97 protein-coding genes and 10 pseudogenes (1 of these 107 running past the window's edge) are annotated in these 115,343 nt (G+C 57.9%); 48 read left to right on the top strand and 59 right to left on the bottom strand.

All coding sequences use genetic code 11. The features are described from left to right. Positions 1-563 (top strand): aldehyde dehydrogenase family protein (locus C5L13_RS20060; protein ID WP_158693483.1); only part of this gene is annotated, 563 nt, incomplete at its 5' end. Positions 564-617: 54 nt separating this feature from the next. On the opposite strand, the pseudogene C5L13_RS29325 reads toward C5L13_RS20060, so the two are convergent. Together C5L13_RS29325 and C5L13_RS20070 are read right to left on the bottom strand one after the other, a co-directional pair. Next, positions 618-1,546: pseudogene (locus tag C5L13_RS29325) on the bottom strand (DDE-type integrase/transposase/recombinase); the annotation flags it as partial. Positions 1,547-1,813: 267 nt separating this feature from the next. Continuing rightward, positions 1,814-2,317: a hypothetical protein gene (locus C5L13_RS20070; RefSeq protein WP_105385054.1), complete on the bottom strand. Its 504-nt coding sequence runs from the start codon at positions 2,315-2,317 to the stop codon at positions 1,814-1,816. Between the two features lie 270 nt (positions 2,318-2,587). On the opposite strand from C5L13_RS20070, the gene C5L13_RS20075 reads away from it, so the two are divergent. Next, entirely contained in the window at positions 2,588-3,673 is a 1,086-nt protein-coding gene (locus C5L13_RS20075; protein WP_105385055.1) for an outer membrane protein assembly factor BamB family protein, read from the top strand. Between the two features lie 54 nt (positions 3,674-3,727). Here the strand turns inward: C5L13_RS20075 and C5L13_RS20080 are convergent, their stop codons facing one another. After that, on the bottom strand, positions 3,728-5,431 hold the full coding sequence (locus tag C5L13_RS20080; protein WP_245571377.1) for an FAD-dependent oxidoreductase: 1,704 nt from the start codon (positions 5,429-5,431) through the stop codon (positions 3,728-3,730). 62 nt (positions 5,432-5,493) lie between these two features. Next, entirely contained in the window at positions 5,494-5,910 is a 417-nt protein-coding gene (locus C5L13_RS20085; RefSeq protein ID WP_105385057.1) for a MarR family winged helix-turn-helix transcriptional regulator, read from the bottom strand. Positions 5,911-6,304: 394 nt separating this feature from the next. On the opposite strand from C5L13_RS20085, the gene C5L13_RS20090 reads away from it, so the two are divergent. The 14 genes and pseudogenes from C5L13_RS20090 (at position 6,305) to C5L13_RS20155 (ending at position 18,786) form a co-directional block, all read left to right on the top strand. Continuing rightward, positions 6,305-7,723: an aminomethyltransferase family protein gene (locus C5L13_RS20090; RefSeq protein ID WP_105385058.1), complete on the top strand. Its 1,419-nt coding sequence runs from the start codon at positions 6,305-6,307 to the stop codon at positions 7,721-7,723. Positions 7,724-7,897: 174 nt separating this feature from the next. Then, a complete protein-coding gene (locus tag C5L13_RS20095; RefSeq protein WP_105385059.1) occupies positions 7,898-8,764 on the top strand; it encodes a methylenetetrahydrofolate reductase in 867 nt (288 codons plus the stop codon). Between the two features lie 268 nt (positions 8,765-9,032). Further along, on the top strand, positions 9,033-10,205 hold the full coding sequence (locus tag C5L13_RS20100) for an ABC transporter substrate-binding protein (RefSeq protein ID WP_105385060.1): 1,173 nt from the start codon (positions 9,033-9,035) through the stop codon (positions 10,203-10,205). 73 nt (positions 10,206-10,278) lie between these two features. Next, a complete protein-coding gene (locus C5L13_RS20105) occupies positions 10,279-11,142 on the top strand; it encodes a branched-chain amino acid ABC transporter permease (protein ID WP_105385061.1) in 864 nt (287 codons plus the stop codon). Then, positions 11,139-12,128 (top strand): branched-chain amino acid ABC transporter permease, encoded by a 990-nt coding sequence (locus tag C5L13_RS20110; protein WP_105385062.1) that lies wholly within the window; start codon positions 11,139-11,141, stop codon positions 12,126-12,128. Before C5L13_RS20105 ends, C5L13_RS20110 begins: the two co-directional genes overlap by 4 nt. Then, a complete protein-coding gene (locus C5L13_RS20115; RefSeq protein ID WP_105385063.1) occupies positions 12,128-12,877 on the top strand; it encodes an ABC transporter ATP-binding protein in 750 nt (249 codons plus the stop codon). The genes C5L13_RS20110 and C5L13_RS20115 overlap by 1 nt, the downstream gene beginning before the upstream one ends. Beyond that, positions 12,870-13,577, top strand: coding sequence for an ABC transporter ATP-binding protein (locus C5L13_RS20120; RefSeq protein WP_105385064.1), 708 nt, complete (start codon positions 12,870-12,872; stop codon positions 13,575-13,577). Before C5L13_RS20115 ends, C5L13_RS20120 begins: the two co-directional genes overlap by 8 nt. Before the next feature lie 24 nt (positions 13,578-13,601). Then, positions 13,602-14,825 carry a cytochrome P450 gene (locus tag C5L13_RS20125; RefSeq protein WP_105385065.1) on the top strand — a complete coding sequence of 408 codons (1,224 nt, stop codon included), beginning with the start codon at positions 13,602-13,604 and terminating at the stop codon, positions 14,823-14,825. 16 nt (positions 14,826-14,841) lie between these two features. Beyond that, the gene (locus C5L13_RS20130) at positions 14,842-15,165 is read left to right on the top strand and encodes a 2Fe-2S iron-sulfur cluster-binding protein (protein ID WP_105385066.1); all 324 of its coding nucleotides are present in this window, start codon (positions 14,842-14,844) and stop codon (positions 15,163-15,165) included. Positions 15,166-15,250: 85 nt separating this feature from the next. Further along, a complete protein-coding gene (gene purU, locus C5L13_RS20135) occupies positions 15,251-16,135 on the top strand; it encodes a formyltetrahydrofolate deformylase (protein ID WP_105385067.1) in 885 nt (294 codons plus the stop codon). 2 nt (positions 16,136-16,137) lie between these two features. After that, a pseudogene (locus C5L13_RS20140) lies at positions 16,138-16,371 on the top strand (tetrahydrofolate dehydrogenase/cyclohydrolase catalytic domain-containing protein); the annotation flags it as partial. Positions 16,372-16,417: 46 nt separating this feature from the next. Then, entirely contained in the window at positions 16,418-17,479 is a 1,062-nt protein-coding gene (locus C5L13_RS20145) for a maleylacetate reductase (RefSeq protein WP_105385069.1), read from the top strand. Positions 17,480-17,604: 125 nt separating this feature from the next. Beyond that, complete coding sequence (locus C5L13_RS20150; RefSeq protein WP_105385070.1) at positions 17,605-18,444, top strand: dioxygenase family protein; 840 nt, start codon at positions 17,605-17,607, stop codon at positions 18,442-18,444. Between the two features lie 9 nt (positions 18,445-18,453). Continuing rightward, positions 18,454-18,786, top strand: coding sequence for a hypothetical protein (locus C5L13_RS20155; protein WP_245571378.1), 333 nt, complete (start codon positions 18,454-18,456; stop codon positions 18,784-18,786). Between the two features lie 163 nt (positions 18,787-18,949). Here the strand turns inward: C5L13_RS20155 and gstA are convergent, their stop codons facing one another. Together gstA and C5L13_RS20165 are read right to left on the bottom strand one after the other, a co-directional pair. Then, positions 18,950-19,558, bottom strand: coding sequence for a glutathione transferase GstA (gstA, locus tag C5L13_RS20160; RefSeq protein WP_105385071.1), 609 nt, complete (start codon positions 19,556-19,558; stop codon positions 18,950-18,952). A 77-nt stretch (positions 19,559-19,635) separates the two neighbouring features. Continuing rightward, entirely contained in the window at positions 19,636-20,067 is a 432-nt protein-coding gene (locus C5L13_RS20165; RefSeq protein ID WP_105385072.1) for a DoxX family protein, read from the bottom strand. A 241-nt stretch (positions 20,068-20,308) separates the two neighbouring features. Between C5L13_RS20165 and C5L13_RS20170 the strand changes: the two genes are divergently transcribed. After that, positions 20,309-21,217: a LysR family transcriptional regulator gene (locus tag C5L13_RS20170; RefSeq protein ID WP_105385073.1), complete on the top strand. Its 909-nt coding sequence runs from the start codon at positions 20,309-20,311 to the stop codon at positions 21,215-21,217. 351 nt (positions 21,218-21,568) lie between these two features. Here C5L13_RS20170 and C5L13_RS20175 read toward each other — a convergent pair whose 3' ends face one another. From C5L13_RS20175 to C5L13_RS20205, 7 genes are all read right to left on the bottom strand, one after another. After that, complete coding sequence (locus C5L13_RS20175; RefSeq protein ID WP_105385074.1) at positions 21,569-22,792, bottom strand: trans-sulfuration enzyme family protein; 1,224 nt, start codon at positions 22,790-22,792, stop codon at positions 21,569-21,571. A gap of 266 nt (positions 22,793-23,058) precedes the next feature. Beyond that, positions 23,059-23,673, bottom strand: coding sequence for a glutathione S-transferase family protein (locus C5L13_RS20180; RefSeq protein ID WP_105385075.1), 615 nt, complete (start codon positions 23,671-23,673; stop codon positions 23,059-23,061). 35 nt (positions 23,674-23,708) lie between these two features. Beyond that, on the bottom strand, positions 23,709-24,479 hold the full coding sequence (locus tag C5L13_RS20185; RefSeq protein ID WP_105385076.1) for an amino acid ABC transporter ATP-binding protein: 771 nt from the start codon (positions 24,477-24,479) through the stop codon (positions 23,709-23,711). Between the two features lie 77 nt (positions 24,480-24,556). Further along, the gene (locus tag C5L13_RS20190; RefSeq protein WP_245571379.1) at positions 24,557-26,023 is read right to left on the bottom strand and encodes an amino acid ABC transporter permease; all 1,467 of its coding nucleotides are present in this window, start codon (positions 26,021-26,023) and stop codon (positions 24,557-24,559) included. A gap of 6 nt (positions 26,024-26,029) precedes the next feature. After that, complete coding sequence (locus C5L13_RS20195; protein WP_105385077.1) at positions 26,030-27,211, bottom strand: amino acid ABC transporter permease; 1,182 nt, start codon at positions 27,209-27,211, stop codon at positions 26,030-26,032. A gap of 89 nt (positions 27,212-27,300) precedes the next feature. Continuing rightward, positions 27,301-28,317, bottom strand: coding sequence for an amino acid ABC transporter substrate-binding protein (locus C5L13_RS20200; protein ID WP_407070455.1), 1,017 nt, complete (start codon positions 28,315-28,317; stop codon positions 27,301-27,303). A 565-nt stretch (positions 28,318-28,882) separates the two neighbouring features. Beyond that, positions 28,883-29,491 (bottom strand): helix-turn-helix domain-containing protein, encoded by a 609-nt coding sequence (locus C5L13_RS20205; protein WP_245571380.1) that lies wholly within the window; start codon positions 29,489-29,491, stop codon positions 28,883-28,885. Positions 29,492-29,827: 336 nt separating this feature from the next. On the opposite strand from C5L13_RS20205, the gene C5L13_RS20210 reads away from it, so the two are divergent. From C5L13_RS20210 to C5L13_RS20250, 9 genes are all read left to right on the top strand, one after another. Next, positions 29,828-30,340, top strand: coding sequence for an MOSC domain-containing protein (locus C5L13_RS20210; protein ID WP_105385078.1), 513 nt, complete (start codon positions 29,828-29,830; stop codon positions 30,338-30,340). After that, positions 30,340-31,290, top strand: a complete 951-nt coding sequence (locus tag C5L13_RS20215) for a PDR/VanB family oxidoreductase (RefSeq protein WP_105385079.1) — start codon at positions 30,340-30,342, stop codon at positions 31,288-31,290. The genes C5L13_RS20210 and C5L13_RS20215 overlap by 1 nt, the downstream gene beginning before the upstream one ends. A 150-nt stretch (positions 31,291-31,440) precedes the next feature. Next, the gene (locus C5L13_RS20220; RefSeq protein WP_105385080.1) at positions 31,441-32,973 is read left to right on the top strand and encodes an acyl-CoA carboxylase subunit beta; all 1,533 of its coding nucleotides are present in this window, start codon (positions 31,441-31,443) and stop codon (positions 32,971-32,973) included. Positions 32,974-32,984: 11 nt separating this feature from the next. Then, the gene (locus tag C5L13_RS20225; RefSeq protein WP_105385263.1) at positions 32,985-34,937 is read left to right on the top strand and encodes an acetyl-CoA carboxylase biotin carboxylase subunit; all 1,953 of its coding nucleotides are present in this window, start codon (positions 32,985-32,987) and stop codon (positions 34,935-34,937) included. Positions 34,938-34,951: 14 nt separating this feature from the next. Beyond that, positions 34,952-37,093, top strand: a complete 2,142-nt coding sequence (gene scpA / locus C5L13_RS20230) for a methylmalonyl-CoA mutase (RefSeq protein WP_105385264.1) — start codon at positions 34,952-34,954, stop codon at positions 37,091-37,093. A gap of 29 nt (positions 37,094-37,122) precedes the next feature. Further along, positions 37,123-39,780 carry an alpha-ketoglutarate dehydrogenase gene (gene mdeB / locus C5L13_RS20235; RefSeq protein ID WP_105385081.1) on the top strand — a complete coding sequence of 886 codons (2,658 nt, stop codon included), beginning with the start codon at positions 37,123-37,125 and terminating at the stop codon, positions 39,778-39,780. A 25-nt stretch (positions 39,781-39,805) separates the two neighbouring features. Continuing rightward, entirely contained in the window at positions 39,806-41,089 is a 1,284-nt protein-coding gene (aceF, locus tag C5L13_RS20240; protein ID WP_245571383.1) for a dihydrolipoyllysine-residue acetyltransferase, read from the top strand. A gap of 9 nt (positions 41,090-41,098) precedes the next feature. Next, positions 41,099-42,853: a dihydrolipoyl dehydrogenase gene (lpdA, locus tag C5L13_RS20245; RefSeq protein ID WP_105385083.1), complete on the top strand. Its 1,755-nt coding sequence runs from the start codon at positions 41,099-41,101 to the stop codon at positions 42,851-42,853. A gap of 284 nt (positions 42,854-43,137) precedes the next feature. Continuing rightward, the gene (locus C5L13_RS20250; RefSeq protein ID WP_105385084.1) at positions 43,138-43,530 is read left to right on the top strand and encodes a RidA family protein; all 393 of its coding nucleotides are present in this window, start codon (positions 43,138-43,140) and stop codon (positions 43,528-43,530) included. A 375-nt stretch (positions 43,531-43,905) separates the two neighbouring features. Here C5L13_RS20250 and C5L13_RS20255 read toward each other — a convergent pair whose 3' ends face one another. The 5 genes from C5L13_RS20255 to C5L13_RS20270 form a co-directional block, all read right to left on the bottom strand. Next, positions 43,906-45,075: an MFS transporter gene (locus C5L13_RS20255; RefSeq protein ID WP_105385085.1), complete on the bottom strand. Its 1,170-nt coding sequence runs from the start codon at positions 45,073-45,075 to the stop codon at positions 43,906-43,908. A 283-nt stretch (positions 45,076-45,358) separates the two neighbouring features. Further along, positions 45,359-45,946, bottom strand: coding sequence for a dienelactone hydrolase family protein (locus tag C5L13_RS20260; protein WP_245571385.1), 588 nt, complete (start codon positions 45,944-45,946; stop codon positions 45,359-45,361). 2 nt (positions 45,947-45,948) lie between these two features. Further along, positions 45,949-46,107, bottom strand: coding sequence for a hypothetical protein (locus C5L13_RS29330; protein ID WP_245571387.1), 159 nt, complete (start codon positions 46,105-46,107; stop codon positions 45,949-45,951). A 114-nt stretch (positions 46,108-46,221) separates the two neighbouring features. Next, a complete protein-coding gene (locus tag C5L13_RS20265) occupies positions 46,222-46,872 on the bottom strand; it encodes an FMN-binding negative transcriptional regulator (protein WP_105385086.1) in 651 nt (216 codons plus the stop codon). Then, positions 46,818-47,555, bottom strand: a complete 738-nt coding sequence (locus C5L13_RS20270; protein WP_245571389.1) for a helix-turn-helix domain-containing protein — start codon at positions 47,553-47,555, stop codon at positions 46,818-46,820. Before C5L13_RS20270 ends, C5L13_RS20265 begins: the two co-directional genes overlap by 55 nt. A 39-nt stretch (positions 47,556-47,594) precedes the next feature. On the opposite strand from C5L13_RS20270, the gene C5L13_RS28795 reads away from it, so the two are divergent. Continuing rightward, positions 47,595-47,789 carry a hypothetical protein gene (locus C5L13_RS28795; RefSeq protein ID WP_158693484.1) on the top strand — a complete coding sequence of 65 codons (195 nt, stop codon included), beginning with the start codon at positions 47,595-47,597 and terminating at the stop codon, positions 47,787-47,789. A gap of 537 nt (positions 47,790-48,326) precedes the next feature. Here C5L13_RS28795 and C5L13_RS20275 read toward each other — a convergent pair. Further along, complete coding sequence (locus C5L13_RS20275) at positions 48,327-48,743, bottom strand: DoxX family protein (protein ID WP_105385087.1); 417 nt, start codon at positions 48,741-48,743, stop codon at positions 48,327-48,329. 105 nt (positions 48,744-48,848) lie between these two features. Here C5L13_RS20275 and C5L13_RS20280 point away from each other — a divergent pair, with 105 nt between their 5' ends. Beyond that, positions 48,849-49,760, top strand: a complete 912-nt coding sequence (locus C5L13_RS20280) for a LysR family transcriptional regulator (protein WP_105385088.1) — start codon at positions 48,849-48,851, stop codon at positions 49,758-49,760. Between the two features lie 48 nt (positions 49,761-49,808). On the opposite strand, the gene C5L13_RS20285 is transcribed toward C5L13_RS20280, so the two are convergent. The 17 genes from C5L13_RS20285 to C5L13_RS28800 all read right to left on the bottom strand — a co-directional run bounded on the left by C5L13_RS20285 (position 49,809) and on the right by C5L13_RS28800 (position 66,374). Beyond that, positions 49,809-50,483 (bottom strand): aquaporin, encoded by a 675-nt coding sequence (locus tag C5L13_RS20285; RefSeq protein WP_105385089.1) that lies wholly within the window; start codon positions 50,481-50,483, stop codon positions 49,809-49,811. Positions 50,484-50,713: 230 nt separating this feature from the next. Further along, positions 50,714-51,922 (bottom strand): trans-sulfuration enzyme family protein, encoded by a 1,209-nt coding sequence (locus C5L13_RS20290; protein ID WP_105385090.1) that lies wholly within the window; start codon positions 51,920-51,922, stop codon positions 50,714-50,716. A gap of 58 nt (positions 51,923-51,980) precedes the next feature. Further along, on the bottom strand, positions 51,981-52,943 hold the full coding sequence (locus tag C5L13_RS20295) for an arginase family protein (protein WP_105385091.1): 963 nt from the start codon (positions 52,941-52,943) through the stop codon (positions 51,981-51,983). Positions 52,944-53,003: 60 nt separating this feature from the next. Continuing rightward, on the bottom strand, positions 53,004-53,696 hold the full coding sequence (locus tag C5L13_RS20300) for an ABC transporter permease (protein ID WP_105385092.1): 693 nt from the start codon (positions 53,694-53,696) through the stop codon (positions 53,004-53,006). Then, positions 53,693-54,364: an ABC transporter permease gene (locus tag C5L13_RS20305; protein ID WP_205836859.1), complete on the bottom strand. Its 672-nt coding sequence runs from the start codon at positions 54,362-54,364 to the stop codon at positions 53,693-53,695. The genes C5L13_RS20300 and C5L13_RS20305 overlap by 4 nt, the downstream gene beginning before the upstream one ends. 23 nt (positions 54,365-54,387) lie before the next feature. After that, entirely contained in the window at positions 54,388-55,152 is a 765-nt protein-coding gene (locus tag C5L13_RS20310) for a transporter substrate-binding domain-containing protein (protein ID WP_105385094.1), read from the bottom strand. 65 nt (positions 55,153-55,217) lie between these two features. Continuing rightward, a complete protein-coding gene (locus tag C5L13_RS20315; protein WP_210202213.1) occupies positions 55,218-55,985 on the bottom strand; it encodes an ABC transporter ATP-binding protein in 768 nt (255 codons plus the stop codon). 622 nt (positions 55,986-56,607) lie between these two features. Then, the gene (locus C5L13_RS20320; RefSeq protein ID WP_105385096.1) at positions 56,608-57,525 is read right to left on the bottom strand and encodes a LysR substrate-binding domain-containing protein; all 918 of its coding nucleotides are present in this window, start codon (positions 57,523-57,525) and stop codon (positions 56,608-56,610) included. Between the two features lie 64 nt (positions 57,526-57,589). Next, positions 57,590-58,030, bottom strand: a complete 441-nt coding sequence (locus tag C5L13_RS20325; RefSeq protein ID WP_105385097.1) for an Lrp/AsnC family transcriptional regulator — start codon at positions 58,028-58,030, stop codon at positions 57,590-57,592. Between the two features lie 19 nt (positions 58,031-58,049). Beyond that, entirely contained in the window at positions 58,050-58,835 is a 786-nt protein-coding gene (locus C5L13_RS20330) for a phosphotransferase (protein WP_105385098.1), read from the bottom strand. Between the two features lies 1 nt (position 58,836). Further along, complete coding sequence (locus tag C5L13_RS20335; RefSeq protein WP_105385099.1) at positions 58,837-60,261, bottom strand: aspartate ammonia-lyase; 1,425 nt, start codon at positions 60,259-60,261, stop codon at positions 58,837-58,839. A 16-nt stretch (positions 60,262-60,277) separates the two neighbouring features. Further along, the gene (dapA, locus tag C5L13_RS20340) at positions 60,278-61,153 is read right to left on the bottom strand and encodes a 4-hydroxy-tetrahydrodipicolinate synthase (protein ID WP_105385100.1); all 876 of its coding nucleotides are present in this window, start codon (positions 61,151-61,153) and stop codon (positions 60,278-60,280) included. Between the two features lie 40 nt (positions 61,154-61,193). Then, positions 61,194-62,612 carry an aldehyde dehydrogenase family protein gene (locus C5L13_RS20345; protein ID WP_105385101.1) on the bottom strand — a complete coding sequence of 473 codons (1,419 nt, stop codon included), beginning with the start codon at positions 62,610-62,612 and terminating at the stop codon, positions 61,194-61,196. Next, positions 62,609-63,670 carry a homoserine dehydrogenase gene (locus C5L13_RS20350; protein WP_105385102.1) on the bottom strand — a complete coding sequence of 354 codons (1,062 nt, stop codon included), beginning with the start codon at positions 63,668-63,670 and terminating at the stop codon, positions 62,609-62,611. Before C5L13_RS20350 ends, C5L13_RS20345 begins: the two co-directional genes overlap by 4 nt. Positions 63,671-63,997: 327 nt before the next feature. Then, positions 63,998-64,786, bottom strand: coding sequence for a PhzF family phenazine biosynthesis protein (locus C5L13_RS20355; RefSeq protein ID WP_105385103.1), 789 nt, complete (start codon positions 64,784-64,786; stop codon positions 63,998-64,000). 60 nt (positions 64,787-64,846) lie between these two features. Continuing rightward, complete coding sequence (locus C5L13_RS20360; protein WP_105385104.1) at positions 64,847-65,464, bottom strand: LysE family translocator; 618 nt, start codon at positions 65,462-65,464, stop codon at positions 64,847-64,849. Positions 65,465-65,483: 19 nt separating this feature from the next. Further along, positions 65,484-66,374, bottom strand: a complete 891-nt coding sequence (locus tag C5L13_RS28800) for an alanyl-tRNA editing protein (RefSeq protein WP_158693486.1) — start codon at positions 66,372-66,374, stop codon at positions 65,484-65,486. A gap of 143 nt (positions 66,375-66,517) precedes the next feature. Here C5L13_RS28800 and C5L13_RS20375 point away from each other — a divergent pair, with 143 nt between their 5' ends. Then, entirely contained in the window at positions 66,518-67,111 is a 594-nt protein-coding gene (locus C5L13_RS20375) for a helix-turn-helix domain-containing protein (protein ID WP_280952642.1), read from the top strand. A 99-nt stretch (positions 67,112-67,210) separates the two neighbouring features. On the opposite strand, the gene C5L13_RS20380 is transcribed toward C5L13_RS20375, so the two are convergent. From C5L13_RS20380 to C5L13_RS20400, 5 genes are all read right to left on the bottom strand, one after another. Next, positions 67,211-67,981 (bottom strand): amino acid ABC transporter ATP-binding protein, encoded by a 771-nt coding sequence (locus C5L13_RS20380; protein WP_105385107.1) that lies wholly within the window; start codon positions 67,979-67,981, stop codon positions 67,211-67,213. 64 nt (positions 67,982-68,045) lie between these two features. Continuing rightward, complete coding sequence (locus C5L13_RS20385) at positions 68,046-69,257, bottom strand: hydantoinase/carbamoylase family amidase (RefSeq protein ID WP_105385108.1); 1,212 nt, start codon at positions 69,255-69,257, stop codon at positions 68,046-68,048. Between the two features lie 25 nt (positions 69,258-69,282). Further along, complete coding sequence (locus C5L13_RS20390; RefSeq protein ID WP_105385109.1) at positions 69,283-69,939, bottom strand: amino acid ABC transporter permease; 657 nt, start codon at positions 69,937-69,939, stop codon at positions 69,283-69,285. Further along, positions 69,939-70,604: an amino acid ABC transporter permease gene (locus C5L13_RS20395; RefSeq protein WP_105385110.1), complete on the bottom strand. Its 666-nt coding sequence runs from the start codon at positions 70,602-70,604 to the stop codon at positions 69,939-69,941. The genes C5L13_RS20390 and C5L13_RS20395 overlap by 1 nt, the downstream gene beginning before the upstream one ends. Before the next feature lie 15 nt (positions 70,605-70,619). Next, complete coding sequence (locus C5L13_RS20400; protein WP_105385111.1) at positions 70,620-71,456, bottom strand: transporter substrate-binding domain-containing protein; 837 nt, start codon at positions 71,454-71,456, stop codon at positions 70,620-70,622. Positions 71,457-71,591: 135 nt separating this feature from the next. Between C5L13_RS20400 and C5L13_RS20405 the strand changes: the two genes are divergently transcribed. Together C5L13_RS20405 and C5L13_RS20410 are read left to right on the top strand one after the other, a co-directional pair. Next, positions 71,592-72,497 carry a LysR family transcriptional regulator gene (locus C5L13_RS20405; protein WP_105385112.1) on the top strand — a complete coding sequence of 302 codons (906 nt, stop codon included), beginning with the start codon at positions 71,592-71,594 and terminating at the stop codon, positions 72,495-72,497. 104 nt (positions 72,498-72,601) lie between these two features. Further along, a complete protein-coding gene (locus tag C5L13_RS20410; RefSeq protein WP_105385113.1) occupies positions 72,602-73,612 on the top strand; it encodes a hypothetical protein in 1,011 nt (336 codons plus the stop codon). A 108-nt stretch (positions 73,613-73,720) separates the two neighbouring features. Here the strand turns inward: C5L13_RS20410 and C5L13_RS20415 are convergent, their stop codons facing one another. The 8 genes from C5L13_RS20415 to C5L13_RS20450 all read right to left on the bottom strand — a co-directional run bounded on the left by C5L13_RS20415 (position 73,721) and on the right by C5L13_RS20450 (position 79,615). Beyond that, positions 73,721-73,999 (bottom strand): LysR family transcriptional regulator, encoded by a 279-nt coding sequence (locus C5L13_RS20415; RefSeq protein WP_245571393.1) that lies wholly within the window; start codon positions 73,997-73,999, stop codon positions 73,721-73,723. 60 nt (positions 74,000-74,059) lie between these two features. Then, complete coding sequence (locus C5L13_RS20420) at positions 74,060-74,377, bottom strand: DMT family transporter (RefSeq protein ID WP_105385114.1); 318 nt, start codon at positions 74,375-74,377, stop codon at positions 74,060-74,062. A gap of 78 nt (positions 74,378-74,455) precedes the next feature. Beyond that, entirely contained in the window at positions 74,456-75,661 is a 1,206-nt protein-coding gene (locus tag C5L13_RS20425; RefSeq protein WP_105385115.1) for a trans-sulfuration enzyme family protein, read from the bottom strand. A gap of 39 nt (positions 75,662-75,700) precedes the next feature. After that, the gene (locus C5L13_RS20430; protein ID WP_105385116.1) at positions 75,701-76,390 is read right to left on the bottom strand and encodes an ABC transporter permease; all 690 of its coding nucleotides are present in this window, start codon (positions 76,388-76,390) and stop codon (positions 75,701-75,703) included. A gap of 9 nt (positions 76,391-76,399) precedes the next feature. Continuing rightward, the gene (locus C5L13_RS20435) at positions 76,400-77,122 is read right to left on the bottom strand and encodes an ABC transporter permease (RefSeq protein WP_105385117.1); all 723 of its coding nucleotides are present in this window, start codon (positions 77,120-77,122) and stop codon (positions 76,400-76,402) included. Between the two features lie 64 nt (positions 77,123-77,186). Further along, positions 77,187-77,948 (bottom strand): transporter substrate-binding domain-containing protein, encoded by a 762-nt coding sequence (locus tag C5L13_RS20440; RefSeq protein WP_105385118.1) that lies wholly within the window; start codon positions 77,946-77,948, stop codon positions 77,187-77,189. Positions 77,949-77,978: 30 nt separating this feature from the next. After that, positions 77,979-78,761, bottom strand: a complete 783-nt coding sequence (locus C5L13_RS20445; RefSeq protein ID WP_105385119.1) for an ABC transporter ATP-binding protein — start codon at positions 78,759-78,761, stop codon at positions 77,979-77,981. A gap of 170 nt (positions 78,762-78,931) precedes the next feature. Continuing rightward, positions 78,932-79,615, bottom strand: a complete 684-nt coding sequence (locus tag C5L13_RS20450) for a B3/B4 domain-containing protein (protein ID WP_105385120.1) — start codon at positions 79,613-79,615, stop codon at positions 78,932-78,934. 45 nt (positions 79,616-79,660) lie between these two features. Here C5L13_RS20450 and C5L13_RS20455 point away from each other — a divergent pair, with 45 nt between their 5' ends. Continuing rightward, on the top strand, positions 79,661-80,284 hold the full coding sequence (locus C5L13_RS20455; RefSeq protein ID WP_105385121.1) for a helix-turn-helix domain-containing protein: 624 nt from the start codon (positions 79,661-79,663) through the stop codon (positions 80,282-80,284). A gap of 32 nt (positions 80,285-80,316) precedes the next feature. Here the strand turns inward: C5L13_RS20455 and C5L13_RS20460 are convergent, their stop codons facing one another. Then, complete coding sequence (locus C5L13_RS20460) at positions 80,317-81,477, bottom strand: M20 aminoacylase family protein (RefSeq protein WP_105385122.1); 1,161 nt, start codon at positions 81,475-81,477, stop codon at positions 80,317-80,319. A 42-nt stretch (positions 81,478-81,519) separates the two neighbouring features. Further along, positions 81,520-82,704 carry a trans-sulfuration enzyme family protein gene (locus tag C5L13_RS20465; protein WP_105385123.1) on the bottom strand — a complete coding sequence of 395 codons (1,185 nt, stop codon included), beginning with the start codon at positions 82,702-82,704 and terminating at the stop codon, positions 81,520-81,522. Between the two features lie 176 nt (positions 82,705-82,880). On the opposite strand from C5L13_RS20465, the gene pdxR reads away from it, so the two are divergent. The 4 genes and pseudogenes from pdxR to C5L13_RS20485 all read left to right on the top strand — a co-directional run bounded on the left by pdxR (position 82,881) and on the right by C5L13_RS20485 (position 87,533). Continuing rightward, positions 82,881-84,314, top strand: a complete 1,434-nt coding sequence (pdxR, locus tag C5L13_RS20470) for a MocR-like pyridoxine biosynthesis transcription factor PdxR (protein WP_105385124.1) — start codon at positions 82,881-82,883, stop codon at positions 84,312-84,314. A gap of 113 nt (positions 84,315-84,427) precedes the next feature. Continuing rightward, positions 84,428-85,060: a LysE family translocator gene (locus tag C5L13_RS20475; protein ID WP_105385125.1), complete on the top strand. Its 633-nt coding sequence runs from the start codon at positions 84,428-84,430 to the stop codon at positions 85,058-85,060. Between the two features lie 11 nt (positions 85,061-85,071). Continuing rightward, positions 85,072-85,974: a dihydrodipicolinate synthase family protein gene (locus C5L13_RS20480; protein ID WP_105385126.1), complete on the top strand. Its 903-nt coding sequence runs from the start codon at positions 85,072-85,074 to the stop codon at positions 85,972-85,974. A 508-nt stretch (positions 85,975-86,482) separates the two neighbouring features. Continuing rightward, positions 86,483-87,533: pseudogene (locus C5L13_RS20485) on the top strand (IS110 family transposase). Between the two features lie 260 nt (positions 87,534-87,793). Here C5L13_RS20485 and C5L13_RS20490 read toward each other — a convergent pair. Beyond that, positions 87,794-88,890: pseudogene (locus C5L13_RS20490) on the bottom strand (IS1595 family transposase). Between the two features lie 242 nt (positions 88,891-89,132). Here C5L13_RS20490 and C5L13_RS20500 point away from each other — a divergent pair. The 6 genes and pseudogenes from C5L13_RS20500 to C5L13_RS20525 form a co-directional block, all read left to right on the top strand. Beyond that, a pseudogene (locus tag C5L13_RS20500) lies at positions 89,133-89,725 on the top strand (DUF4158 domain-containing protein); the annotation flags it as partial. A 194-nt stretch (positions 89,726-89,919) separates the two neighbouring features. Further along, a pseudogene (locus C5L13_RS20505) lies at positions 89,920-90,664 on the top strand (ImuA family protein). Continuing rightward, on the top strand, positions 90,585-92,096 hold the full coding sequence (locus C5L13_RS20510; protein WP_170117297.1) for a Y-family DNA polymerase: 1,512 nt from the start codon (positions 90,585-90,587) through the stop codon (positions 92,094-92,096). Before C5L13_RS20505 ends, C5L13_RS20510 begins: the two are co-directional and overlap by 80 nt. After that, positions 92,093-95,333: pseudogene (locus tag C5L13_RS20515) on the top strand (error-prone DNA polymerase); the annotation flags it as partial. The gene C5L13_RS20510 and the pseudogene C5L13_RS20515, both read left to right, overlap by 4 nt. 507 nt (positions 95,334-95,840) lie before the next feature. After that, complete coding sequence (locus C5L13_RS20520) at positions 95,841-96,752, top strand: LysR family transcriptional regulator (protein ID WP_245571395.1); 912 nt, start codon at positions 95,841-95,843, stop codon at positions 96,750-96,752. A gap of 233 nt (positions 96,753-96,985) precedes the next feature. Next, the gene (locus tag C5L13_RS20525) at positions 96,986-98,056 is read left to right on the top strand and encodes an NAD(P)/FAD-dependent oxidoreductase (protein WP_105385128.1); all 1,071 of its coding nucleotides are present in this window, start codon (positions 96,986-96,988) and stop codon (positions 98,054-98,056) included. Between the two features lie 139 nt (positions 98,057-98,195). Here the strand turns inward: C5L13_RS20525 and C5L13_RS20530 are convergent, their stop codons facing one another. Next, complete coding sequence (locus C5L13_RS20530; RefSeq protein WP_105385129.1) at positions 98,196-98,612, bottom strand: GNAT family N-acetyltransferase; 417 nt, start codon at positions 98,610-98,612, stop codon at positions 98,196-98,198. Between the two features lie 6 nt (positions 98,613-98,618). Next, the gene (locus tag C5L13_RS20535) at positions 98,619-99,173 is read right to left on the bottom strand and encodes a cysteine hydrolase family protein (protein ID WP_105385130.1); all 555 of its coding nucleotides are present in this window, start codon (positions 99,171-99,173) and stop codon (positions 98,619-98,621) included. A 35-nt stretch (positions 99,174-99,208) separates the two neighbouring features. Here C5L13_RS20535 and C5L13_RS28805 point away from each other — a divergent pair, with 35 nt between their 5' ends. After that, a complete protein-coding gene (locus tag C5L13_RS28805) occupies positions 99,209-99,814 on the top strand; it encodes an MFS transporter (protein WP_158693489.1) in 606 nt (201 codons plus the stop codon). Positions 99,815-100,320: 506 nt separating this feature from the next. On the opposite strand, the pseudogene C5L13_RS29155 reads toward C5L13_RS28805, so the two are convergent. Further along, a pseudogene (locus tag C5L13_RS29155) lies at positions 100,321-100,546 on the bottom strand (transposase); the annotation flags it as partial. A 616-nt stretch (positions 100,547-101,162) separates the two neighbouring features. On the opposite strand from C5L13_RS29155, the gene C5L13_RS20560 reads away from it, so the two are divergent. From C5L13_RS20560 to C5L13_RS20585, 5 genes and pseudogenes are all read left to right on the top strand, one after another. Continuing rightward, on the top strand, positions 101,163-103,169 hold the full coding sequence (locus tag C5L13_RS20560) for a methyl-accepting chemotaxis protein (RefSeq protein WP_105385133.1): 2,007 nt from the start codon (positions 101,163-101,165) through the stop codon (positions 103,167-103,169). After that, positions 103,169-103,645 (top strand): chemotaxis protein CheW, encoded by a 477-nt coding sequence (locus tag C5L13_RS20565; RefSeq protein WP_105385134.1) that lies wholly within the window; start codon positions 103,169-103,171, stop codon positions 103,643-103,645. Before C5L13_RS20560 ends, C5L13_RS20565 begins: the two co-directional genes overlap by 1 nt. A gap of 451 nt (positions 103,646-104,096) precedes the next feature. Further along, the gene (locus tag C5L13_RS20570; RefSeq protein WP_105385135.1) at positions 104,097-106,277 is read left to right on the top strand and encodes a putative bifunctional diguanylate cyclase/phosphodiesterase; all 2,181 of its coding nucleotides are present in this window, start codon (positions 104,097-104,099) and stop codon (positions 106,275-106,277) included. 410 nt (positions 106,278-106,687) lie between these two features. After that, positions 106,688-108,645, top strand: a pseudogene (locus C5L13_RS29160) (HAMP domain-containing methyl-accepting chemotaxis protein). A 733-nt stretch (positions 108,646-109,378) separates the two neighbouring features. Then, positions 109,379-110,323, top strand: a pseudogene (locus C5L13_RS20585) (pyridoxal-phosphate dependent enzyme). A gap of 128 nt (positions 110,324-110,451) precedes the next feature. Here the strand turns inward: C5L13_RS20585 and C5L13_RS20590 are convergent. From C5L13_RS20590 to C5L13_RS20605, 4 genes are all read right to left on the bottom strand, one after another. Beyond that, a complete protein-coding gene (locus C5L13_RS20590) occupies positions 110,452-111,477 on the bottom strand; it encodes an aminotransferase-like domain-containing protein (protein ID WP_455363818.1) in 1,026 nt (341 codons plus the stop codon). A gap of 398 nt (positions 111,478-111,875) precedes the next feature. After that, complete coding sequence (gene purU / locus C5L13_RS20595) at positions 111,876-112,760, bottom strand: formyltetrahydrofolate deformylase (protein WP_105385138.1); 885 nt, start codon at positions 112,758-112,760, stop codon at positions 111,876-111,878. Positions 112,761-112,797: 37 nt separating this feature from the next. Continuing rightward, positions 112,798-113,313 (bottom strand): aminomethyltransferase family protein, encoded by a 516-nt coding sequence (locus tag C5L13_RS20600; RefSeq protein ID WP_158693490.1) that lies wholly within the window; start codon positions 113,311-113,313, stop codon positions 112,798-112,800. Between the two features lie 10 nt (positions 113,314-113,323). Beyond that, on the bottom strand, positions 113,324-115,343 hold the 3' portion of the coding sequence (locus C5L13_RS20605; protein WP_105385140.1) for a sarcosine oxidase subunit alpha family protein. 944 nt of this gene lie beyond the right edge of the window; only the last 2,020 of its 2,964 coding nucleotides appear in the window; its start codon lies beyond the right edge, outside the window — the gene reads right to left on this strand; the stop codon is at positions 113,324-113,326.

Below are 115,343 nucleotides of genomic sequence, written 5' to 3' on the forward strand. Positions count from 1 at the left end.
TCCAGGGCAGCATATATGATGCTTTCGCCGAGAAGCTTGCGGAGAAGGTTTCTTTGATGAAGGTCGGAGACGGCTTCGAGCCGGGGGTCGTTGCCGGGCCGCTGATTACCGAAAAGGCCGTGCAGAAGGTTGAGGAGCATATTGCCGACGCCTTGGAAAAAGGCGGTATCGTCGCTGTGGGCGGCAAGAGGGACGAAAGAGGCGGCCTGTTTTTCCAGCCGACGATTTTGACGGGCGTGACCTCCGCGATGAAGGTTGCGCGCGAAGAAACGTTCGGGCCGGTCGCGCCGCTGTTCCGCTTCGAGACCGAAGACGACGTCGTCGAAATGGCCAATGACACCGAGTTCGGCTTGGCCTCCTATTTTTATGCCAAAGATCTCTCGCGCGTTTTCCGGGTGGCCGAGGCACTGGAATACGGCATGGTCGGCATCAATACCGGCCTGATCTCCACTGAGGTGGCGCCCTTTGGGGGCATCAAGCAATCCGGCCAGGGTCGGGAAGGCTCGAAATACGGGATAGAGGCTTATCTGGAGGTGAAGTACCTCTGCCTGCAGGTTGAGTGATCAACACCCGAGCGATTAATTTTCATTGGCGATAAGCGCAGAAACGCAAGCTTAGACCTCCTCGTATTTGATCGACCGCCGGCTCCACTCGATGAAGGCGAACTGCGAGCCCTGATCATTGTTGAATGACGTCGGGGTGTGCCATAACGGGCAGGCGCTTCCTCGACTGCTTCGATACAGAAGTCCGCTTCCATCATGGTCGACAGCCGCCGTGCAAGAACCCTCCGGCAAAACCAGTCCACGACGGCGCACAAATAGACGAAGCCCCGCCATCGGAATATGGTCATGCCCATCGCCCAGACCTGATTGGATCTGGCGACCGCCAGCTGCGAAGAAGATAGGGATAGACCTTGAACCGGTTTCGAAGTGTTCGGGCGACGGTATATCGCCCTCGATACCCGTCTTCTTCATCAGCGTGACGACGTGCAACCATCCGGTTTGCAGTCCATCCGCCGTCAAAAGCCCTTGCAGCATTCGGCTTCCGGAAAACGGGTGGTCGAGATGCAGTTCGTCGATCCGGTTCATCAGGCCAGATCGACCGTCGATACAGGACGAAGCCGACAATAGACACTGCCACGGCTGAAGCCGAGAAGTCTTGCCTGGCGGGCGAGCGGCAACTTGTTCTCGCGATCCATCATTCTTTCCGTTCAGCGAGCCCACCTTGCCGAGCGGACCGGATATCGTAGTGGAGACACGCGGCTATAAGGAGCATCGTTCTCCAGTGTCAGTTCGCCGAACTTGGCAGGCAGGATTTTGAGATGGTCTGTGGGGACCGCCGGCTCCGCCTTGGTCCAATCGCCGAAGACGCCAGTCGTGATTGCTCTTCTCACTGTTTGATTTGATTGGGGTGCACGCCGAACTGCTGGGACAGTTCCACAAGCGTCTGTTCGCCCCTCCTAGCGGCAAGCGCCATCTTTGCCTTGAGCTCGGGCTGCGGTTCCGAGCGCGGTCGTCTCGGTCATGTTCTCTCCTGTTTTCGGCATCAATGCAAAAGCCAGGCAGAAACTTCACTTATCCCAGATGTTCAGGTTTCCCGGACCGCCTCTCCATTCATTGCCGCCTCTGCTTTTGATTTTGGGTAACGTGGGCCAGTTTCCTTCGACGAGTGCGCCAAAGCGTCAAATAGGCATACGTTAATGCCGTCCTCCGCCTTTGCGACCGAGGGACAATATATATATATATATATATATATATATATAGGTTGTTCGAGATGAAGTGGCGGAGCCAATGCCGTGGCTCAACTCACGAAATTACGAGCCGTTGGGGAGCGTCGTCACAATGCTCAATGGCACAACTGACTCACCGGGGCGAGGCCTGAGCCCAACCAGCGTGAATACATGACGGCCATTGGGGCTCTCATAGCCGTAAGCCCAGCCGTTGTGGGGCCGGGTTTCCTGCAAGACCGGACGCCATTTTCGTCGATCAACCATCTCGCGGTCGAAATGACGCCGAATGTTCTCGGAATCGACGGTCGCTGCCAATGCCAAGTGAACAACCCTTAGCCTCGCCTTGCCGAACCGCGGCGCCAGCGCATCAAAGACTGGTCCCCAGGCATGCTGGTCTCGTTTCATGACCGCATCGCCGAAGGCGTATTCGGCAGGTTGCTCGCCCCCCTGAGGCAAGTTTGGCAAAGCGAGGTCCGGCGACTGCGAACGTGCCTCTCCCAAAGTGCAGATGGTCAGCGAAGCGATGACCACAATGGGGAACAAGACAGGACCCGATAGGAGAAAACAAGTAGAGCGCAAATTGATCATGGCTCCGGGTGTCCCTATTGATTGCGCAAACCTTCGATGAGATGCACGGATAGGCGCCTAGCCTCTGGTTGATCTGGCCTTCGAGTCAACTCTGGAAACCAAAATTCATAAAACCGTCATACTCCAAAATGGCAGCACAGCTCAAAATGGGCTATCTTGTTTCTAACAACTTTTGTTGTTGGAAGCTTGTTCTCCAGTAAATATTGCGCGCCTTTTGGCGACGCAATCCTCAACGCGGGGTCTCATGCTGATCGGATTCGAGGGCGCCGAATGAAAATCACTCCGCTTTGGACGAAAAGGCTCGCAAACGAGCGGCGCGTCAGGGCCCGGACGCCGGTATTCGCTGATAATATCCTGTATCAGGTCTTCCATTATGACAAGGGAAGTTTCTTCGAGAGCGTGATGCTCGCACTTGATTGCGAAACTGGCACCGAGCACTGGCGGACGACAGTGGCCCATGTGGCGAACGAACCGGTCGTCGGGCCGGATGGAACAATCTATCTTTGCAGCTTTGAAGGTTCTGTTCTCGCATATGACAGGAACGGCCGATTGCGTTGGAAGGCACCTGCAGCAAATAGGAATATGGGCGTCCCTTGCCTTGCGGGTAGCGAGCGCCTTGTGGTGGCTGAAATAGGTCAGGGCCATCGTACCTGGTGCCTGGACGCCCAATCGGGAGCCGTCTTGTGGACCTTCGACAGCGGCGGCTTCAGCTATCCGATCGCCGCTACGGCCGAAACGGTCGTACATGCAACCGTTGTCGATGGCACGAGGTTCGGCGAAAGCACACCTCACCTGTTTGTCATGTCTGCCGATAGCGGTCGCTGTCTCTGGTCGACAACATACGAACAGTATTTGTTCATGCCGGTAATCGTTGACGATCTCGTCGTCGTCGGCGCTCGCGGTGCGCTACTTGCCTATTACCTTGCCGACGGTAGACCGGCTGCTCGCCTCGTCCTGCCTCCAGATGCTGCGGTGAAAGTCCTCGTGCCTTTGCCAGATGGCTTTTTGCTTGCAGACGATCTCGGCACTATCCGGCGCGTGGTACTTAGTCGAAAGCGATCTTTCTTTCGGTCTTCCGTTGCTCTGGTGGAGCTTTGGACGACTTCGTTTCCGAACGAAATGCTGGGGCGGCCAGTGGTTCTCGGCTCGATGGTCCTTGTTCTAGACAAGGAGGGTAACCTCCATATTCTGAATATCGATGACGGCAGCCGAGTGGCCTCGCACAGTCGAAACGGAGACACCGGAGCCGGAGGCTTGACCGTCTGGGGAGCACGTCTTGCCGTAGCGAATGGTCGCACTCTCGATGTCTATCGACAATCTGACTTGGTAATCGGACAGCGGCCCCTGAAAGAGTAACACCCGTGCCGGGCCGCAACGGGACTATTGACCGACCCCCGAAGGGACGGTCCTTCACAAGGTCACCTCGGCTTGTTGACTAGCTTTACCAACTTCTCTGGCATCCAGACGCCCTGTTACACTATCAATTATGCTCGCCGCATCGATGTCGGCATCTCCGCGCCAAGCGACAACTTGATCAGGGCGGATGAGAATGAGGGGTTGCTGATAGAGATCGAAAATTTCGCTCGAATCGACATCGAGGACCGTCAGATCCATACCCGCGCTTGCAGCTGCTTCGATGAGTTTCCCCCCATGATTTGAAAACGGTTGAAGTCGCAGCAGCGTCCACTCAAAGCCAAAACGATCGTACAGCGACACCCCATTTTCCAACCAAAAATGTGGAGCTCTTCCACCTGGGGCGGCAGTGGGACTATAGACATTCGGAAGATCCTCGCTCAGAGTGAGCGGTTCGGAGCAGATTAGCGGCGAGTGATCGTAGCGCGCGCCGAAGGTGATGCCAGGTATGCTGAATTCCGCGCGGCCGTGAGCTTCAAGGTATTCGCCTGCTTCTTTGCGTAGCGCCGCTCCCGTCTCGGAGTCGTCTTCCAGACCGGTCTTCGGTGTGTAGCTCCCGATTGACTCGGCAAATTGCTTGGCAAAACCGGTATTGCGAACAGCCACCGGACGTCTCTCGATCTCGTAGGTCGCAAGCAGCGAAGGCGGCGCCTTTTTCTTGATCATGGCGGCAAGTTTCCAACCAAGATTGACGGCATCATCGATCGCCGTGTTGTATCCGAGACCACCTGCAGGTGTGAAAAGATGGACAGCGTCACCTCCAAGAAGAACGCGTCCGACCTGATATCGCTCCGCCACAAGGGCGTAACCGGCCATCCATGTCCCGCGAGAGAGGATTTCCGCCTGGACAGGGTATCCCACGGCCGCTTGGAACATGGCCAGTGCCTGATCGTCGGAAATGTCCTCGTCTTTTTCCCCCTCTCGCAGTTGTGTGTGGAATGCAAACTCACCTTTGCCATCCACCGCCGCCATGAAGGCGCGCCTGTCGTGGTTGAAAGTGACATTCATCCAAGCCGGAGGAAACGGCACGACGTCGTAAAACTGCGGGCATCGCAGATAGAGCGCAAACATGCGGCCGCCAAAAAAATCCCTCACCGCGCCGCCGTCCCCTTCGTAGCGGATACCGAGGGTCCTACGTACGAAACTTTTCGCCCCGTCTCCGCCGATCAGGTAGTTGCAGCGAATGGAACGCGTGGCCCCACCTTCGGTCGGCGTCGCCTTGACGAAAACTTCCTCTCCATTGTCTTCGAATCCGGAAATGCGCCAGCCGTAGTTCACCGATATGGAGTTCAACGCTTCGGCATGTCGGCGAAGAACCTGCTCGACGAACTTTTGCGACACGCGGTGTGGCAGCTCGGCAGCACTCCAGGAGCCCGACAGAGTAGACACCTTTTCGCGTGCCTCCTTTGCCGAGGGCAGACGGAAACGGGCGAGTTCATGCCGACAATATCGGGTGAAGTAAGCGATATCGGTGGGAAAGTCGGCAGGCAGACCCAAAGCACGTATTTCCTCGGCAAAGCCTAGCCGCCGATAGTGCTCCATCGTCCTGGCCTGAGTCGCGTTTGCCTGTGGATTGACCGCAGTCGAAGGCTTCTCATCAAATATGACAGCCGAAATCCCTCGGCGCCCGAGCTCATTTGCGAGCATCAGGCCGAATGGACCGCCGCCCGCAATCGCAACGTCATAAACTTCCTCGGTCACGGTGTACCTCCCCATGTTCTGCAATCACAGAAACATAGTAAGGAAACCGGACTAATGTCAATCTACTGGTGCCCTTTCATCTCGGCTGCCTGACTCTCGACATACTTGCCAAGAACCTCGATCATCAGGTCCACCATCGCCGAGCCAAGCTCGTCGCGCATTTCTTTTTCAGCAACTTCCAGGCTCTCATGGAAAGCCTCGAGCCATTCCAGTCCCTTTTCGGTGAAGCACACAAGCTTGGCTCGGCCGTCCGAGGGGTCGCGACGCTTCTCGATAAGCCCAGTTTGCTCTACCTGATCCACTAGCTCGCTCATCGACTGCTTCGTTAAGGAGGCGCGCCGGGCCAATTCGGTCAGACGCGTTCCGTCCTCATCGAGATTACGCGTCAGATTTATATGAGCTGCGGTAAGTTCGCTGTGGCCGTTTGATTTCAAGTTCTCGATGATACGGCCCTCGAAAAGCCTGACGGCTTCATTCATCCGACGCCCGATGTTGTTTCGCCGCCATGCGTTTCGTAAAATCATGCTCGATATCCTTGATGATGCACCTCAACGATAAAACGTCTTCAGCGCAATTTTCCAGCCCCTGAGTCAAGGCGATTGACAGTGTCGGTCGCTCAGTTATATGGTCAGGTATCCGAACTAAAATGGATTGGCAAGTTCAGGTTTGCCGCAGAGGAGAGTAAGGGTGGGAGGGCAGCCACTGATAGGGCGCCAGGGCGGCCTGTGGTTTCATCCGTTGGCTGCCTCTGCTTGCTAAATCATGGGCGAACCTGTGCCGCTACCTGTCTTGTGCACGGCGGTCGAGATTTAACTCCTGCGCCAGGGGTAGATGCGGAGAGAATGTTAACATGCTGAGGAGGCTGAGCACACTATGGTAAAGGCGAACGGCGGCAAATCGCTGCAGAATATGGTCGATGAAAAGAAAAACGATCTGGTCGACTATTTCTTCAATGAAACGGTGGCGCCGCACTATCGCGCCCGAACAGGTCTCACCGCCGCGTTCATCCCGCCCGAATTTACCAATTGGCGAGATGAGCAGCGTGCTTGGCGAGAAACGGCAATCCTCTTCGATCAATCTCATCATATGCCCGAGCTCATGCTGAAAGGCCCCGACGCGCTCAAATTGCTTGAGCGGGTTGGGATCAATAGTCTGGCCAATTTCACGATCGACCGCGCCAAGCAATTTGTTGCATGTACGCCGCGGGGCCACGTTATCGGAGACTGCGTAATCTACCGGCTCGACGAAGAGACCTTTGAACTCATCAGTGGAATGCCCGTTTTGAACTGGGTTCACTATAATGCCGAGCAGGGTGGCTACAACGTAACTATCGAACGCGATGACCCGACACCCTACAATCCGAAGGGCAAACGGTGGTTTTATCGTTTCCAATTGGAGGGACCGAATGCTGGCCACATTTTCCACGATGCGGTCGAAGGTGGCGCCCCTGAAATAGCGTTTTTCCGCACGGCGAAAGTTAAACTCGGCGGGTGCGATGTTCTGGTTCTTCGCCACGGCATGGCGGGGCACCTCGGCGCCGAATTGTCCGGGCCATACGAAGAGATGGACCGCGTACGCTCTGCTCTTCTCGCAGTTGGCGAAAAATACGGGCTCAAACAAGGCGGGACAAAGACATACTTCAGCACCATCTTCGAATTCGGTTGGATGCCGTATCCGCTGCCTGGGATCTACACCGGCGAAGAGCTTCGAGGTTTTCGCGAGTGGCTCTCCGGGACTGGGTGGGAAGCAAACGCTCAGCTCGGTGGCAGCTTCCTGTCCGACAATATCGAGGACTACTATGTGACGCCTTGGGACCTTGGCTATGGTCATATCCTGAAATTTGACCATGACTTCATTGGACGCGAAGCCTTGGAAGCATTTCCAGCCGAAAAACGCAGAAGCAAGGTCACGCTTGTCTGGCACAAAGACGACGTCACCGAGATTTTTGCCTCCCAGTTTGGCGAGGGGCCGCGATACAAGGCGCTGGAGTTTCCGGTGGCGTATTACGGATGGCCGCATTTCGATGAGGTGCGGAGCGTGGGCGGGCAGCTGGTGGGACACTCGTGCCACTGCGGGTATAGCAACAATGAGGGGGCGATGCTCTCTCTCGCGATGCTCGACCCGCAAAGCAGCGCACCCGGTACCGAAGTCGTGTTGACCTGGGGAGAACCGGGTGGCGGATCACGCAAGCCACATGTAGAGAAACACGCCCAATTCAAGGTTCGTGCGACGGTGGCACCTGTCCCTTACGCGAGCTCAGTGCAGAAACTGAAACGAGCCACAATCACTTAAGTCGAGCGTACCGGGTATCCGGCTGAGCCTCGGCAAGCTAGGGCGAAAGCCTTAGGGACTGGCAACGCGCGCCAGTCCCGGCTTAGCTCGTGGTCTTCCCGCCGCCCGGTAGAGTTCCTACGAAAGCAAAATCTGGTGGCCCGTTTGCGAGGCAAACGGACAGGAGGCATAGCTATGAATTCAACTGCGGCGCCGTGTCTGAGCAAATGTTCCCTTGTGCTAGACAAGTTTTCGCTCGAGATTACGGTGCGGGATGCTCAGCAACTGGTGTACCTGGAGGCTGATATTCCAGCTGGAACAATCATCTCAGTGCCATTTCTCGTAAACGAAACGCATGCTGATCGCATAGCGGCCGCAAAAGCGGTTCGTGCTGCGGGTTATGAGCCCATGCCACATATTGCAGCCAGGCGATTTCACTCAGAGATCGAACTCTCCGAATTCATTTGCGAACTTTCCAAGCAGGCTCAGGTGAAAAGGCTCTTGGTTCTCGCCGGTGATCTTGATTCTCCCAAAGGCCCCTATGCCGATACCGCGGCAATCCTGCGCAGCGGTGTTTTGGAAAAGTGCGGCATCGAACACGTGGCCGTCGCAGGTCATCCCGAGGGCCATCCTGTTCAAGATCACAGAATGCTCCTCACCGCGCTTCTCGAAAAGTCACGGATACTTGGGGAACGGCGCCTTGATTGGTCGATCATCACCCAGTTTACCTTTGCCTCGGAACCAGTGCTGAACTGGATCGCCAGCGTTCGCCAGGAAGGCATCCAGGTTCCGATTCACGTCGGCGTGCCGGGTCCTGCGAGCGTCAAGACACTCCTGCGCTTTGCGGCCGTTTGTGGCGTTTCTGCATCGACAGCAGTCTTGATGAGATATGGCCTTTCAATCTCGCAGCTCTTCACAAATGCGGGGCCTGATCGCCTCGTCAATGACTATGTCGGCGCTTTGTCTCCTCCCGAGCACGGCGAGATCCGCCTCCATTTTTATCCTTTCGGCGGCGTCCGAAAGACATCTGAATGGATCAGCCAATATCGTCAGCGAGGTTGACTTCAAAGCAAGTCCTCCGTGAATGATAGTCAGGTAAGCTGACTATCATTCACGGAGGACTATACCCTCCTCATGTATACAGGGATGGGGTAATCCGTGGATAAGAAGCACACATTTGTGCAATGCAACCTTCCCAAATGGGACAGAGCACAACATGCAGACTTCTTGACATATAGTACGGTTTCCGTACTATTATCCGTGGGGAGACATTCGGCGCATCTGGCGCCGAGATGCGTGCCGGACGCAATGCCGGTTGGGAGGAGAAAAAATGAAAATTGTTAGATGGACAGTTTGTCTGGCTTTATCTGCCGCGGCGTGTGCACTCACCAGCGGCACTGCCGCCGCCGAAACCATCAAGGTCGGGGTAATTGCGACGTTTTCCGGCCCCAACGCCATCTGGGGAAAGCAATTCCGCGAAGCCATCGACGTCTACGTGGCGCAACATGGCAGCGAGGTCGCTGGCCATAAGGTCGAGTTCATCTACAAGGATGTCGGAGGTCCCAATGCCGACGCAAGTAAAGCCGCGGCTCAGGAGCTTTTGATCCGTGATGGGGTCAAATATCTGGCAGGCTTTGACTTTACACCTAACGCTGTTGCAGTCGCTCCGCTCATCAAACAAGCGAAGGTCCCAGCCGTCATATTCAATGCGGGCACTTCTTCGATCAACAAGCAGTCTGAGTATTTCATCCGAACGAGCTTTACACTCTGGCAGGTCTCGGCGCCTGCGGGTGAGTGGGCTGCCAAGAACGGCGCCAAGAAAGTCGTGACCGCCGTAACTGACTACAATCCTGGGGTGGATGCAGAAGCCGCCTTCTCGAGCACGTTCCAGAAGAATGGTGGCGAGATCGTCGAAAAAATCCGGATGCCGCTGAACACGACAGACTTTTCCCCATTCATGCAGCGGATCAAGAATTCCGGAGCGGATGCCGTGTTCGCCTTCTTGCCGGCCGGACCCGCTACTTTTGCCTTTACAAAGGCCTACAATGAAAATGGACTCAGGGCTGCTGGCATTAACTTCTACGGCACGGGCGAAACCGACGAAACGACGATTGATGCCCTCGGTGATCAGGCGATAGGACTGGTGACCGCCTATCACTATTCGGGCGCCCATGACTCTCCGCTCAACAAGAGCTTCGTCGCCAAGTTGAAGGAACTGCATCCCAGTTCGCGTGCCAACCTTGCCTCTGTCGGCGCCTATGACGGGGTCGAATTGATTTACAGGATGATTAAGGCGGCAGGGGGTGACGGCCCAAAAGCCGTTGAAGCTGCAAAGGGCATGGAGTGGGAGAGTCCTCGCGGTCCCATCAAAATTGATCCTGTTTCACGACACGTGGTGCAGAACGTGTATATCAGGCGCGTCGAGCGTGGATCTGATGGGTACCTCATCAACAAGGAATTCGCCACGATCCCGAATGTCGCCGACCTCGGTTATAGTCAGTGATGCAGGCCGGGCGTAGCGAGTCCTTTCCCGTTACGCCCGCGTAACCGCTTGTCTCAATCAATAGGTTTCGTGAATGTCGATCATTCTAAGCATCCTCGTCGATGGCATTGCCTACGGCATGATACTATTCATGATTTCCGTCGGTCTTTCCATCACAATGGGCCTGATGCGGATCATCAACCTGGCGCATGGGGGCTTTGCTCTTTTTGGGGGCGCAATGGCTCATGTGCTCACAATCCGCATGGGGATGCCATTCCTGGGGGCTTTCCTGCTTTCGGTACTCGGGGTCGTCGTCATAGCGGCGCCCCTAGAGCGGCTGCTTTACCGGCACATCTATGGATTTGATGAACTGGGGCAGGTGCTCGCGACTGTCGGGATCGTGTTCCTGATGATTGCCACGGTGAATCTTTTTCTTGGATCGACGATCCTTGCGATCCGCAGTCCTGAGGTTTTCACCACAGCCGTCAATCTAGGCTTCAAGACCCTACCGTTCCACCGCGTCGTGGTCATTGCGAGTGGCATGGTTCTGCTGGCAGGGCTTTGGCTCCTGGTCGAAAAGACCCGCTTTGGAATTTATCTGCGGGCCGCAGTCGACAACAGGAACGCAGCTGCATCATTGGGAATCGATACGCCTCGTGTGTATCTCGCCGCGTTTTCACTGGGGGCCGGACTTGCCGCGACTGGCGGCATCCTGGGTGCCGAACTGCTACCGATCGAAGCGTATTACCCGCTGCGTTACATGGTTTTATTTCTGATTGTCGTCGCCGTAGGTGGGCTCGGAAGCGTGGCGGGCTCCTTTTTTGCCGCATTAGGTCTCGGGATACTGGATACGTTTGGCCGATACCTATTGCCTGATATCGGGCCGATATTCTTCTTTCTCGCGATCATCATGCTGCTCGCCCTTCGTCCGAACGGTTTGCTGGGGAGGGCGGGATGACTGATCTCGTAACTCCCCGAGTGTCCACGCGAAGGGCAATACCTCTATTCGGCTCTCTCTGGCCGATCGCAATCGTCATCCTTGCGGCATTCGCCGCGTTCTTCCTGTTCCCCTACGATCTCGCTTTTCTGACGCGGATCGTCATCATGATGGTGTTCGTCCTCTCCTTCGACCTCATCTTAGGATACGCCGGGATCGCGACGCTCGGCCACGCGGCGATGTATGGCTGCGGCGCCTACGCTGCCGGACTCTTCGCATTGCACATCTCACCGGACCCGCTCGTAGGGCTTCTCATAGGTGCTACTGCCGGCGCCCTGATCGGCTGGGCATCGGGCTTGGTGCTTTTGCGAACTCACGGGATGACGCTCCTGATCATCTCGATTGCTGTGACAATGGTTCTTCAGGAAGCCGCGTCCAAAGCCCGCTGGTTGACCGGCGGCGCTGACGGTCTTCCGGGCATCTCAGTGTCTCCGATACTGGGCTTCTTTGAGTTCGATTTTGTGGGCCAGGTTGCGTTTATCTACAGTGTCTGCGTTCTCGTCGCCGTTTTGGTGTTGTGTCATGTTCTTGTCAGTTCGCCCTTTGGACTTGCCCTAAGGGGAATCAAAAATTCTGCAAGCCGCATGCGCGCCATCGGTACGCCGGTCTACCGCCGGAAAGTCACGGTCTACACGATTGCAGGTGCCATCGCCGGAATAGCCGGAGCGCTTGCCGCTCAGGTCACCGGATTGGTGGGGCTCGAGGTTTTCAACTTCTCTCTTTCGGCCGACGTCATGGTAATGCTGATCCTCGGTGGGGCAGGTCGGCTATACGGAGCGCTGATCGGAACCCTCATATTTATGACCGTTCATCATGTTGCAGCGAGCATTGACCCCTTCAACTGGCTGTTCGTCATAGGCTTCATGTTGCTGGTCGTGGTGTTCGCACTGCCCGATGGACTTGTTTCGCTCCCCGCGCGGCTCGTTCGCTTCCTCAGGAGGGCATGATGGCTCAAGGACTCGCTATCAACGGTCTGTCCAAGAGCTTTGGAGGCTTGCAAGTCGCGCAGAACCTCAACGTCAGTCTGCCGCCTGGATCCAGAACAGCTCTCATCGGACCGAACGGCGCCGGCAAGACCACGTTTGCCAATCTGATTACGGGTGTTCTGCAACCCACCTCTGGATCCATTCTCCTGGATGGAAAGGACATCGGCAACTTGTCCGAGGCCGGGCGTGTTCGAGCAGGGATCGCAAAGACCTTCCAGATCACCAATCTTTTTCGAGATCTCACGGTCCGGGAAAATCTGCGGCTACCGATACTCGAGCGGAAAGGACTGAGTTCAAGCATCTTTTCCCGAGCCGACGGCAGGCCCGGTGTAGAGGATGAAATCGACCAGCTCCTTCGTAGTTTCAATTTGTCTCCGTTAGCGGATCGCCAGGTGCGAAGCTTGGCTTATGGACATCAGCGGCTCGTGGAATTAGCTCTGACTTTGGCCCTGAAGCCGAAGATACTGATCCTCGATGAACCAGCGGCCGGAGTCCCATCGACAGAGAGCCACCTGATCGTGGAAGCCATCAAACGCCTTCCGTCCGACCTCTCGGTGTTGATCATCGAGCACGATATGCAGCTGGTTTTCGAGGTTGCGGATCGCATAATTGTGTTGGTGAGCGGCGCGGTGCTGATAGAGGGCACGGCGGAGGAGGTGACCGCGGATCTGCGGGTTCGCCGATTATATCTGGGGGGCGTGCATGGCTGAGGCGCTGCTGGAGCTCAATGGTGTTGTCGCCGGATATGGCGAAACGCACATCATTCGCAACATATCTTTGAGTGTTTCAAAGGGCGAACGTCTCGCCATCATCGGGCGAAACGGCGTGGGGAAAACCACCACCCTTGCCACGATCATGGGGCAGACACGCCAACACGCTGGTAGAATCAACCTACGGGGAGAGCCATTAGACAGACTTCGCACCCATGAGAGGACCAGATTGGGGATCGGAATCGTCCCTCAGACGCGGGACATCTTTCCGTCGCTGTCTGTCGAGGAAAATCTGATCGCGGGTTTGCGTAACGGTTCCAGCCTCGATGAGGCCTATGATCTGTTTCCGCGATTGAAGGAACGGCGACATAACGGCGGACGCCAACTCTCGGGTGGCGAGCAGCAGATGTTGTCTATCGCGCGGGCCCTGTTGGGCAGGCCCGAGATTATACTACTCGATGAACCGCTTGAGGGCCTGGCCCCCGTCATCTGTGAAATGCTCATGGATGTGTTCAAGAAACTCGCAGCCAGGGGGCACACGATGGTTCTCGTCGAGCAACATGTTGGGCTCGCGCTTAAGTTCGCCGACCGGGTCGTCGTTCTCGATCAAGGGAAGATCGTGTTCGAAGGGCTATCTGCTGATCTGGTCGGAAACGCCAGCCGGCTTGACCAGTATATTGGACTATCTGCAGCCAATTGAGAATGGCAGGTTTGGGAGGACTCCATGCAGTTCGTAGAAGATCATATCGCCACCGCTGTTTCGCATGACATACCGGTCTGGGATGTAGATCCTTATGACGTGGAGATATTGAAAAACCCTGTCCCCTTTTACGCAGAGCTGCGAGAAAGGGGGGCCTTCGTATATATCCCACGCTACGCGATGCTCGCCTGCGGCCGCTTTGACGAGACAAGAGAAGTATTCTCGGATTGGGAACGTTTCGTTTCTTCTCGGGGCGTAGGGCTTATCGATTTTTCCGTAGCGAAGCCTTGGCGAGCGCCATCTATCGTTCTGGAGGTTGATCCTCCTTATCACACACGAACCCGAACTGTGATCGCACGGGCGCTTTCTCCGCGGGCGGTCAGCGAGCTGAAAGATTCCTTCGCCGCAGAAGCCGAAAAGTTGGTCGATGAACTGCTTGAGATAGGTGAGTTTGATGCGGTGGGAGATTTGTCAGAAGCGTTCCCCGTAAAGGTATTTCCGGCAGCTGTCGGACTACAGGAGATCAACAAGCGCGCCCTTGTCGACTATGGAGCGGTCGGTTTTAATGCTCTCGGGCCTGACAATGAGCTTCGTCGAACTGGATGGGCGAAGGCGTCTGAGATCGTTCCGTGGATAACGGCACAATGTAAACGCGAGGCTCTCCTACCGGCGGGATTTGGTGCCACGATTTACGCGGCTGCAGACGCGGGGGAAATCACAGAAGAAGAAGCAGGGATGCTTGTAAGATCGCTGCTTTCAGCCGGCGTCGATACGACGGTCACCGGGATCGGCAACACGATTTGGTGTTTGGCCGAGAATCCGGGGGAGTTTGAGAAACTCAAAGCTGACCCGAAACTCGCGCGTCCCGCCTTCGAAGAAGCGTTGCGGTACACGTCGCCAGTCCATTCCTTTTGCCGTACGGCCAGTCTTGACACGGCGGTGAATGGCATTGCGATTCCCAAGGACACAAAGATCCTTTGCGTCCTTGGCTCTGCCAATCTGGATGAGCGCAAATGGCAAAGAGCCAACCGGTACGAAATTGAACGGAAACCAGTTGGGCATCTGGCTCTTGGGGTGGGGATCCACGGCTGCGTCGGTCAAAACGTCGCTCGTGCCGAAGCGGAGGCTGTTTTCACGGTCATCGCCAAAAAAGTAGGTGCAATCGAGTTGGTCGATGCCCCCACTTGGCGGCCCAATAACGCTATTCATGCACTCGACAGCATGCGTGTCCGCTTCCTGAAACACTGACCCAGGAGGCAGTCGAATGGTTTCTGTCATCTATCGCTCTCATGACGGCACCGCCCGGGAGGTGGCTGCTGAGGAGGGTCAAACTCTAATGCAGGCTGCGATCTCAAATGGGATCGACGGGATTATCGGTGAGTGTGGCGGGTCTGCAATGTGCGCAACCTGTCACGTCTACGTGGTCGAAGCGTTTATCGACAAATTGCCTCCGCTCACCGACATTGAAGACGAGATGCTGGAATGCACGGTCGCGGAACGACGCAGCCGCAGCAGACTAGCATGTCAGATTAAGATTACAAACGCACTCGGCGGGCTCGCTGTAGATCTGCCGGAGGCACAGGCATGACCATGAACAAGATGGTCATCGCAGGCGCCTGGGATTGGCCTGCCGTATCAAGCCCTCTACTGTTCAAGGCATTCCTGGTGAAGAAATGAACAACTATGTCCTGACCGTATCCTGCAAGACGACACGCGGCATTGTCGCCGCGATTTCCGGCTTTCTGGCGGAAAAGGGTTGCAACATCATCGACTCATCCCAGTTCGATGACCTCGACACGGGCAAGTTCTTCATGCGCGTCAGCTTTCTCTCCGAAGAAGGCGCCGAACGCCCGGCACTGCTCGAAGGTTTCAAGCCTATCGCCGACCGGTTCGAGATGGAATGGGAGATCTTCGACACCGAAGAGCGCATGAAGGTGCTGCTGATGGTGTCGCGTTTCGGCCATTGCCTGAACGACCTGCTCTACCGCTGGAAGATCGGCGCCCTGCCGATCAACATCGTCGGCGTCGTCTCCAACCATTTCGACTACCAGAAGCTCGTGGTCAACAACGACATTCCTTTCCACCACATCAAGGTGACGAAGGAAAACAAGCCGCAGGCCGAAGCCCAGCTTCTCGATCTGGTCGAGCAGAGCGGCACCGAGCTCATCGTGCTGGCCCGCTACATGCAGGTCCTGTCCGACAGCCTCTGCAAGAAGATGTCCGGCAAGATCATCAACATCCACCACTCCTTCCTTCCGTCGTTCAAGGGTGCCAACCCCTACAAGCAGGCCTATACCCGCGGCGTGAAGCTGATCGGCGCCACGGCCCACTACGTTACCGCCGATCTCGACGAAGGCCCGATCCTCGAGCAGGACACGGTGCGCATCACCCATGCGCAGAGCGCGGATGACTATGTTTCGCTTGGCCGCGACGTCGAGAGCCAGGTCTTGGCGCGCGCCATCCACGCCCATATCCATCACCGCACCTTCATCAACGGCAACCGCACCGTCGTCTTCCCGCCGAGCCCCGGTTCCTACGCTTCGGAGCGCATGGGGTGATCATGGCGCTTGAAATCAATGAAAAAGGGGCGGCGGCATCCGTGATCGCGGCTGTCACCAAAGCTGCGAGTTTCCTGGAGAAGGAAACCGGCGTCAAGCCGGGCCTTGCCGTCGTCATCGTCGGCGACGATCCGGCAAACCATGCGTATGTGAATTCCAAGAGCAAGATGGCCAAGCAATGCGGTTTCAATTCGATCCAGCATAACCTAGGTGAAGAGACGACGCAGGAAGAGCTTGGAGACCAAAATGGGCTCAGGCAGACCGTCGTCATGAGAGAGAGCCATGCGTGAGTTTCTATATATCGGCAATACGGCGCGCGTTATCTTCGGTTGCGGAACGATTTCCAAAGTGGCTGAGGAAATACGTCAGCTTGGCGCGAGCCGCGCGCTCATCCTGTCGACCCCTTTTCAACACACTGATGCTGAGGCACTCGCTCAAAAGCTTGGAGCCCTTGCAGCCGGAGTGTTCACGCGGGCAACGATGCATACTCCCGTCGAAGTGACGATGGAGGCCATTTCGGTTTACGACAAGCTTGGGGCAGATTGCATCGTCTCTTTCGGTGGAGGATCTACGATCGGCCTGGGCAAGGCCATTGCCTATAGGAATGACACGCCACAGCTTGTCATCGCAACAACCTATGCGGGCTCGGAGGTTACACCAATCCTCGGGCAAACCGAAAACGGCATCAAAACGACGATTCGAGCCCCTTCAATACTTCCTGAAACGGTCATCTACGATCCCGAACTAACCTACAACCTGCCCATTGCAATGAGTGTCACGAGCGGCCTCAATGCCATGGCGCACGCGGTGGAGGGTCTCTATGCTCAGGATCGTAATCCAATAGCCTCGATGATGGCATTGGAGGGGATAGCCGCCTTACACCGAGCCCTTCCAGCAATAGTCGCGAATCCGCAGGAGAGCGCTGCCCGCGCAGACGCACTTTACGGTTCCTGGCTTTGTGGTGCCGTTCTCGGCACGGTCGGAATGGCTCTGCATCATAAGCTCTGTCACACGCTGGGAGGAAGCTTTGATCTGCCGCATGCGGAAACTCACGCTATTCTTCTGCCGCACACGATAGCCTACACAGAAGCAGCGGTTCCGGACCTTCTCGCACCCGTAGCGGAAACACTCGGAGCGCGACGTGCTGGTACGGGTCTTTATGATTTCGCGCTCGGCATCGGTGCCCCGAGGAGGCTCCGCGACTTGGGAGTGACCGCCGAAGATCTTGATGCAGCAGTGAAGATCGCCATGAGCAATTCTTACTGGAATCCCCGCCCCCTGGAGCCCGCTGCAATCCGGGATTTGCTTCAGAAGGCATGGGAAGGGGTAAGGCCCAGTTCCTAGCGAAGCATCCCTTCGGTGATACGCATCATGTGGAAGCTCGGTTCAGAATGCTTGGCCTCCGCGGGCAGACAAAGCACCTCGAGGTCGGATGCAGACGAATTCTTTCAATGACGAGAGGAACAGCAATGATAGGTTACTTCACGGAAGCCGCCTCCGTCGAGGCTGTGAACGAACGGATTGCCGCTGACATCGATCCTCGCCTGAGGGAGGTTATGAGTTCGCTCGTAAAGCATCTTCACGCTTTCATCAAAGAGGCGCGTATTTCTCAACAGGAATGGGAAGCCGCAATCCGGTTTCTGACCGAAACCGGTAAGATCTGTTCAGAGGAACGGCAGGAGTTCATTCTCCTATCTGACACCCTTGGTGTATCTATGCTGGTAGATGCCATCAACAACCGCAGACAGCCAGGGGCCACGGAAAATACCGTGCTTGGACCGTTCCACGTGGCTGGAGCACCTCGCCGCGAGATGGGTGATAGCATTACGCTCGACGGCAAAGGCGAAAGCTGTCTCTTCGAGGGCAGGGTTGTCGATCTGGATGGTCATCCAATCGAAGGCGCGATTATCGATGTGTGGTCGGATAATGCCGAAGGGTATTACGATGTGCAGCAGCCCGCGCTCCAACCCAAGTGGAACAACCGCGGTGTTTTTGTGACAGGCCCCGACGGCGGCTACAGCTTCATCGGGATCAAGCCCGTATCGTATCCTATTCCAGACGACGGGCCCGTCGGTCAGATGTTGAACCATCTCGGCCGACATCCCTACAGGCCGGCGCATATACACTACATCGTCACTGCGGCAGGCTTCCAAAAGGTCGTAACCCATACCTTCGTAGGAGACGACAACTACCTTTCATCTGATGCGGTGTTTGGCGTCAAGGAAACCCTGATAGCGCCATATGAACGGGTCGTGAACGGGGAAACGCAGTGGCGTTCGCCGTTCAATTTCGTCCTAAACCCCATATGAGACGTTCCGATGCCAAATGTGAAGATTTACGTGGATCATAGCCTACCTGAGCGAGTCCGCCACGAAATCCAAGCAACTCTACCGGCGTTGGGTAAGTTGCTCTGTGCGAGGTTGCAGGTGGATATCACCGCCTGCCAATTCGCAGTCATGTCGGTGTATGCTATGGCCGGTCTTCCAAGTGTAAATCTTGAACTTGCTATTCTGCCTAAACCAGAGCGCACTCGCAAAAGGCTCACAGACCTTGCAGAGGACATTCAACAACTGATGGGCGAAGCTGCGGGGACGCATATTGCCGTTCGGATTTCTCTTCTTGATCCCTCAACTTACATAGCATTAAAATAACCTGCCATGGCTCCTCCTCCTTGAGGGCTCGGTCTATCCAAGCAATCTACGAAGATCGGTGTAGGGCCAGCCTCCTTAGCCATGAAGAAGGACATCGGTCTTACGGCATAAGTACCGGCGCGTGTTTTGACTTGAGTCCGCATGCCGCGCCGGTGAATTTGCTTTATACTAGCCCTTCTACTTGCAACGCTTCCTGCACAGATGGGCGGGTAGCAATGCGGCCGAGAAGCGATTGGAGGTTCTCGAAGGCTGTCAGGTCAACACCGACGATCTTGCCCCAGTTGCAGACGACAAACAGGTAGGCGTCGGCAACGGAGAACTTGGCGCCCATCATGTAGTCTCGACGATTAAGCTGCTGTTCCAGCCAGCCGAAGCGGTCACAAATACGTTCATGATAGATGGCTTTCACATCCTGCGGCATTCGCGGATCGAACAGAGGGCCGAAATTCTTGTGTAGCTCGCTGCTGATAAAGGCCAGCCTTTCGATCAGGCGATATCGCTCCATCGAACCCCAGGCGGGTACAATCCCCTTTTCCGGAACCTGATCGCCCACATACTGCATGATCAAAGGCCCTTCGCTCAGCAGCTGGCCATCGGCAAGCTCCAGCAGCGGCACGTAGCCTCGGGGATTGAGAGCATAATAATCGTCGGCGCCGTTGTTGAACGTATGCGTCCGCAAATCAACGCGCATGGGCGCGAATGGCATGGCGGCTTCGCGCAGAACAATATGGGAGGCCAGAGAACAGACGCCCGGGCTGTAATAGAACTTCATGCAGAACTCCGAGAGAAATAAGGATCAGGTTAATGAGGTTGTCCATCAGGGACATATTGTCTCGCAGCCGTCACCCTTCACCCGCGTGGCGCGATCGGGGCCTTCTTCCCGCGGCCCCATAGAATGAACAGGCAGATGGGGAGCAGGATGGCGTTCAGCGGCAGGGCCGACAGCTCACCGCGTGAGGTATGGAAAATGATGGCCGCGATTTGTAGCAGGACGCATCCCAAGGCGGCCAGAACCGTCAGTCGGGGTAGGATGCGGGTGAGGGCAGGCAGGAGAATGCCGAGGCCGCCAGCAATATCGATGAGACCCATCAGCCGTAGGAACCGGGGCGCGACGTCTCCGGGCCAAACCCACATAGCCGCCAACTGATCAATTGGCATGAACAACTTCATGCAACCGAATACTGTAAAGGCGACAAAAATGAGCACTTGGGCCACCCAAAGCCCGATCTGCATAGACCTTGCAGCCGGTGGTGCTGAAAGAAGAGTTGAGCTGTGTGACATCTGAGTCTCCAGAAGAGGTTGTGAAACAAGCACCTGTTGGTATTCGCGGCCAGAGGCGCTTTGGGGCTCGGTAGGAAGCCGCATGCCTTCGTTCGGATTGGCTTGCTGCTGATCCTACGAACAAAAACAACCAAAGAAAGCGGTCTAATTTCGCTTTTCTTATTCAAGAAAATCGATAGAGTTGCCCTTCGCGGGCTCGTGTCGCGCGCGCCGCAAACGCTCAATCCGATTGGTAATTGCTATGGATGCGCTGACCCTTGACCAGTTCCTTGTATTCGCCACCACAGTTGAAGAAGGCAGTTTCGCTGCGGCAGCGCGTCGTATGAACAGAGCGCAATCGGCGATCACTTACACCATTCAGAAATTGGAGGAGCAGAGCGGGCTCCCCCTCTTTGACCGCTCTGCCTATCGTCCGACGCTGACCGAGGCGGGAAAGGCGTTGCTGCCGCGGGCGCGACGCATCCTTGACGACGTTGCAGACTGGCGGCATCAGGCCCAGGGGATTTCAAAGGGGTTGGAGGCAGAACTCACTCTAGCTGTCGTCAGCTATGCGCCGCCGGATCTTTTAAGCCGTGTCCTAAGCGCATTCAATGTGGAGTTCCCCTTTGTCGAAATACGTCTTCTGATCGAAACCTTTGATGCTGCAGCGACGGCTCTGCGGGATGGAATTGTCGATCTTGCATTGCTTGCCGAACGCCAGCCGGAGGATTTCGAACGGCGCGTGTGCGGACGGATCAATCTGGTTCCTGTCGCTGCCCCCACGCATGTGCTCGGCCGGATCGAGGGACCACTCAGCGCTACACAATTGCGGGACCACACTCAGTTGGTCATCAGCCCCGCTCCCCATTTGGACAGCGGGCGGGACTATGGCGTCCTTGCCGCCAACAGATGGCGGGTCAACGATCTCCAGGCCAAATACGACCTCATTCTTGCTGGTATCGGCTGGGGTTCAATGCCCCGCTCGCGTGTGGAGAACGATCTTTCGACGGGGCGCCTCGTCGAACTGAGACCGGAAAGTTGGGAAGGGTCGGATTGGATGCCATCTTTCCCTCTGGTCATTGCCTACAGGAAGGAAAAGGCGCTCGGTCCAGCCGGACAGTGGCTGGTGAAGGAATGTGTCGCTCAGTGGGAGTTAGCCGGTAAACCTTGAGCAAGGAAGACAGGCCGTTTGCGGCATGGCGCTGATATATATACCCCGCAGATGCCGCGCTCTGAGGAAATTCCGCGACGATGGTTGCCCACGATCTCATTCCGCGGTTCTCGATGGCGGCCTACGACCGCGAAGGAGATCAAGGACCTCTTCGCGGTCGTAGGCCGCTGCGGGAGAGGAAGGCATCCCTGAGCAATGTTCGAGAAGCCTTTGGCCGCTTCGCAGGTTTAAGCGGCCTTGATGCACGCGCTCAATGCGAGAGATTGGTATCGCAGCCAATGTCATCGACAACGCCAAAGACGTTGCAGATTGATCAAACGATCCCTCAATCATGGCATCGGCTGCGCTGCCTTACAAGATCTGCAGCGCTTTTCGCAGATCGGCGATAAGGTCGTTGACATCTTCGAGCCCCACTGAAAGGCGAATGAGATCCTCGCTGACACCGTCGACGAGATGCGCGTCCTTTCTTATCGACTGGCGCGCTCGCATAATGCTCGCCGGATGGTAAATGAGGCTGTCGGTGTCGCCCAGACTTACAGCGCGTGTCAGCAATTGAAACCGGTCAAAAATTCTCCGCGCCCCGTCGAAACCTGCTTTGAGACCAAAAGCGAGCATGCCTGACCCCTGACCCATCTGCTTGCGTGCTATTGCATGATCGGGATGGGAATCGAGGAAAGGGTAGCTCACCCAAGCAACGGCAGGATGAGCCTCAAGCATCTGAGCGATCGCAAGGGCTGAAGCACTATGACGATCCATCCGTAGAGAGAGGGTCTTAAGCCCACGCATGATGAGAAAGGCTGAATGCGGTGACAGCGTCGCTCCGGTAATATAGCGCAAACCTGTTTCGTGCAGCATGTGAAGCGTTTCAGCATCGCCGAGCAACGCACCCCCCAACGTGTCACCATGACCGTTGATATACTTGGTCATCGAATGCAGGACAATATCAGCCCCGTGCTCGATCGGGCGTTGAAGTGCTGGGGAAGCGAACGTGCTGTCAACGGCCACCTTGATATTCCGGGCGTGAGCTCGGTTCGTAATCGCCGCAATGTCCAGAATGGCGCTCAGCGGATTTACCGGCGTTTCGAAGTAAACCAGGCGTGTCCTGTCGGTTATAGCTGCATCGAGATTTGACGGTTCCGAGAGGTCAACGGGAACGACCTTGATTCCGAAACGGGGAAGCCCTTGTTCGACCATCGCGACAGTGTTCGAATAGAGAGTCTTATGGACGATGAGTTCGTCCCCTTGCGAGAGCAGCGACAGGACGAGTGTGCCGAATGCGGCCATCCCAGTCGAGAGAACAAGACCAGCTTCGGCACCTTCCAGATTGGCGAGCCTCTTCTCGAGAATCTCGGTCGTTGGATTATATTCCCGCGCATAGAGCCGGCCGCCGAGGGCCGCCGCAGCTTCGTTTGCTGCCACGCTCTCGAAACCGTAAGTGGAGGTCAAGAATACAGGCGGCTGAACCGATCGCTTAAATTCTGCGGGATCGAATGCGTGATGAATAGCCCGAGTGTCAAAACCCAAGGTTTCATCACCGGCATTTTTCTCGGAACTCTCTGATTTAGCACTAGTCATCGTGTGAATCTCTTCCTTCTTTTTGAACCACGTATGCGTATGATCGATGGAAAGCTGCGATATCCAGGTAGTTGCGGCTATATGCTGCGTGGATTAACCGTCACGCTTTGATCGCCCCACGCCGAGATGCAGCGACCGTGCGGACCCATCGTCGAGACCCCTCTCAAAACCGATCAGGCGGGCCGGAAATTTGCACTGCTCCAGCAACTTGCGGTTTTCGGCGCCGCAATCCAGTATCGATTCTAACTTTTCCTGCCCCGGGAAACTCATCGCGCGTCCGGTAGTCCAGGCATTGGAATATAGCCAGGCAAAGCGCGTATCCGATCGATCCAAGCCAAAATATTGCAATGCTCATCTAACGGGAGCTTACCTTGCCGCGACAGACCTATGTACGGAAAGACTGCAAGGTCTGCGATTGTCGGCTTGCCCAAGCAAAGCCAATCGCGACCTTGCAAAGTCCTATCAAGAAGATCTAGGACTTTTCTGCCAATCGTCTGAGCCCGTGGCAGATCAATCTTCTCATGAGGATCGAGAAAGTTCAGCCTTGAGAGTTGTGGCCCGATGGACACCTCTTTTGCAGCGTATGACAACCACTCCGCAATCGCGGCCATCCCTTCTGGCGAAGAGTCGATCCACTGAGGCGCATACTTTATTGCGAGGTAGAGCAGAATGGCTTGGCTGTCCTGCACAACGAAGTCGCCATCCTTTAGAACCGGAATTTGTTGCCAGGGATTCAACCTGGCAAATTCCGCCGTTCGGGTTGCGCCTTTCAACACTTCCACGTTTTCCAGAACCAGAGGCAAACCGATCATCGAGGCAAAGAGCCGCACCTTGTAACAGTTCCCTGAGAGCTCGAAGTCGAAAAGCACAAGTTTGGTCATGTTAGGCTCTCTTCAAAGGGCGCATGGTGGCCGCGTTAATGCAGTATCTGGCTGAGAAACAGCTTTGCTCGCTCGTGTTTCGGACTTCCGAAAAACGCCTCTGGCCCGCTAACCTCAACGACTTGACCATGGTCCATGAAGACGACTAGGTCGGCCACTTGACGAGCGAATCCCATTTCATGGGTGACGCAGAGCATGGTCATGCCGTCAGTCGCCAAGGAGATCATTGTGTCAAGGACCTCCTTGACCATTTCCGGATCCAGAGCGGACGTTGGCTCGTCAAACAGCATAATCCGCGGGCTCATACAAAGGGACCTGGCGATCGCAACACGTTGCTGTTGGCCTCCGGAGAGCTGACCTGGATATTTATTGGCCTGCTCGGGGATTCTAACCTTGCTGAGGTAGTGCATGGCGATCTCCTCAGCATCTCGCCTTGAGAGCTTCTTCACCCATACGGGCGCGAGAGTCAGGTTCTCGAGGACTGTGAGGTGGGGAAAGAGGTTGAAGTGTTGGAATACCATGCCGACATTGCGTCGAATTTCGTTCACTTTCTTGAGGTCCTCGGTCAACTCCGTTCCCTCTACGACGATGGTACCCTCTTGATGGGCTTCCAACCCATTGATGCACCGGATCATCGTCGATTTGCCGGAGCCGGATGGCCCGCAGATTACGAGTTTCTGCCCGCGCGTAATTTCGAGATTGACGTCGCGTAGGACATGCAAAGCGCCAAACCACTTGTTGACGCCAACCATACGGATTGCCATGGGGTCGGCCATGAGTTCGGGTGTATTCTGGGCTGTCAGCATTCTTGTTCCCTGTCTGATTCATTGCTGTGGATTTTAAGCAGCCTAGTATCGGCGGGCAGCGGGGAGACGGTGGCGTTTCAGGTTCGATGATCGACGCGCAGGTGCTCTTCCATTAGACGGGAGTAGCTCGACATCAGGTAGCAAAAGCCGAAATAGATCATCCCCGTGAACGCAAAGCCGGTGTAGAGTATGGATGGGCCGGACCAAGCCGGATCCGTAAACGCGGCGCGCATTCCCCCCAAGAGGTCGAAGATCGAAACGACCGACACGAGTGTCGTGTCTTTAAACAGCCCGATAAAGCTGTTGACAACTCCCGGGATGACCAGGCGAATAGCCTGAGGCAACACTATCAATCCCATTGTCTGCGAATAACCCAGTCCAAGGCTGGCTGCGGCCTCGTATTGGCCTTTCGGGATTGCTTGCAGTCCCCCCCGAATAATTTCCGCCATGTACGCGCCCGCGAATAAGGAGACCCCAATCAGGACGCGGACCAACCCATCGGGGGGCTGATCTAGGAACAAGGGGAGCATATAGGTGGAGAAAAAGAGAATGGTTATCAGCGGAACACCGCGAACAATTTCGATGAAGCCGATGGCCAATGTGCGGATGATTGGTGCAGAAGAGCGCCGCGCCAAAGCAAGAACGATCCCGATTGGTACAGAGGCTACGATCCCCGTCGTTGCTACGACAAGGGTCACGAACAACCCGCCCCACTGAGATGTTGGTATGATTTGCAACGCGGGCTGAGCGACGATGTCAAAGCCACATGAGAGTCCCAGAACGAATCCCGCCCAGGCAAGGCAGAAACCGCGCTCTGCCCAAACGCGATCTTCGCCGCGCGGGGATCGGTTCTCGGCGAGAGCCACCAGGCACAGGAGAAGCAATGCAAAGTTGAGCCTGTCAGCAACCTCAAAGACCGGAGCGATCGCGAGGCCGACGACAAGAGCCACGATGGAAGCAACCACTAGCCCAAACGCGCGGACCTGGCGTGCAAAAGGTTGCTCGTTTATGAGCTTTAGGTGCACCGCAAGGCACGTTAGTGCGAGAAAACAGACCAATGTAGCGCCAGCGCGGAGCCATGGTCGGAATACAGGCCCCCCGTACAATAGAACGTAGGCAAAGAGCGGAAATAATCCAAAGAAGGCTATGCTCAGGTGTAACTTGTACCGCGCGCGTGGGTGAAGGAGCGGGATCAATAGCACCAGCCCCACCGCGTAAACCAGATTGACGCGCCATCTGGCGTCTGCTGGATAGAACCCGTACATCAGTTGCCCAAGCTTGTCCTTGATGAACGGCCAGCATGCGCCCAATTGTTGGTCGACCATTGCGCAGGCTGCCCGGTTAGAGCCCGTCCAGACCGCATTCACGATCGTAAAGTCGACCAGCGCCCAGATCAGCGTCAAGGCAAGAGAAAGTCCCAGCAGAGTACCGACCGCCTGTATTGGGCTTGCTAGAATTTCGTGGCGTAACCAACGGCCCAGGGGAGATGCGTGCTTCGGTGGCTGCGCGACGGGAATGGGGTGAGATTGCACGTAGGTTTCCATCGACGCTCACCGTTCCACAAGCGCGATCCGCGCGTTGTACCAATTCATGAAGACGGAAGTCAGCAACGAGATGGTTAGATATGTTGCCATCCACATCGCAACGACCTCGATTGCCTGACCAGTCTGGTTCAAAATCGTCCCACCGACGGAAACCAGTTCCGGGTACCCAATGCTTACCCCCAGGGAGGAATTCTTGAGTATGTTCAGATATTGGCTGGTCAAGAGAGGAATAATGATGCGGAGTGCCTGCGGGACTATGATGAAGCGCAGCAAATGGCGCTTTCCGATTCCCAGTGAGCGACCCGCCTCGGTCTGCCCTTTAGGCACAGCTTGAATCCCGGCGCGGACAATCTCGCCGATGAAGGCTGACCCGTAAATGGTCAAAGCAACAACAAAAGCGGCGAATTCTGGAATGATTGTTAAACCGCCTGTGAGGTTAAACCGCTCCTTCTGGGGTATGGAGAAAGCTATGGGAGATCCATAGAACTTAGCCAGAAGGAGAAATGTTCCGAATATGACGATAGCAAGAGCCAATGAAGACAACTTAGTGCGCTTCGCCCCCAAGGCTTCAATCCTTGACCAACGCCTTAGAGCAAAACCAAGCAGCAATCCGCCCACCATTGCTGCGGCCCAAAGCCAGGATCCCTCCTGAAACTCGGGGCGAGGAAAAGCAATTCCTCGTTGGCTGATAAAGACGAAGTCGAGGAATGAGATCGCGGAACGAGGTGCAGGCATAGTCGCCAGAACAGCCAAGTACCAAAACAGGATCTGGAACAGCAGCGGAAGATTGCGGACGATTTCGACATACCATTTCGCCAAGCGCGAAAGCGTCCAGTTTGGACTAAGGCGAAGGATGCCCACGCAAAACCCGAGGATCGTCGCGAAAAAAATTGCAAAGAGTGAGACCGTGAGCGTATTGAGCAGGCCGACAAAGTAGGCGCGCGCATATGTCATAGCCTCGTTCCATGGTATCAGTGTTTGTGCGATACCAAAGCCGGCAGTCTGCCCTAAGAACCCAAAGCCGCTTGCAATCCGCTGCTCAGCCAAGTTCGACGTTGCATTTTTCAGGCCGCTATAGGCACAGAAAAGCACGATGCCAACTAGCAGACCTTGAGCAACCAAAGCTCTGAATTTCGGATCATTGACAACGGCGGTTCGCCGCCCAGCGGATTGGTTTTGCTTAAACATCTTGACCTACGGCCTGCAGGAGAAATGATTGGCACAGTCAGGCATCGAGCCGGCGAGGACGCTTTCAGCAGCCCTCGCTTTCAACAGCACTAGCGGATCGGTGGGGCGTACTGCAGGCCGCCATTCGACCAGAGCGAATTCACACCCCTCTTGATGCCGAGCGGCGACTGAGATCCCACGTTTGCTTCGAAGATCTCGCCGTAGTTTCCAACGTGACGAACGATCCGATCAGCCCAGTCCTTGGACAAGCCGAGGGATTCACCAAGGTTGCCCTCAAGTCCCAAAAGGCGCCGTATTTCGGGATTTTCGGATTTCCTCATTTCAACAACATTAGCCCGATTTACACCGAGTTCCTCTGCGTTGATCATTGCGAAATGCGTCCACTTCACTATGTTGCCCCACTCAGCATCGCCTTGGCGGACAGCAGGCCCTAGTGGTTCTTTGGAAATCAATTCTGGCAGAACGACATATTCGTCCGGCTGCTTCAGCTTGCTTTTCTGAGCGTAAACGGCAGACGTGTCTGCACTGTAAACGTCGCAACGATTCGCCTCGAACGCTTTGATCGTCTCGTCAGCGGTGACGAAAACAATGGCCTCATATTTGAGCTTATGGGTACGAAAGTAGTCGGCGAGATTCATTTCGTGTGTCGTACCGGAAGTAAGGCAAACCGTTGCACCTGAAAGGTCTTTGAGAGAGCTCACGCCTAGGGATTTGTTGGCCATGAAGCCCTGGCCGTCGTAGAAATTGACGACAGAGAAGCTCATGCCGAGCGCGGATTCCCGAGACATCGTCCAAGTCGTATTGCGTGACAGCAGGTCGACGGCGCCCGACTGGAGCGCGGTGAAGCGATCCTTTGCGGAAAGTGCAACGAACTGGACCTTATTAGGGTCATCGAAAATCGCCGATGCAATCGCGCGACATAGATCAACGTCCAAGCCGGTCCATTTTCCCGAACTGTCGGGCATAGAGAACCCACCGATACCCTGGGAAACCCCGCAAGCGAGTTCTCCCCTATCTTTTATCTTTTGCAAAGTTGGCCCGGCGATCGCGGCACTGCTCGTCATCACAGTGACGGCAGCGAAGACGCACCCCATGAGATTTTTGATACGCTGGCTGAACATGAAACCCTCCCGTGTTTTGTTTGCCTAGATCCAAGTTTTCAGCGCGGGCAGTGCCGCGGAACGCGACCAGCCATTGTCGGAGACGATCATCCCCGACCTACACTGATGGTAGCTACTGCTGCTCCTCCACTGTGGATGTTTGGACGTAATCACGACGGACCTTCGGAACATCGTTCACCTTTGCCACCCACGTAGCCAATCCCTTCCGAGGGATTGGTGGCAATACTCAACGCAATGACACAGAATGTCAATCAGGAAACTTTGGGGACACAACTCTTCTTTGTTTCAGAGAAGGACGGTACGCCTCGTGTCCCGATTTTGGGCCCTCCGAAGAGGACGGCTAGCTATCGGAACAGACAAGCCATTGCTTGTCAGGATGGCACGTAGCCGGGGCCAAAGGCTTGCGATTAATTTGGGAGCCTCTGTCGGGGTGGCTGAACCGGTAAGCGTCTAAGCCATGTTAAAGAGTAGGATGGCTTTATATGGCGGCGTGACACCCGGTTCACCCACCAGGTTCAAGCGTCAGCAGCATGCTAGAAAAGCGAATAGGTCATTCGCTCGAGTTGATAATTACCAACGCCTCGCAAGGGCCGTCTTCCAATGCAACCAGTCGATGAGACTTTTCAGGATCTAATGTAACGCAATCACCAACATTCAATGTTTCGATTCGCTTGTCGATCTGCAACTCTATGGTACCGCGCAAAACGAATAGTATTTCCTCGCCTGAGTGATGGCTTAAAGTTCGGCTTCGGCGAGACCTCGGGACCGGACGCACGATAAAGGCACGCATCTTCGAATTCGGCGCGAGGCCGCCAACCAGAGAGAGATACTGACCTAGATCACCTGCTGCGCCGTTTTCAGCACGAGTAACTGAATAGAGTTCGGTTGATGGCTGGGTTGCGAACAGCGTCTCGACTGATACATTCATGGCATGCGCAAGCTTGAGAGCCGTCTCGATAGACGGTTTGGCCAAGCCACGCTCGACTTTCGAGATGTAGCTCTTGGTAAGGCCGCTCTTTTCGGCAAGCATTTCGAGTGTCATTTGATGCTGGGAACGGATTTTCTTCAACAGAATCGGCATCGTGGTAGCCTTTTCCCTGGAAGCCCGACCATCTCCACTGGCCTCCACCACGTTGCCTTCATCCTCGCTGCGCACCATCGTCATCCCCAAGTTTGGCTAAGATTTACGGTCCTTGTCGCGCAAACGCAACTGCTGCGTCTTATTCAGAAAGCCAAAAGCCGGATTCTCGACGAGCAGTTCAGGCTGTCCGAGCATGCTACTCAATGACACGACGTTTCCTATAGGACACTTATTGACATAATGTGTCATGGCTATAGAATGATCCCATAACCCATTTCGCAAGCCGCCTCAGCGCACCCCATGGAACGCGAGCCTGCTTGATCCTTTCGCAGAAACGAAAGGCGGGTGCCGTGATCGATCCGGAGGGGATGGATCTGCAGAGCATACACTTGAAGAGGTCTGGAGCTACACGCAATGGAACTGTCGGAAGAAACGGTTGAAGGCAACGCCACCATCAGTTGGCAAGGCACTGTATGTTACTTACACAAAACCCCTCGCGCGTTTCTTCCGATGCGCGGGTTTGAGAGCCTCACTTTAATCGCAGGTCGCGGTATCGAGGGCGATCGCTATTTGATCGGGCACGAAGCCGGCTTTTATTCGCATAAACCGGAGGAGGGCCGGCAGGTAACTCTCTTCGAAATGGAAGCGCTGGAAGCGATCAAGCGCGACTATTCAGTCGAGATGCTTCCTGAGGAGCATCGGCGCAACATCACCGTCCGCGGGGTGCCGCTTAACCATCTGGTGTCAAACCGGTTTCGTGTGGGAGAATGTGTTCTCGAGGCCACGCGATTGTCGACTCCATGCCGCCACATCGAGGAGATTCTCGGCAAGGCTGTATTCGACCCGATGGTGCACAGATCCGGACTGAATTGCAGGATCATCGAGGGTGGAGAAGTGCGCGTCGGTGATGTCGTGAGGCCATACTGATGGTCAAGCCGATACGAACAGTCGCGACCATCATCAAAGAGATCAGCGAACCTTTGCCGGGTGTGAAAGTGCTTGTCCTTGAGGATGAGGATCGCTGGGAGTTGCCGCCATTCAAGCCAGGCGCCCATATTGACCTGCACCTCGATAAGAAGCTCATCAGAACCTACTCCTTGTGCAACGCGCCCTTTGAGAACAACCGCTATGTTCTTGGCATTAAACGCGAAGACAATGGGCGGGGAGGCTCCCGCTTCATCCATGAGTGCCTCAAACCGGGTACGCGCGTTGACGTTTCCCTTCCCCGCGGTGGGATGGATTTCGATCTTGAGAACATGAACATCTTCGTAGCGGGGGGCATCGGTATAACACCGTTCATATCCGTTATACGAGAGATGGAAAATAGGGGCTTGACGAACTACGTGCTGCATTGGTCAAGCAATGGTCCTGCCAGTATTCAGCACATGATCGAACCGGCGATCCGCTCCGGCCATGTACATATCTCCGACACGCGGTACGACCCATTTCCTGATTATAAGGCAATTACGGCCGGCTATGGTTCGGGCGCAAAAGTCTTCTGTTGCGGTCCCGAACCCATGCTAAAGGCCTTTGAGGCTGCTGTGGGTTCATGGCCAGCTGATCGCGTCCACGTCGAGCGGTTTGCGGTAGCAAGGCCCGCAGTCGACCCAGAGGCCAAGCCCTTCACGGTCGTTTTATCACAAAGCGGCAGGCAAGCCGTCGTGGAGCCGAATGACAGTATCGTGGAGATCCTGGAGGAACTCGACGCGAATATTTCGTTTTCTTGCGAAGGCGGCATTTGTGGAGCCTGTCGAACTCCATGGATCGAAGGACCTCCGGTGCACCGAGATCGCGTTCTTAGTCCCGCTGAGCGGGAGCGTGATGTAATCGTCTGTGTTGCGGGGTGTGCGGGGCAGCGCCTGGTCCTTGACGCATAGCGATTCGTCGGCCCGAGGGTGGCTGCCTGGCGCCAACCCTGCACCACAAGTCGGAAGAAGATCTGGTCTCTAATGAGAGGCCGTTCGATCAAGCATTCCCTGGGGAACCCTTTCCTATCATCAGAATGTCGGAGAGGCGTGGAGGACTAAATGCGAGCAATCTTGGAACAACTCGAGAAACGCCGGGCGGAGGCAAGGCTCGGCGGCGGGAGCAAGCGTATCGAGGCGCAGCATGCTAAGGGCAAGCTGACGGCCCGCGAGCGCGTCGAGGTCCTGCTCGACGAGGGCTCCTTCGAGGAGTTCGACATGTATGTCACTCACCGGGCGGTGGATTTCGGCATGGCCGAGCAGAAGGTCGCGGGCGATGGCGTCGTCACCGGCTGGGGCACGATCAACGGTCGACAGGTCTATGTCTTCTCCCAGGACTTTACGGTTCTCGGCGGCTCGCTCTCGGAAACGCATGCGCAAAAAATCTGCAAGATCATGGACATGGCCGTGCGCGTCGGCGCCCCGGTGATCGGGCTGAACGATTCCGGCGGCGCCCGCATCCAGGAAGGCGTCGCCTCGCTCGCCGGTTACGCGGAAGTTTTTCGCCGCAACGCCGAAGCCTCCGGCGTCGTCCCGCAGATTTCCGTCATCATGGGGCCCTGCGCGGGCGGCGCGGTCTATTCGCCCGCTATGACCGACTTCATCTTCATGGTGCGCGACAGTTCCTACATGTTCGTCACCGGCCCGGACGTGGTGAAGACCGTCACCAACGAGATCGTCACGGCCGAGGAACTCGGCGGCGCTGGCACCCACACGAAAAAATCCTCGGTCGCCGACGCCGCCTTCGAGAATGACATCGAGGCGCTGGAGGCCGTCCGCCAGCTCTTCGATTTCCTGCCCCTGAACAACCGCGAAAAGCCGCCGGTCCGTCCCTTCCACGACGATCCGGCCCGCGTCGAGAACCGCCTCGACAGCCTGATCCCGGACAGCGCCGCCAAACCCTACGACATGAAGGAACTGATCCTTGCGATCGCCGACGAGGGCGATTTCTTCGAGATCCAGGAAGCCTATGCGAGGAACATCATCACCGGCTTCATCCGGCTGGAAGGCCAGACCGTCGGCGTCGTCGCCAACCAGCCGATGGTGCTGGCCGGCTGCCTCGACATCGACAGTTCCCGCAAGGCCGCCCGTTTCGTGCGTTTCTGCGACGCCTTCTCGATCCCGATCCTGACGCTGGTCGACGTGCCGGGCTTCCTTCCGGGCGTGGCGCAGGAATATGGCGGCGTCATCAAGCATGGCGCGAAACTACTCTTTGCCTATTCCGAAGCGACCGTGCCGATGGTCACGCTGATCACCCGAAAAGCCTATGGCGGCGCCTATGACGTGATGGCCTCGAAACATATCGGTGCCGACGTCAACTACGCCTGGCCGACCGCCGAAATCGCCGTCATGGGTGCCAAGGGAGCGACCGAAATCCTTTACCGCTCGGAACTCGGCGACCCGGAAAAAATCACCGCGCGCACGGCAAAATACGAGGTCAACTTCGCCAACCCGTTCAAGGCCGCCGAACGCGGCTTCATCGACGAAGTGATTATGCCCCACTCGTCACGTCGCCGCATCGCCCGCGCCTTCGCTTCGCTGCGCAACAAGCAGGTGATGACGCATTGGAAGAAACACGACACGATCCCGTTGTGAGGACCATTTTCATGATCAACAAAATCCTCGTCGCCAATCGCGGCGAGATCGCCTGCCGGGTCATCAAGACGGCCCGCAAGATGGGCATAAAGACGGTGGCGGTCTATTCGGACGCGGATGCCGAGGCGCTGCATGTACGGATGGCGGACGAGGCTGTTCACATCGGCCCGGCACCGTCATCCCAGTCCTATATCGTCATCGACAAGATCCTGGAGGCGATCCGGACGACCGGCGCGGATGCGGTGCATCCGGGTTATGGCTTCCTTTCGGAAAATGCCGCTTTCGCGCAGGCGCTGGAAAAGGCCGGCGTCGTTTTCATTGGCCCGCCGGTGAAAGCCATCCAGGCGATGGGCGACAAGATCACCTCGAAGAAGATCGCCGCTGAAGCCGGCGTCTCTACCGTTCCTGGCCATATGGGCCTGATCGAGGATGCCGAGGAAGCGGTAAAAATCTCCGCCTCGATCGGTTATCCTGTGATGATCAAGGCGTCGGCCGGCGGGGGCGGCAAGGGCATGCGGATTGCCTGGAACGATGCCGAGGCGCGCGAAGGTTTCCAGTCCTCCCGCAACGAGGCGAAGAACTCGTTCGGCGACGACCGCATCTTCATCGAAAAGTTCGTCGACCAGCCGCGCCATATCGAAATCCAGGTGCTCGGCGATCAACACGGCACCACGCTCTATCTCGGCGAGCGCGAATGCTCGATCCAGCGCCGCAACCAGAAGGTCATCGAGGAAGCCCCGTCGCCCTTCCTCGACGCCGAAACTCGGCGGGCCATGGGCGAACAGGCGGTCGCGCTGGCAAAGGCGGTCGGTTATTTCTCGGCCGGCACGGTGGAGTTCATCGTCGACGGCGCCAGAAATTTCTATTTCCTCGAGATGAACACCCGCCTGCAGGTGGAGCACCCGGTGACCGAGCTCGTCACCGGCATCGATCTCGTCGAGCAGATGATCCGCGTTGCGTCAGGCGAAAAGCTGTCGTTCGGCCAGGACGACGTCAAGCTGAATGGCTGGGCGATCGAAAGCCGGCTTTATGCCGAGGATCCCTACCGCAACTTCCTGCCGTCGATCGGCCGGCTGACCCGCTACCGCCCGCCCGCGGAAGGCCGGCAGGATGACGGCACCGTGGTCCGCAATGATACCGGCGTCTTCGAGGGCGGCGAGATCTCCATGTACTACGACCCGATGATCGCAAAACTCTGCACCTGGGCGCCTGATCGTCTGACGGCGATCGACGCGATGGGCAAGGCGCTCGACGATTTCGAGGTGGACGGCATCGGCCACAATCTGCCCTTCCTCTCGGCCGTCATGGATCACGACCGTTTTCGCTCCGGAAAGATCACCACGGCCTTCATCGCCGAGGAATTCCCGGAAGGTTTTTCGGGCGTGCATCCCGATGAGGCGGCCGCGAGGAAGCTCGCCGCCATCGGCGTCCTGGTCCATCAGGCCCTGCAGGAGCGGGCGGTACAGATTTCCGGCACGATCGGCAATCATCGCCGGGTGATCGGCAAGGACTGGGTGGTGACGCTTGCCGGCTTCGAAGAAGGAACACAGCTTTCCGTCGCCAGCGGCTGGCTGCCGGGCCAGAGCCATGCCCGCTTCCATGTCGGCGGCGAGACGATGGGGGTCAAGGTCAACCTCATCGGCTCCGCAGTGCGGTTGCGCTGGCGCGGCATGGACGTCACCGCCCGCGTCCGTTCGCCCCGCGTGGCCGAACTTGCCCGCCTGATGCCGAAAAAGCTGCCGCCGGACACCTCGAAGATGCTGCTCTGCCCCATGCCCGGCGTCATTACCTCTGTCTCGGTGAAAGCCGGGGACGCCGTCGAAGCCGGCCAGACGCTCGCGACCGTCGAGGCGATGAAGATGGAAAACGTGCTGAAGGCCGAGCGCAGGGGCATCGTCAAGCACGTCGCCGCGAGCCAGGGCCAAAGCCTGGCGGTCGACGAGTTGATCATGGAGTTCGAGTGATGGCCGAGAAGACCGTGAAAGCCGAAAAGACCGTCAAGGATTGGGAGGCGCTTGCTGCGAAGGAGCTGAAAGCTTCGCCGGAAACGCTCGTCTGGCACACGGCCGAGGGCATCGACGTCAAGCCGCTCTACTCTGCCGAAGATCTTCAGGGCGTGAATCATCTGGACTCGCTGCCGGGCTTCAAACCGTTCGTGCGTGGGCCCCGTGCCACCATGTATGCCGGAAGGCCTTGGACCATTCGCCAATATGCCGGCTTCTCGACGGCCGAAGCCTCCAATGCCTTCTATCGCCGCAACCTCGCCGCTGGCCAGAAGGGTCTGTCGGTGGCCTTCGATCTTGCCACCCATCGTGGCTATGATTCCGATCATCCGCGCGTCGAGGGCGATGTCGGCAAGGCAGGGGTGGCGATCGATAGCGTCGAGGATATGAAGATCCTGTTCGACGGCATCCCGCTGAAGGACATGTCTGTCTCCATGACCATGAACGGTGCGGTCATCCCGATCCTTGCCTCCTTCATCGTCGCTGGTGAGGAGCAGGGCTGTTCGCGGGCAGAGCTTTCTGGAACCATCCAGAACGACATCCTGAAGGAGTTCATGGTCCGCAACACCTACATTTATCCGCCCGAGCCTTCCATGCGGATCGTCGCCGATATCATCGAATTCACGGCGAAGGAAATGCCGCGTTTCAACTCGATTTCCATATCCGGCTATCACATGCAGGAGGCGGGTGCGACGCTGGTGCAGGAACTCGCCTTCACGCTGGCCGACGGCCGCGAATATGTTCGCGCCGCGCTGGCCAAGGGGCTGAATGTCGACGAATTCGCCGGCCGCCTTTCCTTCTTCTTCGCGATCGGCATGAACTTCTTCATGGAGGCGGCCAAGTTGCGCGCCGCCCGTCTGCTTTGGTCGCGGATCATGGAGGAGTTCAAGCCTCAAAAATCTTCGTCGCTGATGCTGCGCACCCATTGTCAGACGTCGGGCGTCTCGCTGCAGGAGCAGGATCCTTATAACAACGTCATTCGTACGGCCTATGAGGCTCTCTCGGCCGTTCTCGGTGGCACGCAGTCGCTGCACACCAATGCGCTGGACGAGGCAATGGCGCTTCCGACGGATTTTTCTGCCCGCATCGCCCGCAATACCCAGCTCATCCTGCAGCACGAGACCGGCATCACCAAGGTCGTCGATCCGCTGGCCGGCTCCTACTATGTCGAAAGCCTGACCAATGAACTGGCGGAAAAGGCCTGGGCTTTGATCGAGGAGGTAGAGGCCATGGGGGGCATGACGAAAGCTGTCGCCGAAGGTCTGCCGAAGCGGCTGATCGAGGAGGCTGCCACCCGGCGCCAGGCTGCGGTGGACCGCGGCGAGGAGATCATCGTCGGCGTCAACAAATACCGGCTGGAGAACGAGGACGAACTGGACATCCTGGCGATCGACAACACTGCGGTCCGCAAGGCACAGATCAAGCGGCTGGAAGAGGTGCGCCGCCAGCGCGATCCCAAGCGCGTGGCGGCGGCGCTGGCGGTCTTGGAAGAGGCCGCCGAGACCGGGGAGGGAAACCTGCTGGAAGTAGCGATCGAAGCCGCCCGCGCCCGGGCTACCGTCGGCGAAATCTCCGATGCGATGCGTCAAGCCTTCGGCGGTCACTTGGCTGTTCCGGAGGTCGTCAGCGATATCTACGGACCCGCTTATGCGGACGATCCGGAATATAAGACAATCGTCTCGCGTCTTGGCAGCTATTCCCGGACGCTCGGCGCCAGACCGAAGGTCATGGTTGCCAAGCTCGGTCAGGACGGCCACGACCGTGGCGCCAAGGTGATCGCCTCGGCCTTCGGGGACATCGGTTTCGACGTGTTTGCCGGTCCGCTCTTCCAGACGCCTGAAGAGGCAGCCGATCTCGCGGTCGGGCAAAACGTCCAGGTCGTCGGCATGTCGTCGCTCGCTGCGGGCCACAAGACGCTGGCACCGCAACTCGTCCAGGCTCTGAAGGACAGGCAAGCCGAAAACGTCATCGTCGTGGTCGGCGGCGTCGTGCCTCGGCAGGATTACGACTACCTGATGAGCCAAGGCGTCGCCGCCGTCTTCGGCCCCGGCACCAATGTCCTGGATGCCGCCAACTCCATCCTGGATCTACTCGAAGGCAGGCGACGCAATGTGTAACCCAACGACCTTGGTGAGGAGACCGAGCTATGAATGTTAGTATGAACAATAATGTCGAACAGGACATAGAGACCAACGAATGGCTTGCCTCACTCGACGCTGTTACTGCGTTCGAAGGTGAGGCCAGAGCTCGTGAGTTGTTGAGCGCCCTCGAAAAAAGGGCGCGCGAGTTGGGCATCTACCCGCAGGCGCTACCTTACGTGCCGTATCGCAATTCTATCGCGCTCTCCAAGCAGCCGCCGTTCCCCGGCGATCTCGAACTCGAGGAGCGGATCACCTCCATCATCCGCTGGAATGCCCTGGCAATGGTCGTGCGGGCCAACAAGGCTTATGGTGAGCTCGGCGGGCATGTTGCGAGCTATGCCTCTGCGGCTGAAATTTTTGAAGTCGGCTTCAACCACTTCTTCAAAGGACCGGGCGAGGGCGGTGGTGACCTTGTCTACTTCCAGCCGCATTCCGCGCCAGGCGTTTATGCGCGTGCCTTTCTGGAGGGGCGGCTTAGCGAAGACCATTTGAAGAACTACCGGCAGGAGATCGGCGGCGCCGGCTTGTGTTCCTATCCTCATCCATGGCTGATGCCCGATTTCTGGCAGTTTCCCACGGGCTCGATGGGCATTGGACCGATCAATGCTGTATATCAGGCCCGTTTCCTGCGCTATCTGCGCGACCGAGGGCTTGCGCAGACCGACGGTCGGCACGTCTGGGGCGTGTTCGGCGACGGTGAGATGGACGAGCCAGAATCGATTGCGGGTCTTTCGCTGGCGAGCCGGGAATCCCTCGACAACCTGACCTTCATCGTCAACTGCAATCTCCAGCGCCTCGACGGCCCGGTCCGCGGCAATGGCCAAATTATCCAGGAGCTGGAAAACCTGTTCCTTGGCGCCGGCTGGAACGTGATCAAGGTACTCTGGGGATCGGAGTGGGACGCGATCTTCGCCGCCGATAAGAACCACGCCCTGCTGCGCCGGTTCGCAGCGACTGTCGACGGAAAGTATCAGTCGCTCGGTGCCCATGATGGGGCGTACAATCTAGTGAACTTCTTCGATGAGGATCCGGAGGTTCGCAAGCTGGTCTCGCATATGTCCGAGCGCGAGATCGACGCGCTGAAGCGGGGGGGCCATGACTTCCGTAAGCTCTATCCCGCCTTCAAGGCCGCTAAGGAAACGAAGGGTCGCCCTACCGTCATCCTGGCCAAGACCAAGAAGGGTTACGGCATGGGGGGCGCGGGCGAATCCCGCATGACCGCGCACCAAGCAAAGAAGCTCGACGTCGATGCCCTGAAGGCGTTTCGAGACAAGTTCTCGCTGCCCCTGTCGGACGTTCAGGTCGAAAAGCTGGAATTCTATCGTCCGGCAGACGACTCGCCCGAACTCGCCTATTTGCGCTCGCGCCGGAGCGAGCTCGGCGGATATGTTCCGCAGCGCCGGCAGAAAGCCGAGCCGCTGACGGTGCCGCCGATCGACAGCTATGCTGCGTTCGCACTTTCCAGCGACGGGCGGGAGAATTCGACGACGACTGCAGCCGTGCGCCTGTTCAGCAACCTGATTAAGGATCCGGGTATCGGCCAGCGCGTCGTTCCCATCGTCGCCGATGAAGCGCGGACCTTTGGGATGGCGAACCTCTTCCGGCAGGTTGGCATCTATTCCCCGGTCGGCCAGCTCTACGAACCCGAGGATGCTGGCTCGATGCTCTACTACAAGGAGGCCATTAACGGGCAACTTCTGGAGGAAGGCATTACCGAAGCGGGTGCAATCTCGTCCTGGGTGGCGGCGGCAACGTCCTACAGCGTACATGGCGTGCCAATGCTGCCATTCTATATCTATTACTCCATGTTCGGCTTCCAGCGCGTCGGCGATCTCATCTGGGCGGCTGCCGACCAGCGGGCGCGTGGCTTCCTAATTGGTGCAACAGCAGGGCGAACAACGCTCGGCGGGGAGGGGCTTCAGCATCAGGACGGTTCGAGCCATCTCGTTGCCTCGACCATTCCAAACTGCCGCGCCTATGATCCCGCTTACGCTTACGAAATGGCGGTGATCATCGATGAAGGCGCCCGGCGGATGCTGGAGCAGAACCGCGACGAATTCTTCTACATCACCGCGATGAACGAGAACTACGCGCAACCGCCAATGCCGGAGGGCTCGCGCGACGGCATCCTCAAAGGAATGTACCGACTCGGCCCTGCCGGTCAGCCGGATGCTAAAGTACGCCTGGTCGGCGCCGGCGCAATCCTGCCGGAAGTCGTCGCCGCAAGCGAACTGCTCAAAAGCGACTGGAACATCGAGGCATCGGTCTTCAGCGCGACGAGCTTCAGCGAGCTTGCCCGCGAGGCTGCGGCAATTGAGCGTGAAAACCGCCTGTCGCCGCAAAAGGAGGCGCGCCGCAGCCATGTGGAAACACTGCTTGCAGGAGAGGCCCCGATTGTCGCGGCGACGGACTATGTCCGCGCGTTGCCGCAGATGATCAGTTCATATGTGAAGGGGCCCTTCGTGGCGCTCGGGACCGATGGTTTTGGGCGAAGCGATACGCGTGCGGCATTGCGCAACTTCTTCGAGGTCGACAAGCACAACATCGTTGTTGCGGCTCTCGCCGCCCTGGGGAGAGAGGGGGCCATCGATGCAAAAACTGTTGCCGGCGCCATCAGCAAATATGGCATCAACGCCGGTGCTGCAGCGCCTTGGACCCTCTGAATCTCCGATTAAGAAAGGTCGCACTATGAGTGTAGTTCAGAAGATATATCTCCCTGACATTGGGGACTACAAGGATGTTCCGATCGTCGAAATCACCGTGAAACCCGGCGACGTCATCGCGATAGACGATCCGATCATCACGCTCGAGACCGACAAGGCGACGATGGAGGTTCCATCTCCGTCTGCCGGCCGTATCACCGCTCTTCTCGTCGAAATCGGCGCGAAGGTCTCGCAGGGAGCTCCCATTGCCGAGATCGAGCCCATCGGCGCTAAAACGTCCGCGGCGAACCAGCTTCCGGCAAAAGAGCAGCCGGCGCCCGCTTCCCCCGCCGCGCCCGCGATCTTGGCTGTCACGCCGCCGGTCATCGTGCCGGCGCAAGACCATACCACCGCGGCAGGGACATTGCTGCACGCCACGCCGTCGGTCAGGGCCTATGCGCGCGAATTGGGTGTCGATCTTGGACGGGTCAAAGCCAGCGGCCCCAAGGGAAGGATTCTGCGTGAGGACGTCCAGGGTTTCGTGAAAGGGGAACTCAAGGGCGCCAAACCGTCGGCCGCCCGAGGAGGCACAGCATTTGCCGATCTGCCGCCATGGCCGCAGATCGATTTCGCGAAGTTCGGCGAAATCGAGCGAAAGCCGCTCAGCCGAATTCAGGAGATTTCCGGCGCGAGCCTCAGCCGCAACTATCTGACTATCCCCCATGTCACGAACTTCGACAATGCGGATGTCACGGACCTCGAGAGCTTCCGCACACAGCTTAATGGCGAAAAGCGAAAGCCGTACGTCAAGCTGACGATGGTCGCTTTCCTCATGAAGGCCTCCGCCCTGACGTTGAAGAAATACCCGCAGTTCAATTCGTCCCTTGTCGGCAACGAACTGATTCTGAAGAAATATGTGAACATTGGCTTCGCTGTTGATACCCCGAAGGGGCTGATGGTTCCTGTCATCAGGGATTGCGACAGGAAGGGGCTTATCGATATCGCCCACGAGATGTCCGCGCTCGCAGATAAGGCGCGCGATGGTGCCCTCTCGCCGGCCGACATGCAAGGCGGCTGTTTCTCGGTTTCCTCCCTTGGAGGTATCGGCGGCACAGGTTTCACGCCCATCATCAATGCCCCGGAGGTCGCCATTCTGGGCGCAGCCCGCTCGGCGATGCAGGCGGTGTGGAACGGCCGGGAGTTCGAACCGCGCCTCATTATGCCGATCAGCCTTTCCTGGGACCATCGTGTGGTGGATGGCGTCGCGGCAGCGCACTTCCTCGGCCATGTTTCCTCGCTTCTCGGCGATTTCCGCCGCGCAATCCTGTGAGGTGTGGTCATGACGATCGCTGAAATCCGCGTTCCGCACTTAGGCGACGTCAAGGATGTCCCTGTTGTGGAACTGCTCCTTAGCAAGGGCGTCTCGATAGAGGTCGATCAGTCGATGCTAACCGTCGAAAGCGACAAGGCGACGATGGACGTTCCGTCGCCGGTCGCCGGCACCATACTTGAGGTGCTCGTGGCCGTCGGAGACAAGATCAGCGAGGGAACTCTGCCAGCCAAGGTTGAAGTATCCGAGACCGAAGTTCCTGTATTTGCCACCGTAGCCACGCCTGCTGAGGGAGAGCAACAGAATGATCCGCCGCCAAATATGGTGGATGTCGTCGTCATTGGTGGTGGACCGGGGGGCTACTCGGCGGCTTTTCGAGCCGCTGACCTGGGCCTGAAGACGATGCTGGTCGAGCGTTACGAAAGGCTTGGAGGCGTTTGCCTGAATGTCGGATGCATTCCTTCAAAGGCCTTGCTGCATCTCGCGGCGATAAAGGAAGAGGCTGAAACACTCGGAAAACACGGCATCGATTTCGGTGACGCGACGATCGATATTGCGAGGGTGCGAGATTACAAGTCCTCTGTCGTCAAGAGGCTGACCGACGGTCTCGCCGGCATGGCGCGGACGCGTAAGGTCGAGGTCGTAACCGGCACGGCGGTCTTCGACGGGCCGAATACCCTGCGGATTGCCGGGAACGAGACGACAACCAAGATCTCTTTTCGAAACTGCATCATCGCCGCGGGATCCTCGGCGGTGAAATTGCCGATGTTACCCGATGACCCCAGGATCGTCACTTCAACCGGTGCGCTGCGCTTAGAATCCGTTCCGAAGAGAATGCTCGTGGTCGGGGGCGGCATCATCGGCCTTGAGATGGCGACGGTCTATAGTGCTCTCGGCAGCCGCGTCGACGTGGTGGAGCGGTTGAATGGTTTGCTTGCCGGGGTCGACCGCGATCTGGTGGCGATCTGGCTGAAGCAAAACCGGCACAGGTTCGACCGAGTTATGACCGAAACCACGGTCGAGGCGGCTGTTGCAAAAAAGGAAGGCATCGAGGTCAGCTTCTCGGGAAAGGTCGACGAAACGCTCAGCTACGAGCTCGTTCTGCAGGCATCCGGGCGCAGGCCGAACGGAGATCATCTGGAGCTGGACGCTGCTGGCCTTTCAACCGACAACGGCTTCATCTCAGTGAACCGGGAGATGCGCACGGCCGTCGCCCATATCTTTGCAATCGGCGATATCGTCGGTCAGCCCATGCTAGCCCACAAGGCCGTACATCAGGGCCATGCCGCGGCTGAAGTCGCCGCCGGCCACAAGGCGGGCTTTGACACCGACCTTGTCCCGTCCGTGTGCTACACCAGCCCTGAGATTGCCTGGGTCGGCATGACAGAGGAGAGAGCGGCAAACGACGCCTTGAAAGTGAAGGTCGCGAAATTCCCATGGTCGGCATCCGGGCGGGCCATCGCTAACGGCGCTGACTTTGGGATGACGAAGCTGATCTTTTCGGAAGAAACCGGAAGGATCATTGGCGGCGCCATCATCGGTCCAAACGCCGGCGATATGATAGGCGAAGTCTGCCTTGCAATCGAAATGGGGGCGGATGCCCTGGATATCGGCCGGACCATTCACCCCCATCCCACGCTCGGCGAGACGATTGGCTTCACCGCAGAGGTGGCGCTCGGCGTCTGCACAGATCTTCCACCTGTCCGACGTACTACCGCATTCGAGGACCTTCCATCTAATAAGATGGCGGTATCCCGCGAATGATCGGGTCTGTCGCTTCGAAATGCTGAGAAGGGCGGGGCAACATTATTGCCGGTTTTGCGTGGCCGTGTCGGCTTTGCTGAACCCTTGGCAGTACCGCCGCACAGGCTTCTGGCCCAGGGCCACATTGCCGGAAGCTCGCGGCAGTTCTAAAAGGAGCAGGACAAATCGAGACCGTGACGCCCGCCTCAGTATAACGGTGCGCCAATGGCAGTTGCCTTAGCGACAACCCGGCAAAGCTGTAGATCTGCAAGCATCCCAATTGAAGATGGAACAAAGGAAGCAAAATGCGAAACGCAATAATGGCGAGAAGTGCTGCGGCCATCGGCCCCTATTCACATGGCGTGATCTCGATATCAGGGTATGCTTATTTATCCGGGCAGACGCCCCTTGACCCGGTTACCGGCCGTTTGGTGACCGGAGACGTCGGAGCACAGACAACGCAATGCTTGAATAATCTGGAGAGTGTCCTGCGTGAGGCTGGCCTTACTTTCGATGACGTGGTTAAATGCAACGTCTATCTCACCGACATGGCGGATTTTGAGGACATGAATTCAGCCTACGCACAACGCTTCAAACAACCCTTTCCTGCACGCACAACGATTGGCGTGGCTGCTCTACCGGCAAATGCTTCCGTCGAGATCGAAATGATCGCTCAGATCCCATCTGCGCCACGATGACAACCTCTCCCACTTTAATCATTGCCAGACGCGGCCAATCCGGACCACCAAACTGGCCTGGCCTTCGCCGGTTCCAGGCTCTGCGCTGGAGAGTGGCGAGGGCCTTTCCAAGTCAAAAAGCTCAAACGGAATTAAGGTATCCCTGCCGCGTTAACTTTTCTGCTGTTTGGTCGGTAATAACGCGCTGAGACTGATGCGGCTTTATTGCATCTGCCGTTCGGCGCATCATAGCCTGCATTCTCCTGTGGACTTAACCGGTTCCCGCACGGGTCAGGCCGTCGCATAGGATGAGGCGTGAACGGATGGCGGTCAGGAGGCCCGCCTAATAACAACCTCCAAAAGCCCTAAAATGTTCATTGAGCGCGAATATGCCGGCTACTGGTCAGGTTTGTTTATTGCCGAAATAACTGAGCACAACGCGGCGAGAGCTGCCCCCGTAAATAATATCGCGTTGCTAAACAATGCCCATGTGAGCGGTGTCCAGGTAAGCATAGCGCTGGAAAAGATGACTCCAACGGCGCTGGCTGTACGGAGCAAAGCAAACACCTCCGGTCTCTTCGACGGAGGGGCAAGCCCGTCTAGGACGACCGAATAATAGGTGCCCAAGGGCGCAATCATCAGTCCCACGATGACACAGCCGAGGACGGACAGTTCGACCGAGTGGCGCAAGGAAACCAACGTTGTTCCGGACGCAGCGACCGCGAGAAGTAAGACCACTGTGCCCCGCTGAGCCAAGCGGTTGCGAACGCTGACCCACACTCCGCCACACACTGAGGCGATGCAGAGTGCTACCGTGAAAATGACCCCGAGTTCCGGTTTGAAACCGAAATCCAGCGCGAAAGCCACCGCGCCAACCTCTATCACGCCTACTGCCGATCCTCCCGCCGCGGCGCAAAAAAGCCAAAGCAGGATCGCGGGTTTGATCAGGGCGCTATCTGTTCCAGTCGGCGCAGGAGCGCGGGCATGCGGCAGGCGCGGGATTAGAAAGAGCGGCGCGCTTCCCAGAAGCGTCATGGCGCCGATAGCGAGAGGAGGGGATAAAGAACCGAGGAGGGACGCTACGACAGGCGCTGCGACAAACGTCACCTCGTTGAGGGTCGCCGCGATTCCCAAGGATTTGAGCAGGTGTCCGGGTCCGGTGATGTAGTTCAGGATGGCTCGCATGTAGCCGCTGGCCGCTCCGTTGACGAATCCCGCGGCGGCACCCGCGATGATCATCAGGACGAATGGAGCTTCGCACGCGCCAAGAACGGCGATGACTGCAAAAGCAAGCGTCCTGATGACGATCAAGAGTTTCAGGTATGTAACAGCGTTATAGGTTCGGCCGAGGCGAGCGACGGGAACCGCGCCTAACACTTGCGCAGCGGTCATTGCCATGACGATGGCCGCCCCGCTTTTCGCGTCGCCGGTAAGCGGTAACGCCAATAGAGCAAAGGCAACCGGCGCGGCGGCTTGAGGTGCGGCCAGCAAGGCATTCGACACGAACCAGCGGCCGAGAACACCTCGCAGAGGGAGTGTTGAAGAGCGGGCACTGTCAAGCGTCATTGCAACCTCGTGTCATGGGAGGCTGGCGTTGCAAACCCGACCCTATACTCTCATTGGACTGCAAGATCATTCCTAGGACACTCGTTGTTGATGTGGCGGTTCGGGCCGATTCCAACGATGGCATCCGACCGAGGGACATTGCAATTGCCGATATCGGCTCATTGCCTCGGGTGAGGTGTTAGCGGGCGGCCAAGAGCCCCCAGCGCAGGACATACTCGATCGGCGACAAGCCAGGGATCGACTTGAATCTGAGAGCAAACGTGGATCGTGACATCCCAGCCTTTTATCGCGACAGGAACGACATCAGAAAATCGGCCACGCTCTGGTGAGCTGCCGCGGCGTCCCGCGTCCTCGATCTCAAGAAAAAATCGTGGGCACCGCCGTTGTAGACAGCAAGCGTAACAGGCCCGCCAAGTTGCTGCGCCTTTCGTTGAAGCTCCCGACCGATCGACAGTGGAAAAGTCCGGTCGGCACTACCCCAAATCAAAAGCAGGGGCGGCAATGAGCGAACCGCCTGCGAATAGCCATTTGGGAAGCCGCCATCGACGAGCACCAGAGCATCAACGTCATCGTGCCCCACCGAGGCTGCCGAAGCGATTTGCGCGCCAAGCGAAATTCCGAGAATGCCGACCCTGCCCTTGTGGTGCGGTTGATCCTCAAGCCAGGCAACCACGCCTTGAACGGCGGAAGTCCAAGCAGGCAATCGCTGCGCATAGTATGCGATGCGCGCTTTCGGCCCAGGCGCCCTGGCGATAGCGTCGAGGTCGTCCTCTGACAGGATGTGAACGAGATAGCTGCTCAAACCCGCTGCCCGAAGAGCCTGTCCAATTTCGTTATAGGCGGGCGCGGCAAAGCCTTTGCTGCCACTCAAGATCACAACTGCCGGCAGGCTGCGCGCACGCAGTTTCCGAAGCTCTCGACCAAAACCAGGCCACCGGTTGTCGATACAGTAAATTGATGCTTGGGAGCTGCATGACCATTGCCGGATACGCAGGCGAGAATAACAAAGACGCAGGAAAACAGGCGCATCATACTTTCGAACTCCCGCGAGCGACAAGATTGGGACGCGCTGCAGCCTTTGAAACGGTCGTTGCGATCATTCCGGTCGTCCCAGCATCCAAAACTGACGTTCAAGAAACAGGTGGTTTACTCGCCTGTCTCTCTCGCTTTTCGCTGAGCTGCTGCGAGCATTGCCTGCCCCACGTTCTGTTCGCCTTGCGAATTAAGCGTTTCTCCCGCTCCGCGAATATCGCGCAGTTCTTTGTTCTGACTTAGCTTGGCCTTTCCGACAAGGCGTGAGATCTTGATCTCCAGACCAACAATCGCCTTCACCATCGTGTCGATGAATTCACGGGGTGCATCACCCATCTTCCAGGGCACTGTCTGGCTTGCTTCATGCCGGTGCGTCAGTTTGGCGACATTGCGGCGAACATACCACTCATTGTCATGGACGGTGACCTGTCCGTGAGCGTGGGCGACGACGTAGTTCCAAGTCGGAACCTGCTTGTGAAACTCGTGCTTGCTTGGATACCAGTTCGGCGAGATGTAGGCGTCGGCTGCGCGAAACACCACCAGAACCTCATCACCGGTCGCTATGTCTTGCCAGACCGGGTTGTTGCGCGCGACGTGGCAGCGAAGCGTCCCGTGATCCCCTGTCGTTCGGTCGAGCTCGAAGGGAATATGATTTGCATCGAGCCCGCTTGATCCATGGGTGATCAAGATGCCGAGCGGGTGTTTCTCGATCACCTCGTGCAGAACGTTCTGGCTTGGCTCATCAAAATGGGCGGGTACGTACATGGGGTTTCTTCCTTGGAGGGGTGGCTTTTATCGGCAGCTTGATGTGGGGTTGGGCTTTCGTCAGTTCTCTTAGGATGCAGTCTCCTCGGCACTTCGTCCGCGTTCCAGCACTGCCATGGTGAACGAGCGGGCCGATCGCCCGCCGCGGCATAGGAATGTTCCTGATCCGTGACCAGCCGCGCGCCTTCGCCGGCATTCAGGATCAAGGTTTCGGCACCGACGCGAATGCTGAGGCTGCCTTCAGCAACGGAAATCAGCTCGCGTGTGTCCGGGCTGTGTGCATCGGTTCGATACTCCTCGCCCGGCATGATGGTCCACGACCACAACTCGAACATGGTCCGGCCCGAGGTGGAGACGTGAAGCTGTGCTTGGCTGCCCTTGGGGCTGGTCCACAAGACCTTTGATGTGGTGCGCTCAATGGGACTGGTCCCCGTATCATTTGCCGAATTGCTCAGAAGATCGGAGACAGAGAGCGAAAAAGCCGCAGCCAATCGACACAAGACGCCGATACTGGGGTTAGCTTTGCCTTTTTCTAGCGCCACCACGGTTCCCTTGGAAAGGCCTGTGAGCTTGGCGAGTGCGTCGAGGGTCAGTATCCGCTCATGCCGGAGATTCTGGATTCGGCGCGTAAGCACTGAGCCGAGCTGTTTTTCCGTCTCAGCAATCGTTATCATATCGGTCATATATTGACTTTCCATCGCGCGGCTTCTTCGGTCACTATAATGACCGACGTCGCAATTTTCAACTCCGCCGTCAAAGTTCAGCACGGAGAACCGCCGATGCATATTGAGACGAAGGCAATCCATATCAGCCGTAACGTCGATCCGGCGAACGGCGCGGTTTCTAACCCAAAACGCAGGCACGTCAGAAACGGGATGCTGTCGCCCGTCGAGTTCGAGAGGCGGCAGAAAAGGTAACCTGTGGGCGTCTACGAAACTCGGGGCTACTCAGGCCACATCAAACCTACTCACCGTGACCAAGGGTCCCGAACTGACCCCCTATATCGTGATAATCGTTAGACCGACGAAGCGCTTTTGTTGAGTTATGGCGACGCGATGGAGACAGTCAAGGCTGTCGTGCATCAGGCCAGCTACCAGGATCAACGCCACTGACAGGGAAGCCATTGTCAGAACTCCACCCGCGACGATAGCGCCTAAGGCGTTGGCCGTTCGAAGACCAGAGCCCGGGTTCACAGAACTCAGGCATCGAAGCGTTCCGCACGGTTTCTGGAGACGTTTCCATTGACGAAGGTGTTTCTGTCCTCTGCGAAGCACCTTCCGCAAAACGGGTCAAGCCGCTGGTGTTGTCGGGCGGCTACCCATCGCCAAGGCGGATTTCTCCGGGAAACCTCAGCCCAGGCGGGAAGGAGGCCGTCTTCCGTCGATGATCGCGGACCAGCCAGTTGGTTTTCCAACTTGCCCGTCGACTAGCGTGGCATTGGAACCGGGGACTTCTTATCCTGTTGCAGTAACCCGGAAAGACGGGATCAGGGCGTGAGCACCGTCGCCGAGAAGGGCGATACTTACAAGGGCGAGGCTCCAGAAAATGGGATACTCCCAGCCGCCACCGGTACTGCTGAATTCCCAACCATTGCCGGAATGTGCCCAGGTGGCACCGAGCAGTACGGCCGCGGCTGCAGCAGCAGCAAAACGTGGCTTGATGCCGAGGATGAGGGTGACGCCAGTGATTATCTCGACGAAGAGGATCAGCCAGGCCATCGGGCCGGGTAGGCCCAGCGATTGAAAGAACCCGACTGTAACGGGCATCGTGAGCACGAAGACCTTTAAATAGAGCGAGTGCGCCAGCAGGGCCACGCCCGTCAAGATGCGAAGAAGGAGAATGCCGTAGGGCGCATACTTCATGTCGATCATAATAACTCCGTTTCTGACGTTGCCAGCGTGTGTCTTGATGACGCTTGTTTACGTCGTGCATGTCTGCAATAAAATTCTGAAAAAGATCATTGTGGAAATGCAAAAATGCACAGCTGGGACTGGGACGATCTGAAGTATGTGCTTGCGGTTGCGGACCACGGAAGCTTGGCCGCCGCCGCACGGGTACTAGGCGTCAATCATTCAACCGTCCTGCGACGCATTAGCTCCTTCGAGACGGCAAATGGCTTTCGGGTTTTCGACCGGCTTACGTCCGGCTATGCCCTGACCGACACAGGTGAAGACCTCCTGCACCCGGCCCGCCAGATGCAGGGGATTTTGCGCCAGCTCGAGAGCAAGCTACGGGGGAAAGACGAGCGTCTTGAGGGAGCGCTGAGGGTTACGACATGCGATACCCTGATGGGATCGGTGCTTCCGCGCATTCTCGCGGGATTTAGCGAACTGCATCCGGGGATAACGGTAGCGCTCACCACGGGGAGCTTCGTTACCGATCTCGCCCAGAGGGATGCTGACGTGGCACTCAGAACGGGAGATACTGCGCCAGACGCGCTGGTCGGCCGCCGGGCGGTCGACGTCAGTTTCGCAATCTACGGAACGCCTGAGCTTATCGAACGAAACACAGGCAAGACGGCTGCCGAATTCGACCGGTGGGTCGCGCCTGACATGACCCTTGGGGGTATGAAGATATCTCGCTGGCTAGGCAAGACCATTCCCGAGAGTTCTATCGCCATGCGGGGAGACTCACTCGTGTCGCTTCAGAGGGCGGCGGAATGCGGGCAGGGGTTCGCGGTTCTTCCTTGCTATCTCGGGTCTTCGTCGAAAAACCTTGAAAAGGTCGAACACCCAGACCTTAACGAGATGGCTACGGGTCTATGGGTTCTCACGCACCGCGACCTCAGGCGTACTGCACGCGTACGGGCTTTCACATCGTACGTTTCGCAGGAGTTTCGACGGACAGAGGCGCTGTTCCAAGGACTACGGACGACAACCTATGCCTGAGCTTGACAGCCTACCGGCAGAGCCAGGGCCCCGCTCTTCAACGAGGCATCAGCATTCACCCGTCGCGGCAGATGGTGATACCAACCAGCGGGCCAAGCCGACGGCTAGAAGGCAACCAAGAAGCTGGGCGAGGATGAAAGCCACTACGTCTGTCGGCCGAATGCCTGCAAGAGTGGCGGAAAATGCTCCGGCGATCGTTGTTGCGGGGTTCGCGAAAGAGTTCGGCGCAAAGAGTGTTACAGAGAGGACATATGCCCCCACAAGCGCCGATACTGACTGAGGACGGAACCTCAACCCGAACAGAATCGTGAAGATTAGGCCGAAGGTCGATGCCACCTCCGCCAGCCAGAGGTGGAACCCTGTTCTCATCTGAATACCAGAAGAGATCACGGACAGTCCGAACATCAGGTGGACAAGCATGATGCCTAGCACCCCTCCGACTACCTGTACGCAAACATAGGCGGCCGACGCACCAGGTCGCGCCCGCCGCTGCATGACCATCGCCAGAGTGACCACAGGGTTGAAGTGGCCTCCCGAAATCGGCCCGAGCAGTTCGAGCAAGACAAAGAGAGCCGCGCTGCACGAAACGGCCACGCACAACATGATCAATGCTGGTACATCCGTTATCCGGTCGGCCGATACGGCACTGCCCACGACAGATACCGTTAGAAGGCCCGTGCCGAGGATCTCAGCGAACAGCCGGTGGGCGAGATTGTGGGACATGGTGATCGTTTCTGGTTTAAGCGCACAAAACGGGGAAAAGCACGGGTCCACCACAACTGGCTGGCAGTCGTGGGTGGACCCGTGGTATTACGACTTTCGCCGCAGCTTCTTGATCACGGCGAGAACCTTTTGAACCGCGTGAACAGTTTGGGGTCTATCAGGCCCCGGCTCATTGGGCTTAAGTTCGACTGGAACATAGTATGGCATCAAGGGCAGTCGGATCATGGCTTTCACCGCGGGAATGTCAGGTCAAGGGCGTTCCTGATGTCTGCAATGAGGTCCTCCGGGTCCTCAAGGCCGATCGAGAGCCGCAGATGACCATATTTCCGGAAGCTCTCGGGATACCGCTCCGATCCTCCACGGCCACCGCCCCCGACATGCACGATAAGGGTCTCGTCATGGCCGAGCGATACGGCTGACGTGATGACCTTGAGGTGTGAGACAAACCTATTCTGCGTATCCGGATCGCCGTCGACTGCGAATGCCATCATCGCACCGTAGCCCTTGCCGCCAAACTGCTTCTTGGCCAGCTCGTGCTGATCATGGGATACCAGCCCTGGATAGGTAACGAAGGCGAGCCGCTTCTCGGTTTCGAGATAGCGAGCCACGGCCTCGGCCGTCGAGAACTGCTGCTTGAGCCGTAGCGGAAGCGTGACGGACCCGCGCGTAATGAGCCAAGCGTTGAACGGGGAGATAGTCGCGCCAAGGTCCACAAGAGCATCTGCTTTGATGTGGTGAACGAGGTCCGTGGCTCCGATTACAACACCGCCCATGGCATCGCCGTGACCGTTGATATACTTCGTCAGCGAGTGGACCACGAGATCGGCCCCCAGCTCAAGCGGACGGAAGAACGGGGGAGGCGTGAACGTCGAGTCCACGGAGAGCAGCGCTCCCGCCGCTTTTGCGATGCCTGCGAGGGCCGCTATGTCGGCGACTTTCGTCGTCGGATTGGCGATCGATTCCGTGTGGATGAGTTTCGTGTTCGGGCGGACGGCCGCCCGGACGGACGCCATGTCGCCCATATCCACGAATGTTGCTTCGATGTTGTAACGCTCCGGCAGTAGCTCGGCGAACAGACGCCATACCGCCTCGTATGTCACATCGCCGACGATTACGTGGTCGCCGGATTTCAGGAGAGTGAAAAAGATGCCGTAAAGGGCGGCGACACCCGTCGAGAAGACTGCTGCGTCCTCCCCGCCTTCCATCGCCGCGAGCTTGCGTTGGAGGCAAATTTGATTGTGGCCCGAGTTGCGGGTGTAGGAGGGGTTGGTTGTATCCGACCAGTCCTTCATCGATGGATCGTAGGGGAGGGTATAAGAGTTCGCCATTACGATCGGTGTGCGGATGGCACCAGAGGTCTGGTCTACCTCGTTGCCACCATGAACCGATAGGGAGTTGAACCCGAGCGATGACAGCTGATGTTTGTCTGGTCTGGACATGAAAACTCCTCAGGAGATTGTGGGGGCTTGGGTCAGTGAAGCTCAAGCCGCTCGACGATCAGGCGGTCTGTCGAACGATGACACCGAGTGCGGTCGTGATCAGACGGGCAACGTTGAGCGCTCCGATGTCATCCACATCGCGTTCCGGCATGTATTCGACAAAGTCCATCGCCGCGATCTTGCCCTTGGATGCCGCGCCTTTGATGAGGTCGACCATCTGATAATAGCTCAAGCCGCCGGGAGAGCGCCCGATGACGCTGGGAACAATCGACGGATCAAAGGCATCGGCGTCGATGCAGATCACCACATTGCTTCCCTGCGGGATCAGGGCAGTGACTGCGTCGAGCCCTGACTTGTGGTACTCGTATGCCGTGATGAACCTCACGCCGCTCTTTACGGCGTCGTCGTAGTCGGTGGTTGCTGCAGACCCGATACCGCGAGAACCGACCTGTATGATCCGCTCGATATGGCCCATCTCCGATGCACGCCGCATCGTAGACGAAAGGCCATAGCTCTCACCCATGTGTACATCGCGCCAGTCGATATGCGCATCGATCTGAAGGACTGTATATTTGCGTCCGCTACCGTCACGCCCGAGTGCCTCCAGCATCGGGATCGGAACGGAATCGTCGCCGCCCAGAAGAACCGGGACGGCACCCCGGCGGAGGATCGAGTCGATCGCATCACCGATCGTCTTTCTGTTCAACGCATAGTCCTTGTCGTCATAGGGAAGATTTCCACAGTCGACAGGACGGTTTGTCTTGCTCGGAAACACCGGGCCGCCATGGTCGAAATCGTGGCGATCGACATTGGCGGTGAGCGAACCGGTGGCGCGGCGAAGGGCGTCCGGCCCGTTGCGGCAGTAAGCGCCGACCGAAGCATAGGGGGTCGCGCCGGCTGCACCTATGATGGCGACGGGAGCCTTGATGTCATCGAGAGAGGTCGGGGCTTCCAGGCCAAGGAATGTCTTGGTTTCGGATGCGGCACCGTAAAGGGCTCCGAGGTTGGGCTTGTCGGTCAATGATGATCTCCTTGGTTCTGCCGCTTCGCGCGGTTTCGTTGCGGTCGGTGGTCTTGGGAATTAAGCGCTACGGGGTTCGAGATAGCCCGCGAAACGTCGCTGCACGATCTGGAACGCCGTGATGATGACAAAGGTGATGGAGAGGTAGATTCCGGCTGCAGTGACATAAGGTTCGAACTGGATGTAGTTATCGAGCGTGATGCGCCGGGCCACTCCGGTTGTCTCGAGAAGCGTGACGGTGCTGGCCAAGGAGGTCGCGTGCAGCATCATGATCATCTCGTTGCCGTAGAGCGGCAGCGAGCGGGTCAGCATGGCAGGTACGAGGATACGCGTGGCCTGCTTGCGCTTGGGAAGGCCATATGCGCGGGCCGCCTCTAGCTCACCTACCGGAATGCTTCTAAGCGCGCCCGCGAAAATCTCCGTGCTGTAAGCGGTAGTGTTCATGACAAACGCCACGAGTACGCAGACCAGAGGACTGGACAGCCAGGGCCATATGAAGCTCTGCCGGATCAGTCCGAACTGGGCCAGACCGAAATAGATCAGGAACAGTTGTACGAGGAGCGGGGTACCCCGAAAAAGAAGCGTATAGGCGCTGACGGCGTAACGCAGTCCGGGGCGCTCGTTGTTTCTCAGAAATGCCAGCGGCACGGCCAGCAGGAAGGATATCGCCAACGACGTAAACGCCAGGAAAAGCGTGAGCTTCGTGCCTGCGAGGTAGAGTGGTGCGTTCTCCGCAATGACGTTCCAGTTCATCGAGCCAGCTCCTTTTGTCCTGCCGAGGAGCGCTTCGCCACGTATGAAAGGCCGATCATCGAACAGAGGGTCACGCTCAGGTAGAAGCCTGCCGCTACAAGGTAAAAGGTGAAGGGCATGCTCGTCGCTTCAGCCGCTCCCTTGGCGCGGAACATGACATCGTGCAGGCCAATCAGGGAGGCGAGTGCGGTGGCCTTCGCCAGAACCAGCCAATTGTTGGTGAAACCGGGTAAAGCCAGGCGCGTGAGCTGCGGAAGGATGATCGCGAGGAAAATCCGTGTTCTTGGAATTCCATAGGCAAGGGCGGCTTCGACCTGGCCTTTGGGTATATTCAATAGCGCCGTGCGGAACGTCTCCGTCATGTAAGCGCCAAAAATCAGGCCAAGCGTGGCTATGGCAGCGCCGATGGGAGGGAATTCGAAATGGATGTCCCACGCAATCGCATCGGCCATTTGATTAAGGAGTGAGGGCAGGCTGTAAAATACGAGCAACATCCAGACGAGGTCAGGAATTCCCCGGATCACGAACGTGTAGACGCTCGCCGTTCTTCTTAGCGTCCTGCTTTCGGAGAGCTTGGCAAACGCTCCAGCCAATCCGATGGCCGTGGCCAGTACGATCGAGCACAGTGCCAGCAGCAGGGTCGTAGACCCCGCTGCCAGAATGCTCACGGAGAAATCCGTAACCATTGGTGTTACTCGCCGAAGTACTTCGTCATCAGGGCCTTCAAGGTGCCGTTATCGCGGACCTTGGCAAGTCCGGCGTTCACGTCCTCGAGGAGCTTCGTGTTCTTCTTCCCGATCGCGATCGCAACGCCTTCGCCGAATTCCTTGGCGTCTTTACCGGTCATTTCGGGACCTGTGAGCTCGAAGTCCTTGCCGTCTTCCTTCTGGAGGAAGCTGTGGACGATCTGCGCCTGGTAGCCGAGCACCAGGTCCGCGCGTCCGTTCGCCAGGTCGAGGAAGGGCGCGCTGCCGGAATCGTAACGCTTGATCGTAGCGTTCGGCATATGGGCCGTAACATAGGCGTCCATGGGGGTGCCCGTCTGGACGGCGATGGTCTTACCCGCTACGCCTTCGGGGGAAATGGTGATGCCCGCGCCTTTCTTGGCGGTGAAGCGGAAAATGGGATGATCATAGATGTCGCTAAAGGCGACGACCTGACGGCGCTTGTCGGTGACGGTCAGCTGCGAAATAAGGGCATCATACTTGCCCTCAATAAGGGAGGGGAACATGCCGTCCCATGCTGCGCCGATGATGTTGCAATCGAGCTCCGCTTCCTTGCAAATCGCTTCCATCAATTCGATATCAAAGCCGATAAGCTTGCCATTGGAATCGATTGACTCAAAGGGTGGGAAAGTCGCGTCTGTCGCGATCGTGACCTTCTCCGCGGCAAATGCCGGAGTGAGGAAGGTCGTGGCCAATACGAGAGCGCATGCGGAATTGATGAGAATCCTCATTGTTCTACCTCTGGTGATGTTGGGTTTTGTGGACGTCGCTGGCGCGCTTCTCTCCCAAGAAGCCGTCAGTGTTTCAGGCGGCCTGCCAGAAACTGTTGGAGCCGGGGGCTTGATGCGGAATTGAATATGGTCTCGGGCGACCCTTGCTCTTCGACGAGGCCCTGATGAAGGAACATGACCCGTGTTGACGCGTGACGGGCAAATCCCATCTCATGCGTCACGACGACCATCGTGCGACCTTCTTCAGCCAGGGTCTGCATGACCCGCAAGACTTCGCCCACGAGTTCCGGATCTAGAGCCGACGTCGGTTCATCGAAAAGCATGACGTCCGGGTTGACGCTGAGCGCCCGTGCGATGGCCACCCGCTGCTGCTGGCCGCCGGAAAGATGAGCGGGATATTTCTCAAGCACGTCAAAGCCGAGACCGACTTTAGCGAGGTTCTGTTTGGCCCGATCAATTGCGTCGGACCGCGAAACCCCAAGTGCGCTGATCGGCGCTTCGATAACGTTCGATAGCACGGACATATGCGACCAGAGACAAAAGTTCTGGAAGACCATGGCCAGCTTGGCGCGCATCGCCTGCAGTTGGCGGTGATTGGTCGGCCGCATGTATCCGTCGCGATCAAGTTTCGTCTCGAGTGTCTTTCCGTTGACGGATATCTGACCTGAATTCGGCCGCTCAAGGAAGTTAATGCAGCGGAGAAAAGTACTCTTTCCAGAGCCGCTCGCTCCAATGATACTAATAACGTCACCGGAAGTTGCTTCGAGCGAAATGCCTTTCAGGACTTCAAAGCTTCCGTATGATTTGTGCATATCCTTGACGGCAAGAGTCATGACCTGCGTCTCCCATTGATACGTGCTCCTAGTCATTTTTTATTCTTATTGGGCTCATCCTAATTGCAAATATTTGTGACGCGCAATTGACCATTCCTCAGCTCTTGCATGACCTGATTTCATGTATCGTCTCGACGTTTTGGCGGGTTGGAAGGATTTCTTGGAGTCATGTATGAAGAGGTGTCACTCATGATGCGTATATGCTGCCTGACCGAGCGGGACGATTAGTTGCCGGTGGTCGGGACTCGTCCATTCACTTTCGGCTTAAAGAAGAAGCGGATTACGCAGTGCCGTTTTGAGAAAATTGCAATCACGTGAAGGTGGAGTTCGCGATTATGCCATTTCCGAACCGAGCTTGGGCTTTATCTGAGATCTCAGAAACAAACTGTTTGCCCGTGCGCGGATTGAAGGCTTCTGCTCGATGACCACGAGGGACGTTATGTGACGCGATTGCCGATCTCCTTTCATGGTAGGCCTGCTTCAGATACGGGAGGACGTCGCCGAAGGGATTAAGGCCGTGCCCAATGTCTTCGTTCGGATGGTAAAAGGAGAGAACTTCGGCAGCAACTGGTCAAGCGGTGTTGAGCTGAACGAGAACATAGTTGGTTCCGGTACAACTCATTTATAAGGTTAGGAGAAGCGCCTGCCGACCAAACTGCGGAAGGAGCCAACGCAGAAAAAGCCTGACTGCAGGACGGGTCAGGTTTCTGTCAGTGGATATGACATGCCATGCCCCGAAAATGTCGATCGCAAACGGGAACGGCTTCACCAGCGTGTTTCGTTTGAGGTCGTGGGAGGCCAACATGTCGCTCACCAATGCCACGCCTGCACCGTGCACCGCGAGACCGATCGCCATGCCGAGATCGTTACAGAAGAGATGGCGAGCGCCCTCGTCAACACCCGGAAGATCGACCTCGGCGAACCATCGCCGCCATTCCGAACCATCATCCCAGTGAAGGAGCAGTGTCTTGCCGAGGCCTATCGGTTTAGCTGCCTGTCCGCCAATACCTTCGAGCAGTTGAGGCGTGCATACGGGGGCAACCGTGACCTGATCCAGCGAAGCGGACCATCTGTCCGGCCATCCCCCGTTTCCGAAAACCAACCCGATGTCGGTATCCTTTACCTCGTGAACCCTGTTGTTGTCGACGAAGGTGATGTGGCACTCGATGGATGGAAAATCGCGGCAGAAATTACCGAGGTTCTTGGCCAGCCACGTGTTCGCGAACATCGGAGGACATGCGATTTCAAGCTTGCCGCCTCCGTCTTTAAGGTCGGCCAGCCGCAGGGCGGTATCCGATATCTCCTGGAGGGCTTCGCCGACGGTCTTGGCAAGGACCCGCCCGGCGTCAGTAAGAACGAGGCCACGGCCCGCTTTCACGAATAGCTCGTAGCCGAGTGACTCTTCGAGACGTCTGATCTGATGGCTGACGGCGCTATCTGTCAAACTCAGCTCGTTGGCGGCCTTTGTCAGGCTGCCATGACGGGCGGATGCCTCGAAGGTCCGCAGCGTGGGGAGGGGAAGATGTCTTGGGTTTTTCATTCCACACCGGACGCCGTTGGCTACCGCGTCAGACACGTCCCTCACGACGGAAAGGGACGAGGCTCTACTTTCGGATGATCGATGACAGCGCGAACGCCGTCAAGGTGTCCCGGACTCCGGGCATATCTGCAATCTGCTGCCAGATTTGCCTGATGCGGTCCGCTTTTTCCGCTTCGACCCGCACGACAAGATCGAAGTCCCCGGTCATCACGTCACAGGCAACTACTTCGGGTATCTTGCGGAGGGAATTCAGGACGTCGCCACCTCGCATACGGTCATGGCGATAGACAAACATCAGCGCTGTTGTCAGGTTTTGACCGGCTTCGCCGTTCCCTGTGACGATCGTGTAGCCTTTGATGAAACCGTCGCGCTCAAGACGCTCTATCCTGACGCGCACCGCATTACGGGACAAGTTTATCTTTGCCGACAAATCCGCATGGGAAATCTTCGAGTTTGCCTTTAGTTCGGCCAGCAGTTGCTCGTCAATTCGATCAAGGGACTTCATGTGTGCACGGGCCAAAGGGCTATTTGGTTAAATCCGCAGCGATCGAGCCAAAGGCCGCCAAGGCCAGTCGAGGCAGCTGGTCTCTCTCACCCCTGCCTGCGTAGTACCTGGCAGCCGACGCGAGTACATACCCTGATAAAGCGCCTTTCTCGGCGTCGGTCAATGCCCGGACCGTCTCATAACCTCGCACGATCGCACTGGCGTGGTCGGTCGCGATCGCTCCAGAAGCTCCCGTTGTCCACTCGACGATGACATCGGCGATTTCCGCAACCAGCACATCATTGTGACGAAGCCTGAAGTTGATCACACCACAAACCGCATCGTTGAGGAAGAAGACATTGTCGTGATCGAGCGCGCCGTGGATCGGACCTGTTGGAAGGAGCGACGCCTTGCGCTTCGATTTCGGCTCGAGTGTCGTGTGGATCTGACCGACCACACGGCCAAGGCTTTCGCACCGACCGATGTTGGCGTCCTTTGAGGGAGAACCCGGCAGAAAACTCACAACGGCGACGAGACGTTCCGCAGCCCGCATTGTCGCCTTGCCGTCGAGCGTCCGGCGCGGCTTGGGGCACGGGACGCCGTTGGCGTAGAGGTTGTCCATGGTCTCGAAAGCCTGTTCGAGGTCCAATGGCTCCGCTCCGTTCTCGAAGAGCGTTACGATGAACTCGCCGTCAGAGGAACGAAACAGATAAGTGGTTTCCGTGTCGCCGTTCGCAATACCGATCACCGATGAAAGCGACCTGAGGCCGTAGGCTTCAGCGATGGTGATGCGATCGGCGTCAGATAGCTCCGTAAAGACGCTCATTCTAAATCCCCTGTGCGCTCGGTGCTAGAGACGTATCGGCGAAACCAGCTGCATGGTCAAACACCCTCTCGATCTCGCCAATCGTAAGAGTGCCGTCTTCCTCCACGACATCCCTCAGCGCCCGGTTCTCGATCAGGGCTTTTTTTGAAAGGGCGGCCGCCTTGCTGTAGCCTACGATCGTTGCGAGAGGTGTCGCAAGAACGAGCGATTGGTCGAGAAGCGCCTTACAGCGATCCACATCCACTTCGATACCATCGACGCACCGGACCTTGAAGATCTCCATGCCGCGCGAGAGCATTCGCATCGACTGGAGGATGTTCAGGACTATCACGGGTTCCATGGCGTTCAGTTGAAGCTGCCCGGCACTCGCTGCCATGGTGACCGTCAGGTCGTTTCCGATGACCTGGAACCCGATCTGGTTCATCATCTCCGGTATTACCGGGTTGACCTTTCCGGGCATGATCGACGATCCGGCCTGGACCGGCGGGAGCCGGATTTCGCCTAAGCCGCCACGCGGGCCACTGCTCAGGAGGCGGAGGTCGTTGCAGATTTTGGTGAGCTTTACGGCAATCCGCTTCAAGACGCCGGAGAACGAGACAAAGCCTCCAGTATCCGATGTCGCCTCGATCAGGTTTCGGGCGGAAATGACCTGTAACCCGGAAATCCTGCTGAGATGGCCGCAGGCCACGTTGGGGAATCCTGACGGGACATTGATCGACGTCCCGATGGCCGAGCCGCCGAGGTTGACCTCCTTGAGCAACCTGGACGCGGAATACACCTGATCTACGTCTTCGTCGATCAGCTCGGCAAACGCTTCGAACTCCTGGCCGACCGTCATCGGTACCGCATCCTGAAGCTGGGTGCGGCCGATCTTGAGCGCGGTCCGGTACTCGCGGGCCTTGGCGCGGAAAGCGTCACGCAAGTCGACCTGTGATGCCACGAGACCTTCGCAGGCCTTTAGGATCGTCAGACGTAGAGCGGTCGGATAGACATCGTTGGTGGATTGAGAAAGGTTCACATGATCGTTCGGATGGAGTTTTGTGTAGTCGCCCACATTGGCCCCGAGTTTCCGGAGCGCGATATTGGTTACCACTTCGTTGACGTTCATGTTCGTGGAGGTGCCGGCTCCCCCCTGCATCATGTCGACGGGGAAGTTGTCGTCGATCTCCTTTGCGTCAATCAGATCATCGCAGGCCTCGCATATGACCCGGCATTTCTCCTCGGACAGCAGACCAAGATCGAAGTTTGCGAGGGCGGCCGCCTTCTTTACCATCGCCATGGACTGGACGAGTTCCGGGTAGTCCTTCAACCTCATTCCGGAGACGTCGAAGTTCAACTCCGCGCGGCGGGTATGGACGCCGTAGAGGACGCCGGCGGGAATGGAAAGCGGACCGATCAGGTCGGCCTCGATTCTTTCTACGGTCATCTTCTCGATCCCTCCCCTAAAGAATGCCTGCGTGCCGCATGGCGTCGTCGATTTCTTGCTTCACGAGAGTGCTCACCTCAACGAGCGGAAGACGCAGATCGCCACCGATGCGTCCGAGGCGAGCCAGGGCGTATTTCGCACCCGCGGGGCTCGTCTCCAGGAAGAGCGCGCGGTGCAATGGCATCAGTCGATCCTGCAGATCGAGCGCCCGCGCATAGTCGCCGTCGATGCACGCTTGCTGGAAATCAGCGCAAAGACGGGGAGTGACGTTTGCGCTTACCGAGATACAGCCATGGCCCCCATGAGCCATGTAGCCCAGAGCGGTACCGTCTTCGCCCGACAGCAGGTTGAAGTCCTTACCGCAGGCCATGCGCTCGAGCGACGGCCGTAGAATGTTGCCCGTGGCGTCTTTTACGCCGACCACGTTCTCGCAGTCATTATAGATGCGCGCCAGGGTCTCGACCTGGATATCGACAACGCTTCGTCCGGGGATGTTGTAGACGATGATCGGCAGGCTCGCTGCGGCATCGATCGTCTTGAAGTGCTCATACAGACCCTGCTGGGTAGGCTTGTTGTAATACGGCGAGACAATGAGAAGGCCATCAGCCCCTGCCTGCTGGGCGTGCCGGACGAAATCGATCGCTTCCTCGGTGCTGTTGGAACCAGCGCCAGCAATGACGGGCACCCGACCGTTTGCTGTCTCGACCGTGATTTCGACGATCCGCTTGTGCTCCGCATGGCTCAGGGTTGGGCTCTCCCCAGTGGTGCCGCACGGGACCAGACCGGAAGAGCCTTGGGAAATCTGCCATTCGATGAGGCTGCGCAAGGCAGCCTCATCGACCTTGCCATCGGCGAACGGCGTGACGAGCGCGGTAATTGAACCTTTGAACACCTTTGAACTCCGTAGATGCTGATGGCGATAAGCGCGGCTTTTACGAATGCTTCAGCCTGTTGATGCAGACGACCTTTGGCTGCGTCATGTCCTCGTACGCAAAGCGTACGCCCTCGCGCCCCATGCTACCGTACTTGAAGCCACCGAACGGCATCGCGTCGAAGCGGTAATCGGAAGAGTCGTTGATCATGACACCCCCCGCTTCGATACGATCGGCCGCGTCGAGCGCATCTTCGAGGTCGTTGGTGAAGATACCCGCGTGCAGGCTGTATTCCGGGCTGTTGGCGAGGTCGATAGCGTCCGAGATGTCGTCAAACGGCTCGAGGATCACGATCGGTGCGAAAACCTCCTCGCTCCATGCGTCGCAGGTCGCGGGAACGTTTTCGAGGACCGTGGGCGGATAAAGGTTGCCAGAAGGCTGATGGCCGCAGAGCAAAGTTGCCCCTGCCTGGATAGCCCGGTCTACCATCGCGGAGGCACGGCCAACGGCCTTTTCCGTGATCATCGGTCCGACATCTGTATCGGTGTCCAACGGGTTGCCAGTCTTCAACTTGAGCGTCTTCGCGACGAACTCGTCGCGGAAACGTTCATAGATGGGGCGCTGGATCAGGATGCGCTGTGTACCGATGCAGTTCTGGCCGGCGGCCCAGTAGGCGCCTGATACGCAACCTTCGACCGCCGCGGCGAAGTCGCTGTCTTCCATGACGATAACAGGCGCGTTGCCGCCGAGGTCCATGGCAAGCTTCTTGATGCCTGCGACTTTAGAAATCGCCTCGCCCGTGGCGAAACCGCCCGTGAACGAGATCATCCGGACATCCTTTGCGGAGACAAGCGCCTTTCCCAGTTCCGCGCCGCCAATGGCAACAGTGATTACTTCTTCCGGTAGACCGGCAGCCACGAGGGTATCCACCAGCTTGATGGCTGACAGCGGCGTCAGTTCAGAAGGTTTGAGCAGGATCGAGTTCCCGCCCGCGATCGCCGGGCCGAGCTTGTGGGCGACGAGGTTCAGGGGGTCGTTGTAGGGGGTAATAGCGGCAATGATGCCGAGGGGTTCACGGGTGTACCACCCCTGGCGGGACTCCGAACCGGCATAGGAATCAAACGGAATGACCTCGCCCGCATTGCGCTTGGCTTCGTCGGCGGAAAGTTTGAGCGTATTGATGCAGCGTGTCACTTCCTTGCGTGCCTGGGTGATCGTCTTGCCCGCTTCTCGGACAATTAGGACTGCGAAGTCGTCTTTGTCCACGGCAATCAGGGACGCGGCCTTTTCGAGAATCGCGGAACGCTGGTGGCGAGGCAGGGCCCGTGCGACACGCGCTCCGTTTCTGGCACGATCGATCAGCCCTGGGACGGAGTCCGCTCTGGTTTCGACGACGGTCCCAAGGTGAGCGCCGCTGTACGGGTCGCGTACGATAATGGATTCTGCCTCGGTGTTGGCGCGGGCGGCGTTCTGCATCATGCTGCTTCCTTCTTCAGGCCCACACCGCTGGCGTTGTGGATTGCGACGATGTCGGAGAGGAGGGCATAGGCGGTCTCGACGCGGCCAGCGCCTGGTCCCGTGACCGTGACAGCGCCAAGAAGCTCGGTGTTCAACGAAACGGCATTGGTCGCGCCGCTGACTGCCGCAAGCGGATGCTCTAGCGGGAGGCACTTCGGCTCGACGCTACCTATTACGGTACCGTCAGCGTTACGGACGGCAGAGCCAATCAACTTCCAGCGGCTGCCGGACTTAGTCGCGGCGTCGATGTCGGCGGCCGTCAGGCCGGAAATGCCCTTTCGCGAAACATCGTCGGGGGTGAGGTTGGCACCGAGAAGCTCGTTCGCCAGGATCACGACCTTAAGGCGCACGTCGTAACCCTCGACGTCGGCGGTCGGGTCGGCTTCGGCATAACCCAGTTCCTGGGCTTCCTTGACGGCGGCGGAGAAGTCCATACCCGTTTCCATCCGGCCGAGCACGAAGTTGGATGTGCCGTTGAGGATACCCTCGAAGCCTTTGAGCTCGGCTCCGGCGAGCGTCCTTTCCGCCATCCGGATAACGGGAGTACCGCTCATTACCGAGCCTTCATATTCGAAACGCAGACCGTTCTTCTTTGCCAAGGCCTTTAATTCCTTAGCTCCGATCGCAACCGGACCCTTGTTTGTCGTCACGACATGCTTTCCGCTTTCCAGGGCCCAGCGGCAATGGGAGACCGCGGGCTCGCCGTCTTTGGGGTTGGTGAACGTCGCTTCCACGATAATGTCTGCAGGAGCGGTCTTGATGATCGTCTCGTTGTCGGCTTCTGCGCTGCCGCCGGAGAGCTGTCCGAACCCGCCTTTGGAGAACTTTGTCTCTACCAGGGTCTTTGCATCAAGGCCATTGGGAGAAGTGACCGAACCAAGGTACAGATCGCTCACGGCAACGATGTTCAGTCCGAAGCCGAGGTCGCGCTCCCAAAGCTGGTTCTTCGTTGCGATCAGTTCGGCTAGTGCGCGGTTCACGCCGCCAAACCCGATCAATGCGATATTATAGACTGTCATGGGAGCCTCCGATTGTTGAATGCCCCCATGATGAAGAGCTAATTGCACTGCCGAAACGAGGCAAGCGGACCAAATCACAGTGCAAATTGCTCAAACATCGTGCCGCTTGCATTCCCAGCCTGAACCTGCCTAGCTGCACTGATTTTACGATGGATTTTATTCTAGGTTTTCGCGACGTATCTCGCAGCGTCGAACCGGATACAGCCGGGCGGTTTCGATCCTGAGGCTCGTGCGCACGAACGTGGCGACGCCCGATCGCTCATCCGTCCGAATGGCTGCGCCGGCTCGATACAGGACGGACCGTTGCACCACGGCACCTCACTTTCATCAGCAGAAAATCGTAGCCTTCATAAAGGTCACTGCGTTTCCCAGGAGGATGACGCGATCATCGACCAGTTCGCACTCGAGCAACCCGCCACGCGCCGATGCCTGACAGGCCTTCAGCTTTTCTCGACCCAAACGCTGGGCCCAGTACGGCACGAGCGTAGCGTGAATTGACCCCGTGACGGGGTCTTCAGGAATCCCTGCACCGGGAGCGAAGTAACGCGACACGAAATGCACGCTGTCTCCCACTTCTGACTGGCCTGTTATAACAAGCCCCACGGGTCCCAGACGCGTTATGGCGGCTAAATCCGGAATGAACCGACGTACTGCGTCGGCGCTTCCGAGATCAGCAAAGATATTCTCGAAGTTCCGAAAGATTGCTGCCGGCGGGGATGCAAATACCGTCGATATTTCCTCTGGCAGCTTATCCAGGTTCTCTGGGGGTAGTCGCGGGATGTCGAGACTGTATCTCGCATCCATTTTAGAGACCCATAATTTGCCGACGCGGGTATGGAAAAGCAAAGGCCCACCTGCCTGCTTTTCCGTGAATATGATGTGCGCGGTCGCAAGTGTCGCATGACCGCAAAAGTCGACCTCATGCGCAGGCGTGAACCAGCGCAGATTCCAGTCTCCATCCGATCGCAATGTTGCGAATGCTGTCTCGGCCAAATTGTTTTCCTGCGCGATCGCCAGCATCGTTGAATCCGGAAGCCAGTCGTTCAGCAGCAGCACCGCAGCGGGATTCCCACCAAACAAGCGGTCGGTGAAGGCGTCTACCTGATACATGTCCATCTATTGATATCCCGAATTACGGATTGAAGCCTAAGAACGTAAAGGTGACGAACTTCTCCGTCACCGCGAAAGGTTTGTCGTCGCCAGCAGCATGCCGAATCCAACGAGCAGAGCCCCGAAAACGCGGTCTATCCAATGCCTCACCTTCATTATGTGCGCCCGGATGGGGCCAGCGGAGAAGAACAAAGCTACAAGCGCAAACCACGCGACATGTGCACCTGAGATAAACGCACCGTAGCTGACCTGGACCGGCAAGGGCGTTGATGGCTGGACTACTTGCATGAAGAGACTGACGACAAAGACAGTCGTCTTCGGATTTAACGCGTTCGTCAGAAAGCCAATTCGTAGAGCGCCAAAATCTGACAGGGCAATCTCCCTAGTGCTCGTAACGTCGCCCTGTGGCTTTGCACGTAGCATCTTGATGCCTAGCCAGATCAGATAAGCGGCTCCGATGATCTTCAGGGCGTTGAAGAGCCAGATCGACTGAGCCATGAGGACGCCGACGCCGAGGATCGCATACGTGACGTGAACGAGCACCCCGACACCGATACCAACGGCAGTGAGTACCCCTGCACGACGCGATAGAAGCAGGCTGTTGCGCGACACCATGGCGAAGTCGGGTCCAGGGCTGATGACGGCAAGGATTGTGATGGTGATAACCGCTAGCAGTTCTGTCATTGGTTTCTTCGATTTGAGACTATTCGGTGCGGACGCGAGTAGTCATGACGAAGCCGTCCTCGGTGGGGGTGAGCGTCACGTTCACCTTCCCGATTTCCGAGAGAGCTGCGACATGGGTCCCCCCGCATGGAATGGACACCTCGGCACCGTCGAGTTCGGTCCGCCATACCCGCACCTCATCTAGTTGCCCCTCCGAAGGGGTAACAGTTACGCGGGCGTCTTTAGCAAGCCAGGCGGTTATTCTCTGGTTGATCTCACCAGCCACACTGTCCAGTTGACCCAACAGGCCATCTCGATCGATCCCCTTTTTCTTGAGGGATTTACCCAGACGGTAAACATCCGTGGACGCTTCAGGCGTGATATTTGCTGTTTCGATAGCTGCCTTGTCGAAGTTGGGACGTCCTCGCGTATCGCGATCCTCATAGTCCTTCTTCCAAAAGGGAGCGGCCGCTTCGTTCAGCGCGAAGGCTGCAAGGTGTGCAGCCGTATGAGCGGCCGACAGTCCTTTGCGTTGGGTGGCGTCGACGAGAAACCGCGCCTCAGCGCCAAGATAGGGGAGGATGTTCCGATCGGAATTTACAATATGAGCAACAACACCGTGCCAATCGCCCTCATTTTTTCGGATGGCCGCTGCTTCGGCGCCGATCAGAAGGGCTCCGGTGCCTGCGTCGACCAGACCAGTCAGGGAGTCGATGACTTCGGCTACCGTGCCATCGCCGAACTCGATCTTGCCGCGGTCGCCGGGTTGGTCGGGCCATCGAAAGCTGACCGGATGAAATGGCGTGCTGTCCGCTATAATAAGCCAGCCGCCTTCGTGAGACGCTACATGATCAATCCTGCCACGACCTTCTAAGGCACCTCCCGCAAACGAGATCACGCTACCGGTCTTTAGGGAAGTCACAATTGTCATCGAGCAAGGCCTTTCACAATGGTTATTGCCCTTTTGGTGGGAGGTCTATTCGTCCGCCGCGATTGCGGGATAGGGCGTCAGTCATTATGGTGACCGTAGTGCCTAAGAAGGGTGAAGTCAATATAATGACCGATTGTACACTTATGTCGAACGCTGAGGCTGTTGTCAGCTCGACCCTTGCTACGCGCATACGGACACTCCGGCAAAAAAGGGTCTTGAGTCTCGATGCTCTGGCGAAGAAAACGGGTCTCTCCAAGGGTACTGTTGTCGCGCTTGAGAATGGAAAAGCAAACCCGAGCATAAGTGTTTTATGTAGGCTCGCGGCGGCTTTCTCCCTGTCGGTTTCTGATTTGCTTGCTGCCCCGGTTGAAGGGGCTAGTGGCGCGATTGAACGCACCACACCACAAATCCTTTGGAGCAGCCCCCACGGTAGCCGGGCACAACTTCAGGCTTCGACGTCGGGTCAGACAATGTTCGAGCTTTGGACCTGGACTATGGTTCCCGGCGATGTCTTTCGGGCCGAAGGACACAGTCCAAATACACGAGAGCTTATCACTGTCTTTGAGGGCGTCGTGCGGATAAGCGTCGGAGCAGACACAATCGTCCTGAACGCAAACGAAAGCGCCCGGTTAGTAACTGATCAAGATCACTCCTATCAGGCTGAGGGTGAGCTACCAGCCCGCTTCACCATGGCCGTCCTCGAGCGAGGGGGGCAGTCCGACGAGCTCGCCGAATGAGCCCATTCACGAGTTAGGGGTAAATTCTGTATCCGCTCCGCCCGAACCGCTTATCCAGCCTCCGGCCATGAAATTCAAGGTGGCGAACCAGCGGCGCGCTTAGTGGACGATCTGACTCAGGAACGCCTTGGTCCGTTCATGCTGGGGGTTGGCAAAGAATTCTGTCGGGGCGTTCTCCTCGATAATCTCTCCACGGTCCATAAAGATGACGCGATCTGCGACCTGGCGCGCGAACCCCATCTCGTGCGTTACACAAAGCATAGTCATACCGTCCTTGGCGAGCTGCACCATGGAATCGAGGACTTCGCGCACCATTTCCGGATCAAGCGCGGACGTCGGCTCGTCAAAAAGAAGAACCTTGGGTTTCATGCAAAGCGCCCGCGCGATCGCTACGCGTTGTTGTTGGCCCCCGGAGAGCTGAGACGGGTACTTGTGGGCCTGATCGGCGATCCGCACTTTTTCGAGGTACTCGAGCGCTGTGTCCCGCGCTAGGCTTTGCGGCACCTTCTTGACCCACATCGGAGCAAGCGTGCAGTTCTCAATGATGGTGAGGTGGGGAAATAGATTGAAATGCTGGAATACCATCCCGACGTCACGTCGAACGGCATCGACGTTTTTGTTGTTGTCCGTCAGTTCGATCCCGTCGACGACGATCTTTCCTTTCTGATGTCTTTCAAGCCAATTTATGCAACGGATCATGGTAGACTTGCCGGAACCCGACGGTCCGGCGATGACGATCCGCTCTCCGGTTCTGACCTCGAGATTGATGTCTTGAAGGACTTTGAAAGCGCCGAACCACTTCGACACCTGACAGAGCGAGACCGCGATGTCATGAGCCTTGCTTTCGGGCTGTTGGGTGGCAGACTGCATCAATATTCCCCTTCTTTTCTGGCGACGCACAGGCGAGGGAATTCCTCGCGGCGTGAATTCGAGATCAATTCGTGAGGAGGTTCAAGGCGCGGGCAAACGTCTCCGCTCCCAGCAGGAGATCCCCGATCGCCGTGTCCTCCTCGAAGTTATGGCTGATACCGTTGATCGACGGCACAAACAGCATGCCCATCGGCATGTGCTTCGACACGTTGGCAGCGTCATGTAGCGCTCCTGAGGTGAGCCGCCGCCACCCGTCTTTCGCCGTCATGTCTGCAGCACGCTCGAACGCGCCGACGATGGCGGGATCGCAACGAGTGGCCGGAATGGAGGTGTAATTCGATTTCTGCCATTCCAGGCCCATGTGGCAGGCGGTTCGGGCGGCCGTCTCGCATATCACCTCATGCATACGGTCAAGAAGGCCATCGTCGGGATCGCGCCATTGAACCGAGAAGTCCGCCCGGCCGGGGACAATCGAGACGGCGTTTGGGTGAAGGGCCACATGTCCAATCGTCCACACGGTCGACGATGTCACGATCTCGTGCAGCTTTCGGTTCAGTTCATGCGCGAACATTGCCAGACCCTGGAAAGCGTCTTTCCGCATGGCCATTGGCGTTGTCCCAGCGTGATTCTGCTGGCCTTGGAATGACAGGTGCTCGCTGCGTATCCCGACGATATCGCTGACCACGCCGATCTTTTCGCCTAAGGTGTCGAGAACCGGGCCTTGCTCGATATGGAGCTCGAGGAATGCCCGGAACCAATCGACTGGAACGTCCGTAACAGGCCCGATCCTTGTGGCTTTCTGCCGCTCGTCGGCAAACCGTACGCCGTCCGCGTCGACCAACAGGTCGGCTTCGTTGATAGAGAGCTGGTGTGTCCAGACCCTGCTTCCGGTCAACGTCGAGAACCGCCCTTCCTCGTCTTGGAATGACACGCAGGCGATCGGCGGTCCGCCCTGTTCACGGCTCGCCCTTGCGACCTCCAGGCCGACGATGACCCCCAGCGCGCCGTCGAGCCACCCGCCCTCGGGCTGCGTATCGGAGTGCGACCCTACCAGAATGCGGTTTTTCTCGTTCTCGGGAATGCCGAACACGTTTCCGACCGGGTCGACATGAACCGTGAGGCCAGCATCCGCCATCCTGCTTGCCAACCAGATACGTGACGCGATGTCGGCGTCGCTGAAGGCTCGCCGGACTACACCCTTGCCACACTCGCCAAAAGAACGCAGCTCTCTAAGGTCGGCAAGCATGCGCTGGCCGTCGATCTGAAATCTAGTCATTTGAGAAAATCCTGGTAAGCGGGGTTTAACGGGCGGGTTTAAGCCATGCCATTTGTCTCTCGAGGAAGCCTGCCAGTGCCATTATCGAGAGAACGAGCACGAGGTAGAGAATGCCGATAATCGCCCAGACTTCGAAGATGAGGAACGTCTGCGTGATCACGACCTGCCCTGAGAACGTCAGCTCCGCGACGGATACGCCCGCGAGAAACGCCGACTCCTTGCATAAGGTCGCCAGCAGATTGACGCTCGCGGGGAGAACGAACGGCATGAGCTGGGGAAGTATGATCAGGCGGGACTGCAGGAAAGGACCGATCGCCAAAGCGCGAGCTCCTTCACGCTGGCCGTCCGGTATCGAGTTAAGACCGCCTCTTATGATTTCGGCCATGTAGGCGGCGCTGTAGATTGCGACGGAAACCAGACCGACGAGCACCGGCTCGAAGCGCATTCTCATGACGCCGAGTAGGGCAAAGAGAAGCATCGCCTGAATGAGAAAGGGTGTATTTCGGATCAGCTCGACATAGGAGCGGGCGAGCCAGCCCGCTATCCGGTTTTTCGAGGTCAGGAGGATGGCGAGAAGTGCGCCCAAGACGCTCCCGATCGCAAAGCCGCCGCTGACCAGAATTATGGTCCAGAGAAAACCTCTGAGCAGGGTGCCGCCGTGGTTGCTGAGGAACTCGATCATTACCTGGCCCTCCCGACTGTAAGCCTGCCTTCGAGATAGCGGGACGCCCACGCGATCGAGCCTATGAGTATGAAATAGAGCACGCAGGCAGCGAGCAGCGGCCCGAGTGGGTCGAACGTCTGCATGGTGACCTGCTGGGAGCGTCGGGTCAGGTCAACGACCGTGATAAGGGACAACACTGGGGAGGCCTTTATCAAAAACCCGACTTCGCCAGCCAGGGCGGGCAAGGCGATCGGAAGGATTTGCGGCGTGAGGACAAGACGCCACAATTGATACTTGCTAAGGCCGAGCGCGTAACCGCCTTCCGTCTGGCCCTTCGGCAGTCTCGCAATCGCGCCGCGAAGAACCTCAGACTGGAACGCGGCGCCGTTCATCGCGAGCGCTATCACGCCGACCCAAAAGGCGGACACCCGGCCGAGATCGAGTAGCGCGGGCATGCCAAAATAGAGCAGGAAGACAAGGATGACGATTGGCAGACCCCTCATCAGCGTGACGTAGACCGTGACGCTCCAGACAAGCAAGCGTTTGCCCGATCGCCTCGCGGCGACGATTAGGATTGCCCCGGCCAGTGCCAGAACCGACGCGAGCCCGCAGATCAGAAGGGTTGTCACCAGACCGTCCAACAGAAGCGGGACGGTCTCGATGCCTTTGACGATGTACTTCATCGGTACCTCTCAGGCTCACGGCTTGAGCTGTATCGCGTTTTCCGGGAGATAACCGTCTTCAGGCGTGGCGGATTCGAGCCCAACCCACTTCTTCTGCATTTCCGCGATCTTGCCCGACTTCACGAGGCGGGTGATCGTATTGTTGACGGCTTCGAGCAGCGTCTTGTCTTCAGGACGCGTGACCCAGGAGAGATATGCGGGCTTGCCGTACGAAAACGTCACCTTAAAAGCGCCAGGGGAGGTCTTCATGAAGTCGGCCGCCGAAATGTTGGGTACGACAATAGCGTCGACCTGTCCGGAGCTGAGGTTGAACGCCGTATCCGGATAGGACTGGAACAGCCGTAGATCGCCAAACCCCGAGCCGCCACCCTTTTTAAGTTCGTCGTTCATCTGCCGCGCGACGGCATCTGTCGAGCTGCCGAGTTGGGTTCCCACGAGAACGCCGTTTAGATCGGAAAGCTGCTTGATGCTGTCGTTGTCGGCTGACACGACGACGTTGTTATCGATCGCGGCGAACGGGCGGGAAAAGGTGTAGGCTTTTGCCCGTTCCGCGTTCGGCGTGACGGAGGTGGCGACAAGGTCATATTGCTTTGCGGCCAGTCCGGACAGGATACCTTGAAACGGAAGGTCGAGTTGTTCCACCTTGACGCCGAGGTCCTTGGCAAACTCGGCGAGCAGCTCGGAGCCAAACCCCGTTATCTTGCCGTCTTCGACGAATTCGAATGGTTTAAAGGCTGCTTCCGTGGCGACCGTGATCTTTCCAGCGGCCTTGATCTTGGCGAGTGTGTCTTCGGCATGAGCGACCCCGGCCATGAGCGCTGATACCGCAAGTGAAATAAGAAGTGTTTTCATGGTTCCCTCTTTTTGTTTGTTCCCGATCAGTCTGGAAATGCAGGCTGAGTGATAGTGACGGTATCTGAAAAAAATTGCGGAAGAACCGTGAAGATGGTTAGCTCACTTGCAGGATTCCGCAAGTGAGTGGCATTGATGATAAGATTTGCGCTGTCGAGCTACGACATTAAGCATCTGCGTAATTTTTTGGCAGTTGTGGAGCATGGAGGGGTGTCTTCCGCAGCTTATCGTTTGAATGCAAGCATATCCAGCATCAGTCGTGACCTGTCGGCGCTGGAAGATCGCCTTGGGTTGCAACTGTGCCGGCGGGGGCGATCCGGTTTTGCCCTGACTCCGCAGGGCGAGGAGGTCCATCGGGCGGCGACGCAGCTCCTTTCCAACATCCACTCCTTCGAATTGATAGTTCAGAGCACGAGGCAGTCGCTGGCGGGAACGTTTACCCTTGGCGTTATCGACAACGTCGTCACCAACCCGAGCGCTGGCGTGATCGCGGCCCTGTCGGAGATGCATCGGCTGTTTCCGGGAATGCTGATTAGCGTCAGCGTTCATACGGTGTCGGTCATCGACGTCCTCGTTCGCGACAACAAGGTCGATTTCGCGATCACCAGCCAATGCGAAGGCTTCGAGCAACTCGAGTACCAGCCTGCCTTCGTGGAGGAACATCGTCTCTATATCTCGAAACTGTCGCCATATTACGAACGGGCCGTGGAGACGCTAAGCGGCGACCACCGATCGAACTCCGATATCGCTGTGCCATACATTTCCAGAGATTTTAAAACCGACGAGTTCTCGATTTTCGAACGAAAGTACCCGCTACAGATCGCGGCCAGAGGAAGCACCTTGGAATCGGTACTGGCGTCCGTCCTCGCTGGTGTTGGGTGTGCGTTGCTTCCCTCGCACTTTGTCAAGCAGGTCGATGACGGGAACCTCGTCGAAATCGAGACGCCGGACACCCCGGTGCAGGTCCAGTTCCATTTCGTCTATCGGCGCGACAACGCCGATCGCCGTGCCGTCCGCGCTCTCTTGGACCGCTTCCCATAGTTCTATTGTTGCCACATCCTGCAAATGTGATTGCGTAGTTTGAGCCTTACTGGGTGCGTTCCGCTGGTTAGGGTGTCCTCATTTCCAGTAAAGAGGACATAGGCATGACAACGACAAACGCAGCGCCGCTCACTGCCGCAGACGCCCCGGTTTTCGTGGAATCGGAGTGGGCCACGCTCAGGGAATGCGTTTACGGTTCGCCTGACGCATGGGTGCTTCCCAAGTTTTTGAGCGACTCCAAGCTTCGTGCGCAGGGCGAGCACGGAAAGTTCTGGGAGCAGAACCAGGGACGGGACGTCAAGGAAGTGAATCCCGAACTCTTCGCCGAGTTCAGCAGCCAGATCAGCGGAGCCATCAAACTCCTTGAAGACCTCGGCGTTCGTGTGCACGTGGCCGGGGAGATCAGTGCACAGAACCGCAAATTCCCACGGGGAGAGGATCACGGCGTTCAGACGGCGTGGATGCGCGACCCTTTCGTGACGATCGGCAACAACGTCATCGAGCTCGCGCCCCGAAGCTACTTCCATCGTCGCCAGCGCTTCGCGATCCGCGAATTCCTCGGCGCGACAATGGATCGCGGCGCTCGCTACTTTGCTCAGCCGGACGGCGGTGCCGACGAGTATGTCGATGGCACGGGCTGGGGTTATCTCGAGGGTGGCGATATTTTTGTCGTCGGACGCAACATCCTCGTTGGCAATTCGGGTGGCTGCAGTAATCCGGAAGGCGCGCGTTGGCTCCAGCACATGCTCGGCAGCGAGTACAAGGTGCAGACGGTCAAGATCGACCCGATGTTTCCACATCTCGACTGCGTGCTCATGACGCCACGCGAAGGTGTCGCCATCGCAAGTCTCGAGGCCCTGCCAGAAGGTCTCCCCGATTTCATGAAAGACTGGGATGTCCATGCTGTTCCCAAGGCTATGGCAAAGGCCCATATGGCATGCAACAACCTTGTCCTGGATGATCGCACGGTCGTTGTGCCCTCGGAAGAAGCTTTGAACCCGATCGCTGATGCTCTCAAATCCCGTAAGTTCGAGGTAATCCGCATTCCGTACCGCGCGCCCTGCGCAGCGGGGGGCTCGTTCCGCTGCGCGCATCAGCCGCTCATCCGGAACTGAGATCACGCCGCCCGGCCCCATGAGGTCCGGGCGGCAACAGCTAGCCATTCCGAGTTTCAGAGCCCTCGGGCTTCGCTCTGTAGCAAGATCGACACACAGCACTTCGGATCAGGAGATTTTGTAAATCTCCGGCACCCATTTCGCCAGCTCGCCTTCCAGAAGCCGGACTCGTTCAAGGTGTTGTAACAGCACCTGTCCCTCTGGGGTCACCATGCATGGTTTACCTCGAATGATGAGCTGTGCGGATACATGATGCTCTAGTTTGGTTATCCGCTGTGAAATGGCCGAAGCGGATATATGCAGCGTCTCAGCTGCCTTCTCGAAGCTTCCGGCACGAATGACGGCGTCAAGTGCTTCGATGGCAGGGTAATTCAACACGACTTTCATCCGTTGACCCTTCTGGCCTCTCTTCAGCGCTCTTGCGATCGAGTTTACACCTTTCGCGCCTTACGCGCTCGAAAGCTTCATCATGAGAATACCTGCCACGATCAGGGTCGCTGCAGCGATCCGCATTGGGGCAACGGGCTCTCCCAGAACGGCCAGACCCACGATGAACGACCCGACTGCCCCTATGCCGGTCCAGACCGTGTACGCGGTGCCGAGAGGTAGGACCCTCATTGCAAACGACAATAGAACGCCGCTGGCGATCATTGCTGCGACTGTGACGGTTGATGGAAGCAAGATCGTGAAACCTTCTGACCGCTTCATTGAATAGGCCCAGACGACCTCGAGGAGACCGGCGATGAAGAGTATGAACCAGTACATTCGTTTAACCCGGAGTTGTCAGGTCTCCGGCGAAGGAGGGCGACCTTTAAGGCCGCCCCCGGTGGCGGAGACCGCGTTTCACGCAAAGGTGAGATCGAGCGCTTGTCTGACGTCGGCGATGATGTCTTCTGGGTCCTCGAGGCCGATGGACAGTCGGAGATGCCCGTATTTCTGGAAGTCCAGCGGATAGCGTTCCGCGCCGCCACGTCCCCCGCCACCGACGTGGACAATCAGGGATTCGTCGTGCCCCAGAGAGACGGCTGACGTGATAATCTTGAGGTTTGATACAAAGCGGTTCTGGACTTCAGGACCGCCGTCGACCGCGAAAGCGATCATGGCTCCGTAGCCCTTTCCGCCGAATTGCCGCTCGGCCAACCGATGCTGATCGTGGCTCGGCAGGCCGGGGTAAGTTACAAACGCCAGGCGCTTCTCACTGTCGAGGTAGTTTGCGACCGCTTGCGCCGATGAGAAGTGCTGGCGCAGACGAAGAGGGAGGGTCACCGATCCACGGGTGATAAGCCAGGCGTTGAACGGAGATATCGTTCCGCCAAGATCGACGAGCGCGTCGGCCTTGATGTGGTGGATAAGCTTCTTGGAGCCGATGACAACGCCGCCCATGGCATCGCCATGTCCGTTTATGTACTTCGTCAGCGAATGTGCGACCAGATCCGCACCAAGTTCCAACGGACGGAAGAACGGTGGCGGGGTAAAGGTCGAGTCGACCGACAGGAGCGCGCCCGAACTCTTGGCTATGTCCGCGAGCGTCGCGATATCTGCCACCTTGGTTGTCGGGTTGGCGATGGTCTCCGTGTGGATAAGTTTGGTGTTCGGGCGAACGGCAGCCCTGACGGCGTCCATGTCTCCCATGTCCACGAAGGTTGCCTCTATATTGTAGCGTTGCGGCAGGAGCTCAGAGAACAAACGCCAGACGGCCTCGTAGGTGACGTCTCCGACAATGACGTGATCGCCCGATTTGAGGAAGGTGAAGAACACGGCATGAAGCGCGGCGACACCAGTCGCGAAAACGGCGGCGTCTTCTCCGCCTTCCATCGCGGCGAGTTTACGCTGAAGGCAAATCTGGTTGTGCCCGGAATTTCGGGTATAGGACGGCTCTTCAGTGTCAGACCAGTCCATGGTGGATGGATCATAGGGCAGGGCGTAGGAGTTTGCCATGACGATGGGGGTGCGGACGGCACCCGAGGTCTTGTCCATTTCGTTGCCGCCGTGGACCGCCAGGGTGTTAAACGACAGGGACGAAAGTTTGTGTTTATCAGGGTTGGTCATAGTTTTGGTCTTTCGGTTCTTTGAGTTCCACTGGATGCGTTAGCGGCGGGTTGGAACTGCGTTTTCCAGACGCTGGAAAGCTTGGGTGATGAGGAATGTCAGGGCCACGTAGAAGGCTGCGACAAGGATCAGCGGCTCGTAGACGAGGAGCGTGTCTTGCCGGATTTTGTAGGCCGCCCCGTAAAGGTCCATGACGGTGACGGAGAAGACGATCGGCGTTGCCTTGAGCTGTAGGATGATTTCTCCTGCAAGCGTTGGCAGCCCGATCCTGATGGCTCTCGGGAGCCAGATACGGCGAAGGACCATGAAGGGCGGCATTCCAGCGGCTTTGGCCGCTTCCAGTTCGCCCTTGGGCACGGCGAGAAGGGTGCCGCGCAGGATTTCACCTTGATACGCGGCGAAGTTTAGCGTGAGCGCGACCCCGGCGAAAAAGACGCCCTCCCGCATGATCGGCCAGAGAAAGCTGCCTCTCAGGCCGGGAATATGCGGCAGATAGGAACCAAGGCCGTAGTAGATGAGCCAGAGCTGTATCAACAAGGGTGTTCCCCGGAAGAACGTGCAGTAGCTCTTCGCCGCATATTTCAAGACAGGGTTACGTCCGACCTGGGCTACCGCGAGTAGCACGGCAATCCAAAATCCCACTGTGACGGAGATCACCAGAAGCAAGCAGGTTAGGAGCGCGCCATGCAGAAGCAATTCGCGGTAGGAAACTATCCAACTGAAATCCATGGTGGCCTCCTAGTTGACGGGCCTTTGGCCGCGGCGGAAATACATTTCGATCGCGGAGAAGAGCAGATTGGAGGTAATCGTTATTGCGAGGTAGATCGCCGCAGCCGCCAAGAAGAACAGCATGTACTGCTTTGTGTTGCTGGCGGCGACGCGAGCCGCCAGTGCGAGTTCTTGATAACCGACGACGGCAATCAGGGCGCTGTCCTTGATGACCGAAAGCCAGAGATTGGCGAAACCGGGGAGGGCGTTTGGTAAGAGCGAGGGCAGGACGATGCGCCTGAAACGCATGGTTGGCCGCATTCCGAACGCCTTCGCCGCCTCCACCTGACCAACAGGTATGGACAGGATCGCGCCCCTGATGACTTCGGTCATGTAGGCACCCTGCACAAACCCGAGAACCGCGATCGCTGCCACGAGGCCGTTCACTTCGATCGGCCCCATCCCCGCCAGTGACAGCACATGGTTCAGTCCGCTCGTGCCTGCGTAAAATAGGGCCACTATCATAACGAGTTCCGGTACGGCGCGGACAACGGTCGTGTAGACGTTGAGCGTGAAACGGATGGGACGGGGACCGCTGAGCTTCCCCAGCGCTCCGACCAAGCCTAGGATCATTCCGAGCAGATAGGCCCCGGCGGAAATAAAAAGCGTTGCCAGTGCACCGGTCAGTAGGACGCCGCCCCATCCGGGTGGAGAGATGTAGAGAAGCTGAAAAATTGAATTCGAGGAGTTCATCGCTAACCTTCAAGGTCGGGTGATCCGGCCCGCGCAGTCATGGCGGGCCGGAACTGACCCAGTGTCAGTAGGGGTCGTAGTCGAAGTATTTTTTGCTGAACTCGGCGTACTTACCGTTGGCACGGATGGCCTTGATAGCACCGTTCAGCTTCTCGCGGAGTTCGGTGTCGCCTTTGCGAACGCCGCCCCCGACACCTTCCCCAAGGACGGCGTCATCGGCAGGTACGTCACCTTTGAACTCGCAGCACTCCTTGCCGAGATCAGACTTCAGAAATTCCTTCAACGGGCCCGTGTCAGAGAAGCTGTAGTCAATTCGGCCTGCGGACAAATCCTGGTAGGCTTCGTCAACAGTTGCATAGCTCTTCTCGGTCGCAATGTCGGCAAAGTGCTTCTTGAAATATGCCGAATGTGTCGTCGACACCGCGATGCCCACTGTTTTTCCCTCGAGCTGAGCGGGCTCAACGCCGAGAATGCCATCCTTAGGGCCGACAAAGCTGGCCTTGGCCGAGTAATATTTGTCGGTGAAGTCAATCCGCTTCTTGCGCTCGTCTGTGATCGACATGGAGGACCAGATCACGTCGATCTTCTTGCTTTCGAGCGCGGGAATGAGACCGTCCCACGCGACGTCCACAATCGTGCACTTCTCCTTGAGCTGCTCGCAGACTGCGTCCATGAGGTCGATTTCCCACCCGACCGACTTTCCGGAAGCGTCTTTGGTCGTGTACGGAGGATATGCCTCGTTTACGACGCCAAATCGAATTTCGGCGTGTGCGTTGCTGGCGAGCATCGTGGTCGCCAGGATAACTGCTTTACCCCAGTGTTTCATGTCAGTTCCCTTGTTGCTGATGAGTGGTGGTCAGTGCGAACCAGCTGCAATGAATTCCTTGCAACGAGTGCTCGTGGGTGCGCCAAAGACCTGGGAAGGAGGGCCTGTCTCCTCCACCTGGCCTTGGTGCAGAAACATGACGCGACTTGAGACGTCGCGCGCAAACTTCATCTCATGGGTGACCATGATCATGGTGCGTCCCTCTTCGGCGAGGCCGCGGATGACCTTCAAAACCTCTCCTACAAGCTCGGGGTCGAGAGCCGACGTCGGCTCGTCGAACAGCATGACGGCCGGATCGACACATAATGCCCTCGCGATGGAGGCGCGCTGCTGCTGGCCGCCCGAGAGGAAGGCCGGATAGGAGTCCTTTTTCTCGTAGAGACCGACTTTGGCGAGAAGCCCTTCGGCCTTCTCGACCGCCGCCTTTCGGTCAACTTTCAACACGTGAACCGGAGCCTCGATCACATTCTGGAGGATCGTCATGTGAGGCCAAAGGTTGAAGCTCTGGAAAACCATGCCCAGACCGCTGCGCATCCGTTCGATCTGACGCCAGTTTGAAGGCTGGGATCTTCCATCGCGGCCCTTCCGAAATTCCACTTCCTCGCCGTTTACGCGGAAGCTACCTTGATCGGGTATCTCAAGGAAATTGATACAGCGCAGGAACGTGCTCTTTCCTGACCCCGATGAGCCGATGATCGAGACGACATCGCCCCTCACGGCCTCTAGCGAGATGCCCTTGAGCACTTTGAGGCTTCCATAGCTTTTGTGGACATCCCTTACGGCAAGTGCCAGCTGATTATTATTCGAAGACATTTTTTCCTCCTCGGCGGAAGCCTGCTCCTCTGCAGGCAAAGCTCCGCCACCGCCGTGGTTTCACGGCGCTCTTGTGGCATTTGTTGAGGCAGCGCGCAGGCCTCCGTTCTCCCGGCGCGATCGCCGGAAGTCCTGCGCGATGAATTACCTTGTCGATACAGCCGCCGAAGTCAGGCGACGGCTATTGTTCTTCTTTCGATCTGACTGCCGGGGGCGAGCTGAGTGAGCCCGTTCACCAACATGTTTCCCGCCTCTTCAAGAGCGGACTCCGGCATCGTTCCGAGACTTTCGAGTATAAACCACATCTTGCCCCCGATGGCGTCAAGACGGGTGCGGGTTCCCTGCCGCCAATTCCAGCGACGGCAAGTGACACCCACATCGTCACGCCATACGATTTCGCCTTTGACAGGGGTTTCGGTAACCGACTCGCCGTTGGCAATCGTATCGAATGGCTCTGTCCCATCTGATATGGAAAGGCGCGGCAGGCCTACGTAGGCGTCGAAGTTTTCGCCGCCCACCGGAACTGCGTAACGGAGGCTCACGGCATTATAGAGATCGACCAGAGGATTGATGGAAGGGATACGTCCATCCTTCTCCACCCTTTTTCTGAGGGCCTGCGCGGAGCAGGGGGTGCGGTTCGGTTTGGCTCCAAACCGGGCATATACATCTCCCCAGCTTGCCATGTGCGCTTCGCTCCACTCAGGGCCGCCCGCCCGTACGAAATCACATGCTTCCTCAAGCACCTGTCGCGTCATTGCGCCTTCCGATGCTGTAGTGGCATCGACAAGAATGCTGATCGCCCGGAAGTCCGGCGCGAGGTCTGCGATCCCTTTTTCGATGATCGGTAATTCCATTTTTCTACTAGCTCTCACTGACCGATTTGGTTTACAATAATGACCATGGAAAAGAAAGTCAATATATCGACCGATGCGGTCATCGAGGTCGAGCAGGTCACCTCAACGGTCTCGTTGAACATGAAATTGTTCCGTCGCCAAAACGGTTTCTCGCTTGACGAACTTTCGAAACGATCCGGCGTAAGCAAGGGCATGCTGGTCGAAATCGAGAAGGGAAACGCGAATCCCAGCATCGCCACCCTTTGTCGGGCGGCAAAGGCTTTGGGCGTCTCCGTGGCCGACTTTGTCGGAGTAGCATCGAGTGTTCCTGTAAAGGTTGTCCCTCTTGAGAACGCACCCATATTGTGGCGGGGCCCGCTTGGCGGGAGCGCCACGCTTCTTGTCGGGACCAATGGCCCGGATGAAATCGAGCTCTGGCGTTGGACACTGTTTCCGGGCGAGGTGCATGAATCTCCCGGCCACTCTCCGGGAACCCTTGAGCTTCTTAACATCGAGACGGGCAGTCTCACTTTCCGACTTGGAGACACCGAGCAGACTGTTGAGGCCGGTTCGTCCGTACTCGCGCAAACCGAAAGCCCCCATGCCTATATCAACAATGGGAATGAGGAACTGCGTTTCGTTATGTCCGTAGCGGAGTTCTATCGGCCGCGCGCCCGCACTAGCGTCTGATAATATGCCAGCGATCCCGCTCCGGAACACTGCTAACCCTCCGCAGAGCACAAGTCGCGCGCGAAATTATAGAAAAAGCTAACGCCTGTTCCAATAATCTCGTCGTTAAACTCGTACGTCGTGGAGTGAAGACCCGAACTGTCGCCGTTGCCGAGAAGTATGTAGGCCCCCGGCACCGCTTCGAGCATGAAGGCAAAGTCTTCGCTGAACATCATCGGATTTGCGAGGTTGACGAACGAATGTTCGCCAAAGTGCTTGATAATGCTCTGCGAAGCCAACTCCGCTTCGGTTTTGTGATTCAACGTGGCTGGGTATCCGACCTCCCATTGGAAAGTGACGTCCGCATTGAAGCTATGAGCCTGAAGCAATGTAACTTCCTCGACGCGCTTTTGCAGTTCTGCTCGGACGGTCGGGTCCATGGCTCTCATGCTCACCTCGAGTACGGACGTCTCGGGAATGATGTTAGCGGCTGATCCGGCATGGAAGGAGCCGACGGTAACCACTGCGGCCTGGTGTGGCGATATGTTACGGGCGACGAGTGTCTGTAGAGCCATGACGATGCTAGAGCCTACGACCACCGGGTCGATGGTGGTCTCGGGAAGGGCACCGTGTCCGCCTTTTCCCTTTACCGTTATTGTGACTACATCGATCGAAGCTGCGATGGCTCCTGCGCGAGTGGCGAAAATGCCTGCCTCGAGGCCCGGAAGGTTGTGGAGGGCAAAGACCCGTTTGCAGGGGAACCTGTCGAATAGCCCGTCCTCGATCATCAACTTTGCACCGCCGAGGTTCTCTTCGGCAGGCTGAAAGATGAAATGCACGGTCCCCTTGAAGGAAGCGTCTTGGGCGAGTGCCCAGGCGGCTCCGAGAAGCATGGTGGTGTGTCCGTCGTGTCCACATGCGTGCATGACGCCGGGATGCTCGCTCGCGTAGGGAAGTCCGGTCTCTTCGGTCATCGGCAGCGCGTCGAAATCCGCACGGAAGCCTACGGCGTTGTCCGGATTGCCCCGTTGCAGGCTTGCCACCAGCCCTGTTGACGCAATCCCGCCGTGGACCTTGTAACCCCAGGACCGAAGTTGGTCGCTGATAAACGCCGACGTTTTAGCTTCCGAGAGACCGATCTCCGGTATCCGGTGCAAACGATGGCGGATTTCGACGAGTTCGGTAAGGATCGGGTCAAAGTCAAGTGTTTTCATATGCGATGTCTCCGTAGGTATGAACAAGGGTGGGGCCGCGGATCAAAGACCGGCGAGGGCCTGCCACAGGTCCTCGATCAGGTCTTCCGCATCCTCCAGCCCTATCGAGAGGCGAATGACGTCGGGGCCCAGCCGACTGCAGAGATCGGCGTCCGCGAGCGCTACGTGTTGCGCTCCGGAAATGTCGCCGGACCTGCAGAAGAGGCTGCCGACTTCGCCAGCGTTTACAGCTGGATTGAACAAGCGAAGTCTACCGATCGCCTGACGGATCGCCTTGTCACCTGACTTGAGACCGAAAGCGACCATTCCTGACCCCGCTGTCATCTGGCGTCGGGCGACGGCGTAGTCGGGGTGCGAAGGAAGGTAAGGATATCGCACCCACGCGACCGCCGGATGGCTTTCCAGGGTCAGTGCGATCGCATGCGCCGAGGAACTGTGCCGCTCCATCCTGAGTGAAAGTGTCGCCAGACCGCGGGACACCATATAGGCCGAATCCGCCGAGAGATTACAGTCACCAGGCTGCTTCATGGCTGCTCGGCGCACTCTACCGATGAACTCCTCGTTCGAAAAAAGACCGCCGCCCATCGTGTCGCCATGGCCGTTCACATATCTCGTCAGGGAATGCAGCACGACGTCCGCACCATGCTCGAGAGGGCGCTGGAGGGCAGGCGAAGCAAACGTGGCGTCTACCGCAACTGTCAGGCCCAGATCATGTGCAGCTTGGGACACCTCGCGGATATCCAGGACTTCGTTCAACGGATTGGCGGGCGTCTCGAAGAAAACCAGATGGCACCGCCCGTCAGCCACCCGGCGCAGGTTTTCCGCATCGGTTAATTCGACCGCGATCATCTCTATGCCCAGGCGTGACAGGACAGCGTGCATTAGGGCGGTAGTGGCGGTACACGCCGACCGCTGAAGGATAACCCTGTCACTTGGCGATGACGTAGCGAGAACGAGTGAAGTGAAGGCAGCGACCGCTGAATTGAAAAGCAACCCGTCCTGCGCTCCCTCAAGACCGGCGAGCCTCTTGGCGAGGCCATCCGCAGGCGTTGCGAGCTGGGCTTCATGATATTCAGAGAGCTGATGCTCGGGCCGACCGCAGAACGGGATCGCCGCGATTCTGTTGAGCCCCTGTTCCGAGGTTGCTCCCTTGAAGATCGCACGGGTTGCGAATCCCAGCTCGTTGTCATCAGCTGCGGTGCGATTGTGATGTTTGTCGTCGTTCATTGAGAGCCGATCGTCGCTTGCGAAACCAGATTTTGGCACCGGGTCAATTCTTGCCGAGATGACGGTCTACGCGCCGCTGAAGATGACGCCAGGGCTCCGCTCCTTGACTTTTCATGCTTATCTCAGGCAGCTGGTGTTATCTGTAGTGCCAGTTTTGTACAAAGGGAGTGGGCCAGTTGAGGCATGCAACGCACACGTCGGCTTCAGCGCGTGGGATATATCTTGGGCTGCGCGACCAGATCGTCAGCGGTGTCTACGCGCCGGGAGACCGACTTCCCTCCACCCGCGCGCTGGCGGAAGAACTCGGGGTATCGCGGACAACAGTGACAACGGCGTTCGACCAGCTCATTTCCGAAGGCTATGTAACTGTCAGGCAAGGCGCAAAGGCAACCGTCGCCGACAATGTCGCCATTTCGTCAACCGACCAGGAACCGAGGATCGGCAACGTCTACCAAAGGCTGTCCGGCTACGCGAAGCGGGCGATGGAGCTTCCATCTCACTTGCCTGGAAGTGGAAACCTTCGATACGATTTCCGGTACGGAGACGTCGCTCCGGACGATTTCCCCAGGCTGGCGTGGCGCAAGGCGTTGACGACGGCCGTGTTGGCCCGGCGAGAACGCCTCGGTTACGGCCACCCGGCGGGTAGTCTTCACCTGCGCCAGGCCTTGCAGGGCTACCTCTGGCGGGCCCGCGGAATCCGCTGCGACGCCGAGCAGATCGTGGTCGTCAATGGATCGCAACAGGCCGTCGACCTATGCGCGCGCGTTCTCGTCGATCCGGGAGACCGAGTGCTGGTCGAGGAGCCGTGCTACGCGATGGCAAGGTACGTGTTTCTGACCGTCGGGGCAGAGCCGGTCCCGATGCGCTGCGATTCGGAGGGGATGGACACGGCCTGTCTGCCGGAACCCGGTCGCCATACACTGGCGTTTGTAACGCCTAGCCACCAGTTCCCGCTCGGGGGCGTCCTTTCGGTCGGACGCCGCAGGCAATTGGTTGAATGGGCGGAAGCAGGAAATGCCTACGTCATCGAAGACGACTATGACGGCGAATACAGATACGACGTCCGACCCATACCGCCGCTGTACATCTCTGGTAAGGGCAGGGTTGTTTACATCGGGACGGTTTCGAAAACTCTCTCGCCCACCCTCCGCCTCGGTTATCTGGTCCTACCCAAGAGCCTCGTGGAGCCATTCGTGCGGTGCAAGCAGATCGCCGACAGACATGGGGCCACCTTCGAGCAGGAGGCACTCGCCTCCCTTATCGAAAGCGGCATCTACGAACGGCACGTCAGGAAAATGAGGCGGATGAATTCCGAGCGGCGAGCGGCGTTTCTCGGTGCCATGTTGGAAGTTTTCGGGGACAGGGTGGAAATCGTGGGAACCTCGGCAGGTCTCCACGTCGTCGTATGGTTCAACGGGTTCAGAGGTGAGGACGAAAACGAGTTCGCTCGAAAGGCTTTGGCCGCGGGCGTCGGAATCTATCCGATTTCCAGATCGTTCTCACAGCAGGCGGAACGTCGCGCAGGTTTCGTCTTCGGGTACGCTTCGATGCCGGTCCAGGGCATCGCAGAGGGCGTGAGGCTTCTTGCGGCCGTCCTCCCGCCTTGTTAAACCAAAGCGACTGGACCAGTGTTTCTTTTGAAAACTGGCGCTTCTACGCTGCCAGCTAGATCGGTAAATGGGTGATAGCAATACCCGCCGCAGATCGAATTCGAAACCAGCCAATGGACGTCGACATACAGCAGCTACTCGTGGTCTTCACGGCCTACGTCATCGCTGCGGGAAGTCCCGGGCCCAGCAACATGCGTATCATGGGCGTGGCTATGACCGACGGCAGGCGAGCGGGTCTGGCTGTGGCATCGGGCGTCGTAAGCGGATCGATCTTCTGGGGGTTGATGGCGGCAACCGGAGTGTCAGCTATCCTGAAAACATATCCGGGTGCGCTTTCAATCCTTCAGGTCTTCGGCGGCATCTACTTACTCTATCTGGCATATCGAGCCGCTCGTAGCGCCCTGTCGGCCGATCCTGCTACGTCTTCGGAAAACGGCCGGCCGGCCGTCTCGATGGCCGCCCTGTACAGACGGGGTCTTCTGATGCACCTCATGAACCCCAAATCGATCCTCGCATGGATCGCGCTAATGACCCTCGGTCTCGGACCCGGTTCCTCGTCGTCCTCGGTCGTTATAATTCTAGCGGCGTGCGCCTTCCTCAGCGTTACGATCTTCTGCGGTTACGCCCTCGTTTTCTCCACGGCTCCCATGGTGCGGCTTTACCGGAGTGCGCGCCGCTGGATAGAAGGTACGCTTGCTCTGTCGTTTGGCCTTGCAGGCCTGAAACTTCTATTCTCCCGCTTTTGAAAGGAAAACCTATGTCCTTGTTCGAAGGTCTTTCGGCCTTTCCGATTACGCCAGCCGATGCATCCGGTCGCGTCGACGTCGAGGCTCTCGGCCGCATCCTCCTTCGCATCAGGGACGCGAAAGCCGATTCCATCGGGCTGCTAGGCAGCACGGGAGGATACGCGTTCCTTACGGCTGAGGAGCGGATCAGGGCGGTGGACGCCGCCATTAATGCGGTCGGTGGAGACATACCCGTGATTGTCGGCGTCGGTGCTATCAGGACAAGCGACGCCCAGACACTCGCCAAGGCCGCCAGGATTGCCGGCGCTGACGGATTGCTCCTTGCGCCCGTGTCGTACGCGCCGCTGACGGAGGACGAGGTATACGAACACTTTGCGGCCGTGGCTGACGCCGGGCAGCTTCCGCTTTGCATCTACAATAACCCGGGGACCACCAAGTTCGTGTTCACGAACAGCCTCATCGCGAAGCTCTCGAAAGTCGCGAACATCGCTGCGGTCAAGATGCCTCTTCCCGCGGAAGACGATTTCGCGGGAGAACTCGCATATCTGCGCGGGCACACGTCGCCTACGTTCCGGATCGGCTACAGCGGTGACTCGGGCGCGGCGCCTTCGCTTTTGGCGGGCGGAGACGCTTGGTTTTCGGTTGTCGGGGGCCTGCTTCCCGCCCAAGCACTCGCGTTGACGCGCGCGGCGCAATCCGGAGATCGCGTCAGAACCGGAGAGATAGACGGGGCGTTTCAACCTCTTTGGACGCTTTTCCGCGAGTTCGGTAGCTTTAGGGTCATGTACACGATCGCGGATGTGCTAGGCCTATGCAGGGTCGATCCACCGCGGCCTGTGCTCCCCATTCCAGAGGCTGCGCGGGGTCGGGTCGCCGTTGCGGTGAATGAACTGCAACAGCGCGTGCCTGGCTAAAGGCTTTCCGCTCTGCGGGTTGTATCGGAATGATTTCAGAGTCAACAACGCCCTCGCGCGTTTCTCGGTGTTCTCGTCGCACTTGGTCTGGCGCCTCTGCTCAACGCTTGCTCCAGTCGCTATTTGCGGCGATCTGCTCGAGCATCAAGAAAGCCGATGGGCTTGACTTCGTTGAGATCGGTATCATCACGCTGGCCTTCCAGCCAGCTGGCTCACTTCCACAGCTCGCCTACGTGACATACGATCAAACAGAGGCCACGACGCTTGCTGATTAGCTAGTCATTATACTTACAGATGAGACAGAGCATGAAGGCCCGACCACTTGATTTGTATGATTGACCGGCAATACGTTTGTGGCAGTGTTCTTGGTTCACCGGCGATTAATCTTACAGATGGTCGCCTGCACGGGGTCAGAACAAGAGCAGTCCGAAATCGATGGGATGGAAGGCTCCCGCTCCCCCGGTGCTAGAATGGCATCGGTTAGGGTGGACAAACCGGGAGCGTTCGAATGGAAGAGATCTCTACCGTTGGCATCGATATAGCGAAATCGGTGTTCCAGGTTCATGCGATTGATGTCGATGGCAAATGTAGTTGTGCGGCGACAGTTACGTCGCCAACAGATGCTGAAATTCTTCGCACAGGTGCCGCCTTGCCTCATCGGCATCGAGGCTTGCGGAACGGCTCATTATTGGGCCCGCGAGCTTTCGGCTCTCGGGCATGACGTGCGGCTGATGCCGCCAGCCTATGTGAAGCCTTACGTCAAAAGGCAGAAAAATGACGCCGCGGACGCTGAGGCGATCTGTGAAGCAGTGACGCGACCGACAATGCGTTTCGTGCCGGTGAAATCCGTAGAGCAGCAGTCAGCGGCGATGTTGCACCGTTCAAGAGCTCTGCTCATCAAGCAACGCACGATGCTTCTGCACTCGATCCGTGCCCATCTTGCCGAACTTGGCATTTCGATTGGTGTGGGAACTAGCCAGATGGTCCGCATCGTACGGGAGCTTGCGCAAGGAGAGCGATCAGATCTGCCGGAGCTTGCCCGGTTCGTCCTTGAGGCGCTGGCGAAGTTAGTTTGCGACCTGGCGCAACGCCTTCAGGCAATCGAAAAGAAGCTGATCTCCTGGCATTACAAAAATGATCTATCGAACCGACTGGAAACCATACCCGGAGTGGGTTTTGTCACGGCGTCGGCCCTGCCGTCGATTGTCCCCGATCCCCAAGCTTTCAAGTCAGGGAGACATTTTGCCGCCTGGCTCGGCTTGGTGCCGCGACAGAACTCCTCCGGGGGTAAGGCTCGGCTTGGCCGCATCAGCAAGCAAGGAAATCCATATATCCGACAATTATTGGTGCTCGGCGCAACCTCTGTTTTACGCTACATTCGTCGCGACGGAGGTAGTGGCACGGGATGGATCGGTGGCTTGTTGAGACGTCGACCGCCAAAGGTCGCAGCCGTCGCTCTTGCCAACAAGATGGCTCGCATCGCGTGGTCGATCATGACGCGAGGCGGCGAATATGAGGAAATCAACGATCTGAGAGCGGTTCAGCCCGCAAATAGCTGAGGCCGTTCAAAGTTTGAGGCGAAAGAGGTAAGTGAAGGCAGCAACTCGATCCCGATGGATCGGCCGAACCCGTTTAGCGTAGCGGACGTCAAAGTCCGTCTAATCGATTGGGGGCACGATTCTGGCGGAACCCTTCAAGGCCAGCAGTCGAAAGAAGGGCTGCATTAAAGGCCGGACACACGACTGCACTCGAGATGCGCTGCATAACGAAGCAATTTTCCCTCAACGCGGGAGCCTTCCACACACGTACGCGGCCTTTATCAACCAAAGGCAGCTACGGCCGATTTGATGATGATGCCGCCATCCGGGCTTCTGCGCATCTGACGGCCGGTAGCAGCGCGGAACACTTGCAGCAATTGCAACGACGGCGGCACCCGCTTCCAAAGAGTTTTTATGCCTTCCCTGCCATTTCGGCTTTTTCGCACAGCTTGGCCGGTGACAATGCGCTGGGACCAGCGGAAGCCGATTTCATGGAAATATAGGTCGGCAAGTTCCGGGCTGATATGATGAAAAACACCTGCGATGGTTCGGCGAACCCTAGCATTGAACCCTTCAACTGAATTGACGTGGACGGTATCGCGGACATATTCGCGGCTGGTGTGGTTGACCGTCTCGTGTGCGGCAAAGCTCTCGCCAATAGCCATGAATGCCTTTGCTTCGTCACTCATCAAATGTGCCTGAAGCTTAACTTGTGGTGGAATCGCACCTACGGCAGCACGCAATGTAAGACCGGTAACGACGGCGGCGCGAGCGTCGCCCGCAGCGGACCCGGGGTGACGTCTGCGGGTCGCTGAACAATCGCCAAGACCGGCGTCTTCAGCGTTTTCGCTTGTCCCTTGCGGCCTCTTCCGAGCGATGGATCATCGGGATGCTTTCGTGGCCCGCCACCGAGATAGAAATGGTCAATCTCTACCGTGCCGTCGAGCATGTTCTCGCGCGCGACCATGAGACGCAGCGCATGACCGATCCGCCAGGCTGTGGGTTGGCTCACCCCCAATGTCTCGGCGAGACGGACCGAGGACAAGCCCTTGTCCGACTGCAGCAACAGCCACATCGCCTTGAGCCACACGCTCAAGGGAAGTTTCGTGGCGTGCAGGGGCGTGTGTGTTGTCACCGTGAACTGGAACCGGCAATCACCGCTGGAGCATTGATAGAGACCGGGCCGCGCACGCCGCTTGCCCACGTCGCGGCCAGCTATCGCGATCGAGCGCTTGTACCCACAGGCGGGGCAGACCCTGCCATTCGGCCATACCATGCCTTCCAGCAAACGACGGCAATGCTCCTCCTCCCTAAACACTGCAACCATGTCTTCAACTGTCCGAATATTGGAAAGCGTTGCTAGCATCATTTCAGACATACTTATCTCCTTCGGGACTGATCGAAGAATCGCATGCAAGACACTATATTACAAGGTGTTGGCTGTCTTTGGTTGATAAAAGCCACGTACGCTAAGGCCGAACGGAACAGGAACGATGTTGTAGTTCGGACCTGCAGCATCCGATCTCTGTGGATTGCCATCGTCATGCGCCAGTTTTGATTTCTCTGTCCGGCCCGACTCGACAACGCTCGACGCAGATTGGTCGTGAATGGAGTCGGGCGATGGCAAAGCGCAAGCTTCTCAAAGATCAAGATCGCCGGAGGTTTGTCGATATCCCAGTCGACGAGGACAGCTTAATCCGACACTATTCGTGTCATTGGCGGATCGCCTGGAGATCGAACTGCGGAGACGTAATCACAATCGGCTCGGCTTTGCCATCCAGCTATGTCTAATGCGATACCCGGGTCGAGTGCTTGGAGCAGAAGAAACTCCGCCTCGCGCCATGCTGAGATATGTTGCTGATCAGATCGGCGCCGCTCCAGACGAATTTGCCCTCTATGCACGCCGTGAAGAAACCCGTCGGGATCATATGGCGCGGCTAATGGTGTATCTGGATACGAGAAGCGCGATGCTGCAAGATCGCCGCGCCGCGCTATTGGCGGCAATTCAAGCGGCGACCATGTCCGACGACGGTGCTGCGATAGCCAGTTCGGCTGTCGCCGCGTTTCGCGAACGCGGAACTCTTCTGCCGGCGATCGACACGATCGAACTCATCGGCCTTGCCGGCCGTGCCATAGCCCGGCGCCGGGCAGAAAGAACCCTGATTGAAGACATCCCACTCGATAGGCTTCAATCACTGGATAACGCTCTCAAACACTCGGAAAAAAATCTGCAGACCGCTATCGGGCTGATTCCCATGGGTATTCCGCGGATTTCTAATGTTCAGGATAATATTCCCATCCTTCCGGTTGCTTGACTCTTCCGTTGGGCGGGAACAGAAAGAGAACATCCACATTTTGATCGACATGATGTCGGCCGCCAACACGACCTTGAAGGGAGCCGTGAACGATGACTGCTGCCCGTGAACGGGTGATTTCCGATCTGCGCGAGCGCATTGCCTCGCTGGAGGGCGTGTCAGCCAGAAAGGCTGGCTGTCTCTCCTTCGGCGTGCCGGAGATCGATGCCGTCCTGCCGGGAGGTGGCCCGGCCTATGGCGCCCTGCACGAATTTGCCGGCGGCGGGTCGGGCACGGTGGATGGTGCGGCGGCAGCCCTGTGTGCGGCGGGCATTGCGGCCCGCACCAAAGGCCCGATCGTCTGGTGCCTGACGCGCCCCGATCTCTTCTTTCCGGCGCTCGCCCAGGTCGGACTCCACCCCGACCGGGTGATCTTTGTCGAGTCCGACAGGGAGGAAGACGTCCTGGCAAACATGGAGGAAGGGCTGTCCTTTGGTGGGCTCGGCGCCGTCGTCGGCGAACTCGTTCGCCTGCCGATGGTGGGCTCCCGTCGGCTGCAGCTGGCGGCTGAGCGAACGGGCACGATGGCGCTCGCCGTCCGACGCTGGCGGCGGCAGACGGAGGCAAATGACTTCGGGCAGCCGACCGCGTCGACCACGCGGTGGCGGGTGAGCGTCGGAGGAATTGCCAGTCCCGGGCGTCGGAAGAGCCCAATGGTTGCTGGAATTGATGCGCGTGAAAGCGGGCGAGTGTGCTGAGTTTCTCGTGAGGGCGTGCGATGACAAGGGTCGTCTCGATCTATCTTCCGGATCTGCCGACGGATCGCATTCGTCGCGCCGATCCTTCTATACCGCCTGAACAGGCGATCGCCGTGATTGCCAGGAGTGGATCGAAGCGTTGGGTATCTGCTGCCGACGCGGCCGCCCGAAAGGCCGGCGTGCATGTCGGCATACCCGCAGCCAAAGCGCAGGCGCTATTCCGCGGCCTGATGCTGGTCGAGGCGGATCCTGCGACGGATGCGGCAGCACTCGAACGGATCACGCTTTGGGCGCTGACTCTCTACTCGCCGATCGTCGCGGTTGATGGGACCGACGGGATCGTCATGGATACTGAGGGTGCCGATCACCTGCAGGGCGGCGAGCTCGCCATGGTGACGAAGATCGCCAATCAGTTCCTGGCCAAGAAGCTCACCGCCCGTGTCGCGATCGCCGACAGCTGGGGTGCGGCACACGCCTGTGCCCGTGCCATCAGCCGCGAGACGGTCATCGTGCCTTCAGGTGAGACCGTCCGCGCCGTCGAAAAGCTACCGATATCGTTGCTGCGCCTACCCGGGAAAGTCGTCAGCGATCTGCGCACGCTTGGCTTCCAGACCATCGGTGCATTGGCCAACACGCCGCGCGCGCCGCTGACGCTTCGTTTCGGTCCGGAGATTGGCCGGCGGCTCGACCAGATGTTCGGCCGCCTCCCCGAACCGATCGATCCGATCCGCACCGCCGAACTGATTGAGGTCAGCCGGGCCTTCGCCGAACCGATTGGTGCTGCCGAGACTATCAACAAATATGTCGGCCGGCTGGTCGTGCAACTAATTGAGGAGCTGCAAAGGCGCGGCCTCGGCGTGCGCCGAGCGGATCTGATCGTCGAGAAGGTCGACGGAACGCGGCAGGCGATCCGCGCCGGCACGGTGAAGCCGGTGCGCGATGTCGCCTGGCTGACGAAGCTGTTTCGCGACCGGACGGAGAAGATCCAACCCGGCTTCGGGATCGAAAAACTCACCCTGGTTGCGGTGATGGCTGAGCCGCTGGAGGAGCGCCAGAAATCCTCCTCCCTGGTCGAGGAGGAAGTGAAGGACGTGACGCCGCTGATCGATATCTACGGCAACCGTGGCCAGCGTGTTTATCGGGTGGCACCCGTTGCCTCCGACGTGCCCGAGCGCTCCGTCCAGCGCATCAGCGCCGCGGCCGATCCGGTCGAGGTCACCTGGGTCAGCCATTGGCGCCGGCCGGTCCGGCTGCTGGCACGTCCGGAGCTGATCGAGGCGATCGCCTTGATGCCGGACCGGCCGCCGGTCTCGATCACCTGGCGCGGCAAGCGCCGGAGGGTCAAGCGGGCCGATGGTCCAGAACGGATTTTTGGCGAGTGGTGGCAGCGCGACGCCGAGATGGAGGCGGTGCGGGACTACTTTGTCATCGAAGACGAGGCCGGCGAGCGCCTCTGGGTCTTTCGCTCCGGTGACGGCATCGATCCTGAAACCGGAAGCCATCGCTGGTTCATGCATGGGATCTTCGCATGAGCTATGCCGAGCTGCAGGTCACAACCCATTTTTCCTTCCTGCGCGGCGCAAGCTCGGCGCAGGAACTGTTCGAGACCGCCAAGGCGCTCGGCATCGAAGCACTCGGCGTTGTCGATCGCAATTCGCTTGCGGGGATTGTCAGGGCACTCGAAGCATCCCGCGCCACAGGTTTGCGTCTGGTCGTCGGCTGCCGGCTCGATCTGCAAGACGGTATGTCGTTGCTGGTCTATCCGACCGACCGGGCTGCCTATTCCCGGCTGACACGCCTTATCACGCTCGACAAATCGCGGGGCGGCAAGAACAACTGCATCCTCCACTGGGACGATGTCATCGCATACAACGATGGCATGATTGGCGTACTGGTGCCGGATCAGCCGGATGACGTCTGTGCGATCCAGCTGCGCAAGATGGCCGAGGTATTTGGCGACCGCGCCTATGTGTCTCTTTGCCTCCGGCGCCGGCAGAATGACCAGTTGCGGCTGCACGAAATCTCCAATCTCGCCACGCGGTTCAAGGTGAAGACGGTCGTCACCAATGACGTCCTCTTCCATGAGCCATGGCCGCCGGCAGCTGCAGGACATTGTCACCTGCATTCGCACCCGCACGGTAATCGACGAGGTCGGCTTCGAGCGCGAGCGCCACGCCGACCGCTATCTGAAGCCACCGGAGGAGATGGAGCGCCTTTTCCCTCGATACCCGATGGCTTTGGCACGGACCATGGAGATCGTTCGGCGATGCAAGTTCTCGCTTGAGGAGCTGACCTACCAATATCCGGAGGAAGCAATCGTCCCGGGCAAGGACGCCCAGGCGTCTCTCGAGCATTATGTCTGGGAATGCATTCCCGACCGCTATCCGGAAGGAATGCCACCTGATGTTCTGAAGACGGTGCGGCACGAGCTCGATCTCATCCGCACCATGAAATACGCTCCGTATTTTCTGACCGTCTTCTCGATCGTTCGCTATGCGCGGTCTCAAGGTATTCTATGCCAAGGCAGGGGGTCCGCCGCCAACAGCGCCGTCTGCTACATTCTCGGCATTACCAGTATCGATCCCTCGACCAACGATCTTCTGTTCGAGCGTTTTGTATCCCAGGAGCGCGACGAGCCGCCGGATATCGATGTGGATTTCGAGCACGAGCGGCGCGAAGAGGTGATCCAGTGGATCTATCGAACCTATACCAGAGAAAAGGCGGCACTCTGCGCCACCGTTACCCGCTACCGGGCGCGTGGCGCGATCCGTGATGTCGGCAAGGCGTTTGGCTTGCCGGAGGACGTGATTAAGGCGCTGTCGTCGGGCATGTGGTCCTGGTCGGAGGAGGTCTGCGATCGCAATGTCCGCGAGCTCAATCTCAATCCCGACGATCGCCGTCTCATCCTCACTCTGAAACTAGCGCAGCAATTGATGGGTGCGCCACGGCACCTCGGCCAGCATCCCGGCGGGATCGTCCTCACCCATGATCGGCTCGACGATCTCGTGCCGATCGAACCGGCCACGATGAAGGACCGTCAGATCATCGAATGGGACAAGGACGACGTCGAAACCCTGAAATTCATGAAGGTGGATATCCTGGCCCTTGGAATGCTGACCTGCATGGCCAAGGCCTTTGATCTGATCCGCGAGCACAAGGACCGCGATCTCGACCTGTCGAAAATCGAGCAGGAGGATCCTGCGACCTATGCGATGATCCGCAAGGCCGATACGCTCGGCACGTTCCAGATCGAAAGCCGCGCCCAGATGGCGATGCTGCCGCGGCTGAAACCGCGGACGTTCTACGATCTGGTCGTGCAGGTGGCGATCGTCCGGCCCGGCCCGATCCAGGGCGACATGGTGCATCCCTATCTGCGCCGGCGCGAAGGCAAGGAGGCGGTGGAATATCCGACGCCGGAGCTGGAAGCGGTGCTCGGCAAGACGCTCGGCGTGCCGCTGTTTCAGGAGTCGGCGATGAAGGTGGCGATGGTTTGCGCCGGCTTTACCGGTGGCGAGGCGGATCAGCTGCGCAAGTCGATGGCGACCTTCAAGTTCACCGGCGGCGTCTCGCGGTTCAAGGGCAAGCTCGTGTCAGGCATGGTGAGGAACGGCTACACGCCGGAATTCGCCGAAAAGACCTTCTCCCAGCTGGAAGGCTTTGGCTCCTATGGTTTCCCGGAGAGCCATGCTGCTTCGTTCGCGCTGATCGCCTATGCATCGAGCTACATTAAATGCCATTATCCGGAAGCCTTCTGCGCGGCGCTGCTCAATTCGCAGCCCATGGGCTTTTACGCGCCGGCGCAGATTGTCGGCGATACGAGAGCCCACGGCGTCGAGGTGCGGCCGGTCTGCATCAATCGGTCCCGATGGGACTGCACGCTGGAGCGGATCGGCAACTCTGGCCGCCACGCTGTCCGGCTCGGCTTCCGGCAGGTGAAAGGATTGGCTGTCGCTGACGCGGCGCGCATCGTGGCGGCGCGCATGAATAATGCGTTTGCCTCGGTTGACGACATGTGGCGCCGATCCGGCGTGCCATCGGAGGCGCTCGTCCAGCTTGCCAAGGCAGATGCCTTTCTGCCGTCGCTGAAGCTTGAGCGTCGATACGCGCTCTGGGCGATCAAGGCGCTGCGCGATGAACCCTTGCCGCTGTTTGCCGCCGCGGCCGAACGGGAGATGGCTGCAATCGCCGAGCAGCAGGAGCCGGAGGTGGCGCTTCGGCAGATGACGGACGGGCATAACGTCATTGAGGACTACAGCTATACCGGGCTGACATTGCGGCAGCATCCGATCGCCTTCCTGCGCAAGGATCTGTCGGCGCGCAACATCATCACATGTGCTGATGCGATGAATTCGAGGGACGGGCGATGGGTCTATACCGCCGGACTTGTGCTGGTCCGGCAAAAGCCTGGATCGGCCAAAGGTGTCGTGTTCATCACCATCGAGGACGAAACCGGGCCGGCCAACCTCGTCGTTTGGCCGACACTCTTTGAAAAACGGCGGCGGGTCGTTCTCGGATCCTCGATGATGGCGATCAATGGCCGGATCCAGCGGGAAGGGGAGGTCGTCCATCTTGTCGCCCAGCAGTTGTTCGATCTATCAGGTGATCTGGTTGGCCTCGCCGATCGGGATGAGGAGTTCAAGCTGCCGGCAGGCCGCGGCGACGAGTTCGCCAGAGGCGGTGGGCCGGATCCGCGGGATCAGCCGAAGCCGGTTATAGCCGCGCGCGACATCTTCGTGCCTGATCTTCATATCGATACGCTGAAAGTGAAGAGAATTTTCATTGATATTCAGTTTGAGAAGCGGGTCGTTTGTTCACACCCTTTCAAGACCGTCACTCGACTAAGGAACGAACTTCGCATCAGGCCGGTAACAGCTGTGGTGATCCACGTTAGGAGCCTCGGCCGTGTCGACTATGCTCGTCGGGGAGGGAGTGGTGATGATGACAACGTGGTGGTCTGCCTGGACCCTTTCTTTGGCCGATATTACCTGGAGCGGCTTCTTCTTTGTACCGCCGCCGCGAAGCGATTTATGGCTTTGCCTAACCATCGGCTCACATCTCCCGGGAATGAAGCGATAGCCTTGCGCCGCTCGAGGACGGCGATCTGGACGTATTTGCCGATATCGATGGGAGCATGTCGCTTAGAAAATGCCTGTCGAGATGGTTGATCGTCCATGTGGATTGTCCTGGTTGGCGCTGCAGAACTCCTTGTTTATTCTTTCCCGAAAGACTGATAATCATATAGGACGACTCCATACTCATGACTGGAGTTCACGAATATGCCCGATGCGCATCAAATGGCGGCGTTCGTGCGCGTGGTGGAGCTTGGCTCATTTGCCAAAGCCGCAGAGGAACTGCGCCTGACGCCTTCGGCGCTGTCGAGGCTCGTCTCACGGCTTGAAGACCGGCTTGGTGTGCGGCTCCTCACGCGTACGACACGAAAACTGGCGCTGACAACGGAAGGCGCGCTCTATCTTGAGCGATCCCGCGAAGTGCTCGACCTGATCGCGCGAACCGAAGCGGACGTGTCGTCGTCACGCATAACGCCCAAAGGTCTGCTTCGCGTTAATTCCAGCACGGGCTTTGCCCGGCAGACACTTCTCCACGCGATACCGGCGTTCCTCGCGCGCTTTCCGGATGTCTCGGTGGACCTCACCTTGACCGACCGGCTTGTCGATCCGGTTGCAGAGCAGGTCGACATCATCATTCGCGGCAGCCCTTCGGCCGGCTCTGACCTTGTAGTGCGCCAGTTAGCCGAGGGTCGCCGCCTCATCTGCGCGTCGCCGGACTATCTCCGCAAACATGGAACGCCGCGATCAGCGACCGACTTGGTGCGCCACAATTGCATTGGGCTTTCCAATCAAGTTACCGCCCCGACTTGGCCTATCGCGACGGATTCTAGCATCGAGCAGTTCACGCCCAGAGGCCGCATCAGTTGCGACAATGTCGGGATGCTGTTCGACCTCGCAGTTGCTGGCCACGGCATCGTCCGTCTCGCCGATTTCGTCGTGGGGCAAGCGGTGCGCGAAGGCCGACTGGTGGAGATTCTCGCTGACGTGAACCGGTCCAACACCATCTCGCTGTGGGTTGTCATGCCGAGGGGGCGGTTTTTGTCGCCGCGCGTTCGGGCATTTCTCGACTTCATGGACGATTGGCTGCACCAAACCCATGGCGAAAATTCCCCGCATTAGTCGGTGGTGGTGAAGCTCGCCGCGTTCAACGGTAAAGTGACCGCCACGTCCGTTGGGACCGCTAAGGTCATGTGAGGTGTCCAGAAGCGGACGTAACGCCCGCCCAATTCGGTGACTTCGTGCAACAGAAGGTGGTTCACCAACGGTTTTGCGTCATTTTTGGGCTGTCATGTCATCGTCGCACACGATGCCTACCGACCACGCGACCACTTCCGCCACTTTGAGGCCGTTCCATGAGATTGCACCAACCACGCATCGCCGTCATCAGTGCCGGTATACTCGGTTCGGCCATCACCTATAACCTTGCCGTCCGCGGCGCGGATGTCTTGCTGCTGGATGAAAATCCGAGACCGGGTTGTGGCGTCACGGGTCGTGCCTTTGGTTGGGTCAACGTTATCAATGGTGCACCCGACCATACCAGCTACCCGCTCTGGCGCGAGGCGGTCGCCGAGTATCGGCTTCTGAAAGCGTCCTTGCCGGAAGCTCTGTCGGATGCCCGCGCCGGTTCGCTGATATGGAGAGCGACACCACAGGAGACCGAGCAGCTTGCCGACGTGCATCGGCGTGCGGGTGAGGACGTCGAGTTGTTGAAACGGAGTGTCGTTGCCGAATGGGAGCCTCGTCTGCGCCGGGTGCCGGAATGCGCGGTCTTCTCCCGCAGTGATCTCGCTCTCGACCCGACACGACTGGCAGGAACCTATGTCGCCGCCGCTCTTGCCGCGGGTGCCTCCGCCCGGTTTGACAAAAGGGTCGCCGCCATCGAAACCGCGAATGGTCGAGTAACCGGCATCCGAGTCTCGGATGGCATCCTCAAGGCCGACGTCATTGTGATGGCGGCTGGAAGCGCCATCAATGTGCTCGCAGACGAGTTCGGTATTGATACCGACATTGAGACCTCTCCAGCACTGCTCCTCCGCTATGCCTGCAGCATGCCTGTCGTCAGCCGCATCCTGCGTGGACCGCGCCTGGAAATCCGCCAAGCCGGCGACAACACGCTTCTCGTCGCAAAATCCTATGTCGAAGACGGGGTAGAAAACGGCCCGCAAACGATTGGAGAGCGGACATTGGCGGTGATGAGGGACGAGTTAAATTTGCCTGGCGACGTTATGCTTGCAAGCGCTGACGTCGGCGACCGTCCGATCTTCGCTGACGGCTTGCCACGCCTTGGCTTTTTGCCCCAGGTGGACGGCCTCTATGTCGCGGCGGGCCATCCCGGCGTCATTCTAGCGCCGCTCATCGGTCGCCTCACCGCAGAGGAAATAGTCGACGGACGCAGGACTGAACTTATACCCGGTCCCAAATGACGTGCTTTGGGAGGAGGTGCCCGATCCCAACAGCGCTCCCGCAAGCCACAGCCTTACGCTGTTTTAGCCGTCTGCACTGGCGGCGATGTTGCGAAAAGCAGGATTTTGCAAGGGTTTGCGACAGCAATGATCGAAGAGTTCATCTCACTCGATAGGCCATGCCGAGGGAACGTGGGGCAGTCTCCCTGAAGCCGAACTGTTCGTAAAGCGTGTTGGCGGGCACATCCGCGATCAGGCTAACATAGGCAGTACCGGGGAGCTCGGCCTCCACATGGGACATCAATGCAGACATGATGGCCTTACCAAGTCCACGTCCGCGATGAGCGGGGTCGACCGCGATGTCGGTAATCTGGAAAAAGCATCCCCCATCGCCAATCAGTCGGCCCATTCCCACGATGGTTCCGTGATACAGGACAACGGCGGAGAAGAGCGTACCCTTTAGCCCAATTTTTGCAGCGTCCGAGGAAAACGCACTCAGTCCACCTGCAGCGCGCAGGCGCAAATAGTCTTCGACCGAGGGCACTTGGTGAGCGATTTGGTAAACGGTGTCATTCATATGGATTTATCCATTTACCTGAATGCTGGTGAGTACCGTGTCGCTGTCAACGACCGCTGCAAAATCCGCCTCAAGCAGACCAACGGTGACGTCGAATATCTCGCGCGCCGAGAGATTGGCCGAAGGCAGATCAAAGCCGAGGACTGCATCTTTAACAACAGTCATCTTAAAGCCAAGGTCTGCCCCTGCACGAACCGTTGAATTAACGCAGAAGCCCGCAACAGCGCCGGTCACGACCAATTGAGTGATATCCTCTTTGCGCAGATATTCTTCTAGTGTGGTCGTTGCGAAAGCAGAAGAGCTCTTCTTGAGGAATACAGGCTCGCTCTCATGCCCTTCAGCGCAGGGCATCGGCTCGAAACCTGGTGCGGTGGGGTGAAGTGGCGACGCAACGTCGTCATCCTGATGTCGAACATGGATGACCGGCTTGCCTGCATCGCGAAAGGCCGTCGCCAAGCGCTTAATATGGCTTGGAGTATCCGGGTTAACATGATCTCGCCCGCTATCGATGCGGTGCTGCATGAGTGTCTGCATGTCGATAATGATAAGTGCGGTATTCATTCTCTGTCCTGAACGCAACCTTTGTTGCGAGTTATGTGAGCATCTCTGCAAGGGCCAAACAGGCTCGCAAAAAGTCCCCGAGGTTTGTTTTAGTTTTGCGTCTGACGTCTAAAACGCAGCACAATAGGCATTTTTGCGACGACCTCAATGGCCGCGCCGAAGGTTACCCGCCCGTTTCACGCGGCTTTCTGGCGGTCGGCATCTTCGGGACCGACGATTTCTCACACAACTTGCTTATCCTCACCGCAACGCAGTTGCTAACGCCCTCAATCCGGGCCGCTCAGGTCGCCGGCCTTCTCTACGTCTGGCGTAACGTCGTGCAGGTCGCGACCTCCTATCCGATCGGCGTTCTGGCGGATCGCTACGGCCAACGCAATATACCAGTGATCGGCTACGCCTTGGGCGTGCTCACCGCACTCGCCTTTGCTGTGAGCGTACTCAATGTCGCCCCCGTTGCCGGCATTTTCTTTGTCGCCGGGCTTCATGTCGCCATCTCAGCGGTCACCGTCGATTCGATTGCTTCCTGCACGGCGGATTGTGAGATTGCTCAGGATCACGAACCAATGTCAGAAAGGCGAGTACCGCAAGCGTGCCTGGGATCAAGATGGAAGCAGGTGCGAAGAAATCGACGGGAAAATTGAACGCCCTGATAGCAGCATGTACGTCCCCGGCCGGAGGAAACTACATCTGGTCAAATGCCGCTTGGAGCTTTGATTGGCGCAGCTGCTACGCAACAGCTTTCCCGGTTGCATCGAGTTGCCCCAGCTGCGAGGCGAGCTCGTGCGCAGGCCTTGGCTTGCTGAACAAGTAACCCCTGGACCTCGGAGCCATGGACATCGCGGTGAGGACCGCGGTGTCCATGGCGAGCCCACCAATCATCGAGGAACTTCAATAGGGAAAGCGCCATGTGTGGACTTTGCGAGCACCGCGAAACGATCTATTGAGCTTGGATAATGCGCTTATCTGATATCATCATCGCGACCCTCGCCATCGCCCTTTCTGCAACAGGGGCAGACGCTCAATCGTCTCGCCAAAGCTTCGTCGTACCAACAGGCAGCGGTGGAGTTCTGGTCGAAAGCTTCGGAGATTGTGCAAGGGCAGTTTGCCCGCCATTGTGATCTTGAGCGGCAGCAAGGGCTTTGGGCGCCCACAAGCCTGTCGCTCGCCATTCGTAGAAATAGGACTGCACAGTTGTAAAGGGCGGAAAATCCCTGGGCATCATCCGCCACTGGCACCCCGTCGTGGCGATGTAAAGCAACGCATTCACGACCTCGCGAAGATCGGTGCTGCCCCCATTCCCGGTCCGTCAGATCGCTTGCATACCGCATTGCGCGTCGGGCATATCGCCGACGGGTGAAATCAGTCCAGCCCATTGTGGTCTCCGTTCGTCCTAAGCAAACAAACAGAACCACAACCGGCTGATTTCACTCAACTCTTTTTCGGTCAGGCTCTAAGAGAATTTTGCCTGAAGTGGGCTCCAGCCACGTTGGACAATTCTCTGCAGTCTATAGATCGCACTACAGCGCGAGACCCCTTCAGAGACCCGGAAGCGCTGCTCAGCAGTTTAGCGGATGCCAAGTGGCTGGGCTGCATAATTGTATCCATATTCCGCACCCGCTAGCCACATCTCGCGCGAAACTGCCATCCCATTGATCGAACGAGAGCCTAAGCTGAGTGGATAAAAGGTTTTCGTTAACCATCTCAACGGCAAATAGTAGTCGCGCCTCGCGTGAATCACGCGCAGAAGCTGCATCGCATACTGCTCGAATGACTTGAAGCGGTGTCTTTCAAAACGACTTTTATGTGAGCCATGATGGCGCTTTTCCGCCCGGTGGAATGACTCTCGCCGAGTACACTTTATCACTTCGAACAGGAGCCATGAGGACTACCTGTGCGCCCGGGGGGAGCATCTGTCCATCGCTGGATACCCGCCTTTAATTACCCTCCCTGACAACAGCTATCCCTCCCAAACCTATGGGCAAACCTGTCATGACACAGTTCAAGCATCTGAAAACATCGCTCAAGATCACCATCACCTTTGCCATACTGCTCGTCGTCGCCTCAACCGTGAGCATCCTCAACTATCGCAGCATCCATTTCGTCGACGAGACGAATGGCTGGATCCAGCACACCAATGAAGTGATCCGTGCCACGAACCGCGTCCTGCTGGGCATGGTGAACCAAGAGACCGGCGTTCGGGGCTATCTCGTCTCGGGCAAAGACGATTTCCTGGGGCCGTATCGCAGCGGCATTCAGGGCTACGACACCGCCTTCGCACAGGTGAAGGAACTCACCGCCGATAACCCGGTGCAGCAGAAGCGGCTTGCGGACCTTCATGAGCAGGCAATGGCATGGCGTACCAATGTCGCGGAAAAGGAGATCGCGCTGATGCGCGACCCCAAGACCATCGAAGAGGCACGATCGATGGAAACTCAGGGTGCCGGCAAGGCGTACATGGATACGCTGCGCGGCATCATCAACGACATCCAGGGGGAGGAACGCGCGCTCATGGACGTGCGTAGCGCCGCCGGGAAGGCGGCGGTATCGTCCTCCGATTGGGTGAGTATCGGAGGACTCGTCGGCATGGCAGCATTCGCCCTGCTTGCCGGTTTTGCCCTCTATCGGGGCGTTGCGGCGCCGATCGGCAGCACGACACACGTCATGCGTACGCTTGCCGATGGCAACCTTAATGTTGCAGTACCGTTCACCGATCTCAAGAACGAGCTTGGCGAGATGGCCCGTGCGGTGGAAGTGTTCAAGCAGAACGGCATCAGGGTGCGCGAACTGAACGCGCAGGAAGCGGCACTGCAAGCGAAAAGCGCCGATCTGCAGTCGAGCATCGGCGAGGTCGTCTCGGCGGCGGTCGCCGGCGACTTCACCCGCCGGATCAGCAAGGACTACGACAATGCCGACCTCAACCGCTTCGCCGCCCAGGTGAACGAGCTGGTGACCTCCGTCGACCGTGGCGTTGCCGAAACCCGCCGGGTTATCTCAGCGCTGGCGGAAGGCGACCTCACCGAAACGATGCGCGGCGAGTTCCAGGGCGCCTTCGGCGAGCTTCAGGCCAACGTCAACCAGACGATGGCGAATCTGCGCTCCGTGCTCGGCGAGGTGCGCGCGGCAATCGACACAATCAATGGCGGCGCCAGCGAGATGCGCATGGCTTCCGACGACCTTTCCAAGCGTACCGAGCAGCAGGCGGCCTCGCTAGAGGAAACCTCCTCGGCACTCGAGGAAATCACCGTCGCGGTGAAGAGCTCGACCGAGCGAGCGCTGGAAGCGAGCCATATGGTCGACGAGGCACGGCGCTCTACCGAGCAGTCGAGCGCCGTTGTCAAGGATGCGGTCTCGGCGATGGGACGCATCGAGCAGGCTTCCGGCGAGATCGGCCAGATCATCAACGTCATCGACGAGATCGCCTTCCAGACCAACCTCCTGGCGCTGAATGCCGGGGTGGAGGCCGCTCGCGCAGGTGATGCCGGCAAGGGTTTTGCCGTCGTCGCCCAGGAGGTGCGGGAGCTTGCCCAGCGTTCGGCCGGCGCCGCCAAGGACATCAAGGCACTGATTTCACGCTCGGGCGAGGAGGTCGGTTCCGGCGTCAAGCTGGTGACGGCGACCGGCGAGGCACTCGGCCTGATCCAGGGGCATGTCGTCAAGATCAATGAGCATGTCCATTCGATCGCCACCGCCGCCAAGGAACAGTCGACTGGCCTGTCGGAGGTCAACACCGCCGTCAACCAGATGGACCAGATGACGCAGCAGAATGCGGCGATGGTCGAGGAATCGACTGCCTCCACCAACCGGCTGGCGGAAGAGGCCGCAAACCTGGCGGGGCTGATCGCCCGCTTCAAGCTCGAGGTCGGAGCTGTACGGGCCGTAACCCCCGGCAGCAAGCCCGTCAGTTCGCCGGCGCGTGCTCTCACCCGCAAGCTCGCCGGTGCTTTTGGCGGCAGGGCCGCCACGGCGGCAGCTGTTGATATCTGGGAGGAGTTTTGATGACTGGATCGCGTGCTGTTCAGATGCAGGGCACGACGATGGAAATCATTGCTTTCCATCTCGGCGACCAGCAGTTTTGCATCAAGACCACCTCGATCCGGGAAATCCGGGGATGGGCAGCGGCGACGCCGCTGCCCCACTCACCGCCCGATGTCATCGGCGTCATGAACCTGCGTGGATCCGTAATACCGATCATTGATTTGGCCGCGCGACTTGGGGTTCGCAGCACGGTCGACACCGCGCGCGCGGCCATCGTCGTCGCGGAAGTGGGGCATAGCGTCGTCGGCCTGGTTGTCGACCAGGTCTCGGATATCCTCTCGATCCGAGGCGATCAGATCCAGCCGGCGCCCGATCTCGGCATCGCCTTCGATCCCAGCTTCTTGCACGGCATCATTCCGCTTGAACGCGGCATGGTCTGCTTCCTCGATCTCGACCACATGTTTGCAAATCTCGACGAGACGGCGAACGCAGCCTAATCGCTAACCATCAAATCGTACGCGCGGTTTCCAGCGGAAACCGCGCCCATCGCCAAAAGCCAAGAGAGAAAATCGAATGCCCCGAGCCGTCGTGTTGCCACCTGACAACCAGAACTGCCCGCAACTCCTCGAAATATTCGAGCAGAAGCATAGTGAAGTACTGCAGATAACATTCAGGGGGACGCCGAAGGATCGGTCGCGAAACCGATCAGCCTATCCATTATCCGCGGTCTGATCCCTATTGCGCAACGAATGGCGGTTCCCTCTCAAGAGCGGAGCATTTTGTTAAGCTCCTCATAGGCTAATCGCCCCACGCTTGCTGCATTGGCCTTCGGATATCGACGGCGCCGCCAAGCCTCCAGATCCGCTCGAATGACTTGTGCGTGATTTCCCAATGAGAATTCAGCCGGTTGCATGATGTCACTGGTCTGTTGCGACCAGGAGGACATTCATGAGGCAGCTCTCGCGCAAGGCATCCAGCGTTGCCTTTCAGGTAGACGACGCATTTGCCCGCCCCGAACTGGCTGTGCGCACCAGCAGAATTGCCGATCTTGCCGAGCACAGACGCGCGGAGGAGAGGCTCACGGAAGCACTGGACTTCGCTGAAGGGGTTATCGCTGTACTTCCCGACATTCTGTTCGAGATGGATCGAAACGGCCGATACCTGCAGGTCTGGACAAAGCATCCGGAGACACTGGCGGCAACTGAGGAATACCTGCTCGGCAGGACGCTAGACGAAGTCCTGCCGCCTGAGGAGGCGGCCATCGCACTCCAGGCCATCCGCGAGGCCGATGAGAGAGGGGCCAGCGACGGCCACACGATTCGTATCGTGCAGCACAACGGGGAGACCCGTTGGTATGAACATTACATTGCAAAAAGCCCTGGCAGCAAACCTTCCAACCAGACGTTTCTTGCGCTATCGCGCGATATTACGGAACGGAAGCAGGTGGAGCGTGTCCTTGACGAAGCCCGAACACGTCTGCTCACGGTGCTTCAGACCATTCCCGACATGGTATGGCTGAAGGATGTGGATGGCGTTTACCTGCTCTGCAACCATGCATTTGAGCGGCTGGTCGGCAAGTCAGAGCCGGAGATCATTGGCAAGACGGATTTCGATCTGTTCGATGCCGACCGGGCCCGAGTCTTGCGCGAAACGGATCTTGCGGCCATGAGCGCCAGTAATGCCTTCGTCAACGAGGAATGGGTGACGAGCGGCGACAGCGGGCAGAGCATTCTTCTCGAAAGACGAAAAGTCCCGATCATCGATGCCGAGGGAAGGACGACGGGGATTCTCGGCGTGGCGCGCGACATTACAGAGCTGAACAGCTCCCGCGAGAAAATCTATCGGATGGCTTTTTACGATTCGCTCACGTCGTTGCCAAATCGAGCGCTGTTCCAGGAGCGTCTGGGACAACTCGTCGCCGGCCGCTCGTCCGAGCGTCAGCGAGCGGGCATCATGATGATCGACCTCGATCATTTCAAGACCATAAACGACACGATGGGGCATCCTGTCGGGGACGAACTGCTTTGTGAGGCTGCCAGGCGTTTCCAGACAAGCGTGCGTGCGGGCGATACTGTTGCGCGTCTCAGCGGTGACGAATTCGCCATTCTCTTACCGGACATCCGACAGGGGGAGGAACTGGCCGATATTGCGAGAAAGATGCTCGAAACATTTGACGAACCGTTCCTGCTGAATGGCAAGGAGGTGTTCGTCTCGTGCAGCATCGGAGTCGCACTTCACCCTGATGACAGTACAGATGCCGACGATCTCCTGAAATACGCCGATTCCGCAATGTATTCGGCAAAGCGACTGGAACGAGGCAGCTTTCAATTCTATTCGAAGGAATTGACGGCCAGCGCGCAAGAACGGTTGATGCTGGGATCGGAACTGCGCCGGGCGATCGAGCGCGGCGAACTTGAGGTTCACTACCAGCCCAAGGTGCTTTTGGCGAACAACATGATGATCGGCTCCGAGGCCCTGCTGCGGTGGCATCACCGGCAGATGGGCATGGTTCCTCCGGCGCGATTCATCCCGGTTGCGGAAGACATCGGGCTGATCGTGGATTTGGGTCGATGGGTGCTTCGCGAGGCTTGCCAAACAGCTGCAGAGCTGAACGCCGAAGGCCTACCGCCTCATAAGGTGGCAATCAATCTCTCACCCAAACAATTCCAACGCCTTGGTCTGGTAAAGACGATAGCCGATATCCTCGAAGAAACGGCTTGTCGTCCTGAGTGGATCGAGGTGGAGATCACCGAAAGCCTTCTGCTCGATCAGGAAGACGAAACGCTGAGGACACTTTCTGCCCTGCGGGCCATGGGGATCTCGATCGCCATCGATGATTTCGGCACAGGCTATTCCGCGCTTAGCTATTTGGCTCGTTTTCCCATCGACACACTGAAAATCGACCGATCATTCATTAACAGCGTCGACAAGCGTAGCGCGGAGCTTGTCAAGGCGATTCTCTCCTTCGCACGCTGCCTTGGGCAGAACGTGGTTGCGGAAGGTGTCGAGACGAGGGAACAAGCGGCCTTCTTGGTGAATAATGGATGCGAGGCGGCGCAAGGGTTCCGTTACAGCAAAGCCATACCAAAAAGCGAAATTGTGAAGTTGCCGCAGTTTCTGGGTGTTTGATCTAGATTGATCCCCAGGGTCCCTCTGTTGTCACGCCAGTCAGTTAAAACGGTGCGACTTTGCCGTGGAGGTGACGGAAAACGTGCATCACTTGTATGACAGTTGTTCAATCAGCGCACGGCCCTTTTGTGGGCAGCTTTCGGCCTTCGTTGCCGCACTCGCAGCTCCGCAGGAGAAACCCCTGCGTAGGAGAAATTCACGTTCACCGAGGCGACTATAATTGATCCGAAATGTGCGACAGAATCCGGATCGCGCGGATCAATCATCCCGTAAGATCAAAATTTACACTTCATAAATCACCGCTCCCTTTTTTAGGATCATCCGATGAGATGCAATCTGCGCCTCGTGCCGCCATGAAGACGGTTTCGGAATATCAGATTTTCGCAATCCCTGCCTTCAGGAGCATCTACATGAATCGTTTTTTCGGCTTTGGAATTGGCACCCGCCTGGGCACCGGCTTCGGCTTCCTCCTTCTCCTCATGCTCGCGTTGGCGCAGTATTCAGTGACCTAGGTCAACACCATCAATCGCGATCTTAGCCAGATCAACGACGTCAACAGCGTTAATCAGCGCTTTGCCATCAATTACCGCGGCAGCATGCCGATCGGGCTTGCAATCCGGGATGTTACCCTGGTCGAAGCATCTGCAGACCGGCAGGTAGCGGTGGAACTGATTGCAAAACTGGCCGACGCCTATGCCGTCAACGAGAAAAAAATGGCGCAGATGGTGTCTTCGCCGGCGGGCGCCTCGGCCGAGGAAAGGACAATCCTTGCTGAGATTGCCGACATCCAATCGAAAACCATTCCGCTCGTGGCCCAGATCATCGATCTGCAGGTAAAAGGCGATGGAGCGCAGGCCAAGAAAATCCTTCTTGAACAGGCCCGTCCGCTGTTCGTCGCTTGGCTCGGCGCAATCAACGAATTCATCGATTACCAGGAGACCCTGAACCAGAAGGTCGGCGGCGACGTTCGTCAGTCCGCCAGCGGTTTCCAGACTTTGGCGTTCGGCTCACTGGCCGGCGCCATCATATTGGCGATCGTCGTGGCCTTTTTTGCAAGCCGCTCGATTGCGAAACCGATCGCAAAGTTGCAATCGGCACTGCAGCACATGGCTGGCGGAGAAGGGGTCGCAACCGATTCCACGCTCGATATACGCCGCGACGAGATCGGCGATCTTGCGCGCGCCGTCGGCGCCTTGCGCGACGCACTCAGTGCACAGGCGACGCACCGGGCCGAGAACGACGCGAGACGCGCCGCTGCAGAACGCGAGCAGAAGGCGCCGCGAGGGAGCGTGAGGCTGCCGCAACAGAAACCAACGATGCCGTTGCGCAATTGGGGCAGGCGCTTGAGGCAATGGCCGACGGCGATCTCGCCTTCCGCCTCGGCCGGCCATTCGGTCCGGCGCTCGACACGCTACGCATAAACTTCAACAATTCCGCCGACAAGTTGCAGTCGTCCTTGAAAGCGATTGGCGGCAACGCGTTCTCGATCGACGCTGGTGCAGCCGAAATCAGCACGGCCTCCAACGACCTTGCTCGCCGCACGGAACAGCAGGCTGCTTCCCTCGAAGAAACTGCAGCCGCGCTCGACGAGATTACAGCAACCGTTAATGGCTCGACCGCACGCGCTGAAGAGGCGCGCACTGTTGTTGCCAAAACCCGGCAGAATGCCGAACGGTCGGGCGCCGTCGTCAAGCGCGCCGTCCTTGCGATGGGGCAAATCGAAAGTTCGTCCAGCGAGATCAACAACATCATCAGCGTCATCGACGAAATCGCCTTCCAGACGAATCTCCTGGCGCTCAATGCCGGCGTTGAAGCGGCCCGTGCGGGCGAGGCCGGCAAGGGTTTTGCCGTGGTGGCACAGGAAGTGCGGGAATTGGCGCAGCGCTCCGCCAGGGCCGCCAAGGAAATCAAACAATTGATCCACACATCCGCCGAACAGGTGCGCTCCGGCGTGGCGCTCGTTGACGAAACAGGCAAGGCTCTGACGGAAATTGTCCTCGAAGTGCAGGAGATCAACCGCCATGTCGATTCGATCGTTGAATCGGCAAAGGAGCAGTCGACGGCTCTGAGGGAAATCAACAAGGCCGTCAATGCGATGGATCAATCGACCCAGCAGAACGCCGCGATGGTCGAGGAGACGTCGGCCGCCGCCGGACAAAAACTGGCAGCTGAAGCAGCAGCGCTTTCAGCACAGCTGGCAAAGTTCCGCTTCGATGGTGCAAAGTCGGTGACCGTCCGTCAAGCGGGCCTCGCCCCCCTGCCGAGATCCTCTGCGCCTGCTGCCATGATCCGCAGAATTTCATCCGCGTTCACTGGTGGAAAGCCCCGAGCCGCGGCTGCGGTGTCGGCGGATTGGGAGGAATTCTAACGGCTGGTGACGAAGGTGAATTCACTTCCGCAACAGCGTGTCGGCGCTTTTTCCATTGACGCTCGTTGATGGCGGGTCGGACATCCTCGCGATTTGCTTGGGTCAGGTTCACCGGTGCCCGAAATCCCACGGCTTTGGGGAGACGCCTCGCTGAAGGCATCATCACGCTTGAAAGCTGTATGATCTGCTCCCTGAGCGCGCTTGCCTAGCAATTGCAGACTGCGATCCCGCCCACGCCATAACAATCGCAGTCGATAAGCCCGGATCAACCAGGCCGTCCTGCATGGGAAGCATTGAGAGATAGGTGCGCGAAGGTCCCTACGTGAATTGGCCCTCCTAAACATGGGGTAATCGCTGCGCGGTGGTCCCGAGCCAAATTCTAGATGATGGCGGGTAAGGGTGGTTGCCCCCGATAAGATGGAAATACGGGCTCACGATTAGCACCGGGCCCAAACATCAAAGGGAGGCAAACATGGTCGAATATATAGGGCTTGATGTTTCATTGAAACAGACGCACCAGTCCCTCAGAACGCACCACGATCCTTCCAATCCTGCCATGAATTGCATGCTTAAAAGTGGCATCCATCCGCTAGAGCCGATGATACCACTTTGTTAAAAACTGGACTCTCTCAATGCAAGGGCGCTCTGACATGGTGGCCGGCACGAACTTTTCGAAAAGGACCAAACGGTGACTGAAGCTCAAGCTGTTGCGGTATGTGACATTCCCGCCCTCGTGGAAACTGCGTATACCCGGGTCGCTGGCCATATTCACCGCACGCCTCTGTTACGGTCCAACTACTTCAGCAGCCGGACTGGAGCGAACGTTTTCTTCAAGCTTGAACAGCTTCAAGTTTCCGGCTCGTTCAACGCGCGCGGAGCCATAAACAAAATCGCCTAGTTGTCGGAAGCCGAGCGTGCCAGGGGTATTGTTGCTGCTTCTACAGGTAACCATGGCGCTGCTGTTGCATATGCTGCGAATGCGTTGGGAGCAGAAAGCCTGATCTTCTTGCCGGAGAACGCCTCGTCCGTTAAGGTAGACGCAGTTCGTGGACTTGGGTCAGAGGTTCGCTTCTACTCCAACGACAGCGGACAAACCGAAATCCACGCCCGTGCTTTCGCGAATGAGCGCGGTCTCACGTTCGCTTCCCCCTATAATGACCCGGCAATTATTGGCGGTCAGGGGACGATCGGCAAGGAATTGATGGAACAGGTTGGCCAGGTCGACGAGTTGTTCCTGTCGGTCGGAGGCGGCGGGCTGCTCAGCGGCATTGCCGGATACCTGAAGGGAATTGGTCAGACAGTTCGGATCTGCGCGTGCTCCCCACAAACCGATCATGCGATGTATGCATCAGTCCAGGCTGGCAAGGTCGTCGTTTTCGACGCTGATCCGACGATCGCTGACGGATGCGCGGGGGGCATGGAAGATGATGCCATCACCCTTCCATTGGTCGCGCGGCTCGTTGACGAATGGCATCTCCTTTCCGAGGAGGCTACGAAGGCCGCGATGCGGCTTTACATCGAGAACGACAACCATCTGCTGGAAGGGTCAGCAGGACTTGCCATAGCTGCTCTGATCGAAACCGCGGAGCGTGATCCAGCGCGCTTCAAGGACAAGACAATTGTTCTCGTCATCTGTGGTTCCCGCATCAGTTTGAAGACGCTGAAAAGTCTGCTTTGATCACCGCTGTCGAGTGAACCCCTGTGCCTGGCACAGCATTAGCGCGAGGCCGCCGGCTGGCATTGGAATTTCAAACTCCTCTAGAAAACGATAGCCAGGGGCGCTTTGCTCACTTCAGCTTTGCTTCTTCACACAGCAAGATCAGCCCACACCTGCTCCACAGCGCCGGCCAGAAGATGGACTCCTCTCTCGATCCGCCTTATTTCCAACGCCGAATAACCGAGCACCAAGCCGACCCGATCCGGGCGCCCGGCCGGCAAGGCGGGATCATAGAGCCTCGATATGGAATGAACGCCAACACCCTGGAGGCGCGCGCTTTCCAGAACCATGGGCTCGAAGGCCAGCGGCAGATCCTTGAACCACACGACGATATGCAGCCCCGCGTCCGCACCCTCGATCACGATGCTGCCAAGACGCAGCCGCAGGGCGTTCATCAGCGTCTCGCGCCTTTCGCCGTTAATCCTGCGCACTCGGCGCACGTGCCTTTCATAGGCCCCGCTTTCATTCAGCGATGCCAGCGCCTCCTGTGCGCTCAGCGGCGAATGACGGTCGGTCAACTGCTTCGCGGTGGCAAACGCATCCTGCAAGTCGACAGGCACGACTAGATAGCCGATCTGAAGAGCTGGTGAGAGCGTCTTCGAAATCGTGCCCAGATAGATGACGCTGCTGCCGTCCCCCAGCCCGTGCAGTGGGGGCACTGGGTTGATGTCGTACCGAAATTCGCTGTCGTAGTCATCCTCGATCACATAGGCGTTGCAGCCTCGTGACCATGCGAGCAATCGGTGACGGTGCGCGACCGGCATCACACCGCCAAGCGGAAACTGATGCGATGGAGTGACATAAGCCAGTTTCGCCTGGATGCCGTCGAGCAGTTTCGTGTTCAACCCATCCTGATCGACGGCGACGGGAACGGCCGAAGCGCCGGTCCCCTCGAAGACCTGCCGCGCCATCGCGTAGCATGGATCTTCAATCACAAAGCGATCCGTCGGGTCGAGGATCAACCGAGCACACAGGTCGAGGCCCTGTTGTGAACCGTTGACGACGATAATCTGGTCCAGGTCGCACTGCAGCGTGCGGGCCCGCCAGAGATAGCCCTGCAACCCGCGAGGATCATCGTAGCATAGCCTTTCGCGCTGCTGCGCAATGGAAGGCATTCATGGCACGCTTCCAAGTCGCTGCCGGGAAGTCTGACAGCGTCAGATCACCACAACGAAAATCCACAATGAATTTGCCTGGACATAGTCCGTCCATGGCGGGATGGCGCGCATGCGCTCTCCAAAGGCAGAGAGAGCAGAAGCGTCACCGATATTGAGAACTGCCTGCAGCGTGCGCTGATCTCGCTGGAGGCAAAATCGATAGAGGAGGCGCTTCAGAAAGCGAACCTCGCTGATTCCGATTGATCGGACAACTTGGCACCGGTGCCTTGCCGCTGAAAACGGAAGCGACCTTTGCGAGGAAGAACTGGCACGAAAGCTCTGCGTGAATCTTCGTCTCCAGCGGAAGCAAGCCAATCCCGCGCCAGCATAGTGCCTCACGCGGATCCTGTTCGTCATCACCCCATACGCTCGGATGCGAAGCTGCCGGGACTTGCGGGAAAAACAACTGTCTTGCTTCCGTTCAAGAAGACCCGCTGATGTATGTGGGCGTGGATGGCTCGGGCAAGAACCTGCGCTTCGACATCGCGGCCTAAGCTGACATAGTCGTCGGGCGACTGTGCATGCGTGATGCGCACAGTGTCCTGCTCGATGATCGGACCTTCGTCCAAATCGGCCGTGACATAGTGAGCCGTCGCTCCAATCAGCTTCACGCCACGCTCGAATGCCTGCTTGTAGGGATTGGCTCCTTTAAACGACGGTAGAAAGGAGTGATGGATGTTGATGACGCGCCCGGCCATCTTCTTGCAGACCTGATCCGATAGAATCTGCATGTAGCGTGCGAGGACTATCAATTCAGCTCCGGTTTCCTCCACCAGCGTCATCAGGCGTGCCTCTGCCTCAGGCTTGTTCTGTCTCGTTACGTTGATGTGGTGGAACGGGATGTCGTGGTTCACGACCAGTTTCTGGTAGGTCAAATGGTTTGAAATCACGCCTACGATATCGATCGGCAGAGCTCCTATTCGCCAGCGATACAGAAGATCGTTCAGGCAGTGCCCGAAATTCGAGACCATAAGCAGCACTCTGGTCCGATGAGCGGCGTCATGAAACGCGAACTCCATGTCGAATGCCTCCGAGACGGCCGCGAAGCTCTCTCGTAAAGTTTTCAGGTCTGTGCCCGCCTCGGAGCGAAAGGTGATGCGCATGAAAAACTTCTCGGTCTGAGGATCGTCGAACTGCGCTGAATCGGTGATGTTGCAGCCATGTTCGGCAAGGAAGCCTGCGACAGCGGCAACGATGCCACGGCGAGATTTGCATTGGACTGTGAGAGCAAAATTGTCCACGTAAGCACTCCCTAAGATGATGGTCGATGTCGCGGCTTCAGGCAGCCCTGGCGAGATGGTCGGTCAGCAAGCCAATCAACGATGTTGTCCACGTCGTTGGAATCAGGATGGTGAACTGATCGCGCCCAGGGCGGTCAACCAGCACACCAACATGGTGAAGTGCCGTTTGCGCGAATGTTCCGACCGGGAAGGCGGCTTCAGAGAAATCCAAGGCGATGACACGGCTCAGCAATCCGGCTGCGCCTGCTCCTTCAAGGGTCAGACATACACGCGCCTCGGACAGGTCGAGGACAGCGAGATCGTCTGAGCTTTCGAGGCTGAGTTTCACGTCTGAACGGATCAGAACCCGGTCGGGTGCGATCCGCCAAGCCGTCACCATTCCACGACGTACCGTTACACGGAAGTTTTCTGATAGGGACAGTGATTGGGCGCGAAGTGCGGCGTCGGCTACCTCGCTGAAGCGAGCCCAGCCCGCAAGTTGGGTCAGGAAACCCAAGTTGGTTTCATTGATGACGACGGCCGCACCGTCGCTCGTCACGCCGTGTGCCGGCAAATGATGTTTCCTAGCCATTCTGACGATGCCCTTCAGGATCAAAGAAGTGATGCGAGACGACCTTCGCCTGCAAGGTCTGGCTGCCCAAGAAATCAACCACCTGGATGGTTTCGCCGATGCGCGCCGGTCCACGTGCGAGGAGTGCGAGTGCAATGTTCTTCTTCAGCGCCGGTGAATAGGTGGTGGAAGAAACCCAGCCCTCGCCATGACCCTTGGTGGGGCCGTTCAACGAGAAGAGCAGTGAGCCTGCCTTCGCTCCGGTATTGCCGATGATTTCCAGGCCAACGAGGGACGGACGTTTCGGGTCTTCCAGAACGGGCCGCTTGCGCAATACCGAACCGACGAAGGGCTTCTTGCTCGAGGCAAAGGCTTCGAGGCCCAAATCCTTCATGGTCGTTCGACCTTCGATTTCTGCACCTGCGACATGGCCTTTTTCGATGCGCAGCGCACCCATCGCCTCCGTGCCGTAGGGCTTGAGATTGAAGGGGGCGCCCGCTGCCACGAGGGCTTCCCACACTTTCCGGCCCGATTTTGCCGGGATGTAGAGTTCATAAGCCAGTTCGCCCGAGTAACTCATGCGATGCAGGCGGCAGGGAACATCCGCCACCAAAACATATGCAAGATGATTGTTGGGCAGCGTCTCCTTGCTCAGATCCGCCTTCGTCACGGCCGTCAGCAGATCGCGTGATTTCGGTCCGGCGATCGCGATCGCGGCCCACTGGTCGGTGACCGTCGTGACATGCACTTTGAGGTCTCGCCATGCGGTCTGCAGCAAATGCTCGGCCATGGCCAGCACCTTGGCGGCGTTCGCCGTGGTGGTGGACATGAAGTAGTCGTTCTGGCCGAGCCTCGCGGTCGCGCCGTCATCCATGATGAAGCCGTCTTCTCGCAGCATGACACCGTAACGCAGGCGGCCGATCTCAAGGGTCTTGAACCCGTTCGCATACATTCGGTTGAGAAATTCCGCGGTATCCGGTCCCTGTGCAGCGATCTTACCAAGGGTCGAGACGTCGACGATGCCGACATGTTCGCGCACATGCGCCGCTTCGCGAATATAAGCCCCCCGGATATTTTCGCCCTTTGCCGGATAGTACCATGGCCGGAGCCAAGCGCCGGCCTCGATCATTTCCGCGGCGTTTTCCTTGTGCCAGTCGTGAATGGTCGACAGGCGGGTCGGGCGGAAATACAGGCCATGATCGTGGCCGACGATGGCCCCGATCGCCACCGGCGTATAGGGCGGACGGAAGGTGGTCGTGCCAACGGAAGGAATTTCCATGCCTCGCAGCGTAGCCATTCGGGCGAGAGCGTTCAGGTTCGATGTCTTGCCCTGATCGGCTGCCATCCCGGACGTGGTGTAGCGCTTCAGATGCTCGACGGATACGTAGCCTTCGAGGTATGCTTGGTCGACATCCGCAAGCTTCACGTCATGTTGGAAGTCGACAAACGCCTTGCCCGGAGTGCTGCCGTCCGCCTTGGTGATGACGGTCACCGGCATCAGGTCCCGGCCCCAGAAGTCGTCCGGACCGGAGAGACTGGGTTCTCGCCCGATGCTGCCGCCGGCGGCATGCCCTTGCGAGAGCGCCTCCTGGAGCGAGGCCGCTCCGGCCAGCGAACCCACACAAAGGAAGGCGCCTTTTTCTGCCGGAGGCAGGAACGCATCGAGACTCGCATGATATTGAGGTTTGCCGAAGCGCTGGCTCCAGAGATGAAGGGCCGGCGCCCAACCGCCTGAGACAGCGACTAGGTCGCAAATGACTCGCGTTCCCTTCGCCGTCGCCCTGCCGTTGCTGTCGACTGGAACGATATAGGTGCCTCGTACGCTCTTGCCGCCCTCGGCCTTGAGCACGGCTTGTCCGAGCCTTAGATCGATCGCCGCCTTTTTGACGCTGTCAGCCAGTCCAGCCGGAATGTTGCGACGTAGATCGCAGATGACGACCTTCGCGCCGGCTTTTGCAAGTTCCAAGGCTGGGGTATAGGCGCTGTCATTGTTCGTCGCCACGACAACGTTCTTGCCTGCGAGAACCGCATAG

The organism is Neorhizobium alkalisoli (assembly GCF_002968635.1).
GTDB classification, from domain to species: domain Bacteria; phylum Pseudomonadota; class Alphaproteobacteria; order Rhizobiales; family Rhizobiaceae; genus Neorhizobium; species Neorhizobium alkalisoli.

Coding starts and splice junctions, on each gene's coding strand:
- C5L13_RS20165 (WP_105385072.1), bottom strand. CDS start 20,067: ATGTCACACAGCTCAACTCTTCTTTCAGCACCACCGGCTGCAAGGTCT.
- C5L13_RS20110 (WP_105385062.1), top strand. CDS start 11,139: ATGACTGATCTCGTAACTCCCCGAGTGTCCACGCGAAGGGCAATACCT.
- C5L13_RS20520 (WP_245571395.1), top strand. CDS start 95,841: ATGCCCGATGCGCATCAAATGGCGGCGTTCGTGCGCGTGGTGGAGCTT.
- C5L13_RS20170 (WP_105385073.1), top strand. CDS start 20,309: ATGGATGCGCTGACCCTTGACCAGTTCCTTGTATTCGCCACCACAGTT.
- C5L13_RS20390 (WP_105385109.1), bottom strand. CDS start 69,939: ATGATCGAGTTCCTCAGCAACCACGGCGGCACCCTGCTCAGAGGTTTT.
- C5L13_RS20475 (WP_105385125.1), top strand. CDS start 84,428: ATGGACGTCGACATACAGCAGCTACTCGTGGTCTTCACGGCCTACGTC.
- C5L13_RS20310 (WP_105385094.1), bottom strand. CDS start 55,152: ATGAGGATTCTCATCAATTCCGCATGCGCTCTCGTATTGGCCACGACC.
- C5L13_RS20380 (WP_105385107.1), bottom strand. CDS start 67,981: ATGCAGTCTGCCACCCAACAGCCCGAAAGCAAGGCTCATGACATCGCG.
- C5L13_RS28800 (WP_158693486.1), bottom strand. CDS start 66,374: ATGACAATTGTGACTTCCCTAAAGACCGGTAGCGTGATCTCGTTTGCG.
- C5L13_RS20195 (WP_105385077.1), bottom strand. CDS start 27,211: ATGTTTAAGCAAAACCAATCCGCTGGGCGGCGAACCGCCGTTGTCAAT.
- C5L13_RS20075 (WP_105385055.1), top strand. CDS start 2,588: ATGAAAATCACTCCGCTTTGGACGAAAAGGCTCGCAAACGAGCGGCGC.
- C5L13_RS20070 (WP_105385054.1), bottom strand. CDS start 2,317: ATGATCAATTTGCGCTCTACTTGTTTTCTCCTATCGGGTCCTGTCTTG.
- C5L13_RS20205 (WP_245571380.1), bottom strand. CDS start 29,491: ATGGTGCGCAGCGAGGATGAAGGCAACGTGGTGGAGGCCAGTGGAGAT.
- C5L13_RS20430 (WP_105385116.1), bottom strand. CDS start 76,390: ATGGATTTCAGTTGGATAGTTTCCTACCGCGAATTGCTTCTGCATGGC.
- C5L13_RS20465 (WP_105385123.1), bottom strand. CDS start 82,704: ATGAACGACGACAAACATCACAATCGCACCGCAGCTGATGACAACGAG.
- gstA (WP_105385071.1), bottom strand. CDS start 19,558: ATGAAGTTCTATTACAGCCCGGGCGTCTGTTCTCTGGCCTCCCATATT.
- C5L13_RS20150 (WP_105385070.1), top strand. CDS start 17,605: ATGATAGGTTACTTCACGGAAGCCGCCTCCGTCGAGGCTGTGAACGAA.
- C5L13_RS20330 (WP_105385098.1), bottom strand. CDS start 58,835: ATGAGCGTCTTTACGGAGCTATCTGACGCCGATCGCATCACCATCGCT.
- C5L13_RS20440 (WP_105385118.1), bottom strand. CDS start 77,948: ATGAAACACTGGGGTAAAGCAGTTATCCTGGCGACCACGATGCTCGCC.
- C5L13_RS20455 (WP_105385121.1), top strand. CDS start 79,661: ATGGAAAAGAAAGTCAATATATCGACCGATGCGGTCATCGAGGTCGAG.
- C5L13_RS20590 (WP_455363818.1), bottom strand. CDS start 111,477: ATGCCTTCCATTGCGCAGCAGCGCGAAAGGCTATGCTACGATGATCCT.
- C5L13_RS20155 (WP_245571378.1), top strand. CDS start 18,454: ATGCCAAATGTGAAGATTTACGTGGATCATAGCCTACCTGAGCGAGTC.
- C5L13_RS20320 (WP_105385096.1), bottom strand. CDS start 57,525: ATGAAAAACCCAAGACATCTTCCCCTCCCCACGCTGCGGACCTTCGAG.
- C5L13_RS20250 (WP_105385084.1), top strand. CDS start 43,138: ATGCGAAACGCAATAATGGCGAGAAGTGCTGCGGCCATCGGCCCCTAT.
- C5L13_RS20185 (WP_105385076.1), bottom strand. CDS start 24,479: ATGCTGACAGCCCAGAATACACCCGAACTCATGGCCGACCCCATGGCA.
- C5L13_RS20275 (WP_105385087.1), bottom strand. CDS start 48,743: ATGATCGACATGAAGTATGCGCCCTACGGCATTCTCCTTCTTCGCATC.
- C5L13_RS20415 (WP_245571393.1), bottom strand. CDS start 73,999: ATGAAAGTCGTGTTGAATTACCCTGCCATCGAAGCACTTGACGCCGTC.
- C5L13_RS20090 (WP_105385058.1), top strand. CDS start 6,305: ATGGTAAAGGCGAACGGCGGCAAATCGCTGCAGAATATGGTCGATGAA.
- C5L13_RS20225 (WP_105385263.1), top strand. CDS start 32,985: ATGATCAACAAAATCCTCGTCGCCAATCGCGGCGAGATCGCCTGCCGG.
- C5L13_RS28795 (WP_158693484.1), top strand. CDS start 47,595: ATGACCGACGTCGCAATTTTCAACTCCGCCGTCAAAGTTCAGCACGGA.
- C5L13_RS20220 (WP_105385080.1), top strand. CDS start 31,441: ATGCGAGCAATCTTGGAACAACTCGAGAAACGCCGGGCGGAGGCAAGG.
- C5L13_RS20270 (WP_245571389.1), bottom strand. CDS start 47,555: ATGACCGATATGATAACGATTGCTGAGACGGAAAAACAGCTCGGCTCA.
- C5L13_RS20375 (WP_280952642.1), top strand. CDS start 66,518: ATGTCGAACGCTGAGGCTGTTGTCAGCTCGACCCTTGCTACGCGCATA.
- C5L13_RS20345 (WP_105385101.1), bottom strand. CDS start 62,612: ATGATGCAGAACGCCGCCCGCGCCAACACCGAGGCAGAATCCATTATC.
- C5L13_RS20530 (WP_105385129.1), bottom strand. CDS start 98,612: ATGAATGACACCGTTTACCAAATCGCTCACCAAGTGCCCTCGGTCGAA.
- C5L13_RS29330 (WP_245571387.1), bottom strand. CDS start 46,107: ATGATGCGCCTGTTTTCCTGCGTCTTTGTTATTCTCGCCTGCGTATCC.
- C5L13_RS20085 (WP_105385057.1), bottom strand. CDS start 5,910: ATGAATGAAGCCGTCAGGCTTTTCGAGGGCCGTATCATCGAGAACTTG.
- C5L13_RS20535 (WP_105385130.1), bottom strand. CDS start 99,173: ATGAATACCGCACTTATCATTATCGACATGCAGACACTCATGCAGCAC.
- C5L13_RS20210 (WP_105385078.1), top strand. CDS start 29,828: ATGGAACTGTCGGAAGAAACGGTTGAAGGCAACGCCACCATCAGTTGG.
- C5L13_RS20105 (WP_105385061.1), top strand. CDS start 10,279: ATGTCGATCATTCTAAGCATCCTCGTCGATGGCATTGCCTACGGCATG.
- C5L13_RS20215 (WP_105385079.1), top strand. CDS start 30,340: ATGGTCAAGCCGATACGAACAGTCGCGACCATCATCAAAGAGATCAGC.
- C5L13_RS20400 (WP_105385111.1), bottom strand. CDS start 71,456: ATGAAAACACTTCTTATTTCACTTGCGGTATCAGCGCTCATGGCCGGG.
- C5L13_RS20385 (WP_105385108.1), bottom strand. CDS start 69,257: ATGACTAGATTTCAGATCGACGGCCAGCGCATGCTTGCCGACCTTAGA.
- C5L13_RS20525 (WP_105385128.1), top strand. CDS start 96,986: ATGAGATTGCACCAACCACGCATCGCCGTCATCAGTGCCGGTATACTC.
- lpdA (WP_105385083.1), top strand. CDS start 41,099: ATGACGATCGCTGAAATCCGCGTTCCGCACTTAGGCGACGTCAAGGAT.
- C5L13_RS20145 (WP_105385069.1), top strand. CDS start 16,418: ATGCGTGAGTTTCTATATATCGGCAATACGGCGCGCGTTATCTTCGGT.
- mdeB (WP_105385081.1), top strand. CDS start 37,123: ATGAATGTTAGTATGAACAATAATGTCGAACAGGACATAGAGACCAAC.
- C5L13_RS20130 (WP_105385066.1), top strand. CDS start 14,842: ATGGTTTCTGTCATCTATCGCTCTCATGACGGCACCGCCCGGGAGGTG.
- C5L13_RS20280 (WP_105385088.1), top strand. CDS start 48,849: ATGCACAGCTGGGACTGGGACGATCTGAAGTATGTGCTTGCGGTTGCG.
- C5L13_RS20360 (WP_105385104.1), bottom strand. CDS start 65,464: ATGACAGAACTGCTAGCGGTTATCACCATCACAATCCTTGCCGTCATC.
- C5L13_RS20565 (WP_105385134.1), top strand. CDS start 103,169: ATGACTGGATCGCGTGCTGTTCAGATGCAGGGCACGACGATGGAAATC.
- C5L13_RS20190 (WP_245571379.1), bottom strand. CDS start 26,023: ATGGAAACCTACGTGCAATCTCACCCCATTCCCGTCGCGCAGCCACCG.
- C5L13_RS20265 (WP_105385086.1), bottom strand. CDS start 46,872: ATGTACGTACCCGCCCATTTTGATGAGCCAAGCCAGAACGTTCTGCAC.
- C5L13_RS20560 (WP_105385133.1), top strand. CDS start 101,163: ATGACACAGTTCAAGCATCTGAAAACATCGCTCAAGATCACCATCACC.
- C5L13_RS20180 (WP_105385075.1), bottom strand. CDS start 23,673: ATGACCAAACTTGTGCTTTTCGACTTCGAGCTCTCAGGGAACTGTTAC.
- C5L13_RS20570 (WP_105385135.1), top strand. CDS start 104,097: ATGAGGCAGCTCTCGCGCAAGGCATCCAGCGTTGCCTTTCAGGTAGAC.
- C5L13_RS20480 (WP_105385126.1), top strand. CDS start 85,072: ATGTCCTTGTTCGAAGGTCTTTCGGCCTTTCCGATTACGCCAGCCGAT.
- C5L13_RS20460 (WP_105385122.1), bottom strand. CDS start 81,477: ATGAAAACACTTGACTTTGACCCGATCCTTACCGAACTCGTCGAAATC.
- C5L13_RS20285 (WP_105385089.1), bottom strand. CDS start 50,483: ATGTCCCACAATCTCGCCCACCGGCTGTTCGCTGAGATCCTCGGCACG.
- C5L13_RS20255 (WP_105385085.1), bottom strand. CDS start 45,075: ATGACGCTTGACAGTGCCCGCTCTTCAACACTCCCTCTGCGAGGTGTT.
- C5L13_RS20325 (WP_105385097.1), bottom strand. CDS start 58,030: ATGAAGTCCCTTGATCGAATTGACGAGCAACTGCTGGCCGAACTAAAG.
- C5L13_RS20125 (WP_105385065.1), top strand. CDS start 13,602: ATGCAGTTCGTAGAAGATCATATCGCCACCGCTGTTTCGCATGACATA.
- C5L13_RS20395 (WP_105385110.1), bottom strand. CDS start 70,604: ATGAAGTACATCGTCAAAGGCATCGAGACCGTCCCGCTTCTGTTGGAC.
- C5L13_RS20335 (WP_105385099.1), bottom strand. CDS start 60,261: ATGACCGTAGAAAGAATCGAGGCCGACCTGATCGGTCCGCTTTCCATT.
- C5L13_RS20420 (WP_105385114.1), bottom strand. CDS start 74,377: ATGTACTGGTTCATACTCTTCATCGCCGGTCTCCTCGAGGTCGTCTGG.
- C5L13_RS20355 (WP_105385103.1), bottom strand. CDS start 64,786: ATGGACATGTATCAGGTAGACGCCTTCACCGACCGCTTGTTTGGTGGG.
- C5L13_RS20115 (WP_105385063.1), top strand. CDS start 12,128: ATGGCTCAAGGACTCGCTATCAACGGTCTGTCCAAGAGCTTTGGAGGC.
- C5L13_RS20315 (WP_210202213.1), bottom strand. CDS start 55,985: ATGACTCTTGCCGTCAAGGATATGCACAAATCATACGGAAGCTTTGAA.
- C5L13_RS20510 (WP_170117297.1), top strand. CDS start 90,585: ATGACAAGGGTCGTCTCGATCTATCTTCCGGATCTGCCGACGGATCGC.
- C5L13_RS20350 (WP_105385102.1), bottom strand. CDS start 63,670: ATGACAGTCTATAATATCGCATTGATCGGGTTTGGCGGCGTGAACCGC.
- C5L13_RS20300 (WP_105385092.1), bottom strand. CDS start 53,696: ATGAACTGGAACGTCATTGCGGAGAACGCACCACTCTACCTCGCAGGC.
- C5L13_RS20290 (WP_105385090.1), bottom strand. CDS start 51,922: ATGTCCAGACCAGACAAACATCAGCTGTCATCGCTCGGGTTCAACTCC.
- purU (WP_105385067.1), top strand. CDS start 15,251: ATGAACAACTATGTCCTGACCGTATCCTGCAAGACGACACGCGGCATT.
- C5L13_RS20100 (WP_105385060.1), top strand. CDS start 9,033: ATGAAAATTGTTAGATGGACAGTTTGTCTGGCTTTATCTGCCGCGGCG.
- aceF (WP_245571383.1), top strand. CDS start 39,806: ATGAGTGTAGTTCAGAAGATATATCTCCCTGACATTGGGGACTACAAG.
- C5L13_RS20425 (WP_105385115.1), bottom strand. CDS start 75,661: ATGACCAACCCTGATAAACACAAACTTTCGTCCCTGTCGTTTAACACC.
- C5L13_RS20175 (WP_105385074.1), bottom strand. CDS start 22,792: ATGACTAGTGCTAAATCAGAGAGTTCCGAGAAAAATGCCGGTGATGAA.
- C5L13_RS20450 (WP_105385120.1), bottom strand. CDS start 79,615: ATGGAATTACCGATCATCGAAAAAGGGATCGCAGACCTCGCGCCGGAC.
- C5L13_RS20405 (WP_105385112.1), top strand. CDS start 71,592: ATGATAAGATTTGCGCTGTCGAGCTACGACATTAAGCATCTGCGTAAT.
- C5L13_RS20445 (WP_105385119.1), bottom strand. CDS start 78,761: ATGTCTTCGAATAATAATCAGCTGGCACTTGCCGTAAGGGATGTCCAC.
- C5L13_RS20120 (WP_105385064.1), top strand. CDS start 12,870: ATGGCTGAGGCGCTGCTGGAGCTCAATGGTGTTGTCGCCGGATATGGC.
- C5L13_RS20410 (WP_105385113.1), top strand. CDS start 72,602: ATGACAACGACAAACGCAGCGCCGCTCACTGCCGCAGACGCCCCGGTT.
- C5L13_RS20095 (WP_105385059.1), top strand. CDS start 7,898: ATGAATTCAACTGCGGCGCCGTGTCTGAGCAAATGTTCCCTTGTGCTA.
- C5L13_RS20435 (WP_105385117.1), bottom strand. CDS start 77,122: ATGAACTCCTCGAATTCAATTTTTCAGCTTCTCTACATCTCTCCACCC.